The sequence below is a fragment of the Streptomyces incarnatus genome, from assembly GCF_001027185.1.
Classification (GTDB): domain Bacteria; phylum Actinomycetota; class Actinomycetes; order Streptomycetales; family Streptomycetaceae; genus Streptomyces; species Streptomyces puniciscabiei.
This window is the reverse complement of sequence record NZ_CP011497.1, coordinates 6,171,334-6,285,171: the sequence shown is the minus strand read 5'-3', so window position 1 is coordinate 6,285,171 and position 113,838 is coordinate 6,171,334. Positions and strand designations below refer to the sequence as shown.

Below are 113,838 nucleotides of genomic sequence, written 5' to 3'. Positions count from 1 at the left end.
TGCGATGCGGGCCTTGTCCTCCGCCGTGACATCGACGTTAGCAGGAGACAACAGGAACACCTTCTGCGTCACCCGCTCGATGCTGCCGTGAAGACCAAACACCAAACCGGCCGCAAAGTCGACAAGTCGCTTCGCGTCTGTGTCATCCATCTCAGTCAGATTCATGATCACCGGGGTGCCCTCACGGAAGTGTTCCCCGATGGTACGGGCTTCGTTGTAGGTCCGGGGGTGAAGCGTGGTGATCCGGTAAGGCTCTCGCTCGGACACAACCTTGGGCATGATCACCGGTGCGTTCTTCTCGAGGGACTGACGTTCTTGTGTGATGGATGCCACGGGCGCGATGCGCGCCGGACGTCCGGATTCCGCCGCGAGGGCCGTCGAACGGACCACCGGCTCGCGCGGCGCGGGCGGTTGCACGATTCGCACCTCTTCGTCCCTTTGGGACTGATGTGCGCCGTGCGATTGGTGTGACGATTCGTGCCGTCGATGATCCCGCTCGGGTTCCGGGTCCAACTCGGGCTCGAAGTCGTCGTCGGGGTCGAATCCGCGGCCGTCGTACCCATCGTCCTCCACGAGGCCGAGGTAGACCGCCATCTTGCGCATCGCGCCGGCCATGCTCTGAGTCCTCCGCTCTGTGGTGGATCGGCTGACGACTGCCAAGTGCCCGCGATCCACGAGGTCGTTGCGCCCGCCTTCACGGGCACTGACCATATTTTCTGCTGTGGTCCGACTTCTTGGCGACGTTACCCGAGCCTGGGGCGGACTCCGAGTACCGCAGTGCCGACGCGCACATGTGTCGCCCCGGCTGCCACGGCCTGTTCGAGGTCCGCACTCATCCCTGCCGACACCATGGTTGCAGCCGGATGGGCTCGGCGCAGGTCGGTCGACAAATCCATGAGGCGCTCAAACGCCGCCTGTTCGCGTCCCGCGTACTCGCCGGTGAGCGGAGCGACCGTCATCAGGCCGTCGAGCCGCAGCCCCGGCGCCCCGCCGACGAGGTCGGCCAACTCTTCGATTCCGCCCGGGGCCACGCCTCCGCGCTCGCCTCTGCCGCTCTCCCCGGCGTCGAGCGCGACCTGGATGAGACACCCCACCTCGCGGCCCGCCCGCACGGCCTCCTTCGACAGGGCTGTGACGAGCCTGGGACGGTCCACGGACTGCACCACATCCGCGTAACCGACCACGGAACGGACTTTGTTGGTCTGCAACTGACCGACAAAGTGCCATTTGAGGGGCAGATCCGCACATGCCGCGGCCTTCGGTGCCGCGTCCTGGTCGCGGTTCTCGGCGACATGACGCACACCGAGTTCCGACAGGATCCGCACATCGCTCGCCGGGTAGGTCTTGGTGACCACGATGAGGGTCACCTCCTCCCGCTTGCGCCCGGCCGCCACACACGCGGCGGTGATGCGCTCCTCCACTTTCGCCAGGTTTGCGGCGAGTTCGGTCTTACGGTCCGTCATGCCCCATCAGTCCAGCCACACATAGCCCGCGAGCCGCCCGGTGGTGCGGTCACGGCGGTACGAGAAGTGGTCGCCCGACTCCAGCGTGCACTCCGGCGACTGCGCCCGGTCGCGCACCCCGAGCCGGTCGAGCTGCGCGTGCACCCCGGCGCTCACGTCGACCGCCGGCGTACCCCAGCTCGTCTCGGCGTGCGCCGCCGGTTCGACAGCCGCCACCTCGGCGCGCATCGCCTCCGGCACCTCGTAGCACCGCCCGCAGACGGCCGGTCCGGTGCGGGCGACGATCCGGCCCGGCTCGGCGCCGAGTTCGCCCATGGCCCGTACGGCGGCCGGGACGACGCCCCTGACCATGCCGGGCCGGCCCGCGTGGACCGCGGCGACGACCCCGGCGACGGGATCGGCCAGCAGCACCGGGACGCAGTCGGCGGTGAGGACGGCGAGGGCGAGTCCGCGGCGGGCGGTGACGATCGCGTCGACCTCCGGCACCGGGCGGTCTGCCCAGGGCTCGTCCACGACGGCCACATCGGCGCCGTGCACCTGGTTCATCCAGACGACCCGGCCTGGGTCGAGGCCGAGCGACTTGGCGGCGATGTCCCGGTTGGTCCGCACGGCCTCCGGTTCGTCGCCGACCGCGCCGCCGAGGTTCAGCTCCTCATACGGAGCGGCGCTCACCCCGCCCCACCGGTCGGTGAAGGCGAAGTGCGCGCCGCTCACGCTCTCGCGCTCTCCTATCACTTGAGGAAGTCCGGGACGTCCAGCTCCTCGGCCGCGCTGTCCGCGTAGGAGGGGCGGGGCGCCGGCGTCACCGGCGGGGGGGCCGGGATGTCGGCCACCGGCTCGGGCGCCGGCTCCGGCTCCTCCTTGGGCTTGACGCTGCCCAGCGAGCCGAAGGACGGGCGGCTGGGCTCGCTCGACCGGGCCGGGACGGGGTCCTCGCGCCGGGCGCCCGTCGAAGTCGAGGCCGAGCCGAGGACGTTGTCCCGGCGGGCCGGAGGCTGGCCGCCGTCGAAGCCGGCCGCGATCACGGTGACCCGCACCTCGTCGCCGAGGGCGTCGTCGATGACCGCGCCGAAGATGATGTTGGCCTCGGGGTGGGCGGCCTCGCTCACCAGCTGGGCGGCCTCGTTGATCTCGAACAGGCCGAGGTCGGAGCCGCCGGAGATGGAGAGCAGCACGCCCCGGGCGCCGTCGATGGACGCCTCCAGCAGCGGCGAGGAGATCGCCATCTCGGCGGCGGCCACCGCGCGGTCGTCGCCGCGGGCCGAGCCGATGCCCATGAGGGCCGAACCGGCCTCGGACATGACCGACTTCACGTCGGCGAAGTCGAGGTTGATCAGACCGGGCGTGGTGATGAGGTCGGTGATGCCCTGGACACCGGAGAGCAGGACCTGGTCGGCGGACTTGAAGGCGTCCAGGACCGAGACCTGGCGGTCCGAGATGGACAGCAGCCGGTCGTTGGGGATGACGATGAGGGTGTCGACCTCTTCGCGCAGTTCGGCGATGCCGTCCTCGGCCTGGTTCGCGCGGCGCCGCCCCTCGAAGGTGAACGGGCGCGTGACCACGCCGATGGTGAGGGCACCGAGGGAGCGCGCGATGTTGGCCACGACGGGCGCGCCGCCGGTGCCGGTGCCGCCGCCTTCACCGGCCGTCACGAAGACCATGTCGGCCCCCTTGAGGACCTCCTCGATCTCCTCGCGGTGGTCCTCGGCGGCCTTGCGGCCGACGGCCGGGTTGGCTCCGGCGCCGAGTCCGCGGGTGAGTTCGCGGCCGACGTCCAGTTTGACGTCGGCGTCGCTCATCAACAGCGCCTGTGCGTCGGTGTTGATGGCGATGAACTCGACGCCCTTGAGACCGACCTCGATCATCCGGTTGATGGCATTGACACCACCGCCGCCGACACCGATGACCTTGATGACTGCGAGGTAGTTCTGCGGTGCTGCCACGTCGAAGGCCTCTCGCCTCGAATTACGTTGTCGCCGCCGGGCGGTGCCCCGCGCCGGGACGACGGATGCCGAATGGGACGGTCCGTAGCGCCGACCCGAACCCTAACCCTGAAGTTTAGGGTTACCAGTGTGTGTGTTCCCTGGAGTCTTCTGAACAGGACACTAAGTCGACAAGTGGCGCCCGTTCAACGAACACGCCGAACCTCCCGTTTTTCTTTTCACCCTATGTGATCAGCCGTAGCAGTGCCCAACCAGGGTGCTGGCCTGCGCTGATGTGCGTCAACTCCCCGATGACGCAGGGGCGGTGGGAACGCTGACATCGAAGTGCCGCGCGCCGGGAGCTGCTTTCATGAGAGCTGCGAGGGTCCGTGCCTTGGCGCGGCCGTTCTCGCTGCTGCCCCACGCCACCGTGCGGCCGCCGGCCAACTCCAGCGAGATGTCGTCGTAGGAACGGACTTGGACGGTCCGGGTCTGCCCCGCCACGGCGGCCGGCAGAGCGCCCGCGACCCGGACCGCCTCACGCACCAGCCGGTCGGTGCCGAAGCGGCGGAAGCTCGCCGCGCCGGAGCCCGTGCGGGAAACGGACAATTCCAGCGCCGGAACGCCTTTCGGTGCCTGTGAAACCGTGGCGAATCGGACACCTTCGTGGTCGACTTCGACGAAGTCGCCGCTCTTTCGGAGAAGCAGGACCGGAGTGCGCTCGGTCACTTTCAGACCGATTCCCTGGGGCCAGGAACGGACCACATCAACGGTGTCAATCCGGGGCAATTTCCGGCGAAGTCGGGCTTCGATGCCCTCGGTGTCGACGGAAATCATCGGCGCCCCGACCGGCACGTCCGCCGCGTCGAGCACCTCGGCCGGGCTCAGCACGAGCGTGCCGGACACGGAGACGTGCCGGACGCGCAGCCAGCTCGAGCCGTACAACACCCAGGTGCCACCGGCTCCGAGGAGCAGCAGGAGGACCGCCAGGATGACGATCGTACGAAGGCGCAGTCTTCTGAGCCGGCGGGCGAGCGGCGGGCCGGACGACTCCTGCTGGCGTTCACCGCGCTCGGCGGTAGTCGGTCCGGCCACCCTCACTGCCCTTTCGTCATACGGTCCTAACGGCGCGAGGCGATCGCCTCGTACACCATGCCGACGAGCAGCTCGTCGGCGTCCCGGCGGCCGAACTCACTTGCCGCGCGGGACATCTCGTACAGCCGGTGCGGATCGGCGAGCACGGGCAGGACGTTCTGCTGCACCCACTCGGGCGTGAGTTCCGCGTCGTCGACGAGGAGTCCGCCGCCGGCCTTCACCACCGGCTGGGCGTTGAGCCGCTGTTCACCGTTGCCGATGGGCAGCGGGACGTAGGCGGCCGGGAGCCCGACGGCGGAGAGTTCGGCGACGGTCATCGCGCCCGCGCGGCACAGCATCATGTCGGCCGCGGCGTACGCGAGGTCCATCCGGTCCAGGTAACTTACCGGGATATAGGGGGGCATTCCCGGCATCTGGTGCACCTGCGGCAGTTCGTTCTTCGGGCCGACCGCGTGCAGGATCTGGATGCCGGCCTGCTGGAGCCAGGGGGCGACCTGCTGGACGACCTCGTTGAGGCGCCGGGCGCCCTGGGAGCCGCCGGAGACGAGCAGCGTGGGCAGGTTCGGGTCGAGGCCGAAGCGGTGGCGGGCCTCGGGGCGGGCCGCGGCGCGGTCCAGGGTGGCGATGGAGCGGCGCAGCGGGATGCCGATGTAGCGGGCGTCGCGCAGCTTGCTGTCGGGCGTGGAGACGGCGACCCGGGCCGCGTACCGTGAGCCGATCTTGTTGGCCAGGCCGGGGCGGGCGTTGGCCTCGTGGATCACGATGGGCACCCCGAGGCGCTTCGCGGCCAGATAGCCGGGCAGGGCGACATAGCCGCCGAAACCGACCACCACGTCCGCCTTGGTGCGCTCCAGGATCTGCTCGGCGGCCTTGATGGTGCCGCGCAGCCGGCCCGGGACGGTGATCAGCTCGGGGGTGGGCTTACGGGGCAGCGGCACCGCCGGGATCAGCGCCAGTTCGTAGCCGCGCTCCGGGACGAGCCGGGTCTCCAGGCCGCGCTCCGTGCCCAGGGCCGTGATCCCCACGGTCGGGTCCTGCCTGCGCAGGGCGTCCGCGAGGGCGAGCGCGGGCTCGATGTGGCCGGCGGTCCCCCCACCGGCGAGTACGACATGCACCGAAATTCACCGCTCTCCGGACGAGCGCGCCGCCGAGGCACGCCGTCGCATCGTGTTCCATCTCCGAGGCCCCCGCTCACCGCCGGAGCCTCCCGCCCGCTTTCTACCAAAGCGAGGTTGCCGCATGGCAAGGGCCGCCCGCGCAGCGGGCTCGTCGCGCGCGAAGGCGATCAGCAGCCCGATGGCGAACATGGTCGGCAGCAGGGCGGACCCTCCGTAGGAGAACAGCGGGAGGGGGACGCCGGCGATCGGCAGCAGCCCGAGCACCGCACCGATGTTGACCACCGCCTGGGCGGTGATCCAGGTGGTCACGCCTCCCGCGGCGTACCTCACGAAGGGGTCCTCCGTGCGTCCGGCCACGCGGATACCCGCATAGCCTAGAGCCGCGAACAGGGCGAGCACGGACAGCGTCCCTGCCAGGCCCAGTTCCTCACCGGTGACGGCGAAGATGAAGTCGGTGTGAGCTTCGGGCAGTTGGCCCCATTTTTCCACACTCGCACCGAGACCGGATCCGAAGAGTCCGCCGGAGGCGAGGGCGTAGATCCCGTGCACGGCCTGCCAGCAGTCGGCGACCCCCGCCTTGGGCTCGGTGGCGCCGATGCAGGCGAGCCGGGCCATCCGGTTGGGGCTGGTCTTGATGAGGACGCCGCCGATCAGGGTCGCGATCGTCAGCACCCCGGCGAACAACCGGGTGGGCGCCCCCGCCAGCCACAGCAGGCCGAACAGGATGGCCGTGAGGATGATCGCGGTGCCCATGTCGCCGCCGAGCATGATCAGCCCGAGCAGCAGGAAGGCGACCGGCACCAGCGGCACCAGCATGTGCTTCCACTGGGTCAGCAGCCGCTTCTCCTGCTTGCGCGCGATCAGGTCCGCGCCCCACAGCACCAGGGCGAGCTTGCCGAACTCGCTGGGCTGGATCTGGAAGGAGCCGCCGAGGGAGATCCAGTTCTGGTTGCCGTTGACCGCCATCCCTATCCCGGGCACCTGCACCAGGGCCATCAGGAAGACGGCGCCGGCGAGGATCGGGTAGGCGAGCGCCCGGTGCAGTTTCACCGGCATACGGGAGGCCGCGAACAGCAGCAGCCCGCCGATCACGGCGGCCAGCAGCTGCTTGCGGAAGAAGTACGACCCGGGCAGCGACATCTGCAGCGCGGTGATCTGGGAGGCCGAGTAGACCATCACCAGACCCAGCACGATGATCAGCACACTGCCGCCGAGGATCAGGTAGTAGGCGGTGAGCGGCCGGTCCCAGGCCTTGCGCGCGCGGGTGCAGGCCCGTTGGACGGGGCTCTCCCGCGGAAGGCGCTGCGCGGGGGGCCGCTTGGCGGCCCCCTGAACCGGAGGACGACCTGTACGGCTACCGGACATCACCGGCTCCTCCCGACCTCAGCCACATCCGAGTCTCCCGTTCCTCCAAGGGTCCCGAAGCACCCTGTGTGGCCGAGACCCGCGGTCAGGCGCCCGCTTCGAGTTCGCGGACCGCCGCCGCGAACGCGTCACCGCGCTGGTTGTAGTTGGTGAACATGTCCATGGAGGCGCAGGCCGGGGCCAGCAGCACCGTGTCACCGGGCCGAGCCAGCCGCTTCGCTTCCGTCACCGCCTGGAGCATCGCCCCAGTGTCGGTCCGGTCGAGGTCCACCACGGGTACTTCCGGCGCGTGTCGCGCGAGGGCGTCGCGGATCAGCGCCCGGTCGGCGCCGATGAGGACGGCACCGCGAAGTCGCTTCGCCGACTTGGCGACCAGTTCGTCGAAGGTCGCGCCCTTCGCCAGACCGCCCGCAATCCATACAATCGACTCATATGACGCCAACGAGGCTTCCGTGGCATGGGTGTTGGTCGCCTTGGAGTCGTCCACGTACGCCACCCCGTCGAGGTCGGCGACGTGCGCGATGCGGTGCGCGTCCGGGCGGAAGGCCCTCAGACCGTCGCGTACGGCCTTGGCGGGCACCCCGAAGGCGCGCGCGAGGGCCGCCGCGGCAAGGGCGTTGGCGATGTTGTGCGGGGCCGGCGGGTTGACGTCGGAGACCTCGGCGAGCTCCTGGGCGTTCTTCTGCCGGTTCTCGACGAAGGCGCGGTCGACCAGGATGCCGTCCACCACGCCGAGTTGGGAGGGCGCGGGGGCGCCGAGGGTGAAGCCGATGGCCCGGCAGCCCTCCTCCACGTCGGCCTCGCGGACCAGGTCCTCGGTCGCCTTGTCCTCGACGTTGTAGACGCAGGCGACCCGATTGCCTTCGTAGACACGGCCCTTGTCGCGCGCGTAGGCCTCCATGGAGCCGTGCCAGTCCAGGTGGTCGGGCGCGAGGTTGAGGACCGCGGCCGAGTGCGCCCGCAGCGAGGGCGCCCAGTGCAGCTGGTAGCTGGACAGCTCGACGGCGAGGACGTCGTAGGTCTCCTCGCCGAGGACCGCGTCCAGCAGGGAGACGCCGATGTTGCCGACGGCGGCCGTGCGCAGGCCCGCGGCCCTCAGGATGGACGCGAGCATCTGCACGGTCGTGGTCTTGCCGTTGGTGCCCGTGACGGCCAGCCAGGGCGCCGCGTCGGGGCCGCGCAGGCGCCAGGCCAGCTCGACGTCGCCCCAGACCGGCACGCCCGCCTTCCCGGCCGCCCGGAACAGCGGCTTGTCCGGCTTCCAGCCGGGCGCGGTGACGATCAGCTCGGTGCCCTCCGGCAGGGTTGCGCCGTCGCCGAGCCGCACGGTGATGCCGAGCGCCTCCAGCTCCGCGGCCTGCTCACGCGCGCGTGCGTCGTCGCCGTCGTTGACGACCGTGACGACCGCCCCGCGCGCGTGCAGCACCTTGGCCGCCGGGACGCCGGAGACGCCGAGCCCGGCGACGGTGACGTGCTTGCCCTGGAAGTCGTAGAGCTCCGAGGTGGAGGTCACTTGTCCGCTGCCCATCCTGCATAGAAGAGGCCCAGTCCGACAATCACACAGATGCCCTGGATGATCCAGAATCGGACCACCACCAGGACCTCGGACCAGCCCTTGAGTTCGAAGTGGTGCTGGAGTGGCGCCATCCGGAAGACGCGCTTTCCGGTGAGCCGGAAGGAGCCGACCTGGATGACGACCGACATGGTGATGAGCACGAACAGGCCGCCCATGATGGCCAGCAGCAGCTCGGTGCGGGAGAGGATGGCCAGACCGGTGAGGACACCGCCGAGCGCGAGCGAACCGGTGTCACCCATGAAGATCTTCGCCGGCGAGGTGTTCCACCACAGGAAGCCCAGGCAGGCGCCCATCAGCGCGGAGGCGATCACCGCGAGGTCGAGCGGGTCGCGCACCTCGTAGCAGGCGGCCGGGTTGGTCAGGGTCTGCGCGTTGGCGCAGGACTCCTGGAACTGCCACACCCCGATGAACGTGTAGGCGCCGAAGACCAGCACGGAGGCGCCGGTGGCCAGGCCGTCCAGACCGTCGGTGAGGTTCACGCCGTTCGACATCGCGAGGATCATGAACAGCGCCCAGACGACGAACAGCACCGGGCCGATCGTCCAGCCGAAGTCGGTGATGAAGGACAGCTTGGTGGAGGCCGGGGTGTTGCCGCGGGCGTCGGCGAACATCAGGGACAGCACCGCGAAGGCGATGCCGACGATCAGCTGGCCGGCCATCTTCGCCTTGGCCCGCAGGCCCAGCGAACGCCGCTTGACGATCTTGATGTAGTCGTCGAGGAAGCCGACCAGGCCCATGCCGAACATCAGGCCGAGGACCAGCAGCCCGGAGTAGGTGGGCGGGTAACCGGTGATGAGCTTGCTCAGGAAGTACGCCGCGATCGTCGCCAGGATGAAGGCGATACCGCCCATCGTCGGCGTACCGCGCTTGCTGGCGTGCTCGCGCGGACCGTCGTCGCGGATGTACTGGCCGTAGCCCTTGCGGGCGAGGAGCTTGATCAGCAGCGGGGTGCCGATCAGCGTCAGGAAGAGGCCAATGACTCCTGAGAACAGGATCTGCTTCATCATCGGGTGGCAACCTCGCCCTCGGCACCGGTCTCGACGAGCGCCTGGGCAACGCTCTCCAGACCCACCGAACGGGACGCCTTCACGAGCACGACGTCCCCCGGGCGCAACTCGCTGCGCAACAGGTCGATCGCCGCCTGTGCGTCGGACACGTGCACCGACTCCTCACCCCACGAACCCTCGTTATATGCGCCCAGTTGCAGCCAGGAGGCCTCAATCCCCCCGACGGCGACGAGCTTGCTGACGTTGAGCCGGACGGCGAGCCGTCCGACGGCGTCGTGCTCGGCGAGCGCCTCGTCCCCCAGCTCGGCCATCTTGCCGAGCACCGCCCACGTGCGGCGCCCCTTGCCCATGGCCGCGAGCGCCCGAAGGGCGGCCCGCATGGACTCGGGGTTGGCGTTGTAGGCGTCGTTGACGATGGTCACGCCGTCCGGGCGCTCGGTGACCTCCATGCGCCAGCGGGAGAGGGAGCCCGCCTCGGAGAGCGCGGTGGCGATCTCTTCCGCGGACATGCCCAGCTCATGGGCGACGGCGGCCGCGGCGAGCGCGTTCGACACGTGGTGCTCACCGTACAGGCGCATGGTCACATCGCATGCACCGGAGGGTGTGAGAAGCCTGAAGGACGGCTGTCCGCTGTCCGTGAGTCGCACGTTCTCGGCGCGTACGTCCGCTTCGGCCGACTCTCCGAAAAGGACCACCTTCGCCTTGGTACGCGACGCCATGGCGCGGACCAGCGGATCGTCGGCGTTGAGGATCGCGGCGCCGCCCTCGTCCGCCGCCGGAAGCGCCTCCACGAGTTCGCCCTTGGCCTGGGCGATCTGCTCCCGGCCGCCGAACTCCCCGATGTGGGCGGTGCCGACGTTGAGGACCAGGCCGATCCTGGGCGGCGTGAGGCCGGTGAGGTACCGGATGTGCCCGATACCGCGGGCGCCCATCTCCAGCACGAGGAACTGCGTCTCCTCGGTGGCGGTGAGGGCGGTGAGCGGCAGCCCGATCTCGTTGTTGAGCGAGCCGGGCGTGAACACCGTCGGCGCCTTGCGCTGGAGCACCTGCGCGATCAGGTCCTTGGTGCTGGTCTTGCCCGCCGAGCCGGTCAGGGCGACGAGGGTCGCGCCGAGCCGGCGTACGACGTGCCGGGCGAGCGCGCCGAGGGCGGTCTGGACGTCGTCGACGACGATCGCGGGCACGCCGACCGGGCGGGACGCCAGTACGGCGACCGCGCCCGCCCCGATCACCTGCGGTGCGTAGTCGTGGCCGTCCACGCGCTCGCCGACGAACGCGGCGAACAGGCTGCCGGGCACCACCTCGCGGGAGTCCCGGACGACCGGTCCGGTGACGGCCACGGACGGATCCGGTATGTCGTGCGTCTGCCCGCCGACGACTGCTGCGATCTCGGCGAGGGAGAGGGCGATCACAAGTTCATCCCCTGGATCTTCTGGATTTTCATCCCTGGGTTTTCTGGATGGCTTCGCGGAGCACCTGGCGGTCGTCGAAGGGACGGACCACGCCGGCGATGTCCTGGCCCTGCTCGTGGCCCTTGCCCGCGACCAGCACGGTGTCGCCGGCCCGGGCGCGGCCCACGGCGGCGGCGATCGCGGCGGCCCGGTCCTCGAACAGGAGCACCTCGCCGCGCTCGTGCGCGGGCACGGAGGCGGCGCCCTGGAGCATGGTCGCGAGGATCGCCAGGGGGTCCTCGGAGCGGGGGTTGTCGGAGGTCAGTACGGCCGTGTCGGCGAGCCGTGCCGCGGCGGCGCCCATCGGCGCCCGCTTGGTCCGGTCGCGGTCGCCGCCGCAGCCGAGCACCACGTGCAGGCGGCCCTTGGTGACCTTGCGCAGCGCCTTGAGCACGGACTCCACGGCGTCGGTCTTGTGGGCGTAGTCGACGACCGCGAGATAGGGCTGCCCGGCGTCCACGCGCTCCAGGCGGCCCGGGACGCCCGGCACGGCGGCGATGCCGTCGGCGGCGGTCTGCGGGTCGAGACCGGCGGCGGCGAGGGCGACGACGGCGGCGAGGGTGTTCGCCACGTTGAAGGGGCCGGCGATCGGCGACCTGGCGTGGACGCGCTCACCGCGCGGGCCGACGACGGTGAACGCCGAGTCCATGGGGCCGACCTGGACGTCCTCGGCGCGCCAGTCGGCGTCGGGGTGGCCCTCGGCGGAGAAGGTGATGACGGGGACCGTGGCCTCCTCCGCCAGCCTGCGGCCGTACTCGTCGTCGGCGTTGATCACGCCGAGCCTGCTGCGCTCGGGCGTGAACAGCCGCGCCTTGGCCCGGAAGTAGTCCTCCATGTCGGAGTGGAACTCCATGTGTTCCGGGCTGAGGTTGGTGAACACGGCGATGTCGAAGACACAGCCGTCGACCCGGCCGAGGACCAGGGCATGGCTGGAGACCTCCATGGCGACCGCCTCGACGCCGCGCTCGCGCATGACGGCGAACAGGGCCTGGAGGTCGGTGGCTTCCGGGGTGGTGCGCTCGGACTTGATGCGCTCGTCGCCGATGCGCATCTCGACCGTGCCGACGAGTCCGGTGGACTTCGCGGTCCGGAGGCCGCCCTCGACCAGGTAGGCGGTGGTGGTCTTGCCGGAGGTGCCGGTGATGCCGATCTGGAGCAGGTCGCGGCCGGGGCGGCCGTAGATCGTCGCCGCCAGCTCGCCCATCCGCCCGCGCGGGTCGTCGACGACCAGGACCGGCAGTCCGGTCGCGGCGGCGCGCTCGGCACCGGCCGGGTCGGTGAGCACGGCGACCGCGCCGAGGCCGGCGGCCTGGGTGGCGAAGTCGGCGCCGTGCAGGCGGGCGCCCGGGAGGGCGGCATACAGGTCGCCGGGGCGGACGGCGCGCGAGTCATGGGTGATGCCCGTGACCTCGGCGGCGGCGTCCGGAGCGGCGGCACCCAGCTGATCGGCCAGTTCCGCGAGGGGTGTGGCGGAGACCTGAACCGGTCGCGGCGGTCCCGGGTATGTCACGGAAGCGCCCTTCTGGGTGGTTTGGGACTGATCAGCGTGTGGCACGGCGGTGAGCGTACCGGGCGTACCCGCTCCGGAGCGAAGTGAGGGGTTCTCGGCCCCTTGGTTCCCGGCGTCGGGAGTGATCGTCGTCACGAGTCGGTTCCTGGTGTTCCGGTGCTGATCAGGGCTTGTAGTCGACGGGCAGGTTCGCGGCCGGCGCACCGGTCGGCGGGACCTGGAGGGTCTTCAGGGCGAACTCCATCACCTGCTTGTAGATGGGACCGCAGATCTGGCCACCGAAGTAGCTGCCGGCGGTGGCGTTCTGGATGGCGCAGTAGACGGTGATGCGGGGGTTGTCGGCGGGCGCGAAACCGGCGAACGACGAGGTGTAGCCGCGGTACCTGCCGGTGGCCGGATCCACGCGGTTGGCCGTGCCGGTCTTGCCGGCGACGTTGTAGCCGGGGATGCGGGCCTTGACGCCGGTGCCCTGCTCGTCGTCCACGACGGACTCCAGCATCCGGGCGAGCGTCCTGGCCGTCTTCTCGCTGACCACGCGGGTCTGCTTCGGCTTGGGCGCCGGGGTGAAGCGGCCGTCGGCGCCCTTGGTGCCGCGCACCAGGGTCGGCTGGATCCGGACCCCGCCGTTGGCGATGGTCGAGTAGACGGAGGCGGCCTGGACGGCGTTGATGGAGAAACCCTGGCCGAAAGGAATCGTGTACTGCTGCGAGGTGGACCACTTCTGGTACGGCGCGAGGATGCCCGGGGTCTCGCCCGGGAAGCCGAGTCCGCTGTAGCCGCCGATGCCGAACCTGCGCAGGTACGAGTAGAGGACCTTGTTGGCCTGGGCCTGGGTTTTGCCGAGCTGGCCGGTGGCCAGGATGGTCCCGATGTTGCTGGACTTGGCGAGGACGCCGTTCAGCGTGAGGTACCAGGTGCCGTGGTCGACGTCGTCGGCGAAGAGCCGGTCGCCGCGGTGCAGCCGGTTCGGTACGACGACATGGGTGAGCGGGGTGGCCGCGTTCTCCTCCAGCACGGCCGCCATGGACATCACCTTGGCGGTGGAGCCGGGCTCGTAGGCGTCCTGGACGGCGGCGTTGCCCAGGGCCGCGCCGTCGGCCTTCGACAGGTCGTTGGGGTCAAAACCCGGCGCGTTGGCCATGGCGAGGATCTGCCCGGTGCGGGTGTCCTGGACGACGACGTAGCCGCGGTCGGCCCTGGACTTCCTCACCTGCTCGGTGATGGCGTTCTGCGCGGCCCACTGGATGTCGCGGTCGATGGTCAGCTCGACGTCGGAACCGGGCACGGCGGGCGTCTGGGTCGATCCCGCCGTGGGCACCTCGCGCCCTCCGGACTGGGCGTAACGGATCTTGCCGTCCTTGCCGGACAGCACCTTGTTCAGCTCCTGCTCGATGCCGCCGCCGCCCTGGCCGTCGGCGTTGACCCAGCCCAGTATCCCGGCGGCGAGGTCGCCGTTGGGGTACACCCGCTGGCTGCTGGGGTCGGCGAAGACGCCGGCGAGCACGTTGACGGTGCCGCCGTCCGTCTCCGCCTTCTTGGCGAGCGCGTTCTTCAGGTCCCTGATCTGCTTCCAGACCTGCGGGGTCTGCCGGGTGGCGAGCCGGGCGTACCGGGAGTTCCTGTTCGCGGGCCGCAACTTCTTCACGATCTCGGCCTGGCTCTGCCCGAGGATCGGCGAGAGCAGCGCGGCGGCCCGCTCCGGGCCGTCGCCGATCTTCAGCTGCTTCCTGCTGAACATCGTCGGGTCGGCCGTGATGTCGTACGCGTCCTCGCTGATGGCGAGGGCCACGCCGGTGCGGTCGGTGATCCCGCCGCGCTCGGCGGCCAGCGTGTGCACCACGTACCGGTTCTGCTCGGCGCGCGCGGCGTAGGCGCTGGCGTCCACGGCCTGCACCTGGAGCAGCCGTACCACGAAGGCGATCATGACCAGGGTCAGTGTGAGGCTGACCAGGCGCAGCCGGGGCCGCGGGCTGCCGAGCCGGAGGGGGCGCTGGCCCGGCGGCCGGGTGTTGCTCGGCCGCCGCACCGGACGCGCACCGGGCCCGGGCTGCCGCCGCACGGCACTCCTCGGCCGCGGCGCCCTGGCCGGTCCGGGCACACGACGCCGCGGCGGTTCCCTGTCGGACACTTCCGTCACCTGCCGGGGGTCGGGGTGGGAATGGGCTGGGAGAGGGAGGGGGGTGGAGGGATGGCCGCGTCGGGGGTGGAGACGGCGGGGGCGGACTGGGGCTGTCCCGGGGCCGGTGCCGCGGCGGAGGGGGTGACCGGGGCCGGGGTGGTGGGCGTGGCCGGGGTCGGCGTCGTGGCGGTGGCCGTGGGCACGGAGGCCGCCGCGATCGGGGTCGGGGAGTCGGGGGCGACCGGGTCGGTGAAGGCGGCGGACTCGGGGGCGGCGCTCGGGGCGCCCTTGACCTTGCCGTCGGGGCCGAGGAAGGCCGGGTCGCCGCCGGGGACCATGCCGAGCTGGCGGGCGCGGCGCTGCAGGGCGTCGGGGGCGGAGTAGGCGTCGATGTCCCGCTGGAGGGCCTGTTCCTCGTCGGTGAGGTTCTTCGTCTGCTTCTGCAGGTCGGCGAGTTTGAACGAGCCTTCGCTGAGCGCCGAGTTGAGCACCAGCAGTCCGATGAGGCCGCCGCCGAGCAGCAGGACGACGAGCAGGACGAACGGGGTGCGGGCCGCCCGGGCGCGGCCGGCCGGGAAGAGCCGGGCGAGCCGCGCGGCCCGCCCCTTCAGTTCGGGTTTCCTACTCACTGTCCCCCCGGCGGTCGGTTCGGGAGCCCTCGGAGCGGCCCTGGTGCGCCCTGGGACTCTCCCCGGTGCTCCCGTGAGCCCCCGGGTGAGTTCGGGAATCCAACCGACCCGTCTCGGTCACTCGGCGTCCTCCCTGATGCGTTCGGCGCCGCGCAGCCTGGCGGGTGCGGCCCGGCGGTTCTCGGCGACCTCTTCCTCGGTGGGAAGTTCGGCACCCCGGGTGAGCAGCTTGAGCCGGGGCTGGTAGCGCTCCGGAACGACCGGCAGGCCGGGCGGCGCGGTGGACGCGGCACCGGCCGCGAACACCTGCTTGACCAGCCGGTCTTCGAGCGAGTGGTACGACAGCACGGCGATGCGGCCGCCCACGTCCAGGGCCTTCACCGCCGCCGGGATCGCCCGCTCCAGGACGGACAGTTCGCCGTTGACCTCGATGCGCAGCGCCTGGAAGGTGCGCTTGGCGGGATTGCCGCCGGTGCGCTTGGCGGCCTGCGGAAGCGCGTCCCGGATCAGCTCGACCAGCCGCGCGCTGTTGCTGAACGGCTCCTTCTCCCGCTCCCGCACGATCGCGGCCACGATCCGCTTGGCCTGCTTCTCCTCGCCGTACGCGCGCAGGATCCGCACGAGTTCGCCGGCCGGGTAGGTGTTGAGGACCTCGGCGGCGCTGATGCCGGTCGTCTGGTCCATCCGCATGTCCAGCGGCGCGTCCTGCGCGTAGGCGAAGCCGCGGTCGGCCTCGTCCAGCTGCATGGAGGAGACTCCGAGGTCGAACAGGACGCCCTGCACGCGCGCGATGCCCAGCCTTCGCAGTACGTCGGGCAGCTCGTCGTAGACGGCGTGCACGAGGGTGGCGCGCTCGCCGTGGGGCGCGAGCCGCTCGCCCGACAGGCGCAGCGCCTCCTTGTCCCGGTCGAGGCCGATCAGCCGCGCCTCGGGGAACCGGGTCAGCAGCGCCTCGCTGTGCCCGCCGAGGCCCAGGGTGCAGTCGACGACCACCGCTCCCGGGCGCTCCAGGGCGGGCGCCAGCAGGTCCAGGCACCGCTGGAGCATCACCGGGACGTGTCGACTCTGGCTCAAGGGGGCCTCTCATCTTCCGGCGGGCCCGCACGCACCGCCGGGTCCCCGCCAGCTCGTGCAGGAAAGGCCTGCCGGCGCCGGAAGCGTCAGCCGGACCGGGAGCGGGAGGAGGCCGAGCCGTACGTACGCGCCGCGCACGTGGGGAGACGGTCCGGGGTGAGCCGGGGTCTCCGGGGGTTTCACCAGCAGGGAGAGCCACGTCTCCCGCTTCGCGTCACTTTAGTCCACCCTGTCTCGCGGTCAATCAACCGGCCTGCGCGTCGCCCGTCCCGGCGCCGCGGGAGCCGCGATTCGGCGGGATTCACCCGTCCGGAACTGGTTTGCCCTCCCTATGGGGTAGCTCACAACAAGCCGCGATGACGTTCTTTGTCCCCTCTCACAGCGCGCCGGGACCGGGGGTGACCAGTAACGTCATGGGTATGACGACTTCCGCAGCAGTTCCCACTGGATCCGAAGGCGCCATAACGAATGGCGGCACCGTGACGGACCGCCTGGTCGCGGCCAACCAGCGGTACGCCGCCGAGTTCGCCGACCCGGGCATGGACGCCCGTCCCGTGCTCAAGGTCGCCGTCGTGGCGTGCATGGACGCCCGTCTCGACCTGCACGCCGCGCTCGGCCTGCAGCTCGGCGACTGTCACACCATCCGCAACGCGGGCGGTGTCGTCACCGACGACGTGATCCGCTCCCTGACCATCAGCCAGCGGGCGCTCGGCACCCGCAGCGTCGTACTCATCCACCACACCGGCTGCGGCATGGAGTCCATCACCGAGGACTTCCGGCACGACCTGGAGATGGAGGTCGGCCAGCGGCCGCTCTGGGCGGTGGAGGCCTTCAAGGACGTCGACCAGGACGTGCGCCAGTCGATGCAGCGCGTGCGCACCTCGCCGTTCCTGCTGCACACCGACGACGTGCGCGGCTTCGTGTTCGACGTGCGCACCGGTGCGCTGCGGGAGGTCGACCCGGCCTGACCGGGTTCACCGGCCGGCCACCCCGAAAGCATCCCGCCGTCTCCGTATCGAAAATGCGGTCGAAAAAGACGTAAGACCGACATCGTGCGGGCAGTTGTCCACAGGCGAGTGACACGAATCGGTAACGGCGGCAAGAATGCGGGTGTGGCGTCACGCGGAACTTTTCCCGCGTGGTGTCCGTGTTTCGGGGTGGGCCGGTTTCGCACGCAGCGTCGGCCCGGAAAGAACGGGCCGAGGAGGGCCGGGTGACGACCTATGACGATCGAGCGAGCCTCACTGAACTGACCGCCACGGTGGAGCGGGTGCGCGGTTCGGTGGAGGGCGTGATCGAGGGCAAGCCCGAGGTCGTACGGCTCGCGCTGACCGTGCTGCTCGCCGAGGGCCACCTGCTGATCGAGGACGTCCCCGGGGTGGGCAAGACGATGCTGGCCAAGGCGCTGGCGCGGTCCATCGACTGCTCGGTGCGGCGCATCCAGTTCACGCCCGACCTGCTGCCCTCGGACATCACCGGTGTGTCCATCTGGGACCAGCAGCGCCGGGACTTCGAGTTCAAGCCGGGCGCCATCTTCGCGCAGATCGTGATCGGCGACGAGATCAACCGCGCCTCGCCCAAGACCCAGTCGGCGCTGCTGGAGTCCATGGAGGAGCGGCAGGTCACCATCGACGGGCAGACGTACGAACTGCCCAGCCCCTTCATGGTGGTGGCCACGCAGAACCCGGTCGAGATGGAGGGCACCTACCCGCTGCCCGAGGCGCAGCGCGACCGGTTCATGGCCCGCGTCTCCGTCGGCTACCCGAGCGTGGAGGCCGAGCTGCAGATGCTCGACATCCACGGCGGCGTGAGCCCGCTGGAGGACCTGCAGCCGGTGGCGCACGCGCACGAGATCGTGAAGCTGATCGAGGCCGTGCGCACCGTGCACGTCTCCGAGCCGGTCCGGCGCTACGCGGTGGAGCTGGTCGCCGCCACCCGCACCCACCCCGACCTCAGACTCGGCGCCTCCCCGCGCGCCACGCTGCACCTGCTGCGCGCGGCGAAGGCGTCCGCGGCCCTCGCCGGCCGGGAGTACGCGCTGCCGGACGACGTCCAGGCGCTCGCCGTCGCCGTTCTCGCGCACCGCCTGCTGCCCACCGCCCAGGCCCAGCTGAACCGCCGTACCGCCGAGCAGGTCGTGCAGGAGATCCTGCAGCACACCCCGGTGCCCGCGGCTCCGGGACAGCAGGCTCCGGGCTTCGGCGGGCTGGGCCGCGGCGTTCCGGCGTATCCCCAGCAGCCCCCGCGGGGACTGTGATGAGCGCCGGGGGGACGGGGCAGGCGGAGGCCGACCGCGGGGACGCGGGCGGTGTCCGTACGGCCCTGGCGGGTCTGACCACCCGCGGCCGCTCCTTCCTGGCGGCCGGGATCGCGGCGGCGATCTGCGCCTACGTGCTGGGCCAGAGCGATCTGCTGCGGGTCGGTCTGCTGCTGGCCGCACTGCCGCTGATCTGCGCGACCGTGGTGTACCGCACGCGCTACCGGGTGGCGGGCACCCGCCGGCTCTCCCCCGCCCGCGTGCCGGCCGGCAGCGAGGCCCGGGTGCACCTGCGGATGGACAACGTCTCCCGGCTGCCCACCGGCCTGCTGATGCTCCAGGACCGGGTGCCGTACGTCCTCGGGCCGCGCCCGCGGTTCGTGCTGGACCGGGTCGAGCCGGGCGGCCGCCGCGAGGTCTCCTACCGGGTCCGCTCCGACCTGCGCGGCCGCTACCCTCTGGGCCCGCTGCAGCTGCGGCTGACGGACCCCTTCGGGATGTGCGAACTCACCCGTTCCTTCTCGGCGTTCGACACCCTCACGGTGATCCCGCGCGTGGAGCCGCTCGCCCCGGTCCGCTTCAGCGGCGAGGCCAAGGGGTACGGCGACGGGCGGCAGCGCTCGCTGGCCCTGGCCGGCGAGGACGACGTGATCCCGCGCGGCTACCGCCACGGCGACGATCTGCGCCGGGTGCACTGGCGGTCCACCGCACGCTACGGCGAGCTGATGGTGCGGCGCGAGGAGCAGCCCCGGCGCTCGCGGTGCACCGTGCTGCTGGACACCCGGGGCGGCGCCTACGAGGGCGCGGGCCCCGACTCGGCCTTCGAGTGGGCCGTCTCCGGCGCCGCCTCGGTGCTGGTGCACATGCTCGAACGCGGCTTCTCGGTACGGCTGTTGACCGACAGCGGCAGCGTGGTGCCGGGCCACGGCGCCGACGGGTTCGCGGGCACCGGCCAGGAGACGGCGGAGGCGGCCGGGCTGATGATGGACACCCTCGCGGTGATCGACCACTCCGACGGCACGGGCCTGTCCCGGGCGTACGACGTGCTGCGCGGCGGCAACGAGGGGCTGCTGGTCGCCTTCCTGGGCGACCTGGACGAGGAGCAGGCCGCGACGGTCGCCAAGATGAGCCGGCGCAGCGGCGGTGCCGTCGCCTTCGTGCTGGACCCGGACACCTGGGTGCGGGAGGCGACCGATGTGCCCCGGCCGGGCGACCGGCACGCCGAGCGGCTGCGGATGCTGCGCGAAGCGGGCTGGACGGCGCTGAGCGTGCCGCGCGGTGCCGCGCTGAACGCGCTGTGGCAGCAGGCGGACCGGGAGCGCTCGGGCCTGGCCGCGGTGGGCGGGGAGGCGACGCGATGAGCGGTCGGGCACGCCTGGCGCTGTGCGCGGCGGCGGCCACGCTGATGGCCTCCTGCGCGCTGCTGCCCCTGGTGGCCGCGCCGACCTGGCTGCTGCAGCTGGTGCCGCTGGTGGCCGTGCAGACCGGGGTGGGCGCGGCGGCCCGCCGGGTGCCGCTGGGCCGGCCGCTGACCGTCGCGGCGCAGGCGCTGGTCACCCTGATGCTGCTGACGCTGCTCTTCGCCCGGCAGTACGCGATCGTCGGGCTGATCCCCGGCCCGGATGCCATCCGGCACTTCGCCGACCTGTTCCAGCAGGGCTCGAACGACGTCAGCGAGTACGCGATACCCGCGCCGCTGACCGACGGCATCAGGCTGATGCTGATCGGCGGGGTGCTGCTGATCGGCCTGCTGGTGGACACGCTCGCGGTGACCTTCCGCAGCGCGGCCCCGGCCGGGCTGCCGCTGCTCGCGCTGTACTCGGTGGCCGCCGGGCTGTCCGACGGCGGGGCCGACTGGCTGTGGTTCCTGGTGGCGGCGGCCGGCTATCTGATGCTGCTGCTCGCGGAGGGCCGGGACCGGCTGGCGCAGTGGGGCCGGGTCTTCGGCGGCGCTCCCCGTGCCCCGGGCGCACCGGAGAGCGGCGCGGTGGCTCCGGTGCGTACCGGACGCCGGATCGGCGCGGTCGCGCTCGGTGCAGCCCTGGTGGTGCCGCTCGTCCTGCCCGCGATGCAGGGCGGCCTGCTGGACGCCGCGGGCACGGGTGTGGGGGTGGGCAACGGCGACGGCGGCACGATCTCCGCGGTCAACCCGCTGGTGTCGCTGCGCGACAGCCTGAACACGAACAACGACCGCCAGGTGCTGTCCCTGAAGACCAGCACGAACGACCTCTCGGACCTGTATCTGCGGATCGTCTCCCTGGACGACTTCGACGGCACCACCTGGAGACCGGCCCAGCGGCACATCGTGGGCGTACCGGACCGGTTCCCCACGCCCATCGGCCTCGACGGCGGCGTCAAGCGCGGCACGGTGACGACCACGGTCACGGCCTCCGACTGGTACGCCCAGGACTGGCTGCCGATGCCGTACCCGCCGAGCGGTGTGCGGATCGCGGGCCGCTGGCGCTACGAGCCGGTCGGCATGACCCTGGTCGGCGACCACGGCCAGACCACGCGCGGTGAGACCTACCAGGTGACCAGCCTCGCCCTGCAGCCGACGGCCGAGCAGCTGGCCACCGCGCCGGAGCCGCCGGCGGCCCTGAAGCGCGAGTACACGAAGGTGCCGTCCGCGCTGCCGAAGGTGGTGGCCAGGACCGCCAAGGAGATCACGGCGGGCGCGCGCAGCCATTACGAGGAGGCCGTCAAGCTCCAGGACTACTTCGCGGTCACGGGCGGCTTCCAGTACGACACCCAGGTCGAGGTCGGCCGCGGCCCCGACGCCATCGCGAACTTCCTGAAGAAGAAGCAGGGCTTCTGCGTCCATTTCTCCTTCGCCATGGCGGCGATGGCCCGCACCCTGGGCATCCCGGCCCGGGTCGCGGTGGGCTTCGCGCCCGGCACCCCGCAGACCGACGGCACGGTCGCGGTGAACCAGAAGGACGCGCACGCCTGGCCCGAGCTGTACTTCGAGGGTGTGGGCTGGACCCGCTTCGAGCCCACCCCGACCCGCGGCACCATTCCGTCGTACACCCAGTCGGACACACCCGGCACCTCGCTGCCGGACCAGGACCTGCCCTCGCACCAGTCGTCCACGGCGCCCTCGGCGGAGGCCTCGCCCAGCCAGAGCTGCCCGCCCGAGCTGCACAGGCTCCAGGACTGCGGCAGCACGTCCGCCGCGGCGGCCCCGCACAGCGGCGGCGGTGGACCGGGCCCGGGGTGGTATCTGCTGATCGGTCTGGCCGCGCTGGTGGTCCTGACGATTCCGCTGTCGCCGCTGCTGTGGCGGCTGCGGGTGCGCTCGGTGCGGCTCGGCGGGCACGCCCGGACCGAGCAGGGCGCGGCGGCGCACACGCTGGCGGCCTGGCAGGAGTTGACGGACAGCGCCTGGGACCACGGCATCGCGCCGGACGAGTCGCTGACCCCGCGCCGGGCGGCGGCCCGGATCGTCGAGCTCGGGCGGCTGGACCCGGCGACCGGTGCCCTGGTGCACCGGGTCGCGGACGCGGTGGAGCAGGTGCTGTACGCGCCTCGGCCGCGCCCGGCGGCGGGTACGGCTGCGGATGTGCGCCGGGTGGTCGAGGGGCTGCGTGGCACGGTGGGCACCGGCACCCGGCTGCGGGCACTGTTCCTGCCCCGCTCGTCGGTGCGGGTGCTGTGGGCGGTGTCGGCCCGCTGGTCGGCACTCAGGACCAGGGTGGCGACGGCCCGGCCCGGCCTTCGCCGGCCGTCGCAGCAGCAGGGCTGAGAGCATGACCGAGGGGCGACCACCTGCGGTGGTCGCCCCTCACACGTTGTCTGCCGGCGTCCCGGGAAAGTCCGGGGAGGCCGGGGGAGATCTCCGGCCGGCTACTGGCCGTGTCCGTCCCGGCGGCGCTGCCAGCGCTCCTCGATCCGGTCCATCACGGAACGCTTCGGCCGCGCCTGGCGACGCACGCCGCCCGCGGGCTGCTCGCCCGGCTTCGGCGCCTTGCGCCAGCCGGTGACGGCGAGTACGGCACAGCCCAGCATGACGAGGAAACCCACCACACTGACCCAGATCAGCTGCATGACCATTCCGGTCATGAGGAGCGCGATACCGATGAGGAAGCCTGCAACCGCCTGGTAGACCCGCCGCCGGGTGTACGTCCGCAGCCCGTTTCCCTCAAGCGCCGACGCGAACTTGGGATCTTCGGCGTACAGCGCTCGCTCCATCTGCTCGAGCATGCGCTGCTCGTGCTCCGAGAGCGGCACGGAGTCCTCCTCATCGTGCAGTCGCCGGGGCGACCCGGGGGGTCCCTTCAGGATAGGCAGGGAATCGCCCCCGTGAAACCCGCCCCTCTACGCCAATTGACCAACCGGAATCCGTCATGGCCGTCCCGGCTCGCTGAGGCTTCCATTCCCCAGCGGCCGACCCGTCATGCCGGGTGGTGTACCTCGATCATACGGCGCAAACCCCTCGATCGGGGGGCTTGTGGCGTACTCCATCCGCTGCCCAGGCCCTGATCAGCGGCGGGTCACGGTCGTCGGCTCAGACCTCGGCGGCACCCGGCGTCTCACCGAGCACGTGCAGCTGGGTGGCGACGGAGTGGAACGCGGGCAGCTCGGCCGCCGCGGCCTCCAGCTTCAGGAGCGCGTCCAGGGCACCGGGCTCGGTGTCCACGAGGACGCCGGGGACCAGGTCGGCGAAGACCCGCACGCCGTGCACGGCGCCGACCCTGAGCCCCGCGGCCTCCACCAGCGCGGTGAGCTGTCCGGCCGTGAACCGGCGCGGCATCGGGTCGCCGACGCCCCAGCGGCCCTCGGGGTCCTGCAGCGCCTGCCGGGCCTCCGTGAAGTGCCCGGCGAGGGCGCGGGCGAGCACGGCGCCGCCGAGTCCGGCGGCGAGCAGGCTGAGGATGCCCTCGGAGCGCAGCGCGGCGACGGCGTTGCGGACGCCCTCGGCCGGGTCGTCCACGTACTCCAGGACGCCATGGCACAGCACGACGTCGTAGCCTCCGCGCTCGACCACGTCGAACAGGCCGTGCGCATCGCCCTGGACGCCCCGGACCCGCTCGGCGACACCCGCCTCGGCGGCCCGGCGCTCCAGCGCGAACAGCGCGTTCGGGCTGGGGTCGACGACGGTCACCCGGTGGCCGAGCCGGGCGACGGGCACGGCGAAGTTGCCGCTGCCGCCTCCGGTGTCGAGGACGTCCAGCGCATCCCGGCCCGTGGCCTTGACGCGGCGGTCGAGGGCGTCCTGGAGGACCTCCCAGACCACGGCGGTACGCAGGGAGGCGCGGGGGCGGCTCGGGTCCGACACGGCAGTTGACTCCTCGGCAGGGCGGAAGGCTGAAGGCTTCAGTCGTCGTCCACCCTATTGCCTCCGCTGCCGTACCGGGTCACCGCGGGCGGGTACGGCCGCCGCGTCTCGCACGGCGGACTTCCCCGTGGTCAGCCCGCGTCCGGAAGGTCGCCGCGCGCTCTCCCCCTCGGGCCGTCCGGGTCCCCGGGGTCCTGGCGGGGCTGGGGCAGGACCGGCTGGAGGACGAGCATCCGCTCGACGATGCGCAGGAACATCGCCACGTCCCGTATCAGGTCGTCGGCGTCGCGGCGGCTCGCCGCGCCCTGGATGCCGGCCTCGGCGCGGGCCCGGCGGGCGGCGCCGGAGGCGAACAGCGCGCTCCACTCGGTCAGTTCGGGGGTGATCTCGGGCAGTACCTCCCAGGCGCTGCGGATCCGGGCGCGGCGGCGTGGGGAAGGCTCGGGGCGGCCACGGGCGGCGAGCACGGCGGCGGCGGTGCGCAGGGCGGCGAGGTGGGCCGTCGCATAGCGCTCGTTCGGCGCTTCCAGGACGGTGGCCTCGTCCAGTGCGGCCCGGGCCCGGGCGAGCAGGTCGAGGGCGGCGGGCGGGGCCGTGGCCCGGCGGAGCACGGGGTGCACATCGCTCGCCGGGCCGGTCAGTGAGGGGGCAGGGCCGGTGGCGCGGCGCCGGCGTGCGGCTGCTGCGGACGGATTGGCCATGACGAACCTCCTGTCGTCTGGGTGACGGCACAGGTGCCGTATGTGCCCATCGTGAGGTATGGCACTGACAATCCGTTCTGACCTGGGGTTTTGCCTCGATCGTAGGTTCGGGCGTATTTTTGCACTGACCAGTCAGTTCAAAAACACGGTTCGCATACCGAAGGGGCAGGGGGACTTGTGGACGGCGTGCACGTCAGGGCCGAGGGCCTCGGGCTCAAGGGGCCTCGGGGGTGGGCCTTCCGCGGCGTCACCCTCGACGCGGAGCCCGGCTCACTCATCGCGATCGAGGGACCGTCCGGCTCGGGCCGCACGTGTCTGCTGCTCGCACTCAGCGGACGGATGAAGCCCACCGAGGGAGTCGCCACCGTCGGAGGTTTCAAACTCCCCCGGCAGACGGCCCGGCTGCGCCGCGTCAGCGCGGTGGCCAACGTGGCCGGGGTGACCGACCTGGAGCCGGCCCTCACCGTCGGCGAGCACCTGCGCGAACGGGCCCTGCTGCAGAGCCGCTTCGGCGACTCCCTGCGCGAACTGCTGCGCCCGCGCACCCAGCGCGTGCACGAGGCACGGCTGCGTGTCGACGCGGCCCTGGCCGCCGCCGGGCTCGACCTGGAAACGCTGCCGAAGGGCTCCCGGACGGCCGTGCGCGACCTGGAGCGGCCCCAGGAACTGCGCCTGTCCATCGCCCTGGCCCTGCTCGGCAGGCCCGCACTGCTCGGTGTCGACGACCTCGACACCAAGCTCTCCGACGCCGAGCGCGCCGAGTTGTGGGAGCTGCTGCGCTCGCTCACGCGCGCGGGGACGACGGTGGCGGCCGTCTGCCGCGCGGCACCCGGCGACTGCGTCGTCGTACCGACCGGGCCGAGGCACACCGCGGCGGAGCCCGGCACCGGCGGCAAGGAAGCCGGAGCGGAGGCCGGCATGGGCGAGGAGAAGCAAGCCGGGGCCCAGGAGGGCACGGGCGACGCAAAGGAAGCGGGGGCGCGGGCCGGCACGGGCGACGCAAAGGGAGCCGGGGCGCGGGCCGGCACGGGCGACGCGAGCGAGCAGGGCGGCCCGCGCGAGAAGAGCGGTCCGGGCGAGAAGGGCGATCCGGGCGAGAAGAGCGATCCGGGCGAGAAGGGCGGCCCGGGCGAGAAGAGCGATCCGAAGGAGGACGTCGATGCGCTCGCCTAGGCTGGCCGTACTCGAGCTGAGGCGCTTCGGGCGCGGGCGGCTGCCGCGCGCCGCCCTGGTCGCGCTGCTCGTGCTGCCGCTGCTCTACGGCGCCCTGTACCTGTGGTCCTTCTGGGACCCGTACGGCCGCCTGGACCGCATCCCGGTGGCCCTGGTGAACGACGACAAGGGCGCCACCGCGGGCGGGAAGCGGATCACCGCCGGTGACGACATCGTGGACGGGCTGCGCGACAGCCGGACCTTCGAGTGGCACGAGGTGAGCGAGCGGGAGGCCCGCGAGGGTGTCGAGAACGGCACGTACTACCTGTCGCTGACCATGCCGGCCGACCTCAGCCGGCGGATCGCGTCCAGTTCCGGCGACTCCCCGGAGACCGGCGCCCTGCAGGTGCGCACCAACGACGCGAACAACTACATCGTCGGCCAGATCTCCCGGACCGTCTTCAACGAGGTCCGCACGGCCGCCTCCACCAAGGCCTCCCGCACCTTCCTGGACAAGATCTTCGTCTCGTTCTCCGACATCCACGACAAGACCGTCACGGCCGCCGAGGGCGCCGACAAGCTGAACACCGGCATCGGCAAGGCGGAGAAGGGCTCCAAGGACCTCGCCGACGGGCTCAGGGACGCCAAGACCGGCAGCGGCAAGCTCGCCACGGGACTGACGAAGCTGAACACGGGCGCCGGTGCCCTCCAGGACGGGTCCCGGCAGGTAGCCGACGGCACCCAGGCCCTCGCCGACAAGGTCAACGGCGTGTACGGCGAGACCGGCCCCTATCTGAAGGACAACGAGAAGACCATCGGGGACACCGCCAAGCTGGTCGCCGACTCGGCCAGGACCGTCAAGGACAACCTCGACGTCCTGGTGAAGCTGGCCCCCGGCGCGGCGAAGACCGCCCACGCCGGCTCCGCCGTCCTCGACGAGGTCTACCGCACCCACTGCGAGAACGCGCCCCTCCCCGACCCGGTCTGCCCGGACCTGAAGCGGGCCAGGAAGGCCGCCGCCGACGTGGCCACCGTCGCCGACGACCTCAACACGCTGATCGCGGACCAGGACGGCGACCTGAAGACGATGCGGGACAACCTCGGCACCCTCCAGAAGCAGGCCACGGCCCTCGAAAAGCGCGCGCCGCACCTCTACGAGGACGTCGACGACGCCGTCAAGAAGATCAACAAGCTGAACACCGGCGCACAGAAGGTCGCCGACGGCGCCAAGAAGCTGCACACCGGGCTCGGTACCGCGCAGACCGGCGCGACCACGCTGGACAAGGGCATCGGCACGGCCGCGTCGGGCGCCACGACCCTGAACGGCGGCCTGTACAAGCTGTCCGACGGCTCCGGGCAGCTCGCGGGCGGACTGCACGACGGCGCGAAGAAGATCCCGGACTACGGCAAGAAGGACCGCGACCGGCGCACCGGCGTGATGGCCGACCCGGTCCAGCTGGCCTCCCACGACCTGCACAAGGCGCCGAACTACGGCACCGGGTTCGCCCCGTACTTCATCCCGCTGTCCCTGTGGGTGGGCGCGATGGTCGCCTACATGCTGATCCCGCCGCTCAACCGGCGTGCCCTGGCGGCCGGTTCGCCGGCCTGGCGGATCGCGCTCGCGGGCTGGTTGCCGGTGGTCGCCGTCGGCGTGCTGCAGGTGGCCGCGCTGATGGCCGTCCTGCACTGGGGGATCGGTCTGCAGATGCTCCGCGCGGCCGGCACGATCGGCTTCCTGTGCCTGGTCACCGCCTGCTTCGCGGCGATCGTGCAGTGGCTGAACGCCCGGTTCGGCGCGGCCGGCCGGATCCTGGTGCTGGCGCTGCTGATGCTCCAGCTGACCTCGGCGGGCGGCACCTACCCGGTGCAGACCAGCCCGCACTTCTTCAACGCGATCCACCCGTTCCTGCCGATGAGCTACATCGTGGAGGCGCTGCGCCGGCTGATCACCGGCGGTGGGCTGGGCCCGGTCTGGCAGGCGTGCGGTGTGCTGACGGCGTTCACCGCGGGCGCGCTCGCGCTGACCGCTCTCGCGGCCCGGCGCCGCCAGGTGTGGACACTGGACCGGCTGCACCCGGAGCTGAGCCTGTGAACCAGGCGGGGGCCTCGCACGCGCGCGTACCTGTGAGAATCAGGGCCATGGAAAGCAGCAGCACCAGGTCCGGCGGCAGCACGCGCCGGGAGGCCACCCGGCAGAAGCTCTACGAGGCGGCCGTCACGCTCATCGCCGAGCAGGGCTTCTCCGCGACCACGGTGGACGAGATCGCGGAGCGGGCCGGGGTCGCGAAGGGCACGGTCTACTACAACTTCGCGAGCAAGTCGGTCCTCTTCGAGGAGCTGCTGCGGCACGGGGTGGGCCTGCTCACCGCCTCGCTCAAGGAGGCGGCGGAGCAGACCGCGCGGGCGGGCGGCGGCAAGGTGGACGCCCTCGACGCGATGGTCCGCGCGGGCCTGGTCTTCATCGACCGCTATCCGGCCTTCACCCAGCTGTACGTGGCCGAGCTGTGGCGCACCAACCGGGCCTGGCAGTCCACCCTGATGGTGGTCCGGCAGGAGGCCGTCGCGGTGGTCGAGGGGGTGCTGCGGGAGGGCGTGGCGGCCGGCGAGTTCAGCGACGAGATCGATGTCCAGCTGACGGCGGCCGCGCTGGTCGGCATGGTTCTGGTGGCCGCGCTGGACTGGAAGTCCTTCCAGCCGGAACGCTCCCTGGACGACGTCCACGCGGCCCTGTCCCGGCTGCTCCAGGGACGCGTGAGCGGAAAGGGCTGAGCGGCATGAGGAGGGCGCCGTTCCGCTGCCGGACCGGCGCCCTCCCACTCCCCCGTACTCCCCCGTACTCCCCCTGTGGTCCCCCGTGGTGGTCGTCCCCGGGTCCCCCGGCTCGCTTCCGCCGACGGATCGGCGGAAGGAGCGGCCGGGTGGCGGGCGCCGTTCCGCCGCCCCGTGCCGGCGGTGCCGGGCCGCGCCCCCTTGCCGTGCCTCCACTGTCCCGTCCGCACAGGCCGCGGCCCATCCGCGCGCGTACTCATCTCCCCGCCTAGGTACGGATACTCAGCCGTACGCACGCGTGCCCACGCCTCGGGCCCACCGCCCGGTCACGATCGCGTCCGCGCCCACCTCCCACCGGCCGGATTGTCAGTGGCGGTCGATAAAGTCGCAGGCATGGCACGGATTGCGGTGATCGGCGCCGGGATGGGCGCGATGGCGGCCGCCGCCCGGCTGGCCGTCGCGGGCCACCGGGTGGTGGTGTACGAGCGGACGGACACGTACGGCGGTGCGGTGCGCCGCTTCGAGCGGGACGGGTTCGGCTTCGACACCGGCCCCGGTCTGCTGACGCTGCCCGCGGTGTACCGCGATCTGTTCGTCAAGACCGGCAAGGAGCCGCTGGAGGACTGCGTCGAGCTGGTCCAGGTCGATCCGTCCTCGCGGCACCTGTTCCCGGACGGCACCGAGGCCGCGCTGCCGAACGCCTCGCGCGCGGGCGTGGTCGCGGCCCTGGACGAGGCGCTGGGCGGGGGCGCGGGCGAGCGCTGGGGTGACTTCCTGGTGCGGGCCCGCGAGGCCTGGGACCGCACCCGCAGGCCGCTGCTGGAGGAGCCGCTGTGGCCCAACTGGCACGTACTGGCGGACAAGGAGCCGTATCCGGCCGTCCCGCACAAGCGGCTGCTGCGCACGCGGCGCGCGAGCACGCTGTCCGAGATCGGCGCCTGGGAGCTGCGCGACGAGCGCCTCGCGGCCCTGCTGACGAGCTCCGCGCTCGCCCACGGCCTCGATCCGCGGACCGCTCCGGCGAGCGCGGCCGTCCTGCCCTACATGGAGCACGCCTTCGGCACCTGGTATGTCCGCGGCGGCATCCGGGAGTTGGCGCGCGCGGTGTACGAGCGCTGTGTGCGGCGGCGGGTGGAGTTCGTCTTCGGCGCGGAGGTCCTGAGCATCCTGGACAAGGAGGGCCGGGCCACGGGCGTGGAGCTGATGGACGGCACGGTGGCCGAGGCGGACCACGTCGTGGCGGACGTGGACCCGGCGCGGCTGATGGAGATGACGGACCCTCCGCTGGACGGGCGCGGGGATGTGCGGGCCGATCCGTTCAGGACCGGTCCGGGGCGGTTCGTCGTGCTGCTGGCCCTGCGCGGCGCGCGCGAGACCGGTGCCGCGCACCGCACGGTCGTCCACGCGCCGGACCCGGAGTCCGAGCTGGACTTCCTGGACTCGGCGAAGGGGGACGAGCCGCCGCCGCCCACGGTGACCGTGCTGCGCCCGGACGACCCCGCGCTCAGACCGGACGACGGGCACGAGTCCGTGGTGCTGTCCGCGGTGGTGCCGAGCACCCTCGACTGGGAGGAGGAGGGCGTGCTCCGGCTGTACACGGAACATCTCCTCGAAGCGGCCGAGGCCGCGATACCGGGCCTGCGGGACCGCGTCCTGTGGCAGGAGGTGCGCACACCCGACGACACCGACGACGAGACGAGCGCCTTCCTCGGCGCGGTGCCGGCCCCCTCCCTCGCCGCCGGCCAGGGGCGTTTCCTGCACCCGTCGAACACCACACGGCTGCCCGGTCTGTACCGGGTCGGTGGCTGGTCCCACCCGGGGGGCGGCCTGCCGCACGCGGGCATGTCGGGGGCGCTGGTGGCGGGGCTGATCGTGGAGGGCCCGGGCTTCCGCGGCTCCCAGTGAGCCGAGCCCGGGCCGCATGAGCGGCGTACGGCTTCAGAAACGGTACTGCTCGTCGTACCCGGTACCGGGCTGCTGCTGCGCCTGCCTCTGGTTCTGGTACGGGTACGGCTGCTCCTGCGGGAGTTCGCCGCCGTACGTCTCGTCGGTGCGCTGCTGCGGCACCCACACCCCGGCCGCCGGCGTCTCGCCGTAGCCGCCGCCGTACGGGGCCTGGGAGTAGCCCTGCTGGGCGTACTGACCGGAGTAGCCGGTGGTGTCGTACGAGGCACCGTCGTAGGACTGGCTGCCGATGTACGGGTCGGAGTAGTTGGCGTAGCCCTGCTGGCCGGTGTCGTAGCCGTAGCCCTGCTGGCCGTAGCCCGAGTAGTCGTAGGCGTAGGCCTGCTGCTCGGTGCCCTGGGTCTGGGTGGCGCCCGCGTAGGCGGTGTCGCCGTAGACGCCGTAGGAGCCGGTGTCCTCGGGGATGGGCTGCGGCTCGTAGACGGTGGTGGTCTCGGCCGCGGTGGGCTCCGTGGCCGGACGGCCGGCCGGGGTGAAGACGTCGTCGCGGTCGTAGTCGTCGTAGTCGCCGTGCCCCTGGCCGTAGCCGGCCTGGTCGGCGTCCCGGTCGTCCTCCGGGGCGACGAGGTCCGGGTCGGCGCCCTCCAGCGCCGGGTCGTGCCGGTCGGCCCTGCCGCGGCGGCGCTTGCTGCCGCCCGCGGTCTCGGCCCCGGCGTCGGGGCGCTTGACCGCCCAGCCGGCGGCGAAGCCACGGCGGAACGACAGCGTGACGTAGGTCTGGCCGATCGCGAAGGCGATGGCGCCGACGCCGATCACGATCACGGACGGCATGAGCACGCCGAACACGACCCCGAGGAAGCCGGCGAACGCCAGCAGCCGCCAGCGCAGGCGCGCCTTGTACTGCAGCAGCACCTCGCCCAGCAACCACAGTGCGACGATGCCGAACGCGATGTAGAGGACCGTCCAGCCCATGTACGCCCCTCTCCCAGTGACCGCTACGCAGTGTGTCGTATCGCGGTGCGGCCGGTCTAGGCCTGCGGGGGGTGGTGCAGGCCCAGGTTCTCGTAGATTTCCAGGGTCGCCGTGGAGTTGTTGAGCGTGATGAAGTGCAGTCCGGGCACTCCCTCGGCGAGCAGCCGAGCGCAGAACTCCGTGGCGAAGTCGATACCGATGGAGCGTACCGCCGCCGGATCGTCCTTCGCTGTGAGGATCCGCTCTTTCAGGGCGTCCGGAAAGACGGCGTTGCTGAGTCTGGGCAACCGTTCCAGCATCTTCACGCTGGTGACAGGCAGGACCTCGGGGATCACGGGGGTGTCACAGCCCGCGGCCGCCACGCGGTCGCGCAGCCGGAGATACGACTCCGGCTGGAAGAACATCTGTGTGATGGCGTAGTCGGCGCCCGCACGGCACTTGTCCACGAAGTGGGTGACGTCGGTGTCCCAGTCCGTGGAGCGGGGGTGCATCTCCGGGAACGCGGCAACTCCCACGCAGAAGTCGCCCGACTCCTTGATGAGCCGGACGAGTTCGGCCGCGTAGGTCAGGCCCGTGGGGTGCGGGACCCAGTCGCCCATCGGGTCGCCGGGCGGGTCGCCGCGCACGGCGAGCATGTTGCGGATCCCGGCGTCGGCGTACTGGCCGATGATGTTGCGCAGTTCCGCGATGGAGTGGTCGACCGCGGTGAGGTGGGCGACCGGGGTGAGCGTGGTGTCGGCGACGATCTGCTGGGTCTCCTTGACCGTGCCGGCCCGGGTGGAACCCCCGGCCCCGTAGGTCACGGAGACGAAGTCGGGCGCGACGGCCTCGACCCGACGGAGCGCGCTCCACAGGTTCCGCTCGCCCTTCGGGGTCTTCGGCGCCGAGAACTCGAACGAGTACGTCGTCTTTCCGGTGGCGAGCATGTCGCGCACGGTGCGTGCGCGATCAGTCCTGGTGGATGGGGTTCCGAGGGCCATACCCGCAGGTTAGCCAGGGGTGGGCGGTCCCCCAACCGGACGACTGAGATTTGCCCGAATTGTCGCTTTCCTGTCCACCCCTTGGACAAAACCTTGGACATGAGCCTTCGGCGAAGAGCTGGACGAGGGTGCCGCCAACCCGCCGCCAACCCGCCGCTAACCCTGCCGCAGCCGCTTCGCGAACTCGGCCGCCGCCGCTCCCGGATCACCGGCCTCGGTGATCGCACGGACCACGACCACCCGGCGGGCGCCCGCGTCCAGCACCTCGTCGAGGTTGGTCAGGTCGATGCCGCCGATCGCGAACCAGGGGCGGTCGGTGCCCAGGCCGGCCGTGTACCGCACCAGGTCGAGGCCGGGCGCGGGACGGCCCGGCTTGGTGGGGGTGGGCCAGCAGGGGCCGGTGCAGAAGTAGTCCACGCCGTCCTGCGCGGCGGCCGCGGCGGCCTCGGACTCGGCATGCGTGGAGCGGCCGATCAGCACCTCGTCGCCGAGGATCGCGCGCGCCGCGGGCACCGGCAGATCGCCCTGGCCGAGGTGCAGCACATCGGCGCGGGCGGCGTGGGCGACGTCCGCGCGGTCGTTCACCGCGAGGAGCTTTCCGTGCCGGGCGCAGGCGTCCGCGAAGACCTCCAGGTGCGCCAGCTCCTCGGCGGCCTCCAGGCCCTTGTCGCGCAGCTGCACGATGTCGACACCGCCGGCCAGGACCGCGTCCAGGAACTCGGGAAGGTCGCCCTGGCGCGTGCGCGCGTCCGTGCAGAGGTAGAGCCGGGCGTCGGCGAGCGCGGCGCGTGCGGTGTCGGACATACGTGGGTCCCCCCTGATCGGTGTCCCTGGCTTTTTCGTCGGGTGGCGTGCGAGCGCGGCAGCCCGCACGCCACCCCTCGTGGTGCGGTTCGGCTCAGACGGCGAGCGCCTGGGCGCGGCGCTTCACCTCCGTGCCGCGATTCTCGCTCAGGGCCTGCGCGGGAGTGCCGGGCAGGGTCGGGTCGGGGGTGAAGAGCCACTCGATCATCTCTTCGACCGTGAAGCCGTCGTCCCGCAGGAGCGTCAGGGTGCCGGACAGGCCCTTGACGACCTTGTCCCCGTCGATGAAGGCGGCGGGGACGTGCAGCGCGCGGTTCTCACCCCGGCGTACGGCGATGAGCTGGCCCTCCTTGACCAGCTGCCGCACACGCGTCACCTCGACGCCGAGCTGTTCGGCGATGTCGGGGAGGGTGAGCCAGGCGGGGACGAGAGCATCGATCTTTGCGTCAATCTCGGTCACGAGACCAAGCGTAGGCGCTCCGCTGGTTCGGCCGCGATGGGTCGCGGTTCGGTGCCGCGCCGTCGTGGCTGGTCGCGCAGTTCCCCGCGCCCCTTCGGGGCGCTAGTCAGCCGTGGAGTCCTTCAGGGGCTTTGCCGGGTCCGCCAAGGCCTCCGCGTCCATGCGGCGCCCCGCCTCGATCAGTCGGCGGCCCTGGGCCAGATCACGCGGGCGGCCGACGGCCAGGAGGGCCACCAGGTGGTCCTCGCGGAGCCAGCAGACCGTCCAGGCCGGGCCCTGAAGGTCGCCGCGCCGGACCATGCGGTCGGCGGCGGCGTGGTGGCCGGCGTACTGCACGAAGCGGCCGAACTGCTCGGACCAGAAGTAGGGCACCGGGTCGTAGAGGGCGGGAGTCTCGCCGAGGATGTTCGCCGCGACCGTGCGCGGCCCCTGCAGGGCGTTGTCCCAGTGGTGGACGAGCAGCCGTTCGCCGTACCGGGCGGAGGGGAAGGAGGCGCAGTCGCCGACGGCGTACACGTCCTCGACGGAGGTGCGGAGCCGGTCGTCGGCGAGGACGTCCCCGTGCGGGCCCAGCGCGACGCCGGAGCCGGCCAGCCAGGCCGTGGCGGGGCGGGCGCCGATGCCGACGACGACGGCGCCCGCGGCCAGCCGGGTGCCGTCGGCGAGGAGCACCGCGCCGGGCTCGACGCGCTCCACGCGCGCGTGGGTGCGCAGATCGGCGCCCGCGTCGGCGTACCAGGCGGCCATGGGCGCGGCGACCTCGGCGGGCAGGGCGCCGGCGAGCGGACGGTCGGCGGCCTCCACCACGGTCACCGCGCAGCCGGCCTCGCGGGCGGCCGTGGCGAACTCGGCGCCGATCCAGCCGGCCCCGACGACCACGATCTCGTGCTGCCGGGCGAGCACCGGCCGCAACCGTTCGGCGTCGTCCAGGGTGCGCAGCAGATGCACGCCGGGCACGCCCTCGGTACCGGGCAGGGTGATCGGCTCGGCACCGGTGGCGAGGACCAGGACGTCGTACGGCACCGGGCCCTGCTCGGTGTCCAGCTCGTGCTCGGCCGGGCGCAGGCCCAGCGCCTCGCAGCCGAGCCGCAGGTCGACGCCGAGGGACTCGAAGTCCACGTCGAAGGCGGAGTCCTCGGCCTTGCCGAGCAGCACGGCCTTCGACAGCGGCGGCCTGTCGTACGGCTGGTGCGGCTCCGCGCCGATCACGGTGACGGGGCCCTTGAAGCCCTGTTCCCGCAGCGCGACCGCGGTCTGCACCCCGGCCATGCCCGCACCGGCGACGACCACGCGCCGCCCCGCTGACGTGCCCCCTTGCGCTGTCTGCTCGCTCACCCGATCACCATAGACACGTGACAACGCGTCAGTCAGCGGGCGTGCCCGGTGAGCTGTTCCACAACGCTCGTACCGGCGCCCGCCCGGGACTCCCACTCCCAGGTCTCCTCCAGCCGCACCCGCCCGTCCGGCAACTCCACCACCGTGGACACGCAGTGCCCCGAGGCGGTCGTCCCGTCGGTCTTCAGCTGCACGTAGCGGAAGTCCAGCCGGTCACCCTCCCGGGTGCCGACCAGATGGCCGCGTACGACATCGCCGCCCGCGTACTCGGCCCAGATCTCGCCGTCCTTCTCGTGGTACGTGAACCGGGTGCGGGTACCCACCTGACCTGGGGCTTGGTCCGCCACGGGGGCGAGGATCAGTCCGTCGAGCGACCGGGCCACGGGCAGGGGCTCCCTTACGGGTGACGAGCGGGGCGGGCTAGGGTGGCCACCGTACAAGCACTCGCGGGAGCCCGGACGCACCGGGCTGAGAGGGAGGCTGGCGGCCTCCGACCGTACGAACCTGATCCGGGTCATGCCGGCGAAGGGAGGGGCTGGACGCCCATGTCGTCACGTACGTCCGACGTCCTCGTCATCGGGGGCGGAATCATCGGCCTGGTCACGGCCTGGCGCGCGGCGCAGCGCGGGCTCAGCGCGGCCGTGGTGGACCCCGAGCCCGGCGGCGGGGCCGCGCGGGTCGCGGCCGGGATGCTGGCCGCGGTCACCGAACTGCACTACGGCGAGGAGCAACTGCTCGCCCTGAACGTGGAATCGGCCCGCCGCTACCCGGACTTCGCGGCCGAGCTGACCGAGCTGACCGGCCATGACCTCGGCTACCGACGCTGCGGCACCCTCGCGGTCGCGCTCGACGCCGACGACCGCGCCCACCTGCGCGAACTGCACACCCTCCAGCAGCGCTGCGGTCTGGACTCGGTGTGGCTGTCCGGGCGGGAGTGCCGGCGTCTGGAGCCGATGCTGGCGCCCGGGGTGCGCGGCGGGCTGCGGGTCGACGGCGACCACCAGATCGATCCGCGGCGGCTCGCGGCGGCGCTGGTGGCCGCGTGCGAGCGGACCGGCGTCACCTTCCATCGCGCGTGGGCCGAGCGGCTGGACGTCGTACGGGACCGGGCCGCCGGGGTCACCACCGCGGACGGCACCGGGCTGCGCGCCGGGCAGGTGGTGCTCGCCGCCGGAAGCATGAGCGGACGGCTCGCGGGCGTGCCGGAGGCGCTGCTGCCGCCGGTACGGCCGGTCAAGGGGCAGGTGCTGCGGCTGACGGTGCCGCGCCGGTACGCGCCGTTCCTCAGCCGGACCGTGCGGGCCGTGGTCCGCGGCAGCCACGTCTATCTGGTGCCCCGCGAGAACGGCGAGCTGGTCGTCGGCGCGACCAGCGAGGAGCTGGGCTGGGACACGACCGTCACCGCGGGCGGGGTGTACGAGCTGCTGCGCGACGCCCATGAGCTGGTGCCGGGCATCACCGAACTGCCGCTCACCGAGACCCGGGCCGGGCTGCGCCCCGGCTCCCCCGACAACGCGCCGCTGCTCGGCCCGTCCGGGCTCGACGGGCTGCTGCTGGCCACCGGGCACTACCGCAACGGGGTGCTGCTCACACCGGTCACCGGCGATGTCCTGGCCCGGCTGCTGGCCGACGGCGAACTGCCGGAAGAGGCCCGTCCGTTCACCCCGCGGCGCTTCGGTGCCGCCGCCGTCCTCATGGAGCAGCCAGCATGAGCACCTCCGTCACCGTTTCCATCTCCGTCAACGGAGAGCGCCGGGAGATCGTTCCGGGTACGGCTCTCGACGCCGTCGTACGGTCGCTGGTCGCGGCGCCCTCCGGGGTGGCCGCCGCCGTCAACGAGACCGTCGTCCCGCGCGCGCAGTGGGCCTCCACGGCGCTGGCCGAGGGCGACCGGGTCGAGGTCCTCACCGCGGTCCAGGGAGGCTGAGCCATGGCCGACGATCCCTTGGTCCTCGGGGGTACGACCTTCTCCTCGCGGCTGATCATGGGCACGGGCGGCGCGCCCAGCCTGGAGGTGCTGGAGCGGGCGCTGGTCGCCTCCGGTACGGAGCTGACGACGGTCGCGATGCGGCGGGTGGACCCCTCCGTGCACGGTTCGGTGCTGTCGGTGCTGCGGAAGCTGGGCATCGGGGTGCTGCCGAACACGGCGGGCTGTTTCACCGCGGGCGAGGCCGTGCTGACCGCGCGGCTGGCGCGGGAGGCGCTGGGCACGGACCTGATCAAGCTGGAGGTCATCGCCGACGAGCGGACGCTGCTGCCGGATCCGGTGGAGCTGCTGGAGGCGGCGGAGACGCTGGTGGACGACGGGTTCACGGTGCTGCCGTACACCAATGACGATCCCGTGCTGGCGCGGAAGCTGGAGGATGCGGGCTGTGCCGCCGTCATGCCGCTGGGCTCGCCGATCGGGTCCGGGCTCGGGATCCGCAATCCGCACAACTTCCAGCTGATCGTCGAGCACGCGCGTGTGCCGGTGATTCTGGACGCGGGGGCCGGTACGGCGTCCGATGTGGCCCTCGCCATGGAGCTGGGGTGTGCCGGGGTGATGCTCGCCTCCGCGGTGACGCGGGCGCAGGAGCCGGAGTTGATGGCCGCCGCGATGAGGCATGCCGTGGAGGGGGGGCGGCTGGCTCGGTTGGCGGGGCGGATTCCGCGGCGGCACTTTGCGGAGGCGTCGTCTCCTGCGGAGGGCTTGGCCGTGCTGGATCCCGAGCGTCCTGCGTTCTGAGCCGGTGCTGCAGGCGCCCACTGCTCTCCCACCCGCGCACCACCCGTTACTGCCTACTGGAAGGCTGGACTTTCCCGTGGGGTGTCCTCGCCGTCGGCGGCCGCGGGTGGTCGTGGGCGGTCGCGGGTGGTCGCGGGCGGTCGGGCGCGCCTCGCCTTCGGCGTCGCTTCGGTCGTGCGTCGCGTCACAGGTCGGCTTCAGTGCCTGCGGGAAAGCGGTCTCGGCGGGGGATCTGTCGGTCCCTCCTCGTAGACTCCCCTGCGTGGATACGACGCTTCAGGACCCCCTCGTCGGGCAGGTGCTCGACGGCCGTTACCGCGTCGACGCGCGGATCGCGGTCGGCGGGATGGCCACGGTCTACCGGGCCCTGGACACCCGTCTGGACCGTGTGCTCGCGCTGAAGGTGATGCACCCCGCGCTCGCGGCCGACGGATCCTTCGTGGAGCGGTTCATACGGGAGGCGAAGTCGGTCGCCCGGCTCGCGCACCCGAACGTGGTGCAGGTCTTCGACCAGGGCACCGACGGGTCGTACGTGTACCTGGCGATGGAGTACGTCGCCGGCTGCACCCTGCGGGACGTGCTGCGCGAGCGCGGGGCGCTGCAGCCCCGCGCGGCCCTCGACATCCTCGAGCCCGTGCTCGCCGCGCTCGGCGCCGCGCACCGGGCCGGGTTCGTGCACCGGGACATGAAGCCCGAGAACGTGCTGATAGGCGACGACGGGCGGGTCAAGGTCGCCGACTTCGGGCTCGTGCGTTCCGTGGACACCCAGACCAGCACGACGGGGGCCGTGCTCGGGACCGTGTCGTATCTCGCGCCCGAGCAGATAGAACAGGGCACCGCCGATCCGCGCGTCGACGTCTACGCGTGCGGTGTCGTCCTCTACGAGATGCTGACCGGCGGCAAGCCGCACTCCGGGGACTCCCCCGCCCAGGTCCTCTACAAGCACATCCACGAGGACGTGCCACCGCCCTCGGCACTGGTGCCGGGGCTGCCGTACGAGCTGGACGAGCTGGTCGCCTCGGCGACCGCGCGCACCCCGGACATCCGGCCGCACGACGCCGTGGCGCTGCTCGCCCAGGTGCGCGAGGGGCGCCGGACGCTGAGCGACGAGCAGCTGGACGCGGTGCCGCCGCAGGCGATCGCCGCGGAGCACGACAACGCCGGTGACCGTACGAGCGTGATACCGCGCTCGCTGGCAGTGCCCCGGCCGCTGCCCGTCAACGAGGAGGAGCCGGCCGAGGGTGTCGTCCGGCACACCACGCGGCTGCAGGCGCCGCCCGTGCCGCCCCGCCGGTCCCGGCGCCTGGTGCTGACGATCGTCGCCGCCGTGCTGGTGGTGTTCGGCGTGGGCGCCGGGGTCTGGTACATCAACTCCGGCCAGTTCACGAAGGTCCCGCCGCTGCTGGCGAAGACCGAGGCGCAGGCGCGGGAGCGGCTCGGGGCCGCCGGGCTGGAGGTCGGGCAGGTCAGGCGCGAGTACAACGACACCGTCCAGCGGGGCACGGTCATCGGCACCGACCCCGCGCCCGGCGCCCGGATCCGCGACCACGACTCGGTGACGCTGACGATCTCGCTGGGCCCGGAGACGGTGAACGTGCCGGATGTCACGGGCCGCACCCTGGCCGAGGCGCGGGCGCGGCTGAAGGCGGACGGGCTGGAACCGGGCATGATCACCCGGCAGTTCAGCGAGGACGTCGCGAACGGCTCGGTGATCGCCACGGCACCGCAGGCCGGCACCAGGCGGCACGCCGGGTCGGCGATCGCGCTGACGGTCAGCAAGGGCAGCCCGATCGACGTACCGGACGTCACCGGTGAGGACCTGGACAGCGCCCGGCGGGATCTGACCGAGGCGGGGCTGAAGGTGAAGATCGCCGCGCAGCAGGTCAACTCCGAGTACGACAAGGGCAAGGTGGCCCAGCAGAGCCCGGGCGACGGCAGCCAGGCCGCCGAGGGCGACACGGTGACGCTGACGCTCTCCAAGGGCCCGGAGATGGTCGAGGTGCCGGACGTGGTCGGCGACAGTGTCGACGACGCCCACAAGGCCCTGGAGGGCGCCGGGTTCAAGGTGGAGGAGGACCGCGGCCTGCTCGGGCTGTTCGGCGACACCGTGAAGAAGCAGTCGGTACAGGCCGGCGACAAGGCACCGAAGGGGTCGACCGTCACGATCACCATCCGGTGACCGGGGTCACCGGGGCCGTGGTCCGGCGGCCGGTGCGGGCATGACACCCTGAACGGGTGAGTCCTGTTGTCCCGCCCCCGTCGTCCCGGCCGCGCAATCCCGTCGGCGGTCATGTCCCCGTCGCCGGTGGGCTGCACTCCGTGGGGCTGTCGTACGCCCATGACCTGAAGGCCGAGACCGTGCAGGTCTTCGTGGCCAATCCGCGCGGGTGGGCCACGCCGGCCGGGAATCCCCGGCAGGACGAGGCCTTTCGCGCGGTGTGCGCCGAGGAGTCGATCCCGGCGTACGTCCACGCCCCCTACCTGATCAACTTCGGCTCGCACACCGAGGCGACCGTGGAGCGGTCGGTGGAGTCGCTGCGGCACTCGCTGCGGCGCGGTCGGGAGATCGGGGCGCTGGGTGTGGTCGTGCACACCGGGAGCGCGACCGGCGGGCGGGGCCGTGAGGTGGCGCTGCGGCAGGTGCGGGAGCACATGCTGCCGCTGCTGGACGAGCTGACGCACGACGACGACCCGTTCCTGCTCCTGGAGTCGACGGCCGGGCAGGGCGCCTCCCTCTGCTCGCGCACCTGGGACTTCGGGCCGTACTTCGAGGCGCTGGACGCGCACCCGAAGCTCGGGGTCTGCCTGGACACCTGCCACATCTTCGCCGCCGGCCACGACCTGACCGGTCCGAGCGGCATGCACCAGACCCTGGACCTGCTGGTGGACACCGTGGGCGCGGGCCGGCTGAAGCTGATCCACGCCAACGACTCCAAGGACGTGGTCGGCGCCCACAAGGACCGGCACGAGAACATCGGCGCCGGTCACATCGGCGAGGACCCCTTCCGGGCCCTGATGACCCACCCCGCGACCGAGGGCGTACCGCTGATCATCGAGACGCCGGGTGGCAAGACGGGACACGCGGCGGACGTGGAACGCCTGAAGAAGCTCAGGGACGGCTGAGGGCGCCGGTCAGTCCTCGGACCCGGCCTCCGGGCGGACCACGTCGACCCGGTTCACAGCTCCGGGCCCTCCCCCGGCTGCTCCTGGTAGGAGTACCGCTGTTCCTTCCAGGGGTCGCCGATGTTGTGGTAGCCGCGTTCCTCCCAGAAGCCGCGGCGGTCGGTGGTCATGTACTCGACGCCTCGGACCCACTTGGGGCCCTTCCAGGCGTAGAGGTGGGGCACGATCAGGCGGACCGGGAAGCCGTGCTCGGCGGTGAGGAGCTCGCCGTCCTTGTGGGTGGCGAAGAGGGTGCGGTCGGAGGCGAAGTCCGACAGGCGGAGGTTGGAGCTGAAGCCGTACTCGGCCCAGACCATCACATGGGTGACGTCCGGGGCCGGCGGGGCCAGCTCGAGGATGGTGCGGGCGGGGATGCCGCCCCACTCCGCGCCGACCATGCTGAACTTCGTCACGCAGTGCAGATCGGCCACCACGGTGGTGTACGGCAGGGCCGTGAACTCCTCGTGGTTCCACAGGTGCTTGTCACCGTCGGCGGTGGCGCCGAAGACCCGGAACTCCCAGCGCTCGGGGCGGAACTTCGGGACGGGCCCGTAGTGCGTGACCGGCCAGCCGCGCTGGAGCCGCTGACCCGGCGGAAGCTCGGACCCTGCCGTCGCTCCAGACTCTCGCTCCACCGGATGACCCATGTATCCATCCTGACAGACCTCGGGCAGTGCCCTTGACCACGCGTCCAGAAAGCGGACAAGCGGCATCAATTCATGGCGTACTTACTAAGTACGCACTTACTGGACGATCTTCGGCGCCGGTGCAATCATGCGGCCGCACACCTCCCCCGTCCCCCGTGTGGAAGGAGCCGCTGCGATGCAGGGCGACCCCGAGGTCATCGAGTTCCTCAACGAGCAGCTCACCGGCGAGCTGACCGCGATCAACCAGTACTTCCTGCACGCGAAGATGCAGGAGAACTTCGGCTGGTCCAAGCTCGCCAAGTACACGCGGCACGAGTCGTTCGACGAGATGAAGCACGCGGAGGTGCTCACCGACCGGATCCTGTTCCTGGAGGGCCTGCCGAACTACCAGCGGCTCTTCCACGTCCGCGTGGGCCAGACCGTGCAGGAGATGTTCGAGGCCGATCGGCAGATCGAGGTGGAGGCGATCGACCGGCTGCGGCGGGGCGTCAAGGTGATGCGCGAGAAGGGCGACATCACGTCGGCGAACATCTTCGAGGACATCCTCGCCGACGAGGAGCACCACATCGACTACCTCGACACCCAGCTGGAGCTGCTGGACAAGCTCGGTGAGGCGCTCTACCTCGCCCAGCTGATCGAGCAGCCGGAGAGCTAGGCGGCCTCGTCCAGCGCCGCGAGGGCGGGCTTGCCCTGGGCGGCCAGCTCGCGCCGCGGGCAGGCTCCCCGGCCGAGCAGCGCCTGGATACGCCGTACGCAGCCGCCGCAGTCCGTGCCCGCCTTGCAGGCGGAGGCTATCTGGCGGGGGGTGCAGGCACCGTCCTCCGCGTGCTGCTTGACCTGGGCCTCGGTGATGCCGAAGCAGCTGCAGACGTACACGCGGATTCACCTCCCGGGGCGGGATCGCTCTGTCACTGCCATCCCGTTGATCGGTGAGGCAAACCTAACCTTACCCGCCGCGCCGGGCCCGCAAAAGTGGCGAGGGGCGCGGATCGGATGTGATCCGCGCCCCAGATCGCCCACAGGTGATCGCCCACAGGTCCTGACGGCCCCGGCGACCGGCCCCGGTCACTGGTCCCGGTACATCTCCGCGACCAGGAACGCCAGGTCCAGCGACTGGCTGCGGTTCAGCCGCGGGTCGCAGGCCGTCTCGTAGCGCTGGTGCAGGTCGTCGACGAAGATCTCGTCGCCGCCGCCCACGCACTCGGTGACGTCGTCGCCGGTGAGCTCCACGTGGATGCCGCCCGGGTGGGTGCCGAGCGCCTTGTGGACCTCGAAGAAGCCCTTGACCTCGTCGAGCACGTCGTCGAAGCGGCGGGTCTTGTGCCCGGAGGCCGCCTCGAAGGTGTTGCCGTGCATCGGGTCGGTCACCCAGGCCACCGTCGCACCGGACGCCGTGACCTTCTCCACCAGCTCGGGCAGCCGGTCGCGGATCTTGTCGGCGCCCATCCGGACGATGAAGGTCAGCCGGCCCGGCTCCCGCTCGGGGTCGAGGCGGTCGATGTACTGCAGCGCCTCCTCGGCCGTCGTCGTCGGGCCGAGCTTGACGCCGATCGGGTTGCGGATCTGCGAGGCGAACTCGATGTGCGCGTGGTCCAGCTGCCGGGTGCGCTCACCGATCCACACCATGTGCGCGGAGACGTCGTACAGCTTGCCGGTGCGCGAGTCGACCCGGGTCAGGGCGGACTCGTAGTCCAGCAGCAGCGCCTCGTGCGAGGAGAAGAACTCGACGGTCTTGAACTCCTCCGGCTCGGCGCCGCAGGCCCGCATGAAGTTCAGCGCGTTGTCGATCTCCCGCGCGAGCTGCTCGTAGCGCTGGCCCGACGGCGAGGTCCGCACGAAGTCCTGGTTCCAGGCGTGCACCTGGCGCAGGTCCGCGTAACCGCCGGTGGTGAAGGCACGCACCAGGTTCAGCGTGGAGGCGGAGGCGTTGTACATCCGCTTCAGGCGCTCGGGGTCCGGGACGCGGGCGGCCTCGGTGAAGTCGAAGCCGTTGACGGAGTCGCCGCGGTAGGTCGGCAGCGTCACGCCGTCGCGGGTCTCGGTCGGCTTGGAGCGGGGCTTGGAGTACTGCCCGGCGATCCGGCCGACCTTCACCACGGGCACGGAGGCCGCGTAGGTGAGGACGGCGCCCATCTGGAGCAGCGTCTTCAGCTTGTTGCGGATGTGGTCCGCGGACACCGCGTCGAAGGCCTCGGCGCAGTCGCCGCCCTGGAGGAGGAACGCCTCTCCCTTGGCGACGGCCGCCATCCGGGCGCGCAGCTGGTCGCACTCGCCCGCGAAGACGAGCGGCGGATACGACTCGAGGTCCGCGATCACTGCGCGCAGAGCCTCGGGGTCGGGGTACTCGGGCTGCTGCGCCGCGGGCAGGTCTCGCCAGGTGTTGCCAGCGCTCGGGCTGGTCTTAGCGTTCACGGTCACCTCGTAAACATTACGGGGTCGTGTCGCATGCCCCATCTTCTGGCTCGAAGGGTGAGACGCGACGGTTGTCCTGTGGAACGGGGGGCGGGTGCGGTAGGGTTCCTGCCATGTTCGCGCTGTCGATCCAGAACTGGTGGTGGACCGCTTCTCAGGCGGCCCACTGACTGCGCGTACGCAAGACTTCGCGAAGGCCGCCCGAGGGGCGGCCTTCGGCGTTTTCCCGGGTCGTTCCTCTCCGTCAGAAGATCGAGAAGGATCACCCATGAATCTCCAGGACCTCCTGCACGACCCCCGCCCCTTCGCCCTGCTCCGCCGTCGCGCCCCGGGCCGCGACGAGCACCCGGTGGAGGTGCTGCTCGGCCCGGTGACGCGCCGCGACCGGCTCGCCGACCTGCCCGACGCGGGGCTCGCGCTGGTCCCGTTCCGGCAGATCCGCGAGCGCGGCTTCGACGTCCGCGACGACGGCACCCCGCTGCTGGTGCTGACCCCGGAGGAGTCGTACGAGCTCCCGCTGGACCAAGCCCTCCGGCAGCTGCCCTGCCATGACGTGCGCGTCGAGGGCGGCGGCTTCGACGTCGGCGACGAGGAGTACGGCGAGATCGTCGGGCGGGTGCTGGCGGAGGAGATCGGCCGGGGCGAGGGCGCGAACTTCGTGATCCGGCGCACGTACGAGGGCGAGATCCCGGGGTTCGGCCGCGCCGACGCGCTCGCGCTGTTCCGGCGGCTGCTGGAGGGCGAGCGGGGCGCGTACTGGACGTTCGTCGTGCACACCGGGGACCGGACCCTGGTCGGGGCCAGCCCCGAGGTGCACGTGCGGATGTCCGGCGGCACGGTCGTCATGAACCCGATCAGCGGGACGTACCGCTATCCCGCCGAGGGCCCGACCCCGGAACACCTCCTCTCCTTCCTCGCCGACGGCAAGGAGATCGAGGAGCTGTCGATGGTGGTCGACGAGGAACTGAAGATGATGTGCACCGTCGGCGACATGGGCGGAGTGGTCGTCGGCCCGCGCCTGAAGGAGATGGCGCACCTGGCGCACACCGAGTACGAGCTGCGCGGCAGGTCCTCCCTCGATGTGCGGGAGGTGCTGCGGGAGACCATGTTCGCGGCCACGGTGACCGGCTCCCCGGTGCAGAACGCGTGCCGGGTGATCGAGCGCCATGAGGTGGGCGGCCGGGGCTATTACGCGGGCGCGCTGGCGCTGCTCGGCCGGGACTCCGGGGGCGCGCAGACTCTGGACTCCCCCATCCTGATCCGTACCGCCGACATCTCCGCCCAGGGGCGGCTCCGCGTGCCGGTCGGGGCGACCCTGGTGCGCGGCTCGGACCCGGCGGGCGAGGTCGCGGAGACGCACGCGAAGGCGGCGGGCGTGCTCGCGGCCCTCGGGGTACGGCCGTCCCGGCCGCGCGCGGAGCGGGAGCGGCCCCGGCTGGCCGACGACCCTCGGGTGCGGGCGGCGCTGGACGGCCGGCGGGCCGCGCTCGCGCCGTTCTGGCTGCGGATGCAGGAGCCCGCGCGGGAACTGACCGGCCACGCCCTGGTGGTCGACGGCGAGGACACCTTCACGGCGATGCTGGCCCACGTGCTGCGGTCGAGCGGGCTGGACGTCAGCGTCCGGCGGTACGACGAGCCGGGACTGCGGGCGGCGGTGCGCGCGCACGAGGGGCCGGTGGTGCTCGGGCCCGGTCCTGGTGACCCCTCCGACGTGGCCGACCCGAAGATGCGCTTCCTGCGCGGGCTGACCGCCACGGTGATCCGGGAGCACCGGCACGGGGTGCTGGGCGTCTGCCTGGGCCACGAGCTGATCGCGGCCGAGCTGGGGCTGGAGATCGTCCGCAAGGAGGTGCCGTACCAGGGGGCGCAGACCACGGTCGACCTGTTCGGGCGGCCGGAGACGGTCGGCTTCTACAACAGCTTCGTCGCCCGCTGCGACGAGGACGCGGCCCGGGAACTGGCCGCGCACGGCGTGGAGGTGAGCCGGGCGGCGAACGGTGAGGTGCACGCGCTGCGCGGCCCGGGGTTCGCGGGGGTGCAGTTCCACCCGGAGTCGGTCCTGACGCTGAACGGGGCAACGGTCGTACGGGAACTGGTGGGCCGGCTGCGCCGTACGACCGTGTAGCCGTCCGGGGCCGCGGTCAGCCGAAGAACACCCCGACCTCCTCGTAGAGCTTCGGGTTCACCGTCTTCAGCCTGGCCGTGGCCTCGGAGATCGGGACGCGGACGATGTCGGTGCCGCGCAGGGCGACCATCGTGCCGAAGTCGCCGTCGTGGACGCAGTCGATGGCGTGCAGCCCGAAGCGGGTGGCGAGCCAGCGGTCGAAGGCACTGGGTGTGCCGCCGCGCTGGACATGGCCGAGGACCGTGGTCCGGGCCTCCTTTCCGGTGCGGCTCTCGATCTCCTTGGCCAGCCACTCGCCGACCCCGGACAGGCGCACATGCCCGAAGGAGTCCAGCGAGCCGTCCTTGAGCACCATGTCGCCGTCCCTCGGCATGGCGCCCTCGGCGACGACCACGATCGGCGCGTACGACGCCCGGAAGCGGGAGGTCACCCAGGCGCAGACCTGGTCGACGTCGAAGCGCTGCTCGGGGATGAGGATGACGTTGGCGCCGCCGGCGAGGCCCGAGTGCAGGGCGATCCAGCCGGCGTGCCGGCCCATCACCTCCACGACCAGGACCCGCATGTGGGACTCGGCGGTGGTGTGCAGCCGGTCGATGGCCTCGGTGGCGATGTTGACGGCGGTGTCGAAGCCGAAGGTGTAGTCGGTGGCCGACAGGTCGTTGTCGATGGTCTTGGGTACCCCGACGCAGGGCACCCCGTACTCGTCGGACAGCCGCGCGGCGACGCCCAGGGTGTCCTCGCCGCCGATCGCGACGAGGGCCTGGACGTCCAGCTTGGCCAGGTTGTCCTTGATCCGGCGGATGCCGTTCTCCGCCTTGAGGGGGTTGGTGCGCGAGGAGCCGAGGATGGTGCCGCCGCGGGGCAGGATGCCGCGCACGGCGGGGATGTCGAGACGGACGGTGTCGCCTTCGAGGGGGCCCCGCCAGCCGTCCCGGAAGCCGGTGAAGTCATAGCCGTACTCCTGCACGCCCTTGCGGACGATGCCCCGGATGACGGCGTTGAGCCCGGGGCAGTCGCCGCCTCCGGTCAGTACTCCGACCCGCATGAAATGTCCCTTCGCCGCGGTTCCCTGACAGAGAGTCACGCTAATGGTGATTCGCGTCACATCGGGAGAGGCGGGAAGGGTGATTCCGGTGTACGGCCGCCCGGCGGGCCCTACGCGTCGTCGAGTCCGCGCTCTATGGCGTACCGCACCAGCTCGACCCTGTTGTGCAACTGCAGCTTGCCGAGGGTGTTCTGGACGTGGTTCTGCACCGTGCGGTGGGAGATGACGAGGCGTTCGGCGATCTGCTTGTAGCTCAGGCCCTTGGCGACCAGCCGCAGCACCTCCGTCTCGCGGTCCGTCAGCCGGGGCGCGCCGGGCTCGTCGGTGTCGGGGGCGGGGGCCGGTTCGGAGGCCAGCCGGCGGTACTCGCCGAGGACCAGCCCGGCGAGGCCCGGCGTGAACACCGGGTCGCCGACGGCGGTACGGCGCACCGCGTCCAGCAGGTCCTCGGTGGAGGCCGACTTCAGCAGGTAGCCGGTCGCGCCGGACTTCACCGCCTCCAGCACGTCGGCGTGCTCGCCGCTCGCCGAGAGGACGAGGACGCGCAGCGCCGGGTTGTGGGCGACCACTTCCTTGCACACCTGGACGCCGGGCTTGGCGGGCAGGTTGAGGTCCAGCACGAGGACGTCGGGGACCGCGGCCTTGGCGCGGCGGACCGCCTGCTCGCCGTCGCCCGCGGTGGCGACCACGTGGAAGCCGGACTCGGCCAGGTCGCGGGCGACCGCGTCGCGCCACATGGGGTGGTCGTCCACCACCATGACCTTGATCGGGTCCTGCTGCTCGCTCATCGGCGTCCCGCCTCCTGGTTCTTCGGTACCTTCAGTTCCACTTCCGTGCCCTGCCCGGGGACGGAGACGAGGTCGGCGCTGCCGCCCAGGTCGCGCAGCCGTCCCCGGATCGACTGGGCCACGCCGAGCCGGCCCTCCCCCTCGGCCTGGGCGAGCCGCCCCTCGGGGATGCCGGGACCGTCGTCCCGTACGGTCACGACGACCTCGTCCGGCTCGTCCTCGACCAGGATCCAGGCCCGGGCCTGCTCGCCCGCGTGCCTGCGCACGTTGTCCAGGGCGGCGCCGACCGCGGCGGCCAGCTCCCGCGCGGCGGGCCGGGGCAGCGCGACCGGCGCGCCGGGCTCCGCCAGGCTCACCCGGGCACCGGCGTAGGGCGCGAGCAGGGAGCGCAGGTCGACCGGTCCGTCGTCGTCGGGCTCCTCCACCGCGCGTACGACGGCCCCCGCGGCGGCGTCCTCCGACACCCGGGAGACCGGCAGCAGGCCGCCGGAGACCAGCGTGCGCAGCGCCACCTCCTGCTCCCCCGCGAGCCGCCCCAGCTCCGCCGCCTCGCCGCCGATGACGGCGCCGCGCCGCTGCACCATCGCCAGCACCTGGAGCACACTGTCGTGGATGTCCCGGGCCAGCCGCTCCCGTTCCCGGGTCGCGGCCTCGATCTCCAGGGCGCGGGCGAGGGTGCGCTCGGAGGCGCGGGCGACCTCGACGACGTAGCCGATGGCGGTGGAGGCGATCCAGACCAGCAGGACGGCGTGCACCGTCGCCCGGGTCGGGGTGCCCCGCTGGACGATGTTGGCGATGGCGACCGGTGCCGAGGCCAGCGCCGCCCAGCGCCAGCCGCCCTTGAGCGCGAAGGCGAGGACCACGCCGGCCGTCCATATCGACGGCAGCGTCGGAGTGCCCGCCACGATGCGCGCGTGGGAGGCGGCGACCGGCGTGAGGAGGACGCCGGTGAGGGCGATGGTCAGGTCGGCGGCGAGGAAGCGCCGGGTGCAGCGTGCGGCGCTCGCGACCTTGGGCAGCGTGGCCAGGGTCCACACGAAGAGGACCGTGAAGTAGGCGACCGCGACCCGGGGGTGCACGAACTTGTTGTACCGGTAGACGAACAGGCCGATCGCGTACAGCATCGTCAGTACGCGGTATCCGGCGAGCGCACGCCACATCGGCTGCTCGACGGACATCCTCATGACACGCTCGCGCTTGACCACCGCACCCCCCGATCCCCCGGACTCCCCCGGCGCCCCGGCCTCCCGGCTAGGCCTCGGCTTTCTTCTCGGCCTCCTTGGAGGCCTTCTCCGCTTCCCTGGCCGCCTTCGCCGCCTCCGCGATCTGCCGCTTGGCGGCCGTCGCGTACATGTCGACGTACTCCTGGCCGGACAGCTTCATGATCTCGTACATGACCTCGTCGGTCAGGGCGCGCAGGACGAAGCGGTCGTGCTCCATGCCGTGGTAGCGGCTGAAGTCGAGCGGCTTGCCGATGCGGATGCCGGGCCGCATCAGCTTCGGCATCACCTTGCCAGGGGGCTGGATCTTCTCGGTGTCGATCATCGCCACCGGGATGACCGGAGCGCCGGTGGCGAGCGCCACGCGCGCGAGGCCGCCGGGCTTGCCCCGGTACAGCCTGCCGTCGGGCGAGCGGGTGCCCTCGGGGTAGATACCGAACAGCTCGCCGCGCTCCAGCACCTCTATGCCGCTCTTGATCGCGGCCTCGCCGGCGCCGCGCGCCCCGGAGCGGTCCACCGGGAGCTGTCCGACGCCCTTGAAGAAGGCCGCGGTCAGCCGGCCCTTCACCCCGGGGGTGGTGAAGTACTCGGCCTTGGCGATGAAGGTGACCTTGCGGTCCAGGACCGCGGGCAGGAAGAACGAGTCCGAGAAGGACAGGTGATTGCTCGCCAGGATGGCCGGGCCGTCGGCCGGTATGTTCTCCAGGCCCTCCACCCAGGGCCTGAAGGCGACCTTCAGCGGCCCCCCGATGGCGACCTTCATCGTGCCGTACAACACCCGCTTGCCTCCTGTTTCCGTCGAACAGACCTTAACCCTTCGGGAACCTCAAAGGGCCCGACGACCCTGGTCGGTGTCGGTGCGGTCGCGTACGGTGAAGCACATCCGCACGTTCTTCCCACGCCGCCACCTTCTCCGGTGGGGGCTCTCTTCAGGAACAGGAGCGTCCAAGGTGCCGGTCCTCCCCGGAGCCGAGCCGTACCGCCACGAGGGCGGGGAGGTGGGGGTCCTCCTCTGCCACGGCTTCACCGGCTCGCCCCAGTCGCTGCGCCCCTGGGCGGAGCACCACGCGGCGCACGGCCTGACCGTGTCGCTGCCCCTGCTGCCCGGCCACGGCACCCGCTGGGAGGACATGCAGGTCACGGGCTGGCAGGACTGGTACGCGGAGGTGGACCGCGAACTGCGTGTCCTCTCCGAGCGCTGCTCCCGGGTGTTCGTCGCCGGCCTGTCCATGGGCGGCGCGCTGGCCCTCAGGCTGGCGGCCCGGCACGGCGAGCGGGTGCAGGGCGTCGTACTCGTCAACCCGGCGAACAAGGTGCACGGCCTGTCGGCGTACGCCCTTCCGGTGGCCCGGCACCTCGTGCGGACGACGAAGGGCATCGCCAGCGACATAGCCAAGGAGGGCGCGGCGGAGCTGGGCTACGACCGAGTGCCGCTGCACGCGGCGCACTCCCTGCGGGTGTTCCTGCGCAGGCTGGACGGTGAGCTGCCCCAGGTCACCCAGCCCTTGCTGCTGCTGCGCAGCGCCCAGGACCATGTCGTCCCGGCGGCCGACTCGGCCCGGGTGCTGAGCCGGGTGTCGTCCACGGACGTGACGGAGATCGTGCTGGAACACAGCTACCACGTGGCGACGTTGGACCAGGATGCGGACCGGATCTTCGAGGAGAGCCTCGCCTTCATGGGCCGGCTCGCACCCAGTCTCGGCAAGGAAGGGACGGCCACAGGTGGCTGAGCACGAGTCCGACCGCGAGGGCCGCGAGCCGGACGAGCAGAAGGTGCCCTTCGACGAGGACGCCGCCTGGCGGGCCATCGTCGCGGGGTACGGCGAGGAGCCGCCGGACCCGCCGGGCTCCCGGCCCTTCAGGCCCGTGGAGGACCTGGCGCTGCCCGAGCCGGAGAAGGACGCCGAGAGCGACACCGACAAGGCGCCGGTCAGGCCCCTGGGCAGCTCGGTCTCGTTCGCGCCCGGTGTCGGCCCGCGCGACCACACCCCGCCCGAGCCCTCCGAGGACGACTTCGACGAGGACGACGAGGGGCACTTCGTCCCGCCGGAGCCGCCGCCGCTGCCGGACGCCGACGCCACCGCGAAGTTCGCCTGGCTGGGCGTCGTCGGCGGGCCGATCCTGCTGCTGCTCGCGGTGCTGCTCGGCTGGGACATGACCTGGTGGCTGACGACCCTCGGCATCGGCGGCTTCCTCGGCGGCTTCGCCACGCTGGTGGTGCGGATGCGCACGGACGACGAGGACGGCGACGACCCGGGCCGGGGCGCGGTGGTCTGAACTTTGTACAAGTCCTGACGGGCTCCCCTATCGTGAGCCCATGCCACGCGACACGCTCACCCCGGAACAGATCGTCCGGACCGCCGTGGAGCTCCTCGACGACGAAGGCCTCGAAGGCCTGAACATGCGCAGTCTGGGCAAGCGCCTGGGGGCCGCGGCGACCGCCGTCTACTGGCATGTGAAGAACAAGGACGACCTCGTGCTGCTCGCCGCGGACCGGGTGTGGCACGAGGTGGCGCTGCCGGCGCTCGACGCGGCCGACTGGCGGGACACGGCCACGGAGATGGCCGACCGGCTGCACGAGATGCTGCTCCGGCATCCGTGGCTGGTCCAGGCGATCGGCTCCCACCTCCTCTACGGCACCGGCAAGGCCCGGTACGACGATCATCTCCTCGGCGTCTTCGAGACCGCCGGCTTCACCCCGCAGGAGGCCGACCGGGCGGCCGGCGCGCTGGTGACGTACGTCCTGGGCAACGCCCTCGGCGCGTCCGCCGCGGCCTCCCTGACGAGAAAGGTGCGGCGGGCCGGGGAGGACGCGGAGGAGATGTTCTCGGAGACCCTGGCCAAGGCGGCGGCGGTGGCGGAGCCGTTTCCGCGGCTGCGGGCGCGGCTGGGGACCACGGCGGCGACGGAGTACGCGGCCGCGGCCGACGGCAGCTATGCGGCGGGGTTGCGGGCGCTGCTGGAGGGGCTGCGGCCGGTGGACAGCGCCCCGTGAGGGGCGCGGGGCCGTGTCTGACATGCGACTGCGGGTGCGTGGGCACGACCAGCCCCCACGCACCCGCAGTCGCGTACGGCGAATCAGGCCCGGGTGAAGAGGCGCCCGGCCAGGTCGACCCCCGTCACCGTGCCGTCGGCCGCGCGTGAGAAGAAGCCCTTCTGCCCCTTCAGGCCCCCCTCGGTGACGATGTACTCGTCCCCGTCCCCCGGCAGGAAGCCGATCCCCGCGGCCGGATAGTCCGGCGGCATCTCCGCGTCCGACGCCGCGCGGAGCTCCGGCTTGATGCCGACGGCCAGCGTGAGCCGGCCGTCGGCCACGGCGATGTCGAGGTTCATGGCGTCGATCTCGTACCGCCCGGCGACCTCCCGCGCCCGCTCCTCGTCGTACGGCAGCGGTTCCGGCTCCCGCTCGACCACATCGAGGAACAGCTCCAGCGCCCGCTTCAGCACCGCCTGGTTGAACTGGTAGCCGTCCGGGCCGGAGTTGGTGAGCGAGACGACGGCGAAGTCCCGCTCCGGCACCAGGAGCAGCTCGGCGAACTGGCCGTTGCCCGAACCGCCGTGACCGACCGTGCGCACACCCTCCACGTCCCGCAGGAACCAGCAGATGCCGAAGGCGTCGCCGAGCGTGCTGCCCCGCAGTTCGACGGTCGGTTCCTGCATGCCGCGCAGCGTCTCGGCGGCCAGCAGTCCCTCTCCGCCGCCCAGCTGGAACCGCGCCCAGCGCAGCAGATCGCTCGCCGAGGAGACGACTCCGCCGCCGGGGTTGTTGCCCCGCAGTCCGGCCCGCCAGGACTTCCAGGGCCGGGCGAGGGTGAGGGAGCCGTCCTCGGCGCGGTTGTGGCCGACGGCGAAGCGGCGGACCACGACGTCGTCCAGGTCGAGGACGGTGTCGGACAGGCCCAGCGGCTCCAGGACCAGTTCGGCCAGCGCCTTCTCGAACCGCAGGCCGGTGACGTTCTCCACCACCCGGCCGAGCAGGTTGTAGCCGGCCTGGCTGTAGGAGGCGCGGGCGCCGGGCGGCGCGATCAGCGGCAGCCGGTCCAGCTGTCCGACGAACGCGGCGAGCGAGCCGTCGCCCTCGTCGGCGTCGACCAGGTTCCAGTCCAGGCCCGCCGTGTGGTTGAGCAGGTTCAGCACGGTGATCCGGGCGGCGGCCTCCTCGTCGGCGAGGCGCAGCTCGGGAACGTACCGGCGGACCGGCGCTTCGAGGTCCACCCTGCCCTGCTCGGCCAGGCGCATCAGCGCGGTCGCCGTGAAGGTCTTGCTGACCGAGGCCAGGTGGAAGAGCGTGTGCTCGTCGACCGGCAGGGGGTGCTCCACGTTCGTCACCCCGTGGTGGACATGGATCTCCTCGCCGCCGGCCAGCACGGCCACCGCGGCCCCCGGCACCCCGAACTCCTTCGCCGCCGTCTCCACGAACGCGGCCAGCGACTCACGCTTCCCGGACATCGGTTCCCCCTCCTGGGCACTTGAACTAAGTACAGGAAGGACTGTAGAAGGTCAGCGGGCAGCCGCACAAGAGGTTTCCTGTACTTAGTTCAAGCGGAGCTCACGCCACCGGTACGCGCAGTGCCGCGAGGACCGGCAGATGATCCGTGCCCGCCGTCAAGTCGGCCCGGGTGACCCCTGGTTGGTCCAGCGGAACGCCGCAGCCGAGGACCTCGATGCCCTTGGTCGCGAAGACGGCGTCGATGCGCTGCGGGGGGTCGCTGTGCGGCCAGGTCGTCTCGCCGCCCCAGGGGGCCACGGCACGGCAGTCCTGGAGGCTCGCGGCGAGCAGACCGAAGGCAGGGCCGTCGGGGTCTTCGTTCAGGTCGCCGCCGGCGATGGCGTGCTCGACGCCGAGTCCGGCGAGCCGGTCCAGGAGCAGGCCGCCCTGTTCGTACCGCTCTTTGCCCTCCAGGCTCAGATGGCAGCTGATCACGCCCAGCCGGACCCCGCCGAAACGGACCACCGCCGTGGCGAAGCCGCGCCGGTGCAGGCCGGGGGTGAGGGGCAGCAGGACGTCCTCCGTCCGCTCCACGGTGGCCCGGAGCGAGCAGAGGATCGCCGGGCCCGCCGCGGTGGCGCCGCCGGTGAGGACCACCTGGCCGCAGGCCGCGGCCAGCCGGGCCAGCTTCTTGCGCCAGCGGAAGAAGCGGGGTGCCTCCTGGACGAGGACCAGGTCGGCGGCGCAGGCGGTGATGACCCTGGCCAGGGCGTCGGTGTCGTCGCGCATCGAGCGGATGTTGTAGCTCAGGACGCGGACGACGGCGGAACCGTCGGCTTCGGTACGGGAGTTGGGGAGCAGCGGGGTCGCCATGCGGTCAATTTACGCCGCGCGGGAGTCTGGGCGCCCCATGGCTCGGGGCGCGAGGTTCGTGTGCGACTGCCGACTCGTCCTGGCTTGTCGCGCCCAGGCGACGCAGTCGCATGTATACACAGCCTCGCGCCCCGTCAGGTCGGCGCAGTTGCCGTAGCTCGAAAAGTTGCCGTCACATGATCGGGTCGGGCTCCCGGGCCAGGTCCGCCGCGCCCACCAGGCCCGCCTTGTTGCCGAGCTGGGCGGCGATCACGTCGGCCACCGGGCGCCAGTTGCCGCCGACCAGCCAGCGCTTGTACGACTTGCGGATCGGGTCGAGGACCAGTTCGCCCTCGTCGGAGAGGCCGCCGCCGACGATGAACGCGGACGGGTCGAAGAGGGAGGCCAGGTCGGCCAGGCCCGCGCCGGCCCAGCGGGCCAGCTCGCGGTAGGAGTCGACGGCCACCGGGTCGCCCTGGCGGGCGGCCATGGAGATGTGCTTGCCCTCGATGCCGTCGGGGGTGCCGTCACCGAGGCCGAGCAGGATCTCGGCGTTCTCGGGGGTGGCGTTGGCGCGCTGCTTGGCGTATCTCACCAGGGCGCGCCCCGAGGCGTACTGCTCCCAGCAGCCCTGCGAGCCGCAGCCGCACAGCAGGCCGTCCGGGACCATCCGGATGTGGCCGAACTCGGCGGCCACGCCGAAGTGGCCGCGGCGCAGCTTGTTGCCGATGATGATGCCGCCGCCGAGACCGGTGCCGAGCGTGATGCAGATGACGTTGCGGTGGCCCTTGCCGGCGCCGAACTTGTACTCGCCCCAGGCGGCGGCGTTGGCGTCGTTCTCGACCACGACCGGGAGGCCCACGCGGGCCTCGACCTTCTCCTTCAGCGGCTCCTGGCGCCAGTCGATGTTCGGCGCGAAGTACACCGTGGAGCGCTGCCGGTTGACGTAACCGGCCGCACCGATGCCCACGCCGACGATCTCGTGCCCGGCGCGCGCACCCTCCACCGCCGAGGCGATGGCGTCCACGATGGCCTCGGGCGTGGTGGGGGTCGGCACCTTGAAGGTCGAGAGGATGTTGCCTTCCTCGTCGACCACGCCGGCCGCGATCTTGGTGCCGCCGATGTCGACGCCGATGGTGAGTCCCATGAATCCCTCAGTTTCGGTCGAGCCCCGCTACGGCCAACCGTACCCGAGGCCCTGCCGGGAAAGCGCTTCAGTCCAGGTCGATCCGCTCCCCCGGACCGGTGCCCTCGCCCCCGTCCCGCCGGTCGTCCGGACCCTCGCGGGTCAGGTCGTCGGCGGTGCGGGCGGTCCAGCGGCGCTCGTGGGCCTGGACGGCGGACCGGTAGGCGGCGAGCAGCTCGCCGCCGGCCGCGGCCAGGTGGTCGAAGACGTCCGGGTTGCGGTCGATGACGGGCTCGACGGCGGCCTTGGCCTGCTGGACGACCTGGCGCACCACCTGCTGGGCGGCGGGTCCGGCGAGGCTGCCGAGGAGCGGTGACTGGAGGCCGGACAGCTTGTCGGCCACCGTGTCCACGAGTTTCTTCAGTTCCTCCGCGGCCGAGCCGGGCTGGGGGCCGTACTCCGCGCGGCGGCGGGCCTTCTCGGCGGCGAGGTCCTCGGCGCAGGCCGTGGCCCAGGCGTCGGCGTCGGTCGCCCGCCCCGGTTCCTGATATCCCTCGTGCGAGTCGGATGCGGGACGCTCTTCGCTCATGGCGGACTCCTGACTACGGTTCGCCTTTACGACGTTACCCGAACGGGCGTACCCGGATCATCATCGTCCGGTTGTGGGCCACAGGCCGGGGTCCGGGGCGAAGCGGATGCGCAGCTCGCCCTCGCGCAGGCCGGCCCCGGCGACGGTGCAGCGGCGCAGGGCGGAGGGCAGCGGGACGATCCGCCGGAACGGGCCCACGGTGATCACGAGCTCGTCGCCGCGCCGGATCAGGTCCAGCTCGTCCCGTATCGCACCGGGCAGCGGAATGTGCCAGACCAGCACGCCGTCCTCGGCGATCCGGTCGGTGACGGGCCACTCGACCGGGGCGGGCGACGGGTTGACGGGCGGTACGGCGAGGGCGGCGAGGTCGTCGGTACCGCGCGGGTCGTGGCCGAGGTGCGGGACGAGGTGGACGTCGTACGGCCGCTCCTGCCAGTCGGCGAGGGTCTTGCGCTGCTGGGCGAGGAGCCCGGCGAGCAGGCTGTCCGGGTCGGTCTCGGGCAGGGCGCGGTTGGCGATCAGGGCCTCGGTGCGCAGGCCGCGCAGGGCGAGGCCGAGGCCGGCGGTGCGTACCGCGTCGGCGCCGGCCGGGCCGGGTTCGGCGACCAGGCGTACGGCGGTGTTCCGGTCGGTGAGGACGGCCTCGACGGCGGCGAGTTCGACGTCCCAGCGGGCGGCCGTCTCGTACAGCCAGTCGGCGGGCATCGGCACGCCGGCCAGCCGGCCGAGGACCGGGCGCAGGGCGCGGGCCGCCTGCCGCTCGGGCGGGAGCAGGCGGCGCAGATAGCGGCGCAGCTCCTCGGGGAGGCCGAGCAGGGCGAGGGCCTGCGGGAGGGGCGGGAGGTCCACCACGAGCAGGTCGTACCGCTCGGACAGCGCCGCGTCCCGCACGGCCCGCAGGAAGGACAGTTCCTCGGCGCCGGGCAGCGGGGTGACCTCCTCGGCGTCCAGCCGGGCGGCGCCGAGCAGGTCGAGGACGTTTGCGGCGCGGGCCTGGAAGGCGGTGAGGTCCTCCCGGAAGCGTTCGACGGCGTCGGGGCGCCAGGTGTCGAGGTGCGCCGCCGCTTCCTCGGGCACCGGCCCGGTCGCGGAGCCCAGCGCGGCGCCGAGGGTGTCGGTGCGGTCGGCGCTCAGCAGGAGGGTGCGGGTGCCCTCGCCCGCGGCGCGCAGTGCGGTGGCGGCAGCGATGGTCGTACGGCCGCTGCCGCCCGGGCCCGTGATCAGGATGGTGCGCATGAGGCTGAACCGTACCGGTGCCCGGCCGGCGGCTCGGCGTGCGTCAGCGCGGGCTGCGTCCCCGGACCGCCGCTTCGGCCCGACGGACTCGTCCTCAGGCGCCGGCCGGGCCGCCCTGCTCCACCCTCTTCTTCAGGCCCGCCAGCGCGCGGTCGATGATGACCTTCTCCGCCTTGCGCTTGATCATGCCGAGCATGGGGATCTTGACGTCCACGGTGAGGAGGTAGGTGACCTCCGTCGTGGCGGGGCCGGTGGGCTTGAGGACGTAGGAGCCGTCCAGGGATCGGAGCATCTGGGACTTGACCAGGGTCCAGGAGACCTCGTTCTCGCCGGTCCAGGTGTAGGCGAGGGTCTGGTCGTCCTTGATGGCGCCGGCGTCCATGACGAGGCGGACCTGCTCGGCGCGGCCCTGGTCGTCGGTCTTGAGGACCTCCGCCTCCTTCACCTCGCCGGTCCAGTCCGGGTAGCGCGCGAAGTCGGCGATCACCCCCATGACGTCGGCCGGTGCCGCCTCGATGGTGATGCTCGAGCTGGTGTGTTCCGCCATCGCCGTGGCTCCTCCAGATGCGGGCCGGTACAGAGGTCGTCGTGCGCACGTGTGTGCAGCGTGAAGGCTACCGCGCCGCCGACCTGCCGCCTTCACCCCAGGTCCCACCCGTCGTCGGCCGGTCACCATTCGAGCGCCCAGGGGCGGCCCGTCCCGGCGAAGTGGCCCACGTTCACGCACTCGGTGGCGCCGATCCGCATGCGGCGCGCGAGCGGCTGGTGGACGTGGCCGAAGAGCGAATAGCGGGGCCTGGTACGGCGGATCGCGTCCAGCAGTGCGCGGCTGCCGCGTTCGAAGCGGCGGGCGACGGTGTCGTAGACCAGCTCGGGGACCTCCGGCGGGATGTGCGTGCACAGCACGTCGACCTCGCCGACCGCCTCGATCTTCGCCGCGTACTCCTCGTCGTCGATCTCGTACGGCGTCCGCATGGGGGTGCGCAGCCCGCCGCCGACGAAGCCGAAGGTCCAGCCGCCGATCTCCACCCGCTGGCCGTCGAGCACGGTGGTGCCGGAACGGGCGTACTCCCGCCACAGGGGCGGCATGTCGACATTGCCGTAGGTGGCGTACGTCGGGGTCGGGAACGCGGCGAACAGCTCGGCGTACTGCTTGCGCACCGCCTTCTCGATGGCCGCCGCACGGTCCGTGCCGATGCCGGCCCACAGCCGCGCGCCGAACTCCCGGGCCTCCTCGAAGCGCCGGGCGGTGCGCAGCTCGACGATCCGGTCGGCGTTCTCCTTGCCGAACAGGTCCGGGAAGATGCCGCGCGAATGGTCGGCGTAGTCGAGGAAGAGGACGAGGTCGCCCAGGCAGATCAGGGCGTCGGCACCCTCGCCGGCCCGGGCCAGGTCCCGGGCGTTGCCGTGCACGTCGCTGACCACGTGGACGCGCGTCCTGCGAGGTCCGGCGTCCGGGCTGCCGGAGGGTGTGGGTGCCATGGCGATCAAGCGTAGGCGTGTGCGGTGTGCGTGAACAGCGTCGGTCCGGCCTGTGGTTACTGGCCGGTCGGTTCAGCCGTGGACTACTGTGCGCGAAGGAACGCCAACATGTGTGACGCAGCGAACATCTCACCGGGACCCCCTGTCGGGAACGGCATACCGGCGGGTAACGTCCGGGCCGTCCAGTCGTGCTCTGGATTTCAACAGCTGAATTCCCGAGCACTTGCCCGAGCCTTGGACCGCACCGTCGCATCACACAGTGTCGTGGCGCCGGCGCCCTATGAGGAGCAGCAGTCTTGCGCGAGTTCAGCCTTCCGGCTTTGTACGAGGTCCCTGCGGACGGCAACCTGACCGACATCGTCCGCAGAAACGCCGCGCAGCATCCCGACGTCGCCGTCATCGCCCGCAAGGTCGCAGGGGTCTGGCAGGACGTGACGGCCCGGGAGTTCCTGGCCGAGGTGCACGCCGCCGCCAAGGGTCTCATCGCCGCCGGGGTCCAGCCGGGCGACCGGGTGGGCCTGATGTCCCGCACCCGTTACGAGTGGACCCTGCTCGACTTCGCGATCTGGAGCGCGGGCGCGGTCACCGTGCCGGTGTACGAGACCAGCTCGCCGGAGCAGGTGCAGTGGATCCTGTCCGACTCGGGCGCCACCGCCTGCATCGTGGAGCAGGCGGGCCACGCCGCGGCCGTGGAGTCGGTGCGCGAGTCGCTGCCCGCCCTCAAGCACGTCTGGCAGATCGAGGCCGGCGGGGTGGAGGAGCTCGGGCGGCTCGGGCAGGACGTGTCGGACGAGACGGTCGAGGAGCGCGGCTCCCTCGCCAAGGCCGACGACCCGGCGACCATCGTGTACACCTCCGGCACCACCGGCCGCCCCAAGGGCTGCGTGCTCACCCACCGCAGCTTCTTCGCCGAGTGCGGCAACATCGTGGAGCGGCTGCGCCCGCTGTTCCGTACCGGCGAGTGCTCGGTCCTGCTCTTCCTGCCGCTGGCGCACGTCTTCGGCCGGCTCGTGCAGATCGCGCCGATGATGGCGCCGATCAAGCTGGGCTGCGTCCCGGACATCAAGCACCTCACCGACGAGCTGGCCGCCTTCCGCCCGACGCTGATCCTCGGTGTCCCGCGCGTCTTCGAGAAGGTCTACAACACGGCGCGCGCCAAGGCGCAGGCGGACGGCAAGGGCGCGATCTTCGACAAGGCGGCGGACGCCGCGATCGCCTACAGCAAGGCGCTGGACACCGCCTCCGGCCCGTCGTTCGGCCTGAAGGTCAAGCACAAGGTCTTCGACAAGCTGGTCTACAGCAAGCTGCGCGCGGTCCTCGGCGGCCGCGGTGAGTACGCCATCTCCGGCGGCGCCCCGCTCGGCGAGCGGCTCGGTCACTTCTTCCGCGGTATCGGCTTCACGGTGCTGGAGGGCTACGGCCTGACCGAGTCCTGTGCGGCCACGGCGTTCAACCCCTGGGACCGGCAGAAGATCGGCACGGTCGGCCAGCCGCTGCCCGGCTCGGTGGTGCGGATAGCGGACGACGGCGAGGTGCTGCTGCACGGCGAGCACCTGTTCAAGGAGTACTGGAACAACCCGGGCGCGACGGCGGAGGCGCTGGCCGACGGCTGGTTCCACACCGGTGACATCGGCACCCTGGACGAGGACGGCTACCTCAGGATCACCGGCCGCAAGAAGGAGATCATCGTCACGGCGGGCGGCAAGAACGTGGCCCCGGCGGTGATCGAGGACCGGATCCGGGCGCACGCGCTGGTCGCGGAGTGCATGGTGGTGGGCGACGGGCGGCCGTTCGTGGGCGCGCTGGTCACCATCGACGAGGAGTTCCTGGGCCGTTGGTGCGCCGAGCACGGCAAGCCGGCGGGTTCCACCGCGGCGTCGCTGAAGGACGACCCGGATCTGCACGCCGCGATCCAGGCCGCGGTCGACGACGGCAACGCCGCGGTGTCGAAGGCGGAATCGGTGCGGAAGTTCCGCATTCTGTCCTCCCAGTTCTCGGAGGAGTCGGGCCACCTCACCCCGTCGCTGAAGCTGAAGCGGAACGTGGTGGCGAAGGACTACGCGGACGAGATCGAGGCGATCTACGCGAAGTAGCACGCCCGCTGACGGAGTGTCATGGCGCGGTGTCCTCGGCGAGGACCCGCGCCATCGTGCGTTCGGCGAGCGCGGTGATGGTGACGAACGGGTTCACGCCGATGTTGCCGGGCACCAGCGAGCCGTCGGTGACGTAGAGGCGGGAGTACCCCTTGACCCGGCCGTAGTCGTCGGTCGCCCTGCCGAGGACACAGCCGCCGAGGGGGTGGTACGTGAAGTCGTCCGCGAAGACCTTGCTGCCGGAGCCGAACAGGTCGTAGCGGTAGATGGTCGCGTTGGCCAGGTTGATCCGGTCGAACAGCTTCTTGGCCATGCTCACCGACACCGCGCTCTGGGCGGCGCTCCAGCCGAGCCTCACCGCCCGGGAGGCGGAGTCGTAGGTGAAGGAGGCCCGTTCGGGGTTCTTGGTGATCGCCAGGTAGAGGCTGATCCAGTGCTCGAACCCCATGGGCAGCGGGGCGATCTCGGCGAAGACGGGGTTGTCGGCGTTGGCCCAGTCGTCGATGCCCATGACGGGCATGGTGGCCTGGTCGGCTCCGACCGTGTCCCAGACGTGGTTGGCACGCCCGAGCATGGTGTTGCCGTTGGTGCCCCAGCCCGCGCCCACGGCGGAGTTCAGGTCCGGCAGGGTGCCGGTGTCGCGGGCGCGGACGAGGAGTTCGGTGGTGCCGAGGCTGCCGCCGCCGAGGAACAGGTACGTGCAGCCGTAACTCTTGGTCTCCACGACCGCGCCGGTGGTGTCGATCCGGTCGGCGGTCAGGACGTACGACCCGTCGCCCGTCCGGCTGACCGACGTGACCTTCTCCAGGGTGTGGATCGTGACGTTGCCGGTGCCGAGGGCGGCGGCCAGATAGGTCTTGTCGAGGCTGCGCTTGCCGTGGTTGTTGCCGTAGATGACCTCGCCGGCCAGCGCGGACCTCGTGGCCGTCCCGGCGGCCTCCTGCTGCATGTAGCCGAAGTCGTAGACGTTGGGCACGAAGGTGGTCCTCAGGCCCGCGTTGCCGGCGGCCTTCCGGGAGGTGCGGGTGAACCGGTACCACTCGGTGGACTCGAACCAGGCCGGGTCGATGGTGTTGACGCCGAGCATGGCGCGGGCGCGGGGGTAGTAGGTGCCGTACATCTCGTCGGCGTCGACGGTCGGGAACTGCTCGGTGAAGTAGGACTTCAGCGGCGTGACCGCCATTCCGCCGTTGACGAGCGAGCCGCCGCCGACGCCCCGGCCGACGTAGACGGACATGTTGTCGTAGTGGACGCGGTCCAGGACTCCGGGATAGGCGCTGATGTCCTTGTTGACCACGTCCAGCCAGAGGAAGGTGGCGAGGGGGGCCTCGGTGCGGGTGCGGAACCACATGGAGCGCTGGTCGGGGGCGGTGGTGGAGCAGAAGACCCTGCCGTCGGGGGCGGGGGTGTTCCAGAGCCGGCCCATTTCCAGGACGAGGGTACGGATGCCGGCCTGGGCGAGGCGGAGGGCGGCCACGGCGCCGCCGTAGCCGGAGCCGACGACTATCGCCGGGGCGCTTTCGACTGCGTCGGGCTCGGCGGCCCGGGCCGACTGGAGTCCTATGCGGGTGAAGCCGAGGGTGGCCGCGGTCTGCAGTGCGGCCATGCCGAGCATGTGACGTCTTGTCAGCTGACGTCTCATCAGGTTTGCTGTCATGGGCGCAGCATGGGCGGATTATGGGGTTCCGCCAAGAGTCGCCGTATGAAGGGGTGGGGACTCGTCGTCGGCGGCTGCGGGTGTTTCGTGGTTGCTCGCGCAGTTCCCCGCGCCCCTTACGGGGCGCTGCACTACAGCAGTGTTTTCAACGTCTCCGCGAGCAGGTCCCAGCGCCACCTTTCCTCGACCCACTGTCTGCCTCGCTCGCCCATTCTGCGGCGCAGTTCGGGGTCCTGGAGCAGGGGGATGATGCGGGCGGCCGCCTCCTCGGGGGAGCCGCCCTTGACCACCCACCCCGTCTCCCCGTCGAGTACGGCGTCCGGTGCGCCGCCCGAGTCGCCCGCCACCACCGGCAGGCCCGTCGCCGAGGCCTCCAGGTAGACGATGCCCAGGCCCTCCACGTCCAGGCCGCCCCGGCGGGTGCGGCAGGGCATGGCGAAGACGTCGCCGGCGCCGTAGTGGGCGGGCAGGTCGGACCAGGGGACGGAGCCGGTGAAGCGGACGGAGCCGGAGAGGCCGGTCTCGGCGGCCATGCGGCGCAGGTCCCGCTCGTAGGGGCCGCCGCCGACGATGAGCAGGACGGTGTCGGGCTCCGCGGCGAGGATGCGGGGCATGGCCCGGATGAGGGTGTCCTGGCCCTTGCGCGGGACCAGCCGGGAGACGCAGACCACGACCGGACGGTCGGTGAGGCCGAGGCGGGCGCGGACCTCGGCGCCGCCGGAGCCTGGGTGGAAGGTCTTCTCGTCGACGCCGGGCGGCAGTTGGACCATGCGGGCGGCGGCCGCCGGGGTGAGCGCGGTGGCGATCCTGGAGCGCGTGTACTCGCCCAGATAGGTGATCGTGTCCGTGGTTTCGCCGATCCGGCGCAGCAGTTGCCGGGCGGCGGGCAACTGGGCCCAGCCCGCCTCGTGGCCGTGGGTGGTCGCCACCAGTCGCTCGGCGCCCGCCCTGCGCAGCGCCGGGGCCATGAGGCCGAGCGGCGCCGCCGCCCCGAACCACACCGAGGTGCACCCGTGCTCACGCAGCAGCCCGACCGCCCGCCGGGTCGCCTGCGGGGTCGGCAGCAGCATGGTCGTACGGTCGCGTACGACGGTGAAGGGCTGCTCGGCGTCGAAGGCGGCCGTGGCCCGGGCGCCCTCCCTGCCGCGCTTCCAGGTGGAGGCGTAGACGACCAGCCGGCCGGGGTCCAGGCGGAGGGCCATGTTGTGCAGGAAGGCCTGGATGCCGCCCGGCCGGGGCGGGAAGTCGTTGGTGACGATCAGGGTTGTGCGCATCGCCGCCGACCCTACCGAATCGGCCGTCCGGAGCCGCGTGCGGCCGGGTTTGTGGCATGCACACAGACAGGCACGACATCATGGTGCCCGACGCGGCATCGAACGGCAGGGGAGCACGTGGAGACGAAAGGCGCCGGGCGGTCCCTGGCATGGCTGCTCGCGACCTGGGGCGTCACCCGTGCGGTGCTGCTCCTGTTCGTCTTCCAGGTCTTCGTCTTCCCGGGCCCGGACGTCACCTCCGACGTGTCGGTGATCTACCGGGGCTGGTACGAGGTGCTGCGCCAGGGGACGTTTCCGCTGGACGACGTGACCTGGCAGTACCCCCCGGCCGCGGCGCTCCCGGTGCTCTCCCCCGCCGTCCTGCCCTTCCTGTCGTACGCGCACGCCTTCTTCGTGCTGGCGTTCCTCGCCGACGTGGCCGTCCTGGCGCTGCTGCTGTGTCCGAGCCGGCGCCCGGGCCGCTCCCCGCGCGGGGCCTGGGTGTGGGTGGCGGGCGCGCCGCTGCTCGGACCGACGGTGTACGCCCGCTACGACGTGATGGTGACCGCGGTGGCCGTGGCGGCGCTGGTGGCCGGGGCCCGGCATCCGCGGGTGATGGGCGCGCTGTCCGCGTTCGGCGCGCTGCTGAAGGTGTGGCCGGCGCTGCTGCTGGTCGGTGCCGTGCGGCGGCGGGCGTGGTGGTCGGCGGCGGTGACCGCGTCCGGTCTCGCGGCGCTGTTCTCGGTGTCCATGCCGGGAGCCTTCGCCTTCCTGTCCTTCCAGCGGGACCGGGGCACGGAGGTGGAGTCGCTGGGCGCCCTGGTCTTCCATGTGGCCCGGCACTTCGGCTGGCAGGGCCAGGTGCTGCTGAACTACGGGTCGATCGAGTTCCTCGGCCCGTATGTGGGCCTGGTCAGCACGGCGGCGCTGGGGCTGACCGGGGCCGCGTTCGGCTGGCTGCTGCTGTGGCGGCTGCGCGCGGCCCGCAGGGCACCGCACACGCTGGCGGAGGCGGCCTTCACTGCGGTGCTGCTGTTCACGGTCACCAGCCGGGTGATCAGCCCGCAGTACCTGGTGTGGCTGATCGGCCTGGCCGCGGTCTGTGTGTCGTACCGGGCGAGCCGGATGGGCGCGCCCGCGCTGATGGTGGTGGCCGCGTCCTTCGTGACCGTCGTGGAGTTCCCGCTCGGCTTCCTGCACGTGGTCCTGAGCGACCGGTACGGCGTCTTCCTGCTGGCGTTGCGCAACGGCCTGCTGGTCGCGGCCTCGCTCACGGCGGCCCGCCGCCTGTGGCACTCGACCGTACCCCCGGCCCCCACCGCCCCCCTCCCCCCGCAACCGGCCGAACCGCACCAGACCCCGGTCTCACCCTGACCCGCCCGGCTCACCCGGCACGCGCCAGGGACACCGCTGCTTTCCCGTGGCGGCCGGTCCGGCGCAGCAGCACCGCCACGGCCGCGCACTGGACGGCCATCGCGAGGGCCAGGGCGAGGCAGATGCCGGGCAGGCCGAGGCTGCCGAGGGCGTACGCCAGGGGCAGCTGGACGGCCGTGCCGAGCAAGGTGACCCGGAGCAGCGCCGGTGCTCCGCCGCTGCACTCGAAGACCCCGCCGAGGGCGATGAAGCAGGCCATCAGCAGCAGATACGGGCCGACGCAGCGCGGGAACAGCACGCCCTGACGGGCGACTTCGGGGCCCGCGCCGAAGGCGGCCATGATCCAGGGCGCCGTCACGGCGAACACGGCGGAGGCGGCGAGGCCCAGGGCACCGGAGAGCACCACCGCCTGCCGGCCGATGTCCCACCGCACGTCCGCGCCCGCGCCCCTGGTGTGCGCGGCATGGATCGCGGCGGCCTGCCGTACCGCGCAGAAGGCCATGGTGGCGACGTACATGACCTTGTGGGCGAGGGAGACGCTCGGCGCGGCCGGATGAGCGGCCAGGCAAGGGAACCGGGCGTCACTCGGTCCGGCTCAGTTGTGCCCGCACATACTGCCGCCACTGCACGGTGAACTCCCCCGGTGTGGTCCCCAGTACCGTCCTCAGCGCGTCCTCGACCGCACCCGCCCGCTTCCGGTGGGCGCCGACGGCGCGGTAGAAGGCGTCGAGCCGGGCCGGGCCCCAGTGGTCGGCGATCATCCGGCAGGCCAGCCAGCCGCCCTCGTAGGCCTGGGCGAGCTCGCCCGGGTCGCTGGTGAAGCCGAAGTCCTTGTCGGTGGGGAACCCGGTGGGCGGGTGGCCGTCCTGCACGGCACGGGTGAGTTCCGGCGCGGCCTCGGTGGGGGTGCGGCCGGTGCCCAGGTAGCCGACCCAGTCCGCGTAGCCCTCGGAGAGCCACAGCGGGGTCGCGGCGGTGGTGTGCGCGCGGGTGGCCACATGGGTGGTCTCGTGGGTGAGCACCACCTGCTTGCCGAGGTCGCCGAGGATGGCGTACGCCTCCGGGTTGACGACCACCCGGTCCGCGGGTGCCCGGCCCGAACCCCCCGCCTCACCGGTGGTCACGGCGGCGATCCCCCGATAGTTCGCGGCGGGCGAGCCGAGCAGGCCCGCCATGCCCTGCAGGGACCGCGGGACGAGGACGACGACACGGCGGGTCCAGTCGGTGCCCCAGGCCCGGGAGACCGCGGGCACCGCGCGGTCGGCCAGCTTCGCGTATCCGCGCAGGTCGGCGGTGGTCCGGCCGGTGCCCAGGACCAGGCTGTGCGCGCCCCTGACGGCGCTCACCGGGCCCTGGTCCCACAGCTGCTGCCCGGCGTCCCGGGCGGGCCGGTCGGCGGTGACGTACCACTTCCCGTCGGCGGTGCGGCCGAGGGTGAGGGTGCGGCGCGCGTCCACGGGGGCCTTGTCGTACCCCGCGACGCGATAGTTCAGGTCGGCGTCGGCGGTGGCGCCGGTGGAGGTGCGGTGCACGGCGGTGACCCGGTAGGCCCAGGAGGCCAGCGGCAGGGCGCGCAGCCGGGTGTACTCGGTGCGGGTGCCCGTCACCCCGAACGCCGTCTCGTCGTGGCCGAGGAGCGCGGCCGAGCGCCGGTCGAGCAGCTGCTGTACCTGGGTGCGGGCGGTGTCGGACGGGGTGCCGCCGCAGCCGGCCAGGGGCAGCAGCAGCCCGAGCCCCACGGCCCCGATACTCCACGCCCGTCTGCGACCAGCCACTTCCCGATCGTAACGGCGAGCGGCCGGATCAGGGCCGGGTGACCGAGGAGACCGGCATCATCCCGACCGGGTCGTAGCGCACCGCGGCGCCCGGATAGGGGGCGTGGATGACCTGGCCGTTGCCGACGTACATCCCCACATGGCTGGCGTCGGAGCGGTAGATGACCAGGTCGCCGGGGCGGGCCTCGGAGAGCGGGACCTGCCGGCCGGCGAAGCGCTGCTCCTGCGAGGTGCGGGGCAGCTGGACCCCGGCGTGCGCGTACGACCACTGCATCAGGCCCGAGCAGTCGAAGCCGGAAGGGCCGCTGGCGCCCCACACGTACGGCCGGCCGAGGGCGGAGCGGGCGGCGGCCACCGCGGCGGCGGCGCGGGCGTCGGGGGCGTCCGGGGTGTCGGGGGCGATGAGGCCGGTCAGGTCGGACAGATCGAGGCGTCCGTCGCCGTCGGAGCGCGAGGCGCGGCCGAGGACGGCGCGGTCGGCGGGCGGGAGCGCGTTGAGCAGCTGCCGGGCCCTGGCGAGCTTCCGCACCACGGTCCGCTTCTGCGTGGCCACGGCCTTGCGGCTGCTCTCCAGCTCGGCGAGCTTCCCGACCGCCACCGTGCGCTCCTGGGCGAGGTCCCGCAGCGCCGACTGCAACTCGCGCAGCTGCCCCGCCTGTTGGCTGGTGATGCGGTCGAGGGTGGACGCCTTGTCGAGATAGTCGTCGGGGCTGTCGGAGAAGAGCAGCGCCACGGCCGGGTCGATGCCGCCCGAGCGGTACTGGGCGCCGGCCAGCGAACCGAGCTGCTCGCGCAGGGTGTTGACGCGCTGCTGCTGCCGGGCGATGAGGTCCTGGGCCTCGCGGACCTCGCGGCGCAGCGTGCCCTCCCGCTCCTGGGCCTTGTCGTAGGCCTGGGTCGCCCGCTCGGCCTCCTGGTAGAGCCGGTCCACCTCGGCGCGGGTGTCGCCCTTCGGTGCGGCCTGTGCCGGTACGGCGCCGAGTGCGGCGGCCGCGGCCGACAGCACGCACAGGGCGGCGGCGCCCCGGTCGAATCCGGAGGAGGAGAAGCGGCGATGAGACCCCACGGCAGTCCTTCTGCTGGCGGACAGGAACCGCTCCCCCGGCGCCTGGGGACGGGGAGACCCCGGCGCCGGGGAAACGCGGCAGACAGTAGCCGTGCGGAAGGGGCCGGACCAACGGCCGTGGCGGCAACATACGGTGACGCCCCGCCGCTGACCCAGGTCAGTGGCGGGGCGTGGAGTCACTTCCGGTCCACGGGATTCGCCCGTTCGGGCGCCCCCGTGCGGGCGTTGCCCAGGGGATCGGCGGGTATCAGACCCGGACGCCGAACTGGAACGGCATGTCGGACATCGCCTCGTAGCGGACCACGGCACCGGTGTGCGGGGCGTGCAGCACCTGGCCGTTGCCCGCGTACAGGCCGACGTGGTGGATGTCGCCGTAGAAGAACACCAGGTCGCCGACCTTGAGCTGGCTCTGGTCGTAGATCCGGGTGCCGATGGTGGCCTGCGACTCGGAGGTGCGCGGTATCGAGACACCGGCCTGCGCGTAGGCCCAGGAGGTCAGGCCCGAGCAGTCGAAGGAGGACGGGCCGGAGGCGCCGTAGACGTAGGGCGAGCCGAGCACGCTCTGCGCGGCGGAGAAGGCAGCCGCGGCGCGGCCGGAGGCCGGCGGGGCGTCGCCGAGGTTGACGCGGGCACTGGAGGAGCGGTCGGCGCGCGCCTGCTGGGCGGCGAGGTCCGCCTTCTCCTTGGCCGTCAGGGTGTTGAGCAGCTTCTGCGCGTCGGCGAGCTTGGCCTGGACCTCCTTCTTCTTCTGCTCCAGCTGGGTGCGCGTGGAGGAGAGGTCCTTGAGCTTGTCGGCGGCTTCCGTGCGCTCCTGGGCGAGTTCGCGCTGTTTGTCCTGAATCTTCTTCAGGGCGTCGACCTGCTGGGCGCTCAACTGGTCGAGCGTGGAGGCCTTGTCGAGGAAGTCGTCCGGGTTGGAGGACAGGAAGAGCTGGACCGAGGGGTCGATACCGCCCGAGCGGTACTGCGAGGTGGCCAGCGAACCCAGGCCGTCGCGCAGCTTGTTGAGGTCCTGCTGACCCCGCGCGACGTTGTCCTGGATGGTGGATATTTCCTTCTGCAGCTTCTGCTGCTTGGCCTTGGCCCCGTCGAACTTCTCGGAGGCCTGCTCCGCCTGCTGGTAGAGCTCGTCGACCTTGGCCTTGACCTGGTCCTTGGAGAGCTTCTGGCTCGGCGCGGCGTTGGCGGCGTTCGCGCTCAGGACGACGGCTGCGGCGGCTGCGGTGGTCAGCACGGTCACGCGGGCGCGACTCTGCTGCTTGGGTCGACGGTGGGACGCCACGGAGGACGAACTCCTTCTCGTGAGTGAGTGAGTGAAATGATCACCCGTTCGGAGGTTCGAGCCCAGACCCTAGTGACCCAGTTGTGATCAGTTCAAATCCTCTCACCAGAAAATCCCATCACGCAATGCATTCTTTGCACAGAACTCACGTGCCGTGATGCGCGATCGACACTACGTTGCGTGACGATACGGCCAATTCGGGCATTGCATATGCCCGTTGGGCCTTCAGGACAGTCGCTTGAGAAGCACCGCAGAGGCGACGGGACGGGCACCTGCCTTCGCGACCCCGTCGGCCACCTCGCGGTCGGTGGAGGCGACGATGACCGGGCGGCCCGGCGGCTCCGCGCGCACCAGCTGGCGGATCAGCTCGTCGGCCGTGACGCCCGGCTTGGAGAACAGCACCCGGACCCCGCGCGGCGGCGCGAGCAGCACCGGGGCGGCCAGTTCGGCGCCGTCGAAGACACAGGTCACCTCGGCGCCGGTCTGCGCGGCGAGCGCGGAGAGCTGACCGAGGAGCCTGAGCCGCTGCTTCTCCAGCGGCATCTGCGGATAGCCGGTCTTGGTGACGTTGTAGCCGTCGACCACCAGATGCGCCTGCGGCAGCGCCAGCAACTGGTCGAGAATGGCCGGGTCGTTCTCCGACAGGGCCCGCGCCGCGATGTCCTTCGGGGTCATGCGTCCCGGTTCGACGGCGTCCACGGTCTCGGCGGGCCGCACGGACACGGGCGGCAGGGCGAGTTCGCGCCTGAGGCCCTGGGTCGCCTCCAGCAGGGTGTCGAGCAGCAGCCGTACCCGCATGTCCTCCACGCTGCGGCCCTCGCGGGCGGCGCGGCGGGTGGCCTCCAGCGCGGCCTCCGCCTCGCCGAGGCGGGCCTTGAGCCGGCGCGACTCGCTCTCGGCGGCCGACACCTGCCGGTGCGCCTCGGCCCGTACGGCGTCCATCTCGCCCTGGGCCTTGCGCAGGGCGGCCTCGCCCCGCTTGACGTCGCTGAGGGCGGCCCGGAGCTTGCGGTGCAGCGACTCCGCCTCCTTCTTCGCCGACTCCAGCTCCGCACGCAGCCGTTCGGTCTCGGCACGGGTCTGCTCGCGGGCCTGGGCCAGCTCGGCGCGCAGCCGCTCCAGCTCGGCCCGGCTCTCCTCGTCGGCGCGCTCGGCGTCCGCGCGCTGGACCTCCTCGCCGGCCGCGGTGACCAGCTTCACCCAGCCCGCCGGGCGCAGCACGTAGGCCGCGGCCGCCACGTCGAGCGGGTCCGCGGCCGGGAGCGGCGAGCCGGAGTCGAGGGCGCCGGCGAGTTCCGGCTGCGCCTCTCTGAACTTCTCCCCGATCCGCTGCCGGAACAGCGCATCGGTCTCCAGCGCCGCCGCCATCGCGTTGCCGGCGAACTTGGCCCGGCGGCTGGGGGTGAACCGGGCGTACTGCCTGAGCTGGGCGGGCAGTTCCGTCATGGTCAGCCCGCCGAAGCCGTCCGAGACGATCTGGACGACCCTGCGTCGCACCCCGTCGGGCAGCGGACGGTCAAGCACCTCGGCGGTGCCGTCGCCCGGCCCCCCGCCTGTGGTCTCCACCATCCGTCACACCCCACTACTTCGACTTCTTCGGGGCCGCTCCGCTCAGGAGCCGGCGCCCGGCCTGTCCACGAGTTCCACCTGGTCCACCGCGTTGCACCAGCGGCACCGCACCGATTCGATGGTCTCACTGACCACCTCGCGCTCCTCCACGGTCGGCTCGCCGGCCAGATCGAGGTGGACGTACTCGACGACCTTCGAGGAGCGCGTCACGTCGAACCGGGTCAGGTTGCCGCACAGGGTGCAGCGCCATCGGGTGGTGGCGGTCGGCAGGGGAACCGTCATCGTGGCTGTCCGCTTCCTTCTCGTTCCGGGCTCGTACGGGCTCGACCGGCTCGTACCGGCTCGTGCTCGCTCGCGCGCCGCCGGCCGACGCGTGTGGCCGTAACCCTACGGCCTGGTGGCGACTCGCCGCTGGTCCGTCCACGGCGGCGAGGCGGTCTGTCAGCTTGTGTCCCGTTACGCCATGCTCTGTATTCATGATCAGCGAGTGGAGCACGGCGGCCGGCAGGGCGTTCAGAGCGGTCCGCAGCACATCAGCACCCATGACGTACGGCCTCATCGCCCTGTGCTGCCTGCTCTTCGTCCTGGGCCCGGCCTCGGGGCTCACCCCGGGATACGGCTCGGGGAACGCCCTGCTCGCCGCGCAGCGGGCGTACTTCCACCGCTGGGGCGTGGTACCGGCCGAGCTGTTCGCCAGGCCGGTACGCGCGGCCCTGACCCCCGCCACGGCCCTGTTCGTGCACGGCAGCTGGGTGCATCTGCTCGGCAACATGCTCTTCCTCTTCGTCTTCGGCGCGATGACCGAGGAACGGATGGGCCGGGTCGAGTTCACCCTCTTCTACGTCGGCTGCGGCTATCTCGCCCTGCTGGGGTACGCGGCCGCCAACGACGCCTCCGAGCAGTCGCTGGTGGGCGCGTCCGGGGCGATCTCGGCGATCCTCGGGGCGTTCCTCTACCTGTTCCCCCGCGCCCGTGTGACCAGTCTTCTGCCGTTCCTGTTCTTCCTGCCCGTGCGGTTCCCGGCGTGGGTCGTGCTGCCGTTCTGGGCGGCGCTGCAGTGGGCGGCCGCGGGGCGCTCCGCGCAGGGGCCGGGGGTGGCGTATCTGGCGCACCTGGTGGGATTCGCGCTGGGCTTCTGCTACGCGTGGGTGCGCTACGGCCGTGCGACTAGAGTGAAAGCCGCCCCTGCTCAGGCCCCCGAGGGAGAGAACCAGCCGTGATCACCGCGATCGTCCTGATCAAGACCAGCGTGGACCGGATCCCCGAGATCGCGGAGCAGATCGCTTCGCTGGAGTCGGTCAGCGAGGTCTTCTCCGTCACCGGTACGTATGACTTGATCGCGATGGTCCGGGTGCGGCAGCACGAGGATCTGGCCGATGTCATCCCCGGGCGGATCAGCAAGATCCCCGGTGTGGAGGCCACGGACACGCACGTCGCCTTCCGCACCTACTCCCAGCACGACCTGGAGGCGGCGTTCTCGATCGGCCTGGACAACTGATCGTTTGAAGATCGCCCAGGCGTCTGCGGGGCGCGGGTCGCATTGCGGGTGCGGCGGCCGTGGTGGCTGGTCGCGCCCACGCGGCGGAGCCGCATATCGATACAGCCCCGCGCCTCTTCGGGGCGCTGATCACACCGCCGGGACGCAGCGGCCGTCCTCCGTGCGGTACGTCCACTTGGCACCCTCGGTGACCAGTTCCTTCACCGCCGTCACGAAACGCTCCACGTGCTCGTCGGGGGTGCCCGCGCCGAAGCTCACGCGGATGGCGTTGAGGGACTTCTCGCCCGGTGCGGCCTCGGGGGCGCCGCACTCGCCCTGGGTCTGCGGGTCGGTGCCGAGGAGGGTGCGGACCAGGGGGTGGGCGCAGAAGAGGCCGTCGCGGACGCCGATGCCGTACTCGGCGGACAGGGCGGCGGCGAAGTGGGAGCTGTTCCAGCCCTCGACGACGAAGGAGATCACGCCGACCCGGGGGGCGTCGTCGCCGAAGAGGGAGAGGATCCTGACCTGCGGGACCTCGGCCAGGCCCGCGCGGACCCCGCGGATGAGGTGCTGCTCCCGGGCCACCAGGGTGTCCCAGCCGGCCTCGGTCAGCGCCTTGCAGGCCGCCGCGATGGAGTAGGCGCCGATCACATTGGGCGAGCCCGCCTCGTGCCGCGCGGCGCTCTCGTGCCACTCCACGTCCACACCGCCGTCCTGACGCCGGGTCACCTTGCGGCTGGCGCCGCCGCCCGCGAGGTACGGCTCGGCGGCGCGCAGCCAGTCGGCGCGGCCGGCCAGGACACCGGAGCCGAAGGGGGCGTACAGCTTGTGCCCCGAGAAGGCGACCCAGTCGACGTCCAGGTCACGGACGGACACGGGGTGGTGGGGGGCCAGCTGGGCGGCGTCCAGGACGATCCGGGCGCCGTGCGCGTGCGCCGCCGCGGCCAGTTCGCGCACCGGCCACAGCTCGCCGGTGACATTGGAGGCGCCGGTGACGCAGACCAGGGCCGGGCCGTAGGGGTCACGGCCGGCGAGGGCCCGCTCCAGGGTCGTGACGGCCTGCTGCGGGGTGCGCGGGGCGTCGAGGTAGGTGACCTTCGCGTCCTGCCAGGGCAGCAGGGAGGCGTGGTGCTCGGTCTCGAAGACGAAGACCTGGCAGTCGGCGGGGAGGGCGCGGGCCAGCAGGTTCAGGGAGTCGGTGGTGGACCGGGTGAAGACCACCTGGTCCTCGGCGCGGCAGCCGAGGAACTCGGCGACCGTCCTGCGGGCGTTCTCGAACAGGTCGGTGGAGAGCTGGGAGAGGTAGCCGGCGCCGCGGTGGACGCTGCCGTAGTACGGCGCGTAGGCGGCCACGTCGTCCCAGACGCGCTGCAGGGCGGGGGCACTGGCCGCGTAGTCGAGGGCCGCGTAGGTGACCTCGCCGCCGGTGACGAGCGGGACGGTGACATCCCGGCCCAGAACGGGCAGCGGGGAGCAAACGGACTGGTCGGCGGCAGCGGTGAAGACAGACATGGGGAACTCCCGTGAGGACGTACGCGAAGAGGCGTACGGGAAGAAGAGAAAAGGGGTGTGCGGAGGCGGGGCTCTGCGGCCCTATCGCATTCGCTTGCTCACGGAAGGCTCCCTCGAACGACCAGGACCCCTGGTCCCGCGCTCTCAGCAGCGCGCGAGGGGTCCGCGCTTGCCGTAGACCTCGCTGCCTACGGCCTGGTCTTCACCCGGGGCACCCCGCCACGGACGGAGGGTTGCCGGACAGCCGGCCGGGGCCTCATGACTGTCACTCATGACCTGGTACAGGAACGTACGGGAAGAGATCGTCGTCCCGCAACCCGTGTCCGGATCGCGGGACGACCGCCGGTTTCCGCTAGGCGTTGCTCGCCGCCACCCAGCGCTCCAGCGTCCGCTTCGCCGCGCCGGAGTCGATGGACTCGGCGGCCTTGGCCATGCCCGCGCGGAGCTGGTCGGCGAGCGGGGCGTCCGTCGGGTCCAGGGCGACGAGGGCCGCCGCGGAGTTCAGCAGCACGGCGTCCCGTACGGCCCCGGTCTCACCATCGAGCAGGCGGCGGGCGACCTCCGCGTTGTACGACGCGTCCGCGCCGCGCAGGGCCTCCACCGGGACGAGGTCGATGCCGACGTCCCTCGGGTCGAAGGTCTCCTCGGTGACCTTGCCGTCCCGGACGATCCAGACGTGGGAGGTGGCCGTCGTGGTCAGCTCGTCCAGGCCGTCGTCGCCGCGGAAGACCAGGGAGGAGTTGCCGCGCTCGGCGAGGACGCCGGCCACGATCGGGGCCATCCGGAGATCCGCCACACCGACGGCCTGGGCCCGGACCTTCGCCGGATTGGTCAGCGGACCCAGCACGTTGAAGGTCGTACGGATGCCCAACTGGCCACGGGCGGCGGCCACATGACGCAGCGCCGGGTGGAACTTCACCGCGAAGCAGAAGGTGATCCCGGCCTCCTCGGCGACCTGCGGGACCCGCTCCAGCGACAGGTTCAGATTGACGCCCAGCTTCTCCAGCACGTCCGAGGCGCCCGACGCCGAGGACGCGGCCCGGTTGCCGTGCTTGACGACCCTCGCGCCGGTGCCGGCGACCACGATCGAGGACATCGTGGAGATGTTCACCGTCTTGGCGCCGTCGCCGCCGGTGCCGACGATGTCGACGGTCCGCCCCGGCACCTCGATGACGTTCGCGTGGTCGTACATCGCGCGGACGAGCCCGGTGATCTCCTCCACCGTCTCGCCCTTGGCCCGCAGGGCCACGGCGAATCCCGCGATCTGCGCGTCGGTCGCCTCCCCGCGCATGATCCGGTCCATCGCCCATGCCGTGGCGTCCGCGCTCTGGTCGCGGCCCTCCAGCAGGGCGTTCAGTACCTCGGGCCAGGAACGGCCCGCCGCGGTGTCGCCTCCAGCGGGGGTCACAGCGCTCATAAGCCGCTCCTGGGGTGTCGTACACAACATCAATGGTCCGATCCCAGCCTATCGACCCCCGCACACGGCGAAGGGCCCCGTCCGTAACCCGGACGGGGCCCTTCGGCGTGGCGTGGCGACGCGGGATCAGTGGTGGCCGTGGCCGCTCGTGATCTCCTTGTACTCCTCGACGGACGGCTTCGGGATCTGGTTGTCCTCGCCGTAGTAGGCGTTGGACAGCTTCACCCGGAGCTTCTCCGAGGCCGGCACCTTGCGCTCGACGCCGTTCTCGTCGACCGTCGGGCCGATCTCGGCCGGCTGGTACTGGTGGTGGGCCGTGAGGGTGTGCAGCTGCTCCTGGCTGAGCGGCTCGTGCACCTCGATGAACTCACCGTGCGGCAGCCGCTTGATGATGCCGGTCTCGCGACCGTGCAGCACCTTGTCGCGGTCGCGGCGCTGCAGACCCAGGCAGATCCGCTTGGTGACGATGAACGCGATGACCGGCCCGACGAAGAACCCGATCCGGACGAACCAGGTGACCGCGTTGATCGACAGGTGGAAGTGGGTGGCCCACAGGTCGTTGCCACCGCCGACCAGGGTGATCATGTAGATCGTCACCCAGGCGACACCGAAGGCCGTACGCGTCGGGGCGTTGCGCGGGCGGTCCAGGATGTGGTGCTCGCGCTTGTCGCCGGTGATCCAGGACTCGATGAACGGGTAGACCGCGATCGCCGCCAGGACCAGCGGGAAGAGCACCAGCGGGATGAACACGCCCAGGACGAGCGTGTGGCCCGCGAAGTTGATCTCCCAGCCCGGCATGAAGCGGATCAGACCCTCGGCGAAGCCCATGTACCAGTCGGGCTGGGCGCCGGTGGACACCTGGTCCGGACGGTAGGGGCCCATGGCCCAGATCGGGTTGATCTGGGCGACCGCCGCGATGGCCGCGATGACACCGAAGACCAGGAAGAAGAAGCCTCCGGCCTTGGCCATGTAGACCGGCAGCAGCGGCATGCCGACGACGTTGTTGTTGCTCTTGCCCGGACCCGCGAACTGCGTGTGCTTGTGGTAGAAGACCAGGATCAGGTGGCCCACCATCAGGCCGAGCATGATGCCCGGCAGCAGCAGGATGTGGATCGAGTAGAACCGGGCGACGAAGTCGTGGCCGGGGAACTGACCGCCGAAGAGGAAGTACGACAGGTACGTGCCGACGATCGGCACGGACAGGATCGCGCCCTCCATGAAGCGGACACCGGTGCCGGAGAGCAGGTCGTCCGGGAGCGAGTAACCGGTGAAGCCGGTGAACATGCCGAGGACGAACAGCAGGAAGCCGAACAGCCAGTTGATCTCACGCGGCTTGCGGAACGCGCCGGTGAAGAACACGCGCATCATGTGCACGAACATGCCGGCGAGGAAGATCAGCGCGGCCCAGTGGTGGATCTGCCGGATGAGCAGACCACCGCGCACGTCGAAGGAGATGTGCAGGGTCGAGCTGAACGCCTCGGACATCAGCTGTCCCTGCAGCGGGACATAGCTGCCGTGGTACTCCACCTCGTTCATCGACGGGTGGAAGAACAGCGTCAGATAGACACCCGTCAGGATGATGATGATGAAGCTGTACATGCACACTTCGCCCAACATGAACGACCAGTGGTCGGGGAAGATCTTGCGCATGTTGGACTTGGCCAGGGAGTAGATCCCGAGCCGGCCGTCGGCCCAGTCGGCGACCCGCTCGCCGGCCGGTGCCTTCCCGCGCGGGCGGGGCGTCTCGTTCGCTGCAGTACTCATCCGCGCTCCCAGAATGCAGGACCGACGGGCTCCTCGAAGTCGCCGAGCGCCTGGAGGTAACCGTCACTGTCCACGCCGATGCGCAGCTGCGGCAGGGCGTGGCCGGCGGGGCCGAAGATCACTCGGGCACCGTCGGAGAGGTCGAAGGTGGACTGGTGGCACGGGCACAACACGTGGTGCGTCTGCTGCTCGTACAGCGAGATCGGGCAGCCGACGTGCGTGCAGATCTTGGAGAAGGCGACGATGCCCTCGTGCGACCAGTCGAGCTCGCGCTTGTCCTTGATGTTGCCCGGCTGCAGCCGGACGATCATCAGGGCCGCCTTGGCGATCTCCGTCTGGAACTCCTCGTCCGTCTCCTCCAGCCCGTCGGGCTTGGCGAAGGTGAGGGAGCCGACGGCGACGTCCTCGGGGCGCAGCGGCTGACCCGTGTTCGTGTTGACCAGGCGCTTGCCCTTGGCCCACAGCGTGTGACGCAGCGAGGTGCCGGGCAGCGGGCCGAGGTCACGGAGCAGCATGACGCCGGAGAGCGGGAACAGGGCCAGCGCGCCGAACATCGTGGTGCGCAGCAGCTTGCGGCGGCCGAGCGCCGACTCCTTGGCGCCCTGGCGGAAGTCCGCGTGGACCTTCGCGCGCACCTCGGGGGAGGCCTCGATCGGGTGCCGCTCGTCGGCGACCTCGACGTCGGACATCAGGGTGCGGGCCCAGTGGACCGCGCCCGCGCCGATGCAGAACAGCGCCGTACCGAGGGTCAGGCCCAGCGCGAAGTTCAGCGCGCTGAGGTGCCCGATCGGGAAGACGAAGATGCTCTTGTCGTGCGGGATCGTCACGTACGAGACGATGAAGCCGACGGTGGCCAGCATCGAAAGGGTGAACAGCAGGGCGACCGCGCGCTCGGACCGCCTGGCGGCCCGCTCGTCGATGTCCTGGATCCGGTGCTCGTGGGGCGGCAGTCCCGGGTCGGCGAACGGGTTCTCCTCGTCCGCGACCGCCGTTACCGCGCCATGCGCGTGCTCCTGCTCTGCGGGCAGGTTCTCTTCTGGAATGTCTTGGCTACTCATGACTTCTTGGCCTTTGCGGTCCGAGCGGCGACCCAGACGGCGACCACGATCAGCGCGCCGAGGCCGAAGATCCAGGCGAACAGACCCTCACTGACCGGCCCGAGGCCGCCCAGCTCCAGACCGCCGGGGTTCGTCGTCTCGCTGCTGTCGACCGCGTGCAGGTACGCGATGATGTCCTTCTTGTTCTTCGAGGACAACGTGGTGTCCGGGAAGGACGGCATGTTCTGCGGGCCGGTCTGCATGGCCTCGTAGATGTGCTTCGGGTCGACGCCCTCGAGCGTCGGCGCGAACTTGCCCTTGGTCAGGGCGCCGCCCTTGCCGGTGAAGTTGTGGCACTGCGCGCAGTTGGTGCGGAACAGCTCGCCACCCTTGGCGATGTCCGCGCCGTCAGGGCCGTACTGGTCCTTGGTGGGCACGCTCGGGCCGGCGCCCAGCGAGGCGATGTACGCGGCGAGCTGGTCGATCTGGGTCTGGTTGTAGACGACCTTCTTGCGCGGGACCTGGGCGCCCTGCGAGGTGGCGGCCGGCATACGGCCGGTGCCGACCTGGAAGTCGACGGCCGCGGCGCCCACGCCGACCAGGCTCGGCCCGTCGGAGGAGCCCTGGCCACCGGTGCCGTGGCAGCTGGCGCAGCCGACCTCGTAGAGCTTCTTGCCCTCCTGGATGGTCAGGGACTGGGCGGAATCATCGGCCTGCGCCTTGCCCGCGGGTGCGAACGCGGCGTACAGCCCCCCAGTGGCCGCCAGCGCGAGGAGTAGGACGACGACCGCCGCCAGCGGATGGCGTCGTCGTGCGGAGAGCTTTTTCACGGATTACCCCGGTGTCAGGATCTTCTGCGTCGGTGCTTCTGGATGTGCGGGAGCCGGTCCCGGCTACTTGATCAGGTAGATCGTGGCGAAAAGGCCGATCCAGACCACATCGACGAAGTGCCAGTAGTAGGACACGACGATGGCGGCGGTCGCCTGCTCGTGGGTGAACCTCTTGGCCATGTAGGTGCGGCCGAGGACCAGCAGGAAGGCGATGAGACCGCCCGTCACGTGCAGGCCGTGGAAGCCGGTGGTCAGATAGAACACCGAGCCGTACGGGTCGGAGGAGAGCGAGATGCCGTCGTCCTTCACCAGGCTCGTGTACTCGTAGATCTGACCGCCGATGAAGATCGCACCCATGATGAAGGTGACGATGAACCACCCGCGGAGCTTCTTCACGTCACCGCGCTCGGCCGCGAACACGCCGAGCTGGCAGGTGAGCGAGGAGAGCACCAGGATCGTGGTGTTCGTCGCGGAGAAGGGCACATTGAGCGCGTCGGCCATGTGCTTCCAGTGCGCCGGACCCGTCACCGATCGCAGGGTGAAGTACATCGCGAAGAGGGCCGCGAAGAACATCAGCTCGGAACTCAGCCAGATGATGGTTCCGACGCTGGTGAGGTTCGGCCGGTTGACCGACGGGTGCGCGTGCCCGGTTTCTACTGTCGTTGCTGTCGCCACGACCGACATTATGTCGGTCGCTTATCCCGCCCTCACTCCGGGGGGTGCCGTTCGGAGTGTTGCTGCCCGCCGAACCGGTGTTGACGTGGTGTTCATGGGGACTTCGACGGGAGTAAGCTCCGCCCCGAACGGCCCTGTCCGTCCCGTCCGTACGACGCTGACGTCCCGGAGGAACAATGCAGCCGACCGCCACGGTGCTGGTCTACAGCGACGACTCCAACACCCGCGAGCAAGTACGGCTGGCCACCGGGCGCCGGCCGGCCCCTGACGTCCCCTTTGTCGAGTTCGTGGAGTGTGCGACGCCTGACGCGGTGCTGCGTGAGCTGGGCAAGGGCGGCATCGATGTGTGCGTGCTGGACGGTGAGGCCGTGCCGATGGGGGGCATGGGGGTGTGCCGGCAGATCAAGGACGAGGTGTTCAACTGTCCGCCGGTGCTGCTGCTGATGGGGCGGCCGCAGGATGCGTGGCTGGCGACGTGGAGCCGGGCCGATGCGGCGGTCACCTTGCCGGTGGATCCTGTGGAGTTCGCGTCGGCCCTTGCTTCTCTGCTCCGTCAGAAGCGGTTGGTGGGCGCCTAGCGGGGAGGGGGCGCCGGGTTTCGTGCGGGGGTGCGGGCCGGTGGGGCCCGTTCGCGCCCACGCGGCGGTAGCCGCATATCGGACACAGCCCCGCGCCCCTTTCGGAGCGCCTACAGCGCCGTCGGCTGGAGACGTACCGTGTCCGTCTCCGTCGGGCCGGTCGGTTTGCCGTTGGTGAGGGCGCTGCCCTTGCTCCACTTCTTCCAGTCGACGTTCCAGTCGCCGAAGCCGTTGCCGAAGTCCTCCATCTGGTGGCCGCGGGAGTTGACGACCCTGACGATGTCGCCCTGGTGGATGTTGGCGAAGAACCACTGGGCGTTGGCGGTGCTCATGCCCGTGCAGCCGTGGCTGACGTTGGCGTAACCCTGTGAACCCACCGACCAGGGCGCGGCGTGCACGTACTCGCCGGACCAGGTCACCCGGGTGGAGTAGTAGACGTTCAGGTCGTAGGAGTCGGAGCTGCTCGCGGAGATGCCGATCGTGGTGCCGCGCATGCGTACGACGTACGCCTTCTCCAGGACGACCTTGATGCCGTTGCGGGTGTCGTAGCCGGGCCGGCCGGTGGTGACGGGGATCCGCTTGACCACGTCGCCGTTCTTGTAGAACGTCAGCTCGTGCGCGGCGGCGTCCGTGAGGGCCTCGATCCGGTCGCCCGTGGTGATCCTCACCGGTTTCGACGGGCCGCCCCACAGCCGGTCGCTGATCCTGATGCCGTCCAGGTTGCTGTGCACCGTGACGGTGGCGTGGGTGGGCCAGTACTCCTGGGGCCGGTAGTGGAGTTCCTTGTCGCTCACCCAGTACCAGGAGCCCTGTACGGCCGGCGTGGAGTCCACCCGCAGGGCGCGCTCCACGATGGCGCGCTGCGCCTTGTCCTTGACCGCCTGGTCGAGCTCGGCGGTGATGGGCTGTCCGACGCCGTACTGGCCCGACTTCGGCCCGAAGGTGACGGTCAGGCGCTTCCTGCTGGTGGGCCTGCTGGTGTCGAACGTGAAGACCTTGCGGCCTGGCGCGCCGTCGTCGTCCTCGGTGCTCACCGTGACCGTGTAGTGGGCGTTGGCGGCCAGCGGGGCCGTGCTGTGCCATCTGCTGCCGTCGGCGGAGAGTTCGCCCGCCACATAGCGCCCTGTGGAGTCCTGGGCGGTGACGTCGGTGATGCGGTCGTCGCCGTTGGCGGTGATCTCCAGGGGCTTGTCCGGGTCGACCCGCTTCCCCTCGTCGGAGTCGCCGTTGAGGGAGACCAGGTCCGCCGCGTCGTACGGCTTGTCCGCCAGGGCGTTGCCGTCCGAACCGCAGGCGGTGAGGCCCGCGCCGAGCGCGGTCACCAGCAGGGTGCAGCTGACGACGGTGCGGGTCCGCGGAGTGTGGTTCATACGATCACGCTATGAGGCGCTGACCCCATTGGCGCGGTGAGTAACCCGTACGAGCGATCGACACTGCGGCAAAGGAACGACTGCACCGGGGTGGCCGGTGGAAAAGCCGGAGGCCCGGACCCCCCTGAGGGAGCGTCCGGGCCTCCGGTGCGTGCACTCGGGTGCTACTGGGTGCGGTTCTCACCGTGGTAGTACTCGAACACCCAGCCGAACAGACCGACCACGATGAACGGGGCGGAGAAGTAGATCAGCCACCAGCCGACCGCGATGCTGAGGAAGGCGATCGCGCCGCCGAAGCCCAGCATGAGCGGCTGCCAGCTGTGCGGGCTGAAGAAGCCCAGCTCGCCCGCGTCGTCCGCGACGTCGGCCTCCTTGTCGTCCTGGGCGCCCGCGTCGACCCGCCGGGCGGTGAAGCCCAGGTAGAAGCCGATCATGACGCTCAGGCCGAAGGCCAGGAACAGTGCGGTGGTACCGGCCGGCTCCTTCGACCACACGCCATACACGATGGCCATGATCAGGATGAAGACGCTCAGCCAGATGAACATCCGACCCTGGATCTTCACTTGCCGGCCTCCTTGCTGCCCGCGATGGCGGTGCCGTGACCGCTGTGCGCGAGCTGCTCGAGCGCGGCGATCTCAGGGTGGTGCAGGTCGAACGCCGGGGATTCGCTGCGGATCCGCGGCAGGGTGAGGAAGTTGTGCCGCGGCGGCGGGCAGGACGTCGCCCATTCGAGCGAACGGCCGTAGCCCCACGGGTCGTCCACGCCGACCGGCTTGCCGTACTTGGCCGTCTTCCAGACGTTGTAGAGGAACGGCAGGATCGACAGGCCGAGCAGGAAGGAGCTGATCGTCGAGACCGTGTTCAGGGCGGTGAAACCGTCGGCCGCCAGGTAGTCGGCGTACCGGCGCGGCATGCCCTCGGCGCCCAGCCAGTGCTGGACCAGGAAGGTGCCGTGGAAGCCGATGAACAGCGTCCAGAAGGTGATCTTGCCGAGGCGCTCGTCCAGCATCTTGCCGGTCCACTTCGGCCACCAGAAGTGGAAGCCGGAGAACATGGCGAAGACGACCGTACCGAAGACCACGTAGTGGAAGTGCGCCACCACGAAGTACGAGTCGGAGACGTGGAAGTCCATCGGCGGCGAGGCCAGGATGACACCGGTCAGACCACCGAACGTGAAGGTGATCAGGAAGCCGGTCGCCCAGAGCATCGGCGTCTCGAAGGACAGCGAGCCCTTCCACATCGTGCCGATCCAGTTGAAGAACTTCACACCGGTCGGTACGGCGATCAGGAAGGTCATGAAGGAGAAGAACGGCAGCAGCACACCGCCGGTGACGTACATGTGGTGGGCCCACACGGTCACGGACAGACCGGCGATCGCGATGGTCGCGGCGATCAGGCCCATGTAGCCGAACATCGGCTTACGGGAGAACACCGGGATCACTTCGGAGATGATGCCGAAGAACGGCAGCGCGATGATGTACACCTCTGGATGGCCGAAGAACCAGAAGAGGTGTTGCCATAGCAGGGCTCCGCCGTTGGCGGCGTCGAAGACGTGGGCGCCGAACTTGCGGTCCGCCTCCAGGGCGAACAGCGCGGCCGCCAGGACCGGGAAGGCCAGCAGGACCAGGACACCGGTCAGCAGCACGTTCCACACGAAGATCGGCATGCGGAACATGGTCATGCCCGGGGCGCGCATGCAGATGATCGTGGTGATGAAGTTGACCGAGCCGAGGATGGTGCCGAAGCCGGACATGGCCAGACCCATGATCCACATGTCGGCGCCGACGCCGGGGCTGCGGACCGCGTCCGACAGCGGCGAGTAGGCGAACCAGCCGAAGTCGGCCGCACCCTGCGGGGTCAGGAAGCCGCCCACCGCGATGAGCGAGCCGAACAGGTACAGCCAGTAGGCGAACATGTTCAGCCGCGGGAACGCCACGTCCGGCGCGCCGATCTGCAGCGGCATGATCCAGTTCGCGAAGCCGGCGAACAGCGGCGTCGCGAACATCAGCAGCATGATCGTGCCGTGCATCGTGAACGCCTGGTTGAACTGCTCGTTCGACATGATCTGCAGGCCCGGACGGGCCAGCTCGGCGCGCATGAGCAGCGCCATCACGCCACCGATCAGGAAGAACGCGAACGACGTCGCCAGATACAGCGTGCCGATCGTCTTGTGGTCGGTGGTCGTCAGCCACTTCACCACGACATTGCCGGGCTGCTTGCGCCTGACCGGCAGCTCGTCCGCGTACGCGCCTTCAGCTGCCGCGGCACCCTGGGGTTCGTTGAGGATGCTCACAGGTTGTTCGTCTCCCGGTTCTTCTCGTGGCTCGTCTGCGCGATGCCGGCGGGAATGTAACCGGTCTGCCCCTTCTTGGCGAGGTCCTGGAGGTGCTTCTGGTACGCCGCAGGGGAGACGACCTTCACGTTGAACAGCATGCGCGAGTGGTCGACACCGCAGAGCTCGGCGCACTTGCCGAGGAAGGTGCCCTCGTGGTTCGGGGTCACCTGGAAGGCATTGGTGTGGCCCGGGATGACGTCCTGCTTCATCAGGAACGGCACCACCCAGAAGGAGTGGATGACGTCACGAGAGGTCAGGACGAAGCGGACCGTCTCGCCCTTGGGGAGCCAGAGCGTCGGACCGGGGTTGTTCGTCTGCGGGTTCCGCGTGCCCGGGGTGCCGACGTCGTAGACACCGCCGGCGTTCGCCGGGAAGTCCTTCTTGAACCGGTCCGGAATGGCGTCCAGGTTCTTGTCGGTCTTGGCGTCGCCGGAGACACCGGGGACGTTCTCCACGTAGTTGAAGCCCCAGCTCCACTGGAAGCCGACCACGTTGATGGTGACGTCGGGCTTCTTGTCGAGGCTGAGCAGCTTCGACTCGTCCCGGGCCGTGAAGTAGAAGAGCACCGAGATGATGATGATCGGGACCACCGTGTACAGGGCCTCGATCGGCATGTTGTACCGGGTCTGCGGAGGTACCTCGACCTTGGTGCGGCTGCGCCGGTGGAACATGGCGCTCCACAGGATCAGGCCCCACACCAGCACGCCGACGGCGAGCGCGGCAGCCCAGGAGCCCTGCCACAGGGAGAGGATCCGCGGAGCCTCTTCCGTGGTCGGGGTGGGCATGCCAAGGCGGGGGAAGTCCTTGTATGTGCAACCGGTAGCGGTCGCCAGGACCAGGCCCGCGGTCAGTGCCTGCAGCAGCTTCCGCCGCATCGGGCGCCGCGGCGAGCGGTCGGAGCCGTTGGGACTCACGTAGCGCCTTCCCGAGAGTCTCGCCCGCGCGGTCGGCTGCGGCCTTCTTCTCGCTGGTCGGTCGCCGCCCTGCGTCGGGCAGGGGTTTGGATGTTTATGCGGACCAAACCCTAGCCCACCCTCTCCGAGGGTTCGCGGGGAGGGGTGCCTACTGAGTTGGGTGGTTCGCTGGATTGGCGGCTGCGGGTTCGTTGTGGCTGGTCGCGCAGTTCCCCGCGCCCCTGGGTCGGCTGCTCCCGCCGGGGTCTTAACGTTGCCGTATGGCCTACTTTGACGCTGCCTCCGCCGTTCCTCTCCATCCCGTTGCCCGTCAGGCGTTGTTGGCCTCTGTGGATGAGGGGTGGGCCGATCCCGCGCGGCTGTACCGGGAGGGGCGAAAGGCCCGGATGCTGCTGGACGCTGCCCGGGAGGCGGCTGCTGAGGCTGTGGGGTGCCGGGCGGACGAGGTGGCGTTCACGTCGTCGGGGACCCGGGCCCTGCACAGCGGGATCGCGGGGGCGTTGGCCGGGCGGCGGCGGGTGGGACGCCACCTGATCGTGTCGGCCGTCGAACACTCCTCCGTACTCCATGCGGCGGAGGTGTTCGAGGCGGACGGGGGGTCGGTCACCCAAGTCGCCGTCAACCGGGCCGGAGCCGTCACCCCGTCGGACTACGTCTCCGCCCTGCGCCCGGACACCGCGCTGGCATGTCTGCAGTCGGCCAACCACGAGGTGGGGACCGTGCAGCCGGTCGCCGAGGTGGCCGAGGTGTGCCGGGGCGCCGGGGTGCCGCTGCTGGTGGACGCGGCGCAGTCGCTGGGGTGGGGGCCGGTCGAGGGCGACTGGTCGCTGCTCGCGGCCAGTGCGCACAAATGGGGCGGGCCGTCCGGGGTCGGGCTGCTCGTGGTGCGCAAGGGGGTGCGGTTCGCCGCCCAAGGGCCCGTCGACGAGCGGGAGTCCGGGCGGGCGCCCGGGTTCGAGAACATCCCGGCGATCGTGGCGGCCGTCGCCTCCCTGCGGGCGGTGCGGGCCGAGGCGGCCCAGGAGGCGGTACGGCTACGGGAGCTGACGGAGCGGATCCGGACGCGGGTACCGGAGGCCGTACCGGATGTGGAGGTGGTCGGCGACCCCGAGCGGCGGCTGCCCGGGATCGTCACCTTCTCCTGCCTCTACGTCGACGGCGAGGCCCTGCTGCACGAACTGGACCGGGAGGGCTTCTCCGTCTCCTCGGGTTCCTCATGCACCAGCAGCACGCTGACACCCAGCCATGTGCTGAGGGCGATGGGCGTGCTGACCGAGGGGAACATCCGGGTGTCCCTGCCGACGGGGACGGCCGAGGAGGACGTGGAGCGGTTCCTCGCGGTGCTGCCGGGGACGGTGGCGGGCGTCCGGGAGAAGCTGGGCGCGCCCGCGGCTCCGGCCACCGCGGCGGGCCCAGAGGAACTCGTCGTGGACTCCCTCGGCAAGCGGTGCCCGATTCCGGTCATCGAGCTGGCCAAGGTGTTCGGGCAGGTACCGGTCGGGGGCACCGTACGCGTCCTCTCCGACGACGAGGCGGCCCGCCTGGACATCCCGGCGTGGTGCGAGATGCGGGGGCAGGAGTACGTCGGGGAGGAGCCGGCGGAGGGTGGGACGGCGTATGTGGTCCGAAGGGTTTCTTGAAGGCGACCTGGGGGGCAGCGCCCCGTCAGGGGCGCGGGGAACTGCGCGACCAGCCCCCACGCACCCGCACCCGACAACGGCGAAACCGAGGCAGACGAGTAGTCGCGACCTCAGCCCAGATGAGCCCGCACTTCCTGACCGGCGTCATCCCCGTACGCCTTAACGAACCGCTCCATGAAGTGCCCCCGCCGCAGCTGGTACTCCTGCGTGCCCACGGTCTCGATGACCAGCGTGGCCAGCATGCAGCCCACCTGCGCCGCGCGCTCCAGGGAGACACCCCAGGCCAGTCCCGACAGGAACCCCGCGCGGAAGGCGTCGCCGACACCCGTGGGGTCGGCCTTGCGCTCCTCCTCGGGGCAGCCGACCTCGATGGGGTCCTCGCCGACCCGCTCGATGCGCACGCCGCGCGAGCCGAGCGTGGTGACGCGGTGGCCGACCTTGGCCAGGATCTCGGCGTCGCTCCAGCCGGTCTTGGTCTCGATGAGGCCCTTCTCGTACTCGTTGGAGAACAGGTACGTCGCCCCGTCCAGCAGTATCCGGATCTCCTCGCCCTCCATCCGGGCGATCTGCTGGGAGAAGTCGGCGGCGAAGGGGATCGCGCGGGAGCGGCACTCCTCGGTGTGGCGGAGCATCGCCTCGGGGTCGTCGGCGCCGATGAGGACCAGGTCCAGCCCGCCCACGCGGTCGGCGACGGTCTTCAGCTCGATGAGGCGGGCCTCGCTCATCGCGCCGGTGTAGAAGGAGCCGATCTGGTTGTGGTCGGCGTCGGTGGTGCACACGAAGCGGGCGGTGTGCAGGGTCTCGGAGATGCGGACCGAGTCGGTGTCGACGCCGTGCCGGTCGAGCCAGGCCCGGTACTCGTCGAAGTCGAAGCCGGCGGCGCCGACCAGGATCGGCGTGGTGCCGAGCTGGCCCATGCCGAAGGCGATGTTGGCGGCGACGCCGCCCCGGCGCACGTCCAGGTTGTCGACCAGGAAGGAGAGCGAGACCGTGTGCAGCTGGTCCGCGACGAACTGGTCGGCGAAACGGCCGGGGAAGGTCATGAGGTGGTCGGTGGCGATGGAGCCGGTGACTGCGATGCGCACGTCGGCATTCTCCTGCGGGAGGCTGGATTGACAGTTCACGCTACCCGCTCGGCCGTCCCCGCTGCAGCTGGCGAAACTACCCGATAGTAGATCTTTCTTCGCGGCCCACAGCAGGCCTACCGTGCGGTCATGACCAACCTCAAGTTCCGCCACACCGACCCCGCCGGCCTCTGGAGTGACTCCGAGGCCGACCTCGCCGCACTGCGCGGCGACTGCGCCCGGATGGCTCCGCACTGGGCGGTCCCCGAGCACGCTGAGCCCGGGCCGGTGCTGCCGTCCCTGATCCACGGGGTGACCGTGCCGGCGCGGTCCGCGCGGCTGCTGGACGCGATGTCCGACTACGGCGACTGACGCGCGGGGCGCGTTTCGCAGGGAACCGCACGCTCCCCTCCCGCGTCCCATCGCCGTCCCCCAGGCGGGGGATGCGGGATACGACCAGCGAGGAGCGATGCGGTGAACACCGAGCGACCCGAGAACCGCGAGCACCCCGAGGGCTCCGAGCACACCGAGAGCGCGGGGAGCGCCGCGAGCGCCGGGAACGGCGGGAGTGGGGGGAGCCAGGAGGGCTTCGAGGACTCGGGGAAGCCTGAGCCGGCGGCCGCCGCGACGGAGGGCGCCGACGGCACCGACGGCATCGACGGCACCGAAGGCACCGACCGCACCGGCGACCTCGACAGCATCGAACGCACCGGCGACCTCGAAGGCACCGACCGCACCGGCATCGACCGCACCGCAGACCTCGACCGCACCGACCGCACCGGCGAGCTCGACCGCACCGACGGCACCGACGATCTCGGCCGCATCGACGGCGCGGAGGGCGGGCAGGCCGGCCGGCGGCGGTCGCGGCTCGTCGTCGTCTCCGTCGCCGCCGCCGTGCTGCTGGTCGGCGGTGGTGGCGCCTATCTCGCGGCGAGCGGCGACACCGGCGGCCGTACGGGCGGACCGGGCGCGACCGGCTCCGGCGCCACTCCCCCGCCGCTCGCGCTGGACGGCTTCAGCAGCGGCAACGGCATCGCTCCCGGCGAGCCGGACCCGTACGGCGCGAGGTACGTCGCCCAGGGCGAGCTGCCGGCCGGCCCCGGCTCCGCGCCGGTGTACGCGCCGAAGGGCGAGGTCGGCAAGGACGCGGTGGCCCGGCTGGCCAAGGCGCTGGGCGTCGACGGCACGCCGGTCGCCGAGGGCCGGATCTGGCGGGTCGGCGGCAAGGACGGCTCCGGGCCGAGCCTGACGGTGAACCGGGACGCGCCGGGCAGCTGGACGTTCAGCCGGTACGCGCCGGGCACCGACGACTGCACGAAGGGCGTCCTGTGCGCGCACGACCCGATGGGCCCGAGCGGCGCCCCGGTGAGCGTGCGGAAGGCGACCGAGGTGGCCGCGCCCGTGCTGAAGGCGGCGGGGCTGGACGACGCGAAGACCGACGCGAGCCAGGTCCTGGGGAGTCAGCGGGTCGTGAACGCCGATCCGGTGGTCGGCGGGCTGCCGACGTACGGCTGGACGACCGGCCTGACCGTGGACCGGCAGGGCGAACTGGTCGGCGGGCACGGGCTGCTCGGCGCGCCGGTGAAGGGCGACACGTATCCCGTGCTGAGCGCCGCGAAGACGCTGAAGCTGATGAACGCGGCACCGAAGAGCGACCACCGCATGGGGATCGGCGGCTGCGCCAGTCCGGTGCCGCTGAAGGACCGGCTGGAGCAGCCCTGCCGCGCGGCCACGGGGGTGCCGCAGGGGGACACGGTCACCGTGCGGAAGGCGGTGTTCGGGCTGGCCGCGCGCTCCGTCGCGGGGCGGCAGACGCTGGTGCCGTCCTGGCTGTTCGAGGTCGGCCAGGGTGCCACGGTGACGTACCCGGCGGTGGATCCCCGGTACCTGGCGCCGGCGGCAACGCCCTCGGCACCGGCGCCGTCCGGCACGTCCACGGCCCGGACGGTGAAGGTCACCGGCTACTCGGCCGAGGGCCGTGAGCTGACCGTGAGCTTCTACGGCGGGGTGTGCGCGGACTACACGGTGGCGGCGCAGGAGAGTGGCGAGCGGGTGGCGGTGACGGTCACCGAGCATCCCTGGCCGGACAAGGTGTGTGTGCTGATCGCCAAGGAGTACGTGAAGACCGTGCGGTTGGCCGCGCCGCTCGGCGGGCGGGCGGTGGTCGGTGCCGACGGCAGCCGGATCGCGCCGCGGGGAGGGCCAGGCGCATGGGAGGCAGGACGGTAACGGACGTCAGGCGTCTGCGGGTCCGTTGTGGCTGGTTGCGCCCACGCGGCGGTAGCCGCATATCAGACACAGCCCCGCGCCCCTTTGGGGCGCGGGGAACTGCGTTCTCAGCTGAAGGAGTCGCCGCAGGCGCAGGAGCCGGTCGCGTTCGGGTTGTCGATCGTGAAGCCCTGCTTCTCGATCGTGTCCACGAAGTCGATGGTGGCACCGCCGAGGTACGGCGCGCTCATGCGGTCCGTGACGACCTTGACCCCGCCGAAGTCCTTCTCCACGTCGCCGTCGAGCGAGCGCTCGTCGAAGAAGAGCTGGTAGCGCAGGCCGGAGCAGCCGCCGGGCTGGACGGCGACGCGCAGCGCGAGGTCGTCGCGGCCTTCCTGGTCGAGCAGGGCCTTGACCTTGGCCGCGGCGGCGTCGGTCAGGATGATGCCGTCGGTGACGGTGGTGGTCTCGTCCGATACGGACATCTACATCTCTCCCGGGTTGTACGGAGACTGCTTGCCGACGAGTGCAACCGGCGCTTCCGCGGATTCATTCCGGGCCGGGCAGGCACGTTGTCGCCTTTTTGCTTCCGTCTTCATGCTCGCACATGCCCCACGTGGTCGACAGCGGCCTGTGGAGGGACCGCGGCGGGATTCACGTCACATCGACGCTATGGCCATCGTCAAACTGACGTGAACCGGTTATGATAGATAGCGTCAGTTAGACGAAAAGTAGAAAGGGTGCGTGTCGTGACCACCGCCCAGACCCCGGAACTCGACGTGCAGCCGACTCCGCTCGCCCTGCTGCTGCTCGGCCGTGAGGCCGACCCGAAGAGCGAGCGGGGCGTCGAGTGTCCCGGTGACCTGCCCTCGCCGTCCGACCCCGACCTGGTCGCGCGCGCCCGCGCGGCCAAGGAGAAGCTCGGCGACAAGGTGTTCGTGCTCGGCCACCACTACCAGCGCGACGAGGTCATCCAGTTCGCGGACGTCACGGGCGACTCCTTCAAGCTGGCCCGGGACGCGGCCGCGCGCCCGGAGGCCGAGTACATCGTCTTCTGCGGTGTGCACTTCATGGCCGAGTCGGCGGACATCCTCACCTCCGACGACCAGAAGGTGGTCCTGCCCGACCTCGCCGCCGGCTGCTCCATGGCCGACATGGCGACGGCCGAGCAGGTCGCGGAGTGCTGGGACGTCCTGACCGAGGCGGGCATCGCCGAGCAGGTGGTCCCCGTGTCGTACATGAACTCCTCGGCCGACATCAAGGCGTTCACCGGTAAGCACGGCGGCACGATCTGCACCTCCTCCAACGCCAAGCGGGCGCTGGAGTGGGCCTTCCAGCAGGGCGAGAAGGTGCTCTTCCTGCCCGACCAGCACCTCGGCCGCAACACCGCCGTACGGGACATGGGCATGTCCCTGGACGACTGCGTGGTCTACAACCCGCACAAGCCGAACGGCGGGCTGACCGCCGAGGAGCTGCGCGCCGCGAAGATGATCCTGTGGCGCGGGCACTGCTCGGTCCACGGCCGCTTCAACCTGGACTCGGTCAATGACGTGCGCGAGCGCATCCCGGGCGTGAACGTCCTGGTCCACCCGGAGTGCAAGCACGAGGTCGTGGCCGCGGCGGACTACGTCGGCTCCACCGAGTACATCATCAAGGCCCTGGAGGCCGCCCCGGCCGGCTCCAAGTGGGCCATCGGCACCGAGCTGAACCTGGTCCGGCGGCTGGCGAACCGTTTCGCGCCGGAGGACAAGGAGATCGTCTTCCTCGACAAGACGGTCTGCTTCTGCTCGACCATGAACCGCATCGACCTGCCCCACCTGGTCTGGGCCCTGGAGTCCCTGGCCGAGGGCAACCTGGTCAACCGGATCGAGGTCGACAAGGAGACGGAGGCCTTCGCCAAGCTGGCCCTGGAGCGGATGCTCGCGCTTCCGTAACCCTGGCGACGGGCGCACGCACACGAAAGGGCCGGGTCTCGTACCAAGAGACCCGGCCCTCTGCCGTGCCGTCAGACGCCGGCCGGTTCCAGGACCTGCTCCGCCTCCGGCTCTCGCTTGGCCGCCCGCTTCTTCGCCCGGCGCTCCTTGCGGAGCTCCAGCATCGCGTAGAGCGTCGGCACCAGCAGGAGCGTCAGCAGGGTCGAGGTGATCAGGCCGCCGATGACGACCACCGCGAGGGGCTGGGCGATGAAGCCGCCCTCGCCGGTGACGCCCAGGGCCATGGGGAGCAGCGCGAAGATCGTCGCCAGCGCCGTCATCAGGATCGGGCGCAGGCGGTGGCGGCCGCCCTCGACGACGGCCTCCACGACGCCGTAACCCTGCCTCCGGTACTGGTTGATCAGGTCGATCAGCACGATCGCGTTGGTCACCACGATGCCGATCAGCATCAGCATGCCGATCATCGCCGGGACGCCCATCGGGGTGCCGGTGGCGACCAGCAGGCCGATGGCACCCGTCGCCGCGAAGGGGATGGAGACCAGCAGGATCAGCGGCTGGGCCAGCGAGCGGAAGGTCGCCACCAGAAGCATGAAGACGATCGCGATCGCCGCCAGCATGGCCAGGCCCAGGTTCTTGAACGCGTCGTTCTGGTCCGAGGTGACGCCGCCGATCTCGGCCTTCGCGCCCGCCGGGAGCTTCAGGGCCTTGATCTTCGACTGGAGCTTGGTGCTGACCGCACCGGTGTTGTCACCGGTCGGCCTGGCCGTGATGGTGGCGGCGCGCTGCCCGTCGATCCGGGTCAGCGACACCGGGCCGTCCACCAGCTTCACCGTGGCGATGTCGCCCAGCCTCACCGGGCCGAGGCGCAGCGCCTTGAGCTGGGCCAGCGTGGTCGCGGGCTTCGCCGACCGCACGACGACATCGCGCTCGGTGTCGTCGAGGACCGCCTTCGCCGCCGTCGTACCGCGCACCGCCTGGGCGACCGCCGCTCCCAGCTTCTGGTCGTCGAAGCCGGCGGCGGCAGCCTTGGCGTTGGCCTTCACCGAGATGCGGGGCACGCTCGTGGCGAGGTCGCTGCTGACGTCGGTGACGCCGTCCAGGCCGGCGACCGTGGAGCGGACCTGCTCCGCCGCCGTACGCAGCGCCTGCGGGTCGGACGCCTTGACCACCACGCTCAGGTTCTGGTTGCCGAAGCCGTCACCGGCCGACACCGTGGTCGTACCGATGCCCTTGAGCCGCTTCAGGCCGTCCTCCAGGCTCTTCTGCACCCTGTCGTACGACTTCGAGTCCTTCAGCATCACCTGGTACGACGCCTGGTTGGTGTCCGTGCCGCCGCCGAAGGCCGCCATGAAGCCGGAGGAACCGACGGTGACCTGGTAGTCCTTGACGCCCTCGGTGGCGGCGAGCAGCTTCTCGACCCGCTTGGCCTGCCGGTCCGTCTCGGCGAGGCCGGTACCGGGCTTCAGCTCCTGCTTGACCGTGAGGACCTCCTGCTCGCCCTGGTCGAAGAAGTTCGTCTTCAGCAGGCCGCCCATGCCGAAGGTCACCACCAGGACCACGATCGCGATCAGGACACTGGTCAGGCGGCGGCGCGTGGCGAACCGCAGGACGGGCACGTAGGCGCGCTGGAGGCGGCTGTTCGCCTCCTTCTCCTCGGCCCGGCGGCGGGCCTCGGCCGCGTCCTCGGGGGTGCCCTTCGGGGCGCGCAGGAACCAGTACGACAGCACGGGCACGACGGTCAGCGACACCAGCAGCGAGGCCAGCAGGGCCGCCGTCACCGTGATGCTGAACGAGCCGAACAGGGCGCCCACCATGCCGCCGACCAGGCCGATCGGCAGGAACACGGCGACCGTGGTGAGGGTGGAGGAGGTGACCGCGCCGGCCACCTCGCGCACGGCGTTCAGGATCGCGTCCGTGCGCTCCTCGCCGTAGCCGAGGTGCCGCTTGATGTTCTCCAGGACCACGATCGAGTCGTCGACCACCCGGCCGATGGCGATGGTCAGCGCGCCGAGCGTGAGCATGTTCAGGGACAGGCCGCGGGTCCACAGCACGATCAGGGCCAGCACCACCGACAGCGGGATGGAGACGGCCGTGACCAGCGTCGAGCGGATCGACGCGAGGAAGACCAGGATGACGAGGACGGCGAAGAGCAGGCCGAGCGCGCCCTCGGTGGTCAGGCCCTTGATGGACTTGGACACCGCCGGGCCCTGGTCGCTGACGACCGTGAGCCGCGCACCCGAGCCGAGCTGCTCGCGCAGGCCGGGCAGCTTGTCCTTGACCGCGTTCGAGATGGTGACCGCGCTGCCGTCGTGGTCCATGGTCACGTTGACGGCGAGGCTGGGCCTGCCGTCGGTGCGGGTGATCGAGTCGGCCGGGGCGGGCTGCTCCCGGACGGCGGCCACGTCACCGAGGCGTACGGGCCTCTCCCCGCCCTGGCCGGTGACCATGAGGTCCTGGATCTGCCGCAGCGAGGTGAAGCCGCCGCCGACCTGGACGGTGCGGTTGGCCCCGTCCTCGTCGAAGGAGCCGGCCGGGACCGTCGCGCCGCCCGCCTGGAGGGCCTGGCCGAGCGCGGCGGAGGTGAGACCGGCCCGCGCGAGCTTCGCGTCGTCCGGGGTGACGGTGACCTGGAGGTCTCGGACGCCCATGACCTGGACGCGGCCGACGCCGTCGATGTCCTTCAGCGTCGGCACGACCGTCCTGTCCAGCTGGTCGGCGAGCGCCTGCTGGTCCTTGTCGGAGGTGACGGCGAGGACCACGGTCGGCATGTCGTCGGTGGAGCCGGATACGACCTGCGGGTCGACCTCGTCCGGGAGCTGGTGGCGGGCCCGGTTCACGGCCTGCTGGACGTCGGAGACGATCCGCTTGGTGTCGTTGCCGTAGTCGAAGGACGCCATGATCACGGCGTGGCCCTCACTGGCGGTGGAGGTGACGCAGGTTGTTCTCGATCGGCTCGACGACCTGCTTCTCGACCACGTCGGGCGAGGCGCCCTGGTACGGCGCGATCACCGACACCATGGGCAGGTTGATGGTGGGCAGCAGCTGCTGCTTGATCTGGGGTATCGCGATCAGCCCGAAGACGAGCGCGACGAGCGACATCAGGCCGATCAGGGCCCGTTGCCGGAGGCTGAATCTCGACAGCCAGGACATGGATCAGGGTCTCTCAATCTGTGAGCGGCAGGCCCTCTCACCTTGAGCCACGCCAGAGCACGCTCTTGTCAGCCCTGGGTCCATTTCCTTATCCGGGCCCTACTCCGCCCGCAGTACGCCGGGGTGGAGATCCGCAGTAGGCCAGGGTGGAGACCCGTGGTACGCCCCCGGTGGAGATCAGTCCGTCCTCGGCCGGACCAGCCCCGACTCGTACGCGATCACCACGAGCTGCGCCCGGTCGCGCGCGCCCAGCTTGGCCATGGCCCGGTTGACGTGCGTCTTCACCGTCAGCGGGCTGACCTGGAGGCGCTCGGCGATCTCGTCGTTGGAGTGGCCGCCGGCGACCTGGACCAGTACCTCGCGCTCCCGTCCGGTGAGCGCGCCGAGCCGGTCGGAGCGGGCGGGGTCGCGGCCGTCGTCGTCGCCCTGGGCGAGGAAACGGGCGATCAGCCCCTTGGTGGCGGCCGGCGACAGCAGGGCCTCGCCGCCCGCCGCGACCCGGATGGCGCTCAGCAGCTCCTCCGGCTCGCTGCCCTTGCCGAGGAAGCCGGAGGCGCCCGCGCGCAGGGCCTGGATGACGTAGTCGTCGACCTCGAAGGTGGTCAGGATGACCACGCGTACGTCCGTCAGCGAGGGATCGGCGCTGATCAGCCGGGTGGCGGCGAGCCCGTCGGTGCCCGGCATCCGGATGTCCATGAGGACCACGTCGGCGGCCCGCTCCTTCGCCAGCCGGACCGCCTCCGCCCCGTCGGAGGCCTCCCCCACCACCTCCATGTCGGGCTCGGAGTCGACCAGCACCCGGAACGCGCTGCGCAGCAGGGCCTGGTCGTCGGCGAGCAGGACACGGATCGTCATACGGGCTCCCCCGGGGCCGTCGTACGGGTCTTGAGGGGCAGGATCGCATGGACGCGGAAGCCGCCGCCGTAGCGGGGGCCGGTGGTGAGGGTGCCGCCGAGCGCGGTGACCCGCTCGCGCATGCCGAGCAGTCCGTGCCCGCCGCCGGCCCCGGGCCGGCCTGCCGCACCCGCGCCGTTGTCCAGCACGGTGACCTCGATGTCCGTCCCCACCCGTACGACGCTGACCTCGGCCCTGGCCTCGGGTCCGGCGTGCTTCTGCACATTGGTCAGGGCCTCCTGCACGATCCGGTAGGCGGCCAGGTCGACGGCGGCGGGCAGTTCGGCGCCCTGGTCGGCGCGGGCCACCTCCACGGGCAGGCCCGCGCTGCGGAAGGTGCCGGCCAGCTCGTCCAGCCGGCTCAGGCCGGGAGCGGGCTCGGTGGGGGCCTCCGGATCACCGGACTGGCGCAGCAGTCCGACGGTGGCGCGCAGTTCGTCGAGGGCGGACCGGCTGGCCTCCCGGACGTGCGCCAGGGCTTCCTTGGCCTGGTCGGGCCGCTTGTCCATGACGTGCGCGGCCACCCCGGCCTGCACGTTCACCAGGGCGATGTGATGGGCGACGACGTCGTGCAGGTCACGGGCGATGCGCAGCCGCTCCTCGGCGACCCGGCGGCGGGCCTCCTCCTCCCGGGTGCGCTCGGCCCGCTCCGCCCGCTCCCGGATGGCCTGGACGACCGCGCGCCGGCTGCGTACGGCGTCCCCGGCGGTGGCGCCGATGCCGGTCCAGGCGAGCACGCCGATGTTCTCCTGCGCGTACCAGGGCAGGGGGCCGCCGAGCATGGCGGCCGCCGTCAGCACGGTCATCGTGAGCAGGCCGACGCGCCAGGTGGTGGTGCGGTCGGTGCTCGCGGCGACGGTGTACAGGGCGATCACGGCGGACATCGCGACCGGGGCGCGGGGGTCGCCGGTGACGCACTCGATCACGGAGAGGGCGCCGGTGACGGCGAGCACCGTCTTCGGCACGCGGCGGCGGAAGACCAGCGTGGCCGCGGCGAGCAGCATGAGGAGGAGGCTGAGGGGGTCCGGGGTGCGGATGCCCCAGGTGACGCCGTTGTCGCCCCTGGGGGTCACGAAGGATCCCGCGATCATGCAGACCAGCACGCCTGCGGCGATGGCCGCGTCCAGCGCGAGGGGGTGCGCTTTGAGACTGCAGCGGGCGCGGTCGAGAGTGCTCACCTGATGAACAGTACGGGTGCCGGCAAGGTGCCCTGCGCTGCGGCTGGTCGGGGGTGGGGGCGGGCGCTGCTCGCTGAGAGGTGCCGCTGCGCCCACCCGTGCCGCCCTGGGGGTACCTCCCAGGCCCTTAAGGCACTGGGGGAGGCACGACTGCCCGCAGCTGCGCGGGTACGACGGCGGCGCAGGGCGGCGGGAGCGCCCCGTAAGGGGCGCGGGGAACTGCGCGAACAACCACGACGGACCCGCAGCCGCCCGACCACCACGGGCCCCGAGCTCTCAGGCGCCCCCTCGCCTCACCCCGGAATCAACCCGTCGTCCGCGAGCATCGCCCGCACCTCCTCCAGCGAAGCGTCCGGCGCCGGAAGGATCAGTTCCGACGGTTCCAGCGCGTCGTCGGGAAGCGGCGTGCCGAGGCGCCGGACGGCGTCCAGGAGCGCGGCGAAGGTCCGGCGGAACGCCGCCTCGTCGCCGCTCTCGATCTCCGCCAGCAGCTCGTCGTCCAGTTTGTTCAGCTCGACGAAGTGGGAGTCGTCCAGCCTCACCTGGCCCTCCCCCATGATCCGTACGATCACGTCGGTCTCCTCGGCTCGGGTCCGGCGCCGGGCTACTGCTTGTCGAAGCGCGGGGTGTCCTGCGGCTGCTGCTGGGTCTGCCCCTGGCCGGTGCCGCCCTCGATGGCCTGCTGCGGGGAGCCGCCGGCCAGCTCGGCCTTCATGCGCTGCAGTTCCAGCTCTACATCACTACCACCGGAGAGCCGGTCCAGCTCGGCCGCGATGTCGTCCTTGGCCATGCCGGTCGGGTCGTCCAGGGCGCCGGAGGCGAGCAGCTCGTCGATGGCGCCGGCCCGGGCCTGCATCTGCTGCGTCTTGTCCTCGGCACGCTGGATGGCCAGGCCGACGTCGCCCATCTCCTCGGAGATGCCGGAGAAGGCCTCGCCGATCCGGGTCTGCGCCTGCGCGGCGGTGTAGGTGGCCTTGATGGTCTCCTTCTTCGTACGGAACGCGTCCACCTTGGCCTGCAGGCGCTGGGCCGCGAGGGTGAGCTTCTCCTCCTCGCCCTGGAGGGTGGCGTGCTGCGTCTGAAGGTCGGTGACCTGCTGCTGGAGCGCGGCGCGGCGGGACAGCGCCTCGCGGGCCAGGTCCTCGCGGCCGAGCGCGAGCGCCTTGCGGCCCTGGTCCTCCAGCTTGGAGGACTGCTGCTGCAACTGGTTGAGCTGGAGCTCAAGGCGCTTGCGGCTGGTCGCCACGTCGGCGACGCCGCGGCGGACCTTCTGCAGCAGCTCCAGCTGCTTCTGATACGAGTAATCGAGGGTCTCGCGCGGGTCCTCGGCCCGGTCAAGGGCCTTGTTCGCCTTCGCGCGGAAGATCATCCCCATACGCTTCATGACACCGCTCATGGGCTTCGCGCGCCCCCTTCTGACGGACTCCAGCTCACAGATCCTGCGACAGGACCCACAGTACGGGCCCTGACTCCATTACCGCACTGTTCGGGGACGGATGCGCTCATCCCCGAGGACGACTGCGGACGGTACCGCTCCGGCGCAAGGAGTAGATGATCCCCCACCAGTCCCCCACCGGCCCCCGGAACGTCCCCTCTGTCCCCCTACAGACGCCCGGTGTTGCCGGATCGTTCCCGGCCGGGCTGGGGTCCATGCCGGTGAAGCCCTTACCCTTGGGTTTTGTGTTCCGTAGCCGTGCCAAGGACGAGAAGGCCCCGACCGCCGACAAGGCGCAGGTGAACCTCTCCAAGCAGCCCCGAGACCCGCAGGCCCCGAAGGGCAGGCCCACGCCCAAGCGCAGTGAGGCCCAGTCCCAGCGGCGCAGCGTGGCCCACACGCCCACCAACCGCAAGGAGGTCGCGAAGCGCCAGCGCGAGGAGCGGCGCCAGGCACTGGAGCGGCAGCGCCAGGCGCTGGCCACCGGTGACGAGCGCTATCTGCCCGCCCGGGACAAGGGCCCGGTCCGCAAGTTCGCCCGCGACTGGGTGGACTCGCGGTTCAACGTGGCGGAGTTCTTCCTGCCGCTCGCCGTGGTGATCCTGGTGCTGAGCGTGGTGCGGGTGCCGGCGATCCAGTCGATCGCGCTGCTGCTGTGGCTGGTGGTGATCGTGCTGATCGTGCTCGACGCGGCGTTCAGCGGCTTCCGGCTGAAGAAGCGGCTCAAGGAGCGCTTCCCGGACGAGAACACGCGGGGCGCGGTCGCCTACGCCCTGATGCGCTCCCTCCAGATGCGCCGGCTCCGGCTGCCGAAGCCGCAGGTCAAGCGCGGAGAGCGGCCCTGAGCGCAGAGGCCTTCACCGGGGGCGCGGCCGAGGCCTGGCTGAACAAACTGGGCAGGCTGCGTGATGTCGTACGCCAGGAGCTGGTGGCGCGGCAGCTGGACGAGCAGATAGCCGGGCGGTTCCCGGTCGGGCAGCGGCTGCGGGTGCTCGACGTGGGGATGGGCCAGGGCACGCAGGCGCTGCGGCTGGCCCGGCTCGGCCATCAGGTGACCGGGGTCGAGCAGGACGCGACGATGATCGCCGCCGCGCGAGCGGCGCTGGCCGCCGAGCCGGAGGGCATCCGCGAGCGGGTGCGGCTGGTGCAGGGCGACGGGCGGGACACCGGCGTGCACTTCCTGCCGGGCAGCTTCGACGTGGTGCTGTGCCACGGAGTGCTGATGTACGTCGAGGAGCCCGACCCGCTGGTCGCGGGCCTGGCGCGGATGCTCGCGCCCGGCGGACTCCTCTCCCTGCTCGTCCGCAACGGCGACGCGCTCGCCATGCGGCCGGGCCTGTCCGGTGACTGGGCGGGCGCCCTGGCCGCCTTCGACACGACCGCCTATCGCAACCGCCTGGGTCTGGACGTCCGCGCCGACCGGCTGTCGGCGCTCACCGCCACGCTCGCCGGGATCGCGGCCCCGCTGCACGCCTGGTACGGCGTCCGGGTCTTCACCGACACGGCGGCGGACGACGCGGAGCTCCCCCAGGACCTGCAGACGCTGCTCGCGGTCGAGGAGCGGGCCGGGCGCACGGACCCCTACCGGCGGGTGGCGGCGCTGCTGCACCTGTGCGGCGTACGGGGCTGAGTCCGTTCGGGCCAACAGCGCGGGCCGGGTGATCGGCGCGCGGTGAGACTCGGGGCATGGACGCTTCCCCGATCCGTGCCCCGCGGAGGGTCGCGGCCGCCGTGGCTCTGGTGTGCTGTGCGGCGGCGAGCTGCAGCGCGAACTCCCCCGAGGAGGCCACGGCGAACGCGCCGGCCGCCGTGCCGATGGCCGCGGGTGATCTGCAGAGCCAGTACCAGAAGGTCATCAAGGAGGCCCTGCCGTCGGTCGTGCAGATCCAGGCGGGCCACACCCTGGGCTCCGGGGTGGTGTACGACGGCAAGGGGCACATCGTCACCAACGCGCACGTGGTCGAGTCGCAGAAGACCTTCAAGGTGACCGCGGCCAACAGCGAGGAGCCGCTCACCGCGCGCCTGGTGTCCTCCTACCCCGCGCAGGACCTGGCCGTCATCAAGCTGGACAAGGTGCCGGCCGGGCTGCGGGCGGCGAGGTTCGGCGACACCGGGAAGGTGCAGGTCGGCCAGATCGTGCTGGCCATGGGCTCGCCGCTCGGCCTGTCGTCCAGCGTGACCCAGGGCATCGTCTCGGCGACCGGGCGGACGGTCAGCGAGGTCCCCGGCGGGGGCACCGGCGCGACCCTCGCGAACATGGTGCAGACCTCGGCCGCCATCAACCCCGGCAACAGCGGCGGCGCGCTGGTCGATCTGTCCGGGCAGGTCATCGGCATCCCGACGCTGGCCGCCGCCGACCCCGCCCTCGGGGGCAGTGCGGCACCCGGCATCGGGTTCGCCATCCCGGCGTCGATGGTGAAGACGATCGCCGGGCAGATCGTCAAGGAGGGCAGGGTCACCGACTCCGGGCGGGCCGCGCTCGGCATCACCGCCCGGACGGTCGTGGACGACCTCTACCGGCGGCCCATCGGGGTGGCGGTGGTCAGCGTCAAGCCCGGCGGCGCGGCGGACAAGGCGGGCCTGCGCCCGGGCGACATCATCACCAGGCTGGGCAACCGGCCGGTCACCACCATCACCTCCCTCTCCGAGGCGCTGGCGGCGGACACCCCGGGGCAGAAGACGTCCGTGACCTACCAGCGGGACGGCGCCCGGAAGACGGTGGAGGTGACGCTGGGCGAGCAGTGACGAGGGGCACGGCCCCTACGACCGCGGGAGCCGCACCCCTGGGCACCGGTCAGGCCGCGTCGGCGTGCAGGCTCATCGGCCCGTAGATCTCGGTGTTCTCCTCGAACAGCCGCACCTGGTCGGCGCCGCCCTCCAGGAGCGCCTTCCAGTGCTCGCCGATCCAGGACTCGGCATCCCCCTGCGTGGTGAACTCCTCGGGCTGCACCGCGGGCTGGACCTCCGTCCCGTCGGCCTTCTCGAACCGCCACGTCCATGCCGTCATGTGGGCCTCCTCGTGATCCAACTCGTGCTCGCAGCCTAGCCGGAAGCGCAAGAGCTGCTGGGACGGGTGAGAATCGGTCCCGTGGAAATCACTCTGCTCGGTACTGGTGCCCCGGCCGGGCTGCCGCGACCCGGCTGTCCCTGCGCCGCCTGTGCGATGGCGCTCGGGCCCGACGCGCGCGCGGCCACCGCCGTGCTGGTCGACGGGTCGCTGCTGCTCGATCTCACGCCGGGCGCGGCGTTCGCGGCGGCGCGGGCCGGGCATTCGCTCGCCGGGGTGCGGCAGGTGCTGCTGTCGCATCCGCACGACGGACCGCCGGTGGAGGTGCCGGCCGGGCTGCCGCAGCCCGGCCGGGTGCCGGACGGACGGGAGTTGGCGCTGCTGACGGGGCATCGGGTGCAGGCCGTGGCGATGGACGCGGGCGGCACCGGCTACGCGGTGACCGGGCCGGACGGGCAACGGCTGCTGTATCTGCCGCCGGGCGGGGCGCCGGCGGGTCTTCAGGAGGCGACGGCGGAGTCGTACGACATGGTCCTCATGGACGTCGTCGGCCGGCCGGACGCGCTGGCACGCCTGCGGGCGGTGCGCTCGGCCGGCCCGACCACCGATGTGCTCGCCGTCCACCTCGACCACGACGTGCCGCCCGGCCCGGAGCTCGGGCGCCGGCTGGCGGCGGCCGGGGCACGGGCGGTGCCGGACGGTACGACGCTGGCGGTCGGCGCGTACGAGGACGTGCCGGACGTGCCGCGCCGGACGCTGGTGCTGGGCGGGGCGCGCTCGGGCAAGTCGGTGGAGGCCGAGCGGCGGCTCGCGTCCTTCCCGGACGTGCTGTACGTGGCGACCGGCGGGACGCGGGGCGGGGACGGCGAGTGGGCCGAGCGGGTGGCCGCGCACCGGGAGCGGCGGCCGGGGTCGTGGCGTACGGCGGAGACGACGGACCTGGTGCCGCTGCTGGGCGAGGACGGGCCGCCGCTGCTGATCGACTGTCTGTCGCTGTGGCTGACGGATGCCATGGACGCCGTCGGGGCGTGGGACGACGCGGAGTGGGCGGGCGGGGGTGAGAAGACGCTGCGCTCGCGGGTACGGGAGCTGACGGAGGCGGTCCGGTCGACTCGGCGGACCGTGGTCGCCGTGTCCAACGAGGTGGGGTCGGGGATCGTGCCGGCGACTGCCTCCGGGCGGCGGTACCGGGATGAACTCGGGCGGCTGAACGCGGCGTTCGGGGAGGAGTGCGAGCAGGTGCTGCTGGTGGTCGCCGGTCAGGCTCTGGTGCTCCGGGGGTGAGGGGCGCCCGGTGATTGGCTGTGCGTGGTGGGGTCGCTTACCGGCGCGTGCGGGGTGCCGGCGCTGCAGCGCCCCGAAGGGGCGCGGGGAACTGCGCGACCAGCCACTGCGGACCCGCAGTCAGCGGACGGCCTTGCGGGCCACGATCCTGTAGGCGTTGGAGAACGGTGTGCGGCACAGCACGGGTGCCAGGGCGTGGTCCAGAACCGAGGCCAACGCCCGCACGGGCGCCGCGGCGGCGGTCAGTACGGCATGCGGGGCCGAGGCCAGGGCCACGGCGCCTGACAGGTCGTAGGGCATGTGGGGATCCCTGCGGTCGATCACCAGAACCGTGCAGCCGAGGCTCTCCAACTCCGCCCGCAGATTCGCCAAGGGCACCAGGTGGAGGTGGCGCGGCTGGCCGTAGGGGAGCCAGAACCTGCCGAGCAGCGCGGCGAACCCGCAGCGGGGGTCGGCGACTTCGACGACGAGGTGGCCGCCGGGGCGGAGGGCCGTGAGGGCGGCGCGGAGTTCGGCGCGCGGGTCGGGCGTGTGCTCCAGATGGCGGAACATGCTGACCACGTCGTAGCGGCCGCGCAGCCGGGCCGTCATGCCGGGGGTGGCGAGATAGCCGCGGTGGGCCTCCTCGACCCGCTCCTCCAGCTGGGCCTGCTGCACCCGGGCCGTCGGGTCCAGGCCGTCGAAGCTCGTGTAGGGGAAGAACTCCTTCGCGGCCTCGGGGAAACGGGCGTGGCCGGTGCCCACGTCCAGCCAGCTCTCCGCCTCGGCCAGCGCCGACAGCCTCCGGGCGGTGGCCCGGTGCCGCCGGCGGACGGCGCGCGCGGACAGGACGCGCGCGGTGAACTCCTCCAGGTGCCGTTCGTAGAAGTCCCGGTGGAAGAAGGCGAACCCTTCGGCCGTGAGCCGGGGGTTCTGGAAGACGTGGGCGCAGTCGCGGCACTGGTCGACGGCGAACCGGCCCGGCCGGTGCCGCAGGGGGTCGACCACGCGCACCCGGGTGCGCAGGCGTGCCGAACCGCACCAGGGGCAGTCCTCGCGGCGCGGTTCGAGGAACGGGTCGGAGGACCGCGGAAGGGGCGTCGGCGTGTAGGGCGAGGTCGGCATGGGCGGCTCCCTGAGCGACATTCCGCTGCAAACCGGAACGTATGGGATGCCGATCTTGGGTGCAACGACGTCATGGGGGTGTGGTGGCCATGTGGCGCGGAAGCGTTCGTTCTCTGGCGGTACTGTTCGGCGAATGAGCAGGCTTAATCTGGACGACTTCACCGATCTGATCGAGCGCCCGGACGGGGGCGTGCGCCGTGACGCCGAGGCCCGGCGGGAGCGCCAGATCGTGCCGCCCGGGGCGCTGGGCCGCCTCGACGAGCTGGGCGAGTGGCTGTCCGCCGCGCAGAGTGCCGTACCGGTACGGACCGTGGAGCGGCCGAAGGTGATCCTCTTCGCCGGCGACCACGGAGTCGCCGAGCTGGGCGTCTCGGCGCGTCCGGCGGGCAGTGCCGAGCAGCTGGTGCGGGCCGTGCTGGAGGGCGCGAGCCCGGTGTCCGTGCTCGCGCGGCGGCAGGAAGTGCCGGTACGGATCGTGGACATGGCCCTGGACTGCGATCCCGGCTCCTTCCCGGAGGACGTGGTACGGCACCGGGTGCGGCGCGGCAGCGGCCGTATCGACATCGAGGACGCGCTCACCCTCCAGGAGGCCGAGGCGGCGCTGCGCGCGGGCGTCGCGGTCGCCGACGAGGAGGCCGACTCGGGTACGGACCTGGTGGTGCTGGGTGACGTCAGCGTGGGCGGGACCACGGCCGCGGCGGTGCTGATCGCGGCGCTGTGCGGGACCGACGCGTCGGTGGTGACCGGGCGGGGCGGGCTCGCGATCGACGACCTGGCGTGGATGCGCAAGTGCGCGGCGATCCGGGACGCGCTCCGGCGGGCGCGGCCGGTGCTCGGCGACCAGTTGCAGCTGCTCGCGACCGTGGGCGGGGCGGACCTCGCGGCAATGACCGGGTTCCTGCTGCAGTGCGCGGTGCGGAAACTGCCGGTGCTGCTCGACGGAGTGGTGGCCGCCGCCTGCGCGCTGGTCGCGCAGCGGGTCGCCTTCCGGGCGCCGGACTGGTGGCTGGCCGGGCACGACAGCGGGGAGCCGGGGCAGGCCAAGGCGCTGGACCGGATGGCCCTGGAGCCGCTGCTGGCGCAGGGGGTGAAGGTCGGCGAGGGCACGGGCGCGCTGCTGGCCCTGCCGCTGGTGCGGGCCGCGGCGGCACTGGCCGCGGAGCTTCCCGAGAAGCCGGGGACCGAGAAGGAGCCGACGGAGGAGCCGGAGGAGAAGCTGGCGGAGGAGTCGGCGGAGCAGGAGTAGTCGGGTCTCGGTCGGTTCGGCACCGCCGACCGAGCACCGTCACGGCCGAGCACCGTCGCAGCCGAGCTCCGTCACGGCCGAGCACCGTCGCAGCCGAGCTCCGTCACGGCCGAGCACCGTCGCGGCCGAGCACCGTCGCGGCGGGAAAAGGCCGTTGCCCCCGCCGGCCGTAAAAGAGCACGCACGCCACAGAGACCGGAAAGTGCGGTTGGCCCTGGCCACACCCATATGATCCTGCCCCATGGGAGATGCCCGAAATGCGGTGCCGCAGGGAGTCGAGCCGGGGCGTCCGGGTGAGGAGCAGCGGCGGTCCACCGGGGCTTCCCGGCGGGCCGCCGCCTTCGCCGTCTGGTATCTGCGGACCGTCGCCTTCATCAACTTCCTCAGCGCGGTCTGGGTCTCGCTCGGCCAGGACGTGCGCCGGCACAACCAGGACGACTTCTTCACCCCGTACCTGCTGACGGCCGGCTTCGCCTCGGGCGTCTTCACCGCTTTCCTGGCGATCACCATGCGGCGCCGGAAGCGGGCCGCCTGGATCCTCAACCTGGTGATCAGCGGGGCCTTCCTCACCCTGCTCGCGTTCGCCATGGCGTCGTTCCCGGAGATCCGGCGGTATGCGCAGAACTGGATCTCGCTGGGGCTCACCACCGCGTTCTTCGGCGCGCTGCTCGTGGGCCGCCGGGAGTTCTACGCCAAGGGCGACCGGTCCAACCCGCGGCTCGCGGCGACGGTCGCCGTCGGCGGCGGGCTGGCCGCGAGCCTGCTGGCCGGGCTGCTGGTGACGGTCACCAACCAGGCGCCGGACGCGGCCCGTTCGACCTTCTGGGAGCGCTGGCACTACGGCGCCCTGCGCCTGGTGTCGGTGGCCGCCGACGAGTCCCGCTTCCCCGGGATCGACCCGCCGAACTGGGCGAACGTCACGGTCAACGTGCTCAGTACGGCCCTCGTCCTCGCCGTGTTCTACGCCGCGTTCCGCTCCCGGCGCGCCGTCGACCCGCTCACCGAGGACGACGAGAAGCAGCTGCGGGCCCTGCTGGACCGGCACGGCGAGCGGGACTCGCTGGGCTACTTCGCGCTGCGCCGGGAGAAGAGCGTGGTGTGGTCGCCCACGGGCAAGGCGGCCGTCGCCTACCGGGTGGTCGGCGGGGTGAGCCTGGCCTCCGGGGATCCGCTCGGCGATCCGGAGGCGTGGCCGGGCGCGATCGTGCCGTGGCTGGCCCAGGCGCGGGCGCACGGCTGGATCCCGGCGGTGATGGGGGCGAGCGAGGAGGCGGGGACGGTCTACGCCCGGCACGGGCTGGACGCGCTGGAACTCGGCGACGAGGCGATCGTGGAGGTCGCCGACTTCACGCTGGAGGGCCGGGCGATGCGGACGGTCCGGCAGGCGTACAACCGGGTGAAGCGGGCCGGGTACGAGGTGCGGATCCGGCGGCACGAGGACATCCCGGCGGACCGGATGGCGTATCTCGTCGAGCGCGCGGACGACTGGCGGGACGGGGCGACCGAGCGCGGGTTCAGCATGGCGCTCGGCCGGCTCGGGGACCCCGAGGACGGGCAGTGCGTGATGCTGGAGTGCACCGACGCCGAGGGGAGGCTGCGCGCGCTGCTGTCCTTCGTGCCCTGGGGGCCGCGCGGGCTGTCGCTGGACCTGATGCGCCGCGACCGGGACTCCGACAACGGGCTGATGGAGTTCATGGTCATCGAACTGCTGCGGCGCGCCGACGAGATCGGGATCACGCAGGTCTCACTCAACTTCGCGATGTTCAGGTCGGTCTTCGAACGTGGGGCGCGCCTCGGTGCCGGTCCGGTACTGAGGGTGTGGCGGTCGCTGCTCAGCTTCTTCTCCCGCTGGTGGCAGATCGAGTCGCTGTACCGCGCCAACGCGAAGTACCGGCCCATCTGGGAGCCGCGGTTCCTGCTCTTCGAGAAGAGCGCGGACCTGCTGCGCATCGGCCTCGCCTCGGCGCGTGCCGAAGGGTTCCTGGAGGCGCCGGGACTGCCGAAGTGGCTGCACCGCAGGCACCTGGACACACACCGCTAGACACCCGGACACGCACCGCTGAGCAACGGCCGATGAGGAACGTCTGATGAGAGCGCTCGCCCGCTGGGCCCGTGAGGAGTGGGGGCCGCTGTGCGTCACCGTGGGCACGGCCCTGCCGAAGCGAGGCCTGCGGGCGGCACCGATGACCCTCGGCGCGGTCTGTCTGACGGCCCTGCTGCAGTACGTGCAGAACCGGCCGTGGGGCTACCAGTTCGTGCAGGACGTGGGCGCCGTACGGGCCGAGGACCCGCTGTGGCTGGCCCTGCTGCGCACGCCCCTGTCGCTGTTCGTGCCGGCGCTGGACCTGCCGGTGTGGGGCGCGCTGGCGCAGATCCTGCTGGTGTTCGGGATCGCCGAGGTGTGCGTCGGCTGGTGGCGGACCCTGGTCATCGCGTACGCCGCCACGGTCGCCGGAACCCTCTACGCGCGCATCGGCATCTCGCTGGGCGCGCACGCCCCGTTCGGGCTGCCGTGGACGGACGCGCAGGTGGTGGACACCGGTCCGTCGGCGGCCGTGGTGGGTCTCGCCGTGTTCGTGAGCTGGCGCTACGGCGCGTACGTCACCTCGGGCGCGGTGACCCTGGCGATGGTCGCCGAGGTGCTGGTCAAGGAGAATCTGGCGGGCAAGGAGCACCTGGCCGCGCTGATGGCCGTGGGGCTGATCTGCCTCGAGGTGGCGGTGCGGCACCGCTACGGACACCGGCTGCGCCTGAGGCCGCGGCACGTGTACGGCCGCGTGCGGTGGCGGGTTCAGCGGCGGTCGGGCAACCGGGCCGAGCGCGGGTCGGGCTTGCCGCCGATCCAGTCCTGAACGGCGCGGCTGCGCCGGGCCCAGCGGCGGTCGTGCCGGTAGACGCGCAGGGCCGCCTTGGCGCGGGCGCGCGGCCGGCGGCCGTAGAAACGGCGGGCCCACGGGGAGCCGGGGCGGGCCAGCCGTACGGCGCCGACCAGCGCGACCAGCGGCACGACCACCCCGAAGACCGCGACGCGCGCCTTGCCCTTGCTCAGGGCGATGAGCGCGAAGAGGAAGTTCAGGCCGATGGTGCTGAGGGCGCCGCCGCGGTCCTGGAGCTCCTGCGCGGACAGGTCGTTGACGCCGAAGGGGGCGAACCCGGCGAGCAGCAGCCCGACGAGCGCGGCGGTGAGCACGACGATCTCGACGCTCTTGCGGCCCTCCTCGGTCCAGTACACGTCGTCCAGATGCAGGATCAGCGCGAACTCGTCCAGCACCAGCCCGACGCCCATCCCGAACAGGACGGCGGCGACGGTACCGCCCGGGCCGTGCCAGTCGCTGGCGAGCATGCCGAACCCGCCGACGACGGTGAGGACGACCCCGGGGACGACGTGGTGGATGTGCGTCCCGCCCGCGCTGACGTTCCCGAACGGGCCCCTGCCGGCCCGGATCAGCCGGGTGATCACCCGGGTGACGACGAACGTGAGCAGGAAGGCGGCGAGGGCGAGCAGCAGGGGGAGCTTGCCCGGTTCGACGATGTTCCGTACCCACCACTGCCCCATATGCGCACCTTATCCCGGGGGGTGGGCGGCGGCTCCGCGACCGCCCGGTAACCTGCGCCGGTGCGCAAGTCCTCCCCCCTCGACGGCCTCCGCTTCGCCTTCGGCACCCTCACCGTGCTGCCCGTCCGGGTGCACCGCTGGGACCGCGGGGCCGCCCGCGGCGGGATGCTGAGCGCCCCCGCCGCGGGCCTGGCCGTGGGCCTCTGCGCGGCCGGGCTCGGACTGCTGCTGCTCCTGCTCGGCGCCGGCCCGCTGCTCGCCGCCGTCGCCTCCGTCGCCGTACCGGCGGCGCTCACCCGGGGGCTGCACCTCGACGGCCTCGCCGACACCGCCGACGGCCTGGGCAGCGGCAAGCCCGCCGAGGACGCGCTGCGGATCATGAAGCAGTCGGACATCGGGCCGTTCGGCGTCATCACCCTGGTCCTGGTGCTGCTGGCCCAGGTCGCCGTCCTGGCACAGCTGTACGGCCACTCCTGGGCGCGGGGTGCCCTGGCGGCGGTCGTCTCGGCGGTCACGGCCCGGCTCGCCCTCACCCTGGCCGCCCGCACCGGTGTGCCGGCCGCCCGCCCGGAGGGGCTGGGAGCGGCGGTCGCCGGGGTGGTGCCGGTACCGGGCGCGCTGGCCGTCACGGCGGCCCTCACGATCGGTTCGGCGGCCTGGGGCACGGCGCTGGGCCCGTACGACGCCGTGCGCACCGCGGCCGCGGTCCTGCTGTCCCTGGCCGCGGCCGATCTCCTGCTGCGCCACTGCGTGCGCCGGTTCGGCGGGGTGACGGGCGACGTCTTCGGCGCCCTGGCGGAGACGGCGGCGACAACGGCCCTCATCGTGCTGTCCCTGGGCCGCTAAGCTGCTCTGCCGTACACGGACAAGAGCGTTGTGATTCGGGGGAGTTCCGTGCTCAAGCTGCGCCGCGCCCTGGCCTGGTCCATAGACTTCGCACTCGTGGCGGTGGTGGCCGTCCTGCTGGCCGTCCTCACCTTCCACCGCGTCACCGCCCTCGTCACCGACGTGCCCTCGCTGGCCACGAAGGGCGGCCTCGACCTCGTGACCTCGCGCGGTGACGTCATCGGCGCCTCCGAGCACCTGGGCCTGTCCCTCTGGGACCAGGTGGTCCTGGACGTGGAGGAGGCCTTCGGCGCGCTCGTCGTCCTCACGTTCCTCTACCAGTGGGCCTGCCTCGCGCTGCTCGGCCGCACCCTCGGCAAGGGGCTGCTCGGCCTGCGCGTCATCCCGCGGCTGTCCCGGCACGCCCTGCGCCGCGCCGCCGTCACCACCGTCGCCGACGTCGCGGTGTACGCGCTGGCCTGTGTGCTGCTGATCGAGGGGCAGTTCGTCCTTTCGGTGCTGGTGTGGGCCATCGCGGTGGTGCTGTTCCTGGTCAATGCCCTGACGGTGGTCTTCCCCGGCCGCCGCTCCCTCGCCGACCGGCTGGCCGGCACCTCGGTCATGGGCGCGCTCCGGCGGGCGGAGTCCGGCCCGACGGGCAGCGCGCCCCAGTGGTGAGCCCCCGCGCCGGGGAGGCGGAAGTGAGCACGACGCCACGCACAGGTGAACGCCCGCAGGAATGAGCGAACGGGCGCACGCGCGTAGTCTCGTCCCGGGTGTTCGCCGACAGGGTGAAGGCCCCGGTTGCCACCTGCACCCAGGTATGGACCTAGGGTCGGCTCTCGGGCCCGGTCGACCCACCCCACTTCGGCCACAGGAACTTCACATCGGAAGCGAGATTTCACCACCGTGACTGCTCTGACTCTCAGCACCGCCGCGGCGCCCGGCCTGCGGGCCGACGCGATCGTGATCGGTGTCGCCAAGGGCGCTGGATCCAGGTCCGGGGACCTTGTCGTAGCGCCGGGCGCCGAGGCCGTGGACAAGGCGTACGACGGCAGGCTTGCGGCCGTCCTGGAGACCCTCGGCGCCTCGGGTGCCGAGGGCGAGCTCACCAAGCTGCCCGCGCCGGCCGGCTTCAAGGCCCCGATCGTCGTGGCGGTCGGCCTGGGCACGGAGCCGGACGCCAAGAGCGAGGACGACGAGGCCTACGACGCCGAGGCGCTGCGCAAGGCCGCCGGCGTGGCCGCCCGCGCGCTCGCCGGCTCCAAGAAGGCCGCGTTCGCGCTGCCCGTCGACGGCCCGGGCGCCGTCGGGGCGATCGGCGAGGGCATCCTGCTCGGCGCGTACTCCTTCGACGTGTACAAGGAGAACGGCGCGCAGGCGAACGGTGGCAAGGCCAAGAACGGCAAGGCTCCGCTGGCCGAGGCCGCGCTGCTGGGCGGCAAGCCGCGTGACGCCGCCCACAAGGGGGCCGTCGCCCGCGCCGTCGCGGTCTGCGAGGAGCTGAACCGCGCCCGCGACCTGATCAACATGCCGCCGAACGACCTGACCCCGGCCGCCTTCGCGGGCATCGCGCAGACCGCGGCCAAGGAGCACGGCATCAAGGTGCAGGTGCTCGACGACAAGGCCCTGGTCAAGGGCGGATACGGCGGCATCCTCGGCGTCGGCGGCGGCTCGGCGGCCACCCCGCGCCTGGTGAAGCTGTCGTACAAGCACCCGAAGGCGGACAAGCACCTCGCCTTCGTCGGCAAGGGCATCACCTACGACTCGGGCGGCATCTCGCTGAAGCCGGCCGGGCACAACGAGACGATGAAGTGCGACATGAGCGGTGCCGCCGCCGTGTTCGCCGCCGTCGTCGCCGCCGCGCGGCTCGGCCTGGAGGTCAACGTCACCGGCTGGCTGGCGCTGGCCGAGAACATGCCGTCCGGCTCCGCGGTGCGCCCGGGTGACGTGCTGCGCATGTACAGCGGCAAGACCGTGGAGGTCCTCAACACCGACGCCGAGGGCCGGCTGGTGCTCGCCGACGCGCTGTGGGCGGCCTCGCAGGAGAACCCGGACGCCATCGTGGACGTCGCGACCCTGACCGGCGCGATGATGCTGGCGCTGGGCAGCCGGACGTTCGGTGTCATGGCCAACGACGACGCGTTCCGCTCCGCGGTGCACGAGGCGGCGGAGGAGGTCGGCGAGCCGGCCTGGCCGATGCCGCTGCCGGAGCACCTGCGCAAGGGGATGGAGTCCCAGGTCGCCGACATCGCGAACATGGGCGAGCGGATGGGCGGCGGGCTGGTCGCCGGGCTCTTCCTGCGCGAGTTCGTGGGCGAGGGGATCACCTGGGCGCACCTGGACATCGCCGGTCCCGCGTTCAACGAGGGCGGGCCCTTCGGGTACACGCCCAAGGGTGGTACAGGGTCGGCCGTGCGTACGCTGGTGCGGCTCGCGGAGCTGACCGCGGCGGGTGACCTGGGCTGACGGTCGCCCAATAGCCCAGTTCGGCTGCTTGTTCCGCAGCTCGCCGCGTGGGGGCTGGTCGCGCCCACGCGGCGGAGCCGCATGTCGGACACAGCCCCGCGCCCCTTCTCGGCATCGCTGCCCCGTTCGTTTCAAGTGAACGTGGGACGTCTCACACCCCGGCCCGGCGTCTCGATCTCGTCCGACAAGTGCAAAGATGGAGCCCGGCAGGACAGGGCCCCCACCGAAGGGCCGAAGCATCAAGCGGCCGGACACCAGCCGCCTGCCGGTCATCGGAGACCGGCGTACGGCGCACATGCATGGAGGACGTGACGTGGCGAACGACGCCAGCACCGTTTTCGACCTAGTGATCCTCGGCGGTGGTAGCGGTGGTTACGCCGCGGCCCTGCGCGGGGCGCAGCTGGGCCTGGACGTCGCCCTGATCGAGAAGGACAAGGTCGGCGGCACCTGCCTGCACCGGGGTTGCATCCCCACCAAGGCCCTGCTGCACGCGGGCGAGATCGCCGACCAGGCCCGCGAGAGCGAGCAGTTCGGCGTCAAGGCGACCTTCGAGGGCATCGACGTCGCGGCCGTCCACAAGTACAAGGACGGTGTCATCTCCGGCCTGTACAAGGGCCTGCAGGGTCTGATCGCGTCCCGCAAGGTGACGTACATCGAGGGTGAGGGCCGGCTGTCCTCCCCCACCTCCGTCGACGTGAACGGGCAGCGGATCCAGGGCCGCCACGTCCTGCTGGCGACCGGCTCCGTGCCGAAGTCGCTGCCGGGCCTGGAGATCGACGGCAACCGGATCATCTCCTCCGACCACGCCCTCGTCCTGGACCGCGTGCCGAAGTCCGCGATCATCCTGGGCGGCGGTGTCATCGGCGTCGAGTTCGCCTCGGCGTGGAAGTCCTTCGGCTCGGACGTCACCGTCATCGAGGGCCTGAAGCACCTCGTCCCGGTCGAGGACGAGAACTCTTCGAAGCTTCTTGAGCGCGCGTTCCGCAAGCGCGGCATCAAGTTCAACCTCGGCACCTTCTTCCAGAAGGCCGAGTACACCCAGGACGGCGTGAAGGTCACCCTGGCGGACGGCAAGGAGTTCGAGGCCGAGGTCCTCCTCGTCGCCGTCGGCCGCGGCCCGGTCTCGCAGGGCCTGGGCTACGAGGAGCAGGGCGTCGCCATGGACCGTGGCTACGTCCTGGTCGACGAGTACATGCGGACCAACGTCCCGACCATCTCCGCGGTCGGTGACCTCGTCCCGACGCTCCAGCTCGCGCACGTCGGCTTCGCCGAGGGCATCCTGGTGGCGGAGCGTCTGGCCGGTCTGAAGGTCGTTCCGATCGACTACGACGGTGTCCCGCGGGTGACGTACTGCCACCCGGAGGTCGCCTCCGTCGGTATCACCGAGGCCAAGGCCAAGGAGATCTACGGCGCGGACAAGGTCGTCGCTCTGAAGTACAACCTGGCGGGCAACGGCAAGAGCAAGATCCTGAACACTTCGGGCGAGATCAAGCTCGTCCAGGTCAAGGACGGTGCCGTGGTCGGCGTCCACATGGTCGGCGACCGGATGGGTGAGCAGGTCGGCGAGGCCCAGCTGATCTACAACTGGGAGGCGCTGCCGGCCGAGGTCGCCCAGCTCATCCACGCCCACCCGACGCAGAACGAGGCGATGGGCGAGGCGCACCTGGCGCTCGCCGGCAAGCCGCTGCACTCCCACGACTGAGCCTTCGGTCAACGGGCGCGACGACACAGACTTCCGCAATTCGTTAGGAGCAACCGAAACCATGGCGGTTTCCGTAACCCTTCCGGCGCTCGGTGAGAGCGTCACCGAGGGCACTGTCACCCGCTGGCTGAAGGCCGAGGGCGAGCGCGTCGAGGCCGACGAGCCGCTGCTCGAGGTCTCGACCGACAAGGTCGACACCGAGATCCCCTCGCCCGTCTCCGGTGTCCTGTCCTCCATCAAGGTCGCCGAGGACGAGACCGTCGAGGTCGGCGCCGAGCTGGCCGTCATCGACGACGGCACCGGCGCCCCCGCGGCCGCCCCGGCCCCCGCCGCCGCCGAGGCTCCGGCCCCGGCCGCCGAGCCCGCCCCGGCCCCGGTCGCCGAGGC

103 protein-coding genes, 2 pseudogenes and 2 riboswitches (1 of these 107 only partly in view) are annotated in these 113,838 nt (G+C 71.6%); of the genes and pseudogenes, 40 read left to right on the top strand and 65 right to left on the bottom strand.

Annotated elements, in window-relative coordinates:
- The 14 genes from ABB07_RS28395 to rsmH form a co-directional block, all read right to left on the bottom strand.
- Window positions 1–615 carry the 5' portion of a cell division protein SepF gene (locus ABB07_RS28395; protein WP_055707298.1) on the bottom strand. 27 nt of this gene lie to the left of the window's left edge, so the window shows 615 of its 642 coding nt (coding positions 1–615); the start codon lies at window positions 613–615; its stop codon lies beyond the left edge, outside the window.
- A gap of 128 nt (window positions 616–743) precedes the next feature.
- Window positions 744–1,463 (bottom strand): YggS family pyridoxal phosphate-dependent enzyme, encoded by a 720-nt coding sequence (locus ABB07_RS28390; protein ID WP_208901374.1) that lies wholly within the window; start codon window positions 1,461–1,463, stop codon window positions 744–746.
- A gap of 6 nt (window positions 1,464–1,469) precedes the next feature.
- Entirely contained in the window at window positions 1,470–2,198 is a 729-nt protein-coding gene (pgeF, locus tag ABB07_RS28385) for a peptidoglycan editing factor PgeF (protein ID WP_208901373.1), read from the bottom strand.
- Window positions 2,195–3,406 (bottom strand): cell division protein FtsZ, encoded by a 1,212-nt coding sequence (gene ftsZ / locus ABB07_RS28380; protein WP_208901372.1) that lies wholly within the window; start codon window positions 3,404–3,406, stop codon window positions 2,195–2,197. The genes pgeF and ftsZ overlap by 4 nt, the downstream gene beginning before the upstream one ends.
- Before the next feature lie 279 nt (window positions 3,407–3,685).
- On the bottom strand, window positions 3,686–4,480 hold the full coding sequence (locus tag ABB07_RS28375) for a cell division protein FtsQ/DivIB (protein ID WP_208901371.1): 795 nt from the start codon (window positions 4,478–4,480) through the stop codon (window positions 3,686–3,688).
- A 26-nt stretch (window positions 4,481–4,506) separates the two neighbouring features.
- Window positions 4,507–5,595, bottom strand: a complete 1,089-nt coding sequence (gene murG, locus ABB07_RS28370) for an undecaprenyldiphospho-muramoylpentapeptide beta-N-acetylglucosaminyltransferase (protein ID WP_055707302.1) — start codon at window positions 5,593–5,595, stop codon at window positions 4,507–4,509.
- Window positions 5,596–5,601: 6 nt separating this feature from the next.
- Complete coding sequence (ftsW, locus tag ABB07_RS28365) at window positions 5,602–6,963, bottom strand: putative lipid II flippase FtsW (RefSeq protein ID WP_208901370.1); 1,362 nt, start codon at window positions 6,961–6,963, stop codon at window positions 5,602–5,604.
- 85 nt (window positions 6,964–7,048) lie between these two features.
- A complete protein-coding gene (murD, locus tag ABB07_RS28360; RefSeq protein ID WP_208901369.1) occupies window positions 7,049–8,491 on the bottom strand; it encodes a UDP-N-acetylmuramoyl-L-alanine--D-glutamate ligase in 1,443 nt (480 codons plus the stop codon).
- Window positions 8,473–9,546: a phospho-N-acetylmuramoyl-pentapeptide-transferase gene (gene mraY, locus ABB07_RS28355; protein WP_063797101.1), complete on the bottom strand. Its 1,074-nt coding sequence runs from the start codon at window positions 9,544–9,546 to the stop codon at window positions 8,473–8,475. The genes murD and mraY overlap by 19 nt, the downstream gene beginning before the upstream one ends.
- The gene (locus tag ABB07_RS28350; protein ID WP_208901368.1) at window positions 9,543–10,958 is read right to left on the bottom strand and encodes a UDP-N-acetylmuramoyl-tripeptide--D-alanyl-D-alanine ligase; all 1,416 of its coding nucleotides are present in this window, start codon (window positions 10,956–10,958) and stop codon (window positions 9,543–9,545) included. Before ABB07_RS28350 ends, mraY begins: the two co-directional genes overlap by 4 nt.
- Window positions 10,959–10,986: 28 nt before the next feature.
- A complete protein-coding gene (locus ABB07_RS28345; protein WP_208901367.1) occupies window positions 10,987–12,507 on the bottom strand; it encodes a UDP-N-acetylmuramoyl-L-alanyl-D-glutamate--2,6-diaminopimelate ligase in 1,521 nt (506 codons plus the stop codon).
- A 163-nt stretch (window positions 12,508–12,670) separates the two neighbouring features.
- The gene (locus ABB07_RS28340) at window positions 12,671–14,635 is read right to left on the bottom strand and encodes a peptidoglycan D,D-transpeptidase FtsI family protein (protein ID WP_279617404.1); all 1,965 of its coding nucleotides are present in this window, start codon (window positions 14,633–14,635) and stop codon (window positions 12,671–12,673) included.
- 5 nt (window positions 14,636–14,640) lie between these two features.
- On the bottom strand, window positions 14,641–15,255 hold the full coding sequence (gene ftsL, locus ABB07_RS28335) for a cell division protein FtsL (RefSeq protein WP_208901365.1): 615 nt from the start codon (window positions 15,253–15,255) through the stop codon (window positions 14,641–14,643).
- 117 nt (window positions 15,256–15,372) lie between these two features.
- On the bottom strand, window positions 15,373–16,329 hold the full coding sequence (rsmH, locus tag ABB07_RS28330) for a 16S rRNA (cytosine(1402)-N(4))-methyltransferase RsmH (protein ID WP_208901364.1): 957 nt from the start codon (window positions 16,327–16,329) through the stop codon (window positions 15,373–15,375).
- Between the two features lie 419 nt (window positions 16,330–16,748).
- Here rsmH and ABB07_RS28325 point away from each other — a divergent pair, with 419 nt between their 5' ends.
- The 4 genes from ABB07_RS28325 (at window position 16,749) to ABB07_RS28310 (ending at window position 22,328) form a co-directional block, all read left to right on the top strand.
- Window positions 16,749–17,297, top strand: coding sequence for a beta-class carbonic anhydrase (locus ABB07_RS28325; RefSeq protein WP_244189548.1), 549 nt, complete (start codon window positions 16,749–16,751; stop codon window positions 17,295–17,297).
- Between the two features lie 245 nt (window positions 17,298–17,542).
- A complete protein-coding gene (locus tag ABB07_RS28320; protein WP_208901362.1) occupies window positions 17,543–18,586 on the top strand; it encodes an AAA family ATPase in 1,044 nt (347 codons plus the stop codon).
- A complete protein-coding gene (locus ABB07_RS28315) occupies window positions 18,586–19,947 on the top strand; it encodes a DUF58 domain-containing protein (protein WP_208901361.1) in 1,362 nt (453 codons plus the stop codon). Before ABB07_RS28320 ends, ABB07_RS28315 begins: the two co-directional genes overlap by 1 nt.
- Complete coding sequence (locus tag ABB07_RS28310; protein WP_208901360.1) at window positions 19,944–22,328, top strand: transglutaminase TgpA family protein; 2,385 nt, start codon at window positions 19,944–19,946, stop codon at window positions 22,326–22,328. The genes ABB07_RS28315 and ABB07_RS28310 overlap by 4 nt, the downstream gene beginning before the upstream one ends.
- Before the next feature lie 101 nt (window positions 22,329–22,429).
- Here ABB07_RS28310 and ABB07_RS28305 read toward each other — a convergent pair whose 3' ends face one another.
- The 3 genes from ABB07_RS28305 to ABB07_RS28295 form a co-directional block, all read right to left on the bottom strand.
- Window positions 22,430–22,813, bottom strand: a complete 384-nt coding sequence (locus ABB07_RS28305) for a DUF3040 domain-containing protein (protein ID WP_208901359.1) — start codon at window positions 22,811–22,813, stop codon at window positions 22,430–22,432.
- A gap of 277 nt (window positions 22,814–23,090) precedes the next feature.
- Window positions 23,091–23,861 carry a methyltransferase gene (locus ABB07_RS28300; RefSeq protein WP_208901358.1) on the bottom strand — a complete coding sequence of 257 codons (771 nt, stop codon included), beginning with the start codon at window positions 23,859–23,861 and terminating at the stop codon, window positions 23,091–23,093.
- A gap of 131 nt (window positions 23,862–23,992) precedes the next feature.
- Window positions 23,993–24,562 (bottom strand): SAV_6107 family HEPN domain-containing protein, encoded by a 570-nt coding sequence (locus ABB07_RS28295; RefSeq protein WP_208901357.1) that lies wholly within the window; start codon window positions 24,560–24,562, stop codon window positions 23,993–23,995.
- A 177-nt stretch (window positions 24,563–24,739) separates the two neighbouring features.
- Between ABB07_RS28295 and ABB07_RS28290 the strand changes: the two genes are divergently transcribed.
- From ABB07_RS28290 to ABB07_RS28275, 4 genes are all read left to right on the top strand, one after another.
- Entirely contained in the window at window positions 24,740–25,735 is a 996-nt protein-coding gene (locus ABB07_RS28290) for an ATP-binding cassette domain-containing protein (protein ID WP_208901356.1), read from the top strand.
- Window positions 25,722–27,806, top strand: coding sequence for a YhgE/Pip domain-containing protein (locus ABB07_RS28285; RefSeq protein WP_208901355.1), 2,085 nt, complete (start codon window positions 25,722–25,724; stop codon window positions 27,804–27,806). The genes ABB07_RS28290 and ABB07_RS28285 overlap by 14 nt, the downstream gene beginning before the upstream one ends.
- A 47-nt stretch (window positions 27,807–27,853) precedes the next feature.
- Entirely contained in the window at window positions 27,854–28,483 is a 630-nt protein-coding gene (locus ABB07_RS28280; protein ID WP_208901354.1) for a TetR/AcrR family transcriptional regulator, read from the top strand.
- 393 nt (window positions 28,484–28,876) lie between these two features.
- Window positions 28,877–30,388 carry a phytoene desaturase family protein gene (locus tag ABB07_RS28275; RefSeq protein ID WP_208901353.1) on the top strand — a complete coding sequence of 504 codons (1,512 nt, stop codon included), beginning with the start codon at window positions 28,877–28,879 and terminating at the stop codon, window positions 30,386–30,388.
- 33 nt (window positions 30,389–30,421) lie between these two features.
- Here the strand turns inward: ABB07_RS28275 and ABB07_RS28270 are convergent, their stop codons facing one another.
- The 6 genes from ABB07_RS28270 to ABB07_RS28245 form a co-directional block, all read right to left on the bottom strand.
- The gene (locus tag ABB07_RS28270) at window positions 30,422–31,360 is read right to left on the bottom strand and encodes an SCO2102 family sporulation regulator (RefSeq protein ID WP_208901352.1); all 939 of its coding nucleotides are present in this window, start codon (window positions 31,358–31,360) and stop codon (window positions 30,422–30,424) included.
- A gap of 56 nt (window positions 31,361–31,416) precedes the next feature.
- A complete protein-coding gene (gene metF / locus ABB07_RS28265; RefSeq protein WP_208901351.1) occupies window positions 31,417–32,340 on the bottom strand; it encodes a methylenetetrahydrofolate reductase [NAD(P)H] in 924 nt (307 codons plus the stop codon).
- A 156-nt stretch (window positions 32,341–32,496) separates the two neighbouring features.
- On the bottom strand, window positions 32,497–33,144 hold the full coding sequence (thiE, locus tag ABB07_RS28260) for a thiamine phosphate synthase (RefSeq protein ID WP_208901350.1): 648 nt from the start codon (window positions 33,142–33,144) through the stop codon (window positions 32,497–32,499).
- Between the two features lie 94 nt (window positions 33,145–33,238).
- Entirely contained in the window at window positions 33,239–33,604 is a 366-nt protein-coding gene (locus tag ABB07_RS28255; RefSeq protein WP_055707421.1) for an Rv2175c family DNA-binding protein, read from the bottom strand.
- 102 nt (window positions 33,605–33,706) lie between these two features.
- Window positions 33,707–34,939, bottom strand: coding sequence for an NAD(P)/FAD-dependent oxidoreductase (locus ABB07_RS28250; RefSeq protein WP_208901349.1), 1,233 nt, complete (start codon window positions 34,937–34,939; stop codon window positions 33,707–33,709).
- A 32-nt stretch (window positions 34,940–34,971) separates the two neighbouring features.
- Window positions 34,972–35,322, bottom strand: coding sequence for an avidin-fold protein (locus tag ABB07_RS28245; RefSeq protein ID WP_208901348.1), 351 nt, complete (start codon window positions 35,320–35,322; stop codon window positions 34,972–34,974).
- Between the two features lie 53 nt (window positions 35,323–35,375).
- A riboswitch (TPP riboswitch) is annotated at window positions 35,376–35,487 on the top strand.
- On the opposite strand from ABB07_RS28245, the gene thiO reads away from it, so the two are divergent.
- The 5 genes from thiO (at window position 35,485) to ABB07_RS28220 (ending at window position 40,787) form a co-directional block, all read left to right on the top strand.
- Window positions 35,485–36,651: a glycine oxidase ThiO gene (thiO, locus tag ABB07_RS28240; protein ID WP_208901347.1), complete on the top strand. Its 1,167-nt coding sequence runs from the start codon at window positions 35,485–35,487 to the stop codon at window positions 36,649–36,651. It overlaps the preceding riboswitch by 3 nt.
- Window positions 36,648–36,866 carry a sulfur carrier protein ThiS gene (gene thiS / locus ABB07_RS28235; RefSeq protein WP_208901346.1) on the top strand — a complete coding sequence of 73 codons (219 nt, stop codon included), beginning with the start codon at window positions 36,648–36,650 and terminating at the stop codon, window positions 36,864–36,866. The genes thiO and thiS overlap by 4 nt, the downstream gene beginning before the upstream one ends.
- 3 nt (window positions 36,867–36,869) lie before the next feature.
- The gene (locus ABB07_RS28230) at window positions 36,870–37,664 is read left to right on the top strand and encodes a thiazole synthase (protein ID WP_208901345.1); all 795 of its coding nucleotides are present in this window, start codon (window positions 36,870–36,872) and stop codon (window positions 37,662–37,664) included.
- A gap of 262 nt (window positions 37,665–37,926) precedes the next feature.
- Window positions 37,927–39,843 (top strand): Stk1 family PASTA domain-containing Ser/Thr kinase, encoded by a 1,917-nt coding sequence (pknB, locus tag ABB07_RS28225; protein ID WP_208901344.1) that lies wholly within the window; start codon window positions 37,927–37,929, stop codon window positions 39,841–39,843.
- A 56-nt stretch (window positions 39,844–39,899) separates the two neighbouring features.
- On the top strand, window positions 39,900–40,787 hold the full coding sequence (locus ABB07_RS28220) for a deoxyribonuclease IV (RefSeq protein WP_208901343.1): 888 nt from the start codon (window positions 39,900–39,902) through the stop codon (window positions 40,785–40,787).
- Between the two features lie 53 nt (window positions 40,788–40,840).
- On the opposite strand, the gene ABB07_RS28215 is transcribed toward ABB07_RS28220, so the two are convergent.
- Complete coding sequence (locus ABB07_RS28215) at window positions 40,841–41,473, bottom strand: sulfite oxidase-like oxidoreductase (protein WP_208901342.1); 633 nt, start codon at window positions 41,471–41,473, stop codon at window positions 40,841–40,843.
- A 175-nt stretch (window positions 41,474–41,648) separates the two neighbouring features.
- On the opposite strand from ABB07_RS28215, the gene bfr reads away from it, so the two are divergent.
- Window positions 41,649–42,128, top strand: a complete 480-nt coding sequence (gene bfr / locus ABB07_RS28210) for a bacterioferritin (RefSeq protein ID WP_208901341.1) — start codon at window positions 41,649–41,651, stop codon at window positions 42,126–42,128.
- On the opposite strand, the gene ABB07_RS28205 is transcribed toward bfr, so the two are convergent.
- Both ABB07_RS28205 and ABB07_RS28200 read right to left on the bottom strand, forming a co-directional pair.
- Window positions 42,125–42,349 (bottom strand): (2Fe-2S)-binding protein, encoded by a 225-nt coding sequence (locus ABB07_RS28205; protein ID WP_208901340.1) that lies wholly within the window; start codon window positions 42,347–42,349, stop codon window positions 42,125–42,127. The genes bfr and ABB07_RS28205 overlap by 4 nt on opposite strands.
- Before the next feature lie 189 nt (window positions 42,350–42,538).
- Window positions 42,539–43,891: a class II 3-deoxy-7-phosphoheptulonate synthase gene (locus ABB07_RS28200; protein ID WP_208901339.1), complete on the bottom strand. Its 1,353-nt coding sequence runs from the start codon at window positions 43,889–43,891 to the stop codon at window positions 42,539–42,541.
- A 107-nt stretch (window positions 43,892–43,998) separates the two neighbouring features.
- On the opposite strand from ABB07_RS28200, the gene ABB07_RS42060 reads away from it, so the two are divergent.
- Both ABB07_RS42060 and ABB07_RS28190 read left to right on the top strand, forming a co-directional pair.
- Entirely contained in the window at window positions 43,999–44,055 is a 57-nt protein-coding gene (locus ABB07_RS42060) for a trp operon leader peptide (RefSeq protein ID WP_425264826.1), read from the top strand.
- Window positions 44,056–44,153: 98 nt separating this feature from the next.
- Window positions 44,154–46,010 (top strand): anthranilate synthase family protein, encoded by a 1,857-nt coding sequence (locus ABB07_RS28190; protein WP_208901337.1) that lies wholly within the window; start codon window positions 44,154–44,156, stop codon window positions 46,008–46,010.
- A 16-nt stretch (window positions 46,011–46,026) separates the two neighbouring features.
- Here the strand turns inward: ABB07_RS28190 and ABB07_RS28185 are convergent, their stop codons facing one another.
- From ABB07_RS28185 to ABB07_RS28170, 4 genes are all read right to left on the bottom strand, one after another.
- Window positions 46,027–47,055 carry a 6-phosphofructokinase gene (locus tag ABB07_RS28185; protein WP_055707434.1) on the bottom strand — a complete coding sequence of 343 codons (1,029 nt, stop codon included), beginning with the start codon at window positions 47,053–47,055 and terminating at the stop codon, window positions 46,027–46,029.
- Window positions 47,056–47,165: 110 nt separating this feature from the next.
- A complete protein-coding gene (locus tag ABB07_RS28180) occupies window positions 47,166–47,843 on the bottom strand; it encodes a response regulator (protein ID WP_208901336.1) in 678 nt (225 codons plus the stop codon).
- Window positions 47,840–49,048 carry a MacS family sensor histidine kinase gene (gene macS, locus ABB07_RS28175; RefSeq protein ID WP_208901335.1) on the bottom strand — a complete coding sequence of 403 codons (1,209 nt, stop codon included), beginning with the start codon at window positions 49,046–49,048 and terminating at the stop codon, window positions 47,840–47,842. Before macS ends, ABB07_RS28180 begins: the two co-directional genes overlap by 4 nt.
- A 46-nt stretch (window positions 49,049–49,094) precedes the next feature.
- Window positions 49,095–49,826, bottom strand: coding sequence for a lysophospholipid acyltransferase family protein (locus ABB07_RS28170; protein ID WP_208903659.1), 732 nt, complete (start codon window positions 49,824–49,826; stop codon window positions 49,095–49,097).
- A gap of 187 nt (window positions 49,827–50,013) precedes the next feature.
- Here ABB07_RS28170 and ABB07_RS28165 point away from each other — a divergent pair, with 187 nt between their 5' ends.
- The 3 genes from ABB07_RS28165 to ABB07_RS28155 are packed head-to-tail and all read left to right on the top strand — an operon-like array spanning window position 50,014 to window position 52,058.
- Entirely contained in the window at window positions 50,014–50,793 is a 780-nt protein-coding gene (locus tag ABB07_RS28165; protein WP_208901334.1) for an alpha/beta hydrolase, read from the top strand.
- Window positions 50,786–51,340 carry a hypothetical protein gene (locus ABB07_RS28160; protein WP_208901333.1) on the top strand — a complete coding sequence of 185 codons (555 nt, stop codon included), beginning with the start codon at window positions 50,786–50,788 and terminating at the stop codon, window positions 51,338–51,340. Before ABB07_RS28165 ends, ABB07_RS28160 begins: the two co-directional genes overlap by 8 nt.
- 40 nt (window positions 51,341–51,380) lie before the next feature.
- A complete protein-coding gene (locus ABB07_RS28155; RefSeq protein WP_208901332.1) occupies window positions 51,381–52,058 on the top strand; it encodes a TetR/AcrR family transcriptional regulator in 678 nt (225 codons plus the stop codon).
- Between the two features lie 83 nt (window positions 52,059–52,141).
- On the opposite strand, the gene ABB07_RS28150 is transcribed toward ABB07_RS28155, so the two are convergent.
- The 7 genes from ABB07_RS28150 to ABB07_RS28120 form a co-directional block, all read right to left on the bottom strand.
- Window positions 52,142–53,512, bottom strand: a complete 1,371-nt coding sequence (locus ABB07_RS28150; RefSeq protein WP_208901331.1) for a serine hydrolase domain-containing protein — start codon at window positions 53,510–53,512, stop codon at window positions 52,142–52,144.
- A gap of 100 nt (window positions 53,513–53,612) precedes the next feature.
- Window positions 53,613–54,365 (bottom strand): endonuclease/exonuclease/phosphatase family protein, encoded by a 753-nt coding sequence (locus ABB07_RS28145; protein ID WP_208901330.1) that lies wholly within the window; start codon window positions 54,363–54,365, stop codon window positions 53,613–53,615.
- A gap of 172 nt (window positions 54,366–54,537) precedes the next feature.
- On the bottom strand, window positions 54,538–55,491 hold the full coding sequence (locus ABB07_RS28140) for an ROK family glucokinase (RefSeq protein WP_055705252.1): 954 nt from the start codon (window positions 55,489–55,491) through the stop codon (window positions 54,538–54,540).
- Window positions 55,492–55,558: 67 nt separating this feature from the next.
- Complete coding sequence (locus tag ABB07_RS28135; RefSeq protein ID WP_208901329.1) at window positions 55,559–56,059, bottom strand: DUF5304 domain-containing protein; 501 nt, start codon at window positions 56,057–56,059, stop codon at window positions 55,559–55,561.
- 60 nt (window positions 56,060–56,119) lie between these two features.
- On the bottom strand, window positions 56,120–57,295 hold the full coding sequence (locus tag ABB07_RS28130) for an ArsA family ATPase (RefSeq protein WP_208901328.1): 1,176 nt from the start codon (window positions 57,293–57,295) through the stop codon (window positions 56,120–56,122).
- A gap of 94 nt (window positions 57,296–57,389) precedes the next feature.
- Complete coding sequence (locus tag ABB07_RS28125) at window positions 57,390–57,842, bottom strand: SRPBCC family protein (RefSeq protein WP_208901327.1); 453 nt, start codon at window positions 57,840–57,842, stop codon at window positions 57,390–57,392.
- A gap of 122 nt (window positions 57,843–57,964) precedes the next feature.
- Window positions 57,965–58,777, bottom strand: coding sequence for a metallophosphoesterase family protein (locus ABB07_RS28120; RefSeq protein WP_208901326.1), 813 nt, complete (start codon window positions 58,775–58,777; stop codon window positions 57,965–57,967).
- Window positions 58,778–59,073: 296 nt separating this feature from the next.
- On the opposite strand from ABB07_RS28120, the gene ABB07_RS28115 reads away from it, so the two are divergent.
- Complete coding sequence (locus tag ABB07_RS28115) at window positions 59,074–60,870, top strand: AMP-dependent synthetase/ligase (protein WP_208901325.1); 1,797 nt, start codon at window positions 59,074–59,076, stop codon at window positions 60,868–60,870.
- Window positions 60,871–60,889: 19 nt separating this feature from the next.
- Here the strand turns inward: ABB07_RS28115 and ABB07_RS28110 are convergent, their stop codons facing one another.
- Window positions 60,890–62,512 (bottom strand): GMC oxidoreductase, encoded by a 1,623-nt coding sequence (locus tag ABB07_RS28110; protein ID WP_482269320.1) that lies wholly within the window; start codon window positions 62,510–62,512, stop codon window positions 60,890–60,892.
- Window positions 62,513–62,658: 146 nt separating this feature from the next.
- Window positions 62,659–63,801 carry a glycosyltransferase family 4 protein gene (locus ABB07_RS28105; RefSeq protein WP_208901323.1) on the bottom strand — a complete coding sequence of 381 codons (1,143 nt, stop codon included), beginning with the start codon at window positions 63,799–63,801 and terminating at the stop codon, window positions 62,659–62,661.
- Between the two features lie 117 nt (window positions 63,802–63,918).
- Between ABB07_RS28105 and ABB07_RS28100 the strand changes: the two genes are divergently transcribed.
- The gene (locus ABB07_RS28100; protein ID WP_208901322.1) at window positions 63,919–65,154 is read left to right on the top strand and encodes a glycosyltransferase family 87 protein; all 1,236 of its coding nucleotides are present in this window, start codon (window positions 63,919–63,921) and stop codon (window positions 65,152–65,154) included.
- Between the two features lie 10 nt (window positions 65,155–65,164).
- Here the strand turns inward: ABB07_RS28100 and ABB07_RS28095 are convergent.
- From ABB07_RS28095 to ABB07_RS28070, 6 genes and pseudogenes are all read right to left on the bottom strand, one after another.
- Window positions 65,165–65,704, bottom strand: a pseudogene (locus ABB07_RS28095) (MATE family efflux transporter); the annotation flags it as partial.
- Between the two features lie 31 nt (window positions 65,705–65,735).
- Window positions 65,736–66,929: a hypothetical protein gene (locus tag ABB07_RS28090; protein WP_425264769.1), complete on the bottom strand. Its 1,194-nt coding sequence runs from the start codon at window positions 66,927–66,929 to the stop codon at window positions 65,736–65,738.
- Between the two features lie 28 nt (window positions 66,930–66,957).
- On the bottom strand, window positions 66,958–67,995 hold the full coding sequence (locus ABB07_RS28085) for a C40 family peptidase (RefSeq protein WP_208901321.1): 1,038 nt from the start codon (window positions 67,993–67,995) through the stop codon (window positions 66,958–66,960).
- Between the two features lie 247 nt (window positions 67,996–68,242).
- Window positions 68,243–69,277: a C40 family peptidase gene (locus tag ABB07_RS28080; RefSeq protein ID WP_208901320.1), complete on the bottom strand. Its 1,035-nt coding sequence runs from the start codon at window positions 69,275–69,277 to the stop codon at window positions 68,243–68,245.
- A gap of 225 nt (window positions 69,278–69,502) precedes the next feature.
- Window positions 69,503–70,846, bottom strand: a complete 1,344-nt coding sequence (locus ABB07_RS28075) for an NYN domain-containing protein (RefSeq protein ID WP_208901319.1) — start codon at window positions 70,844–70,846, stop codon at window positions 69,503–69,505.
- A gap of 42 nt (window positions 70,847–70,888) precedes the next feature.
- Window positions 70,889–71,128, bottom strand: a complete 240-nt coding sequence (locus tag ABB07_RS28070; RefSeq protein ID WP_014672226.1) for a hypothetical protein — start codon at window positions 71,126–71,128, stop codon at window positions 70,889–70,891.
- Window positions 71,129–71,322: 194 nt separating this feature from the next.
- On the opposite strand from ABB07_RS28070, the gene ABB07_RS28065 reads away from it, so the two are divergent.
- Both ABB07_RS28065 and ABB07_RS28060 read left to right on the top strand, forming a co-directional pair.
- Window positions 71,323–72,066 (top strand): rhomboid family intramembrane serine protease, encoded by a 744-nt coding sequence (locus ABB07_RS28065; RefSeq protein WP_208901318.1) that lies wholly within the window; start codon window positions 71,323–71,325, stop codon window positions 72,064–72,066.
- Window positions 72,063–72,344, top strand: coding sequence for an Lrp/AsnC family transcriptional regulator (locus tag ABB07_RS28060; protein ID WP_208901317.1), 282 nt, complete (start codon window positions 72,063–72,065; stop codon window positions 72,342–72,344). Before ABB07_RS28065 ends, ABB07_RS28060 begins: the two co-directional genes overlap by 4 nt.
- A 129-nt stretch (window positions 72,345–72,473) precedes the next feature.
- Here ABB07_RS28060 and ABB07_RS28055 read toward each other — a convergent pair whose 3' ends face one another.
- The 6 genes from ABB07_RS28055 to ctaE form a co-directional block, all read right to left on the bottom strand.
- Window positions 72,474–73,835, bottom strand: coding sequence for an aminotransferase class V-fold PLP-dependent enzyme (locus tag ABB07_RS28055; RefSeq protein WP_208901316.1), 1,362 nt, complete (start codon window positions 73,833–73,835; stop codon window positions 72,474–72,476).
- Window positions 73,836–73,995: 160 nt separating this feature from the next.
- Window positions 73,996–74,112: riboswitch (SAM riboswitch) on the bottom strand.
- Window positions 74,113–74,187: 75 nt separating this feature from the next.
- The gene (trpD, locus tag ABB07_RS28050) at window positions 74,188–75,252 is read right to left on the bottom strand and encodes an anthranilate phosphoribosyltransferase (RefSeq protein ID WP_208901315.1); all 1,065 of its coding nucleotides are present in this window, start codon (window positions 75,250–75,252) and stop codon (window positions 74,188–74,190) included.
- 126 nt (window positions 75,253–75,378) lie between these two features.
- A complete protein-coding gene (gene qcrB, locus ABB07_RS28045; RefSeq protein ID WP_208901314.1) occupies window positions 75,379–77,016 on the bottom strand; it encodes a cytochrome bc1 complex cytochrome b subunit in 1,638 nt (545 codons plus the stop codon).
- A complete protein-coding gene (qcrA, locus tag ABB07_RS28040; RefSeq protein ID WP_208901313.1) occupies window positions 77,013–78,074 on the bottom strand; it encodes a cytochrome bc1 complex Rieske iron-sulfur subunit in 1,062 nt (353 codons plus the stop codon). The genes qcrB and qcrA overlap by 4 nt, the downstream gene beginning before the upstream one ends.
- Entirely contained in the window at window positions 78,071–78,883 is an 813-nt protein-coding gene (gene qcrC / locus ABB07_RS28035; RefSeq protein ID WP_142218893.1) for a cytochrome bc1 complex diheme cytochrome c subunit, read from the bottom strand. The genes qcrA and qcrC overlap by 4 nt, the downstream gene beginning before the upstream one ends.
- 63 nt (window positions 78,884–78,946) lie before the next feature.
- On the bottom strand, window positions 78,947–79,567 hold the full coding sequence (gene ctaE / locus ABB07_RS28030; protein ID WP_208901312.1) for an aa3-type cytochrome oxidase subunit III: 621 nt from the start codon (window positions 79,565–79,567) through the stop codon (window positions 78,947–78,949).
- 167 nt (window positions 79,568–79,734) lie between these two features.
- On the opposite strand from ctaE, the gene ABB07_RS28025 reads away from it, so the two are divergent.
- Window positions 79,735–80,136 carry a response regulator gene (locus ABB07_RS28025; RefSeq protein ID WP_208901311.1) on the top strand — a complete coding sequence of 134 codons (402 nt, stop codon included), beginning with the start codon at window positions 79,735–79,737 and terminating at the stop codon, window positions 80,134–80,136.
- 110 nt (window positions 80,137–80,246) lie between these two features.
- Here ABB07_RS28025 and ABB07_RS28020 read toward each other — a convergent pair whose 3' ends face one another.
- The 4 genes from ABB07_RS28020 to ctaC all read right to left on the bottom strand — a co-directional run bounded on the left by ABB07_RS28020 (window position 80,247) and on the right by ctaC (window position 84,755).
- Entirely contained in the window at window positions 80,247–81,506 is a 1,260-nt protein-coding gene (locus ABB07_RS28020) for a L,D-transpeptidase (protein WP_208901310.1), read from the bottom strand.
- Between the two features lie 164 nt (window positions 81,507–81,670).
- Window positions 81,671–82,069, bottom strand: coding sequence for a cytochrome c oxidase subunit 4 (locus tag ABB07_RS28015; RefSeq protein WP_023551358.1), 399 nt, complete (start codon window positions 82,067–82,069; stop codon window positions 81,671–81,673).
- A complete protein-coding gene (gene ctaD / locus ABB07_RS28010; protein ID WP_208901309.1) occupies window positions 82,066–83,799 on the bottom strand; it encodes an aa3-type cytochrome oxidase subunit I in 1,734 nt (577 codons plus the stop codon). Before ctaD ends, ABB07_RS28015 begins: the two co-directional genes overlap by 4 nt.
- The gene (ctaC, locus tag ABB07_RS28005; RefSeq protein WP_055706855.1) at window positions 83,796–84,755 is read right to left on the bottom strand and encodes an aa3-type cytochrome oxidase subunit II; all 960 of its coding nucleotides are present in this window, start codon (window positions 84,753–84,755) and stop codon (window positions 83,796–83,798) included. The genes ctaD and ctaC overlap by 4 nt, the downstream gene beginning before the upstream one ends.
- Window positions 84,756–85,015: 260 nt before the next feature.
- Between ctaC and ABB07_RS28000 the strand changes: the two genes are divergently transcribed.
- Window positions 85,016–86,395, top strand: a complete 1,380-nt coding sequence (locus ABB07_RS28000; protein ID WP_208901308.1) for a cysteine desulfurase/sulfurtransferase TusA family protein — start codon at window positions 85,016–85,018, stop codon at window positions 86,393–86,395.
- A gap of 110 nt (window positions 86,396–86,505) precedes the next feature.
- On the opposite strand, the gene ABB07_RS27995 is transcribed toward ABB07_RS28000, so the two are convergent.
- Window positions 86,506–87,480, bottom strand: coding sequence for a carbohydrate kinase family protein (locus tag ABB07_RS27995; RefSeq protein WP_208901307.1), 975 nt, complete (start codon window positions 87,478–87,480; stop codon window positions 86,506–86,508).
- Window positions 87,481–87,609: 129 nt separating this feature from the next.
- On the opposite strand from ABB07_RS27995, the gene ABB07_RS27990 reads away from it, so the two are divergent.
- Together ABB07_RS27990 and ABB07_RS27985 are read left to right on the top strand one after the other, a co-directional pair.
- The gene (locus ABB07_RS27990) at window positions 87,610–87,831 is read left to right on the top strand and encodes a hypothetical protein (protein ID WP_208901306.1); all 222 of its coding nucleotides are present in this window, start codon (window positions 87,610–87,612) and stop codon (window positions 87,829–87,831) included.
- 102 nt (window positions 87,832–87,933) lie between these two features.
- A complete protein-coding gene (locus tag ABB07_RS27985) occupies window positions 87,934–89,688 on the top strand; it encodes a hypothetical protein (RefSeq protein ID WP_244189547.1) in 1,755 nt (584 codons plus the stop codon).
- A gap of 107 nt (window positions 89,689–89,795) precedes the next feature.
- On the opposite strand, the gene ABB07_RS27980 is transcribed toward ABB07_RS27985, so the two are convergent.
- The gene (locus ABB07_RS27980; protein WP_028422454.1) at window positions 89,796–90,152 is read right to left on the bottom strand and encodes an iron-sulfur cluster assembly accessory protein; all 357 of its coding nucleotides are present in this window, start codon (window positions 90,150–90,152) and stop codon (window positions 89,796–89,798) included.
- A 264-nt stretch (window positions 90,153–90,416) separates the two neighbouring features.
- On the opposite strand from ABB07_RS27980, the gene nadA reads away from it, so the two are divergent.
- Window positions 90,417–91,601, top strand: coding sequence for a quinolinate synthase NadA (gene nadA, locus ABB07_RS27975; protein ID WP_208901305.1), 1,185 nt, complete (start codon window positions 90,417–90,419; stop codon window positions 91,599–91,601).
- Window positions 91,602–91,672: 71 nt separating this feature from the next.
- On the opposite strand, the pseudogene ABB07_RS27970 reads toward nadA, so the two are convergent.
- The 5 genes and pseudogenes from ABB07_RS27970 to ABB07_RS27950 form a co-directional block, all read right to left on the bottom strand.
- Window positions 91,673–94,751, bottom strand: a pseudogene (locus ABB07_RS27970) (efflux RND transporter permease subunit).
- Window positions 94,752–94,928: 177 nt separating this feature from the next.
- Window positions 94,929–95,606 carry a response regulator gene (locus ABB07_RS27965; RefSeq protein ID WP_208901304.1) on the bottom strand — a complete coding sequence of 226 codons (678 nt, stop codon included), beginning with the start codon at window positions 95,604–95,606 and terminating at the stop codon, window positions 94,929–94,931.
- Window positions 95,603–96,823 carry a sensor histidine kinase gene (locus ABB07_RS27960; protein WP_208901303.1) on the bottom strand — a complete coding sequence of 407 codons (1,221 nt, stop codon included), beginning with the start codon at window positions 96,821–96,823 and terminating at the stop codon, window positions 95,603–95,605. Before ABB07_RS27960 ends, ABB07_RS27965 begins: the two co-directional genes overlap by 4 nt.
- A gap of 293 nt (window positions 96,824–97,116) precedes the next feature.
- Window positions 97,117–97,395 (bottom strand): PspA-associated protein PspAA, encoded by a 279-nt coding sequence (gene pspAA, locus ABB07_RS27955; protein ID WP_208901302.1) that lies wholly within the window; start codon window positions 97,393–97,395, stop codon window positions 97,117–97,119.
- A gap of 32 nt (window positions 97,396–97,427) precedes the next feature.
- Entirely contained in the window at window positions 97,428–98,219 is a 792-nt protein-coding gene (locus ABB07_RS27950) for a PspA/IM30 family protein (RefSeq protein ID WP_208901301.1), read from the bottom strand.
- 254 nt (window positions 98,220–98,473) lie between these two features.
- Between ABB07_RS27950 and ABB07_RS27945 the strand changes: the two genes are divergently transcribed.
- The 3 genes from ABB07_RS27945 to ABB07_RS27935 all read left to right on the top strand — a co-directional run bounded on the left by ABB07_RS27945 (window position 98,474) and on the right by ABB07_RS27935 (window position 101,003).
- Entirely contained in the window at window positions 98,474–99,103 is a 630-nt protein-coding gene (locus ABB07_RS27945; protein ID WP_208901300.1) for a DUF3043 domain-containing protein, read from the top strand.
- A gap of 83 nt (window positions 99,104–99,186) precedes the next feature.
- Window positions 99,187–99,888: a class I SAM-dependent methyltransferase gene (locus tag ABB07_RS27940; protein ID WP_208901299.1), complete on the top strand. Its 702-nt coding sequence runs from the start codon at window positions 99,187–99,189 to the stop codon at window positions 99,886–99,888.
- A gap of 56 nt (window positions 99,889–99,944) precedes the next feature.
- Window positions 99,945–101,003 carry a S1C family serine protease gene (locus ABB07_RS27935; RefSeq protein ID WP_208901298.1) on the top strand — a complete coding sequence of 353 codons (1,059 nt, stop codon included), beginning with the start codon at window positions 99,945–99,947 and terminating at the stop codon, window positions 101,001–101,003.
- A 49-nt stretch (window positions 101,004–101,052) separates the two neighbouring features.
- Here ABB07_RS27935 and ABB07_RS27930 read toward each other — a convergent pair whose 3' ends face one another.
- Complete coding sequence (locus tag ABB07_RS27930) at window positions 101,053–101,265, bottom strand: hypothetical protein (protein ID WP_055709718.1); 213 nt, start codon at window positions 101,263–101,265, stop codon at window positions 101,053–101,055.
- A gap of 81 nt (window positions 101,266–101,346) precedes the next feature.
- Between ABB07_RS27930 and ABB07_RS27925 the strand changes: the two genes are divergently transcribed.
- Window positions 101,347–102,549: a bifunctional adenosylcobinamide kinase/adenosylcobinamide-phosphate guanylyltransferase gene (locus tag ABB07_RS27925; protein WP_208901297.1), complete on the top strand. Its 1,203-nt coding sequence runs from the start codon at window positions 101,347–101,349 to the stop codon at window positions 102,547–102,549.
- 120 nt (window positions 102,550–102,669) lie between these two features.
- Here the strand turns inward: ABB07_RS27925 and ABB07_RS27920 are convergent, their stop codons facing one another.
- A complete protein-coding gene (locus ABB07_RS27920) occupies window positions 102,670–103,653 on the bottom strand; it encodes a class I SAM-dependent methyltransferase (protein ID WP_208901296.1) in 984 nt (327 codons plus the stop codon).
- A gap of 133 nt (window positions 103,654–103,786) precedes the next feature.
- Between ABB07_RS27920 and cobT the strand changes: the two genes are divergently transcribed.
- The 3 genes from cobT to ABB07_RS27905 all read left to right on the top strand — a co-directional run bounded on the left by cobT (window position 103,787) and on the right by ABB07_RS27905 (window position 107,751).
- Window positions 103,787–104,899 carry a nicotinate-nucleotide--dimethylbenzimidazole phosphoribosyltransferase gene (gene cobT, locus ABB07_RS27915; protein ID WP_208901295.1) on the top strand — a complete coding sequence of 371 codons (1,113 nt, stop codon included), beginning with the start codon at window positions 103,787–103,789 and terminating at the stop codon, window positions 104,897–104,899.
- Between the two features lie 241 nt (window positions 104,900–105,140).
- Complete coding sequence (locus ABB07_RS27910; RefSeq protein ID WP_244189546.1) at window positions 105,141–106,940, top strand: phosphatidylglycerol lysyltransferase domain-containing protein; 1,800 nt, start codon at window positions 105,141–105,143, stop codon at window positions 106,938–106,940.
- A 46-nt stretch (window positions 106,941–106,986) separates the two neighbouring features.
- On the top strand, window positions 106,987–107,751 hold the full coding sequence (locus ABB07_RS27905; protein WP_208901294.1) for a hypothetical protein: 765 nt from the start codon (window positions 106,987–106,989) through the stop codon (window positions 107,749–107,751).
- On the opposite strand, the gene ABB07_RS27900 is transcribed toward ABB07_RS27905, so the two are convergent.
- Window positions 107,691–108,455 (bottom strand): hypothetical protein, encoded by a 765-nt coding sequence (locus ABB07_RS27900; protein WP_208901293.1) that lies wholly within the window; start codon window positions 108,453–108,455, stop codon window positions 107,691–107,693. The two genes, ABB07_RS27905 and ABB07_RS27900, sit on opposite strands and share 61 nt — an antisense overlap.
- A 60-nt stretch (window positions 108,456–108,515) precedes the next feature.
- On the opposite strand from ABB07_RS27900, the gene ABB07_RS27895 reads away from it, so the two are divergent.
- The 5 genes from ABB07_RS27895 to ABB07_RS41050 all read left to right on the top strand — a co-directional run.
- Complete coding sequence (locus tag ABB07_RS27895; protein WP_208901292.1) at window positions 108,516–109,301, top strand: adenosylcobinamide-GDP ribazoletransferase; 786 nt, start codon at window positions 108,516–108,518, stop codon at window positions 109,299–109,301.
- Between the two features lie 48 nt (window positions 109,302–109,349).
- The gene (locus ABB07_RS27890; protein ID WP_244189545.1) at window positions 109,350–109,958 is read left to right on the top strand and encodes an RDD family protein; all 609 of its coding nucleotides are present in this window, start codon (window positions 109,350–109,352) and stop codon (window positions 109,956–109,958) included.
- 231 nt (window positions 109,959–110,189) lie between these two features.
- A complete protein-coding gene (locus tag ABB07_RS27885) occupies window positions 110,190–111,749 on the top strand; it encodes a leucyl aminopeptidase (protein ID WP_208901291.1) in 1,560 nt (519 codons plus the stop codon).
- Window positions 111,750–112,062: 313 nt separating this feature from the next.
- On the top strand, window positions 112,063–113,451 hold the full coding sequence (lpdA, locus tag ABB07_RS27880; protein ID WP_055709709.1) for a dihydrolipoyl dehydrogenase: 1,389 nt from the start codon (window positions 112,063–112,065) through the stop codon (window positions 113,449–113,451).
- 61 nt (window positions 113,452–113,512) lie between these two features.
- The coding region (locus ABB07_RS41050) for a biotin/lipoyl-containing protein (RefSeq protein WP_341845925.1) at window positions 113,513–113,838 on the top strand (326 nt) is incomplete at its 3' end.

Coding starts and splice junctions, on each gene's coding strand:
- mraY (WP_063797101.1), bottom strand. CDS start 9,546: ATGATGAAGCAGATCCTGTTCTCAGGAGTCATTGGCCTCTTCCTGACG.
- ABB07_RS28065 (WP_208901318.1), top strand. CDS start 71,323: ATGATCAGCGAGTGGAGCACGGCGGCCGGCAGGGCGTTCAGAGCGGTC.
- ABB07_RS28215 (WP_208901342.1), bottom strand. CDS start 41,473: ATGGGTCATCCGGTGGAGCGAGAGTCTGGAGCGACGGCAGGGTCCGAG.
- ABB07_RS28130 (WP_208901328.1), bottom strand. CDS start 57,295: ATGCGCACCATCCTGATCACGGGCCCGGGCGGCAGCGGCCGTACGACC.
- ABB07_RS28075 (WP_208901319.1), bottom strand. CDS start 70,846: ATGGTGGAGACCACAGGCGGGGGGCCGGGCGACGGCACCGCCGAGGTG.
- ABB07_RS27910 (WP_244189546.1), top strand. CDS start 105,141: ATGGGAGATGCCCGAAATGCGGTGCCGCAGGGAGTCGAGCCGGGGCGT.
- ABB07_RS27990 (WP_208901306.1), top strand. CDS start 87,610: ATGACCAACCTCAAGTTCCGCCACACCGACCCCGCCGGCCTCTGGAGT.
- ABB07_RS28190 (WP_208901337.1), top strand. CDS start 44,154: ATGAATCTCCAGGACCTCCTGCACGACCCCCGCCCCTTCGCCCTGCTC.
- ABB07_RS28270 (WP_208901352.1), bottom strand. CDS start 31,360: ATGGGCTGGACGGTCCTCTACATCGCGTTCGGCATCGTCGCACTGTGG.
- ABB07_RS28070 (WP_014672226.1), bottom strand. CDS start 71,128: ATGACGGTTCCCCTGCCGACCGCCACCACCCGATGGCGCTGCACCCTG.
- ABB07_RS28295 (WP_208901357.1), bottom strand. CDS start 24,562: ATGGCCAATCCGTCCGCAGCAGCCGCACGCCGGCGCCGCGCCACCGGC.
- ABB07_RS27930 (WP_055709718.1), bottom strand. CDS start 101,265: ATGACGGCATGGACGTGGCGGTTCGAGAAGGCCGACGGGACGGAGGTC.
- ABB07_RS28105 (WP_208901323.1), bottom strand. CDS start 63,801: ATGCGCACAACCCTGATCGTCACCAACGACTTCCCGCCCCGGCCGGGC.
- ABB07_RS28185 (WP_055707434.1), bottom strand. CDS start 47,055: ATGCGGGTCGGAGTACTGACCGGAGGCGGCGACTGCCCCGGGCTCAAC.
- trpD (WP_208901315.1), bottom strand. CDS start 75,252: ATGAGCGCTGTGACCCCCGCTGGAGGCGACACCGCGGCGGGCCGTTCC.
- ABB07_RS28275 (WP_208901353.1), top strand. CDS start 28,877: ATGGCACGGATTGCGGTGATCGGCGCCGGGATGGGCGCGATGGCGGCC.
- ABB07_RS28150 (WP_208901331.1), bottom strand. CDS start 53,512: ATGTCCGGGAAGCGTGAGTCGCTGGCCGCGTTCGTGGAGACGGCGGCG.
- ABB07_RS28140 (WP_055705252.1), bottom strand. CDS start 55,491: ATGGGACTCACCATCGGCGTCGACATCGGCGGCACCAAGATCGCGGCC.
- ABB07_RS28025 (WP_208901311.1), top strand. CDS start 79,735: ATGCAGCCGACCGCCACGGTGCTGGTCTACAGCGACGACTCCAACACC.
- ABB07_RS28055 (WP_208901316.1), bottom strand. CDS start 73,835: ATGTCTGTCTTCACCGCTGCCGCCGACCAGTCCGTTTGCTCCCCGCTG.
- qcrB (WP_208901314.1), bottom strand. CDS start 77,016: ATGAGTACTGCAGCGAACGAGACGCCCCGCCCGCGCGGGAAGGCACCG.
- ABB07_RS28135 (WP_208901329.1), bottom strand. CDS start 56,059: ATGAGCGAAGAGCGTCCCGCATCCGACTCGCACGAGGGATATCAGGAA.
- ctaE (WP_208901312.1), bottom strand. CDS start 79,567: ATGTCGGTCGTGGCGACAGCAACGACAGTAGAAACCGGGCACGCGCAC.
- ABB07_RS27935 (WP_208901298.1), top strand. CDS start 99,945: ATGGACGCTTCCCCGATCCGTGCCCCGCGGAGGGTCGCGGCCGCCGTG.
- ABB07_RS28230 (WP_208901345.1), top strand. CDS start 36,870: ATGGCCGACGATCCCTTGGTCCTCGGGGGTACGACCTTCTCCTCGCGG.
- ABB07_RS27980 (WP_028422454.1), bottom strand. CDS start 90,152: ATGTCCGTATCGGACGAGACCACCACCGTCACCGACGGCATCATCCTG.
- murD (WP_208901369.1), bottom strand. CDS start 8,491: ATGGGCAGCGGACAAGTGACCTCCACCTCGGAGCTCTACGACTTCCAG.
- cobT (WP_208901295.1), top strand. CDS start 103,787: ATGAGCAGGCTTAATCTGGACGACTTCACCGATCTGATCGAGCGCCCG.
- bfr (WP_208901341.1), top strand. CDS start 41,649: ATGCAGGGCGACCCCGAGGTCATCGAGTTCCTCAACGAGCAGCTCACC.
- ABB07_RS28315 (WP_208901361.1), top strand. CDS start 18,586: ATGAGCGCCGGGGGGACGGGGCAGGCGGAGGCCGACCGCGGGGACGCG.
- ABB07_RS28170 (WP_208903659.1), bottom strand. CDS start 49,826: ATGAAGGTCGCCATCGGGGGGCCGCTGAAGGTCGCCTTCAGGCCCTGG.
- metF (WP_208901351.1), bottom strand. CDS start 32,340: ATGGCCCTCGGAACCCCATCCACCAGGACTGATCGCGCACGCACCGTG.
- ABB07_RS27900 (WP_208901293.1), bottom strand. CDS start 108,455: ATGGGGCAGTGGTGGGTACGGAACATCGTCGAACCGGGCAAGCTCCCC.
- ABB07_RS27920 (WP_208901296.1), bottom strand. CDS start 103,653: ATGCCGACCTCGCCCTACACGCCGACGCCCCTTCCGCGGTCCTCCGAC.
- ABB07_RS27905 (WP_208901294.1), top strand. CDS start 106,987: ATGAGAGCGCTCGCCCGCTGGGCCCGTGAGGAGTGGGGGCCGCTGTGC.
- ABB07_RS28325 (WP_244189548.1), top strand. CDS start 16,749: ATGACGACTTCCGCAGCAGTTCCCACTGGATCCGAAGGCGCCATAACG.
- ABB07_RS27950 (WP_208901301.1), bottom strand. CDS start 98,219: ATGAGCGGTGTCATGAAGCGTATGGGGATGATCTTCCGCGCGAAGGCG.
- ABB07_RS28125 (WP_208901327.1), bottom strand. CDS start 57,842: ATGGCGGAACACACCAGCTCGAGCATCACCATCGAGGCGGCACCGGCC.
- thiE (WP_208901350.1), bottom strand. CDS start 33,144: ATGTCCGACACCGCACGCGCCGCGCTCGCCGACGCCCGGCTCTACCTC.
- ABB07_RS28145 (WP_208901330.1), bottom strand. CDS start 54,365: ATGGCGACCCCGCTGCTCCCCAACTCCCGTACCGAAGCCGACGGTTCC.
- qcrA (WP_208901313.1), bottom strand. CDS start 78,074: ATGAGTAGCCAAGACATTCCAGAAGAGAACCTGCCCGCAGAGCAGGAG.
- ABB07_RS28390 (WP_208901374.1), bottom strand. CDS start 1,463: ATGACGGACCGTAAGACCGAACTCGCCGCAAACCTGGCGAAAGTGGAG.
- ABB07_RS28180 (WP_208901336.1), bottom strand. CDS start 47,843: ATGAGCGAGCAGCAGGACCCGATCAAGGTCATGGTGGTGGACGACCAC.
- ABB07_RS28020 (WP_208901310.1), bottom strand. CDS start 81,506: ATGAACCACACTCCGCGGACCCGCACCGTCGTCAGCTGCACCCTGCTG.
- ABB07_RS27965 (WP_208901304.1), bottom strand. CDS start 95,606: ATGACGATCCGTGTCCTGCTCGCCGACGACCAGGCCCTGCTGCGCAGC.
- thiO (WP_208901347.1), top strand. CDS start 35,485: ATGTCGTCACGTACGTCCGACGTCCTCGTCATCGGGGGCGGAATCATC.
- ABB07_RS28000 (WP_208901308.1), top strand. CDS start 85,016: ATGGCCTACTTTGACGCTGCCTCCGCCGTTCCTCTCCATCCCGTTGCC.
- ABB07_RS28310 (WP_208901360.1), top strand. CDS start 19,944: ATGAGCGGTCGGGCACGCCTGGCGCTGTGCGCGGCGGCGGCCACGCTG.
- ABB07_RS28285 (WP_208901355.1), top strand. CDS start 25,722: ATGCGCTCGCCTAGGCTGGCCGTACTCGAGCTGAGGCGCTTCGGGCGC.
- ABB07_RS28280 (WP_208901354.1), top strand. CDS start 27,854: ATGGAAAGCAGCAGCACCAGGTCCGGCGGCAGCACGCGCCGGGAGGCC.
- ABB07_RS28110 (WP_482269320.1), bottom strand. CDS start 62,512: ATGAGACGTCAGCTGACAAGACGTCACATGCTCGGCATGGCCGCACTG.
- ABB07_RS28120 (WP_208901326.1), bottom strand. CDS start 58,777: ATGGCACCCACACCCTCCGGCAGCCCGGACGCCGGACCTCGCAGGACG.
- thiS (WP_208901346.1), top strand. CDS start 36,648: ATGAGCACCTCCGTCACCGTTTCCATCTCCGTCAACGGAGAGCGCCGG.
- ftsW (WP_208901370.1), bottom strand. CDS start 6,963: ATGTCCGGTAGCCGTACAGGTCGTCCTCCGGTTCAGGGGGCCGCCAAG.
- ABB07_RS28155 (WP_208901332.1), top strand. CDS start 51,381: ATGCCACGCGACACGCTCACCCCGGAACAGATCGTCCGGACCGCCGTG.
- ABB07_RS27945 (WP_208901300.1), top strand. CDS start 98,474: ATGCCGGTGAAGCCCTTACCCTTGGGTTTTGTGTTCCGTAGCCGTGCC.